This is a genomic window from Streptomyces sp. NPDC003456, assembly GCF_042878735.1.
In the GTDB taxonomy this organism is placed as follows: Bacteria; Actinomycetota; Actinomycetes; order Streptomycetales; family Streptomycetaceae; genus Streptomyces.
This window is the reverse complement of record NZ_JBIAOK010000004.1, coordinates 505,658-618,743: the sequence shown is the minus strand read 5'-3', so window position 1 is coordinate 618,743 and position 113,086 is coordinate 505,658. Positions and strand designations below refer to the sequence as shown.

General features: G+C 72.2%; 99 protein-coding genes, 2 tRNA genes and 1 riboswitch. Of the genes, 38 read left to right on the top strand and 63 right to left on the bottom strand.

What is annotated here, in order from left to right; genetic code table 11:
* Nucleotides 1-184 precede the first annotated feature (184 nt).
* On the top strand, nt 185-598 hold the full coding sequence (locus ACFYWG_RS18965) for an anti-sigma factor (protein ID WP_006136266.1): 414 nt from the start codon (nt 185-187) through the stop codon (nt 596-598).
* 17 nt (nt 599-615) lie between these two features.
* Complete coding sequence (locus tag ACFYWG_RS18960) at nt 616-1,752, top strand: SigB/SigF/SigG family RNA polymerase sigma factor (RefSeq protein WP_376328686.1); 1,137 nt, start codon at nt 616-618, stop codon at nt 1,750-1,752.
* Between the two features lie 3 nt (nt 1,753-1,755).
* On the opposite strand, the gene ACFYWG_RS18955 is transcribed toward ACFYWG_RS18960, so the two are convergent.
* A complete protein-coding gene (locus ACFYWG_RS18955; RefSeq protein ID WP_383500975.1) occupies nt 1,756-2,199 on the bottom strand; it encodes a hypothetical protein in 444 nt (147 codons plus the stop codon).
* A 116-nt stretch (nt 2,200-2,315) separates the two neighbouring features.
* On the opposite strand from ACFYWG_RS18955, the gene ACFYWG_RS18950 reads away from it, so the two are divergent.
* Nucleotides 2,316-3,284, top strand: a complete 969-nt coding sequence (locus ACFYWG_RS18950) for a diacylglycerol/lipid kinase family protein (RefSeq protein ID WP_376328690.1) — start codon at nt 2,316-2,318, stop codon at nt 3,282-3,284.
* A 319-nt stretch (nt 3,285-3,603) separates the two neighbouring features.
* On the top strand, nt 3,604-3,861 hold the full coding sequence (locus tag ACFYWG_RS18945) for a WhiB family transcriptional regulator (RefSeq protein ID WP_003992873.1): 258 nt from the start codon (nt 3,604-3,606) through the stop codon (nt 3,859-3,861).
* Nucleotides 3,862-4,192: 331 nt separating this feature from the next.
* On the opposite strand, the gene ACFYWG_RS18940 is transcribed toward ACFYWG_RS18945, so the two are convergent.
* Both ACFYWG_RS18940 and ACFYWG_RS18935 read right to left on the bottom strand, forming a co-directional pair.
* Complete coding sequence (locus ACFYWG_RS18940; protein ID WP_383501105.1) at nt 4,193-5,659, bottom strand: sensor histidine kinase; 1,467 nt, start codon at nt 5,657-5,659, stop codon at nt 4,193-4,195.
* A 354-nt stretch (nt 5,660-6,013) separates the two neighbouring features.
* Nucleotides 6,014-6,742, bottom strand: a complete 729-nt coding sequence (locus ACFYWG_RS18935) for a TetR/AcrR family transcriptional regulator (RefSeq protein ID WP_389202341.1) — start codon at nt 6,740-6,742, stop codon at nt 6,014-6,016.
* A gap of 97 nt (nt 6,743-6,839) precedes the next feature.
* Between ACFYWG_RS18935 and ACFYWG_RS18930 the strand changes: the two genes are divergently transcribed.
* Together ACFYWG_RS18930 and nagB are read left to right on the top strand one after the other, a co-directional pair.
* Nucleotides 6,840-7,589: an SDR family NAD(P)-dependent oxidoreductase gene (locus ACFYWG_RS18930; protein ID WP_389202339.1), complete on the top strand. Its 750-nt coding sequence runs from the start codon at nt 6,840-6,842 to the stop codon at nt 7,587-7,589.
* Between the two features lie 198 nt (nt 7,590-7,787).
* Nucleotides 7,788-8,573 (top strand): glucosamine-6-phosphate deaminase, encoded by a 786-nt coding sequence (gene nagB, locus ACFYWG_RS18925; protein ID WP_389202337.1) that lies wholly within the window; start codon nt 7,788-7,790, stop codon nt 8,571-8,573.
* A 90-nt stretch (nt 8,574-8,663) separates the two neighbouring features.
* Here nagB and ACFYWG_RS18920 read toward each other — a convergent pair whose 3' ends face one another.
* The 6 genes from ACFYWG_RS18920 to ACFYWG_RS18895 form a co-directional block, all read right to left on the bottom strand.
* Nucleotides 8,664-9,194 (bottom strand): hypothetical protein, encoded by a 531-nt coding sequence (locus ACFYWG_RS18920; protein WP_383500966.1) that lies wholly within the window; start codon nt 9,192-9,194, stop codon nt 8,664-8,666.
* Nucleotides 9,195-9,205: 11 nt separating this feature from the next.
* Nucleotides 9,206-9,454 (bottom strand): helix-turn-helix transcriptional regulator, encoded by a 249-nt coding sequence (locus tag ACFYWG_RS18915; protein WP_389202334.1) that lies wholly within the window; start codon nt 9,452-9,454, stop codon nt 9,206-9,208.
* Nucleotides 9,455-9,530: 76 nt separating this feature from the next.
* Entirely contained in the window at nt 9,531-11,069 is a 1,539-nt protein-coding gene (locus ACFYWG_RS18910; protein WP_389202332.1) for a glycoside hydrolase family 3 protein, read from the bottom strand.
* A gap of 9 nt (nt 11,070-11,078) precedes the next feature.
* Entirely contained in the window at nt 11,079-11,927 is an 849-nt protein-coding gene (locus tag ACFYWG_RS18905) for a carbohydrate ABC transporter permease (RefSeq protein ID WP_376328703.1), read from the bottom strand.
* Complete coding sequence (locus ACFYWG_RS18900) at nt 11,924-12,913, bottom strand: carbohydrate ABC transporter permease (protein ID WP_389202330.1); 990 nt, start codon at nt 12,911-12,913, stop codon at nt 11,924-11,926. Before ACFYWG_RS18900 ends, ACFYWG_RS18905 begins: the two co-directional genes overlap by 4 nt.
* A gap of 146 nt (nt 12,914-13,059) precedes the next feature.
* The gene (locus ACFYWG_RS18895; protein ID WP_376328709.1) at nt 13,060-14,340 is read right to left on the bottom strand and encodes an extracellular solute-binding protein; all 1,281 of its coding nucleotides are present in this window, start codon (nt 14,338-14,340) and stop codon (nt 13,060-13,062) included.
* 316 nt (nt 14,341-14,656) lie between these two features.
* Between ACFYWG_RS18895 and ACFYWG_RS18890 the strand changes: the two genes are divergently transcribed.
* From ACFYWG_RS18890 to ACFYWG_RS18870, 5 genes are all read left to right on the top strand, one after another.
* Entirely contained in the window at nt 14,657-15,421 is a 765-nt protein-coding gene (locus ACFYWG_RS18890) for a GntR family transcriptional regulator (RefSeq protein ID WP_333934054.1), read from the top strand.
* 129 nt (nt 15,422-15,550) lie between these two features.
* Nucleotides 15,551-15,817: a DUF3311 domain-containing protein gene (locus ACFYWG_RS18885; RefSeq protein WP_376328712.1), complete on the top strand. Its 267-nt coding sequence runs from the start codon at nt 15,551-15,553 to the stop codon at nt 15,815-15,817.
* A complete protein-coding gene (mctP, locus tag ACFYWG_RS18880; protein WP_389202326.1) occupies nt 15,814-17,442 on the top strand; it encodes a monocarboxylate uptake permease MctP in 1,629 nt (542 codons plus the stop codon). Before ACFYWG_RS18885 ends, mctP begins: the two co-directional genes overlap by 4 nt.
* 195 nt (nt 17,443-17,637) lie before the next feature.
* Nucleotides 17,638-17,772: riboswitch (cobalamin riboswitch) on the top strand.
* A 124-nt stretch (nt 17,773-17,896) separates the two neighbouring features.
* Complete coding sequence (locus tag ACFYWG_RS18875) at nt 17,897-20,248, top strand: ribonucleoside-diphosphate reductase subunit alpha (protein WP_385416556.1); 2,352 nt, start codon at nt 17,897-17,899, stop codon at nt 20,246-20,248.
* Nucleotides 20,248-21,258 (top strand): ribonucleotide-diphosphate reductase subunit beta, encoded by a 1,011-nt coding sequence (locus ACFYWG_RS18870; RefSeq protein ID WP_333934058.1) that lies wholly within the window; start codon nt 20,248-20,250, stop codon nt 21,256-21,258. Before ACFYWG_RS18875 ends, ACFYWG_RS18870 begins: the two co-directional genes overlap by 1 nt.
* Here the strand turns inward: ACFYWG_RS18870 and ACFYWG_RS18865 are convergent.
* Nucleotides 21,171-21,413 (bottom strand): hypothetical protein, encoded by a 243-nt coding sequence (locus ACFYWG_RS18865; RefSeq protein WP_389202324.1) that lies wholly within the window; start codon nt 21,411-21,413, stop codon nt 21,171-21,173. The genes ACFYWG_RS18870 and ACFYWG_RS18865 overlap by 88 nt on opposite strands.
* A 93-nt stretch (nt 21,414-21,506) precedes the next feature.
* On the opposite strand from ACFYWG_RS18865, the gene ACFYWG_RS18860 reads away from it, so the two are divergent.
* Complete coding sequence (locus ACFYWG_RS18860; RefSeq protein ID WP_383509328.1) at nt 21,507-22,469, top strand: helix-turn-helix domain-containing protein; 963 nt, start codon at nt 21,507-21,509, stop codon at nt 22,467-22,469.
* A gap of 15 nt (nt 22,470-22,484) precedes the next feature.
* On the opposite strand, the gene ACFYWG_RS18855 is transcribed toward ACFYWG_RS18860, so the two are convergent.
* The 10 genes from ACFYWG_RS18855 to ACFYWG_RS18810 all read right to left on the bottom strand — a co-directional run bounded on the left by ACFYWG_RS18855 (nt 22,485) and on the right by ACFYWG_RS18810 (nt 32,720).
* A complete protein-coding gene (locus ACFYWG_RS18855) occupies nt 22,485-23,864 on the bottom strand; it encodes a cytochrome P450 (RefSeq protein WP_376328725.1) in 1,380 nt (459 codons plus the stop codon).
* Nucleotides 23,861-24,946: an epi-isozizaene synthase gene (gene cyc1 / locus ACFYWG_RS18850; protein ID WP_389202321.1), complete on the bottom strand. Its 1,086-nt coding sequence runs from the start codon at nt 24,944-24,946 to the stop codon at nt 23,861-23,863. Before cyc1 ends, ACFYWG_RS18855 begins: the two co-directional genes overlap by 4 nt.
* A 297-nt stretch (nt 24,947-25,243) precedes the next feature.
* Nucleotides 25,244-25,894 (bottom strand): peptide deformylase, encoded by a 651-nt coding sequence (def, locus tag ACFYWG_RS18845; protein WP_383509334.1) that lies wholly within the window; start codon nt 25,892-25,894, stop codon nt 25,244-25,246.
* 126 nt (nt 25,895-26,020) lie between these two features.
* Complete coding sequence (locus ACFYWG_RS18840) at nt 26,021-27,001, bottom strand: tetratricopeptide repeat protein (RefSeq protein WP_376328732.1); 981 nt, start codon at nt 26,999-27,001, stop codon at nt 26,021-26,023.
* A 117-nt stretch (nt 27,002-27,118) separates the two neighbouring features.
* Nucleotides 27,119-28,366: an HD-GYP domain-containing protein gene (locus ACFYWG_RS18835; RefSeq protein WP_389202318.1), complete on the bottom strand. Its 1,248-nt coding sequence runs from the start codon at nt 28,364-28,366 to the stop codon at nt 27,119-27,121.
* A complete protein-coding gene (locus tag ACFYWG_RS18830) occupies nt 28,363-29,820 on the bottom strand; it encodes an HD-GYP domain-containing protein (RefSeq protein WP_389202316.1) in 1,458 nt (485 codons plus the stop codon). Before ACFYWG_RS18830 ends, ACFYWG_RS18835 begins: the two co-directional genes overlap by 4 nt.
* A gap of 175 nt (nt 29,821-29,995) precedes the next feature.
* The gene (gene rsrA, locus ACFYWG_RS18825) at nt 29,996-30,307 is read right to left on the bottom strand and encodes a mycothiol system anti-sigma-R factor (protein WP_383509343.1); all 312 of its coding nucleotides are present in this window, start codon (nt 30,305-30,307) and stop codon (nt 29,996-29,998) included.
* Nucleotides 30,304-30,990, bottom strand: a complete 687-nt coding sequence (gene sigR / locus ACFYWG_RS18820) for an RNA polymerase sigma factor SigR (protein ID WP_333934068.1) — start codon at nt 30,988-30,990, stop codon at nt 30,304-30,306. Before sigR ends, rsrA begins: the two co-directional genes overlap by 4 nt.
* A gap of 256 nt (nt 30,991-31,246) precedes the next feature.
* Nucleotides 31,247-31,903, bottom strand: coding sequence for an alpha/beta family hydrolase (locus tag ACFYWG_RS18815; protein ID WP_389202313.1), 657 nt, complete (start codon nt 31,901-31,903; stop codon nt 31,247-31,249).
* A 1-nt stretch (nt 31,904) separates the two neighbouring features.
* Entirely contained in the window at nt 31,905-32,720 is an 816-nt protein-coding gene (locus ACFYWG_RS18810) for an SOS response-associated peptidase (RefSeq protein ID WP_385416535.1), read from the bottom strand.
* 180 nt (nt 32,721-32,900) lie between these two features.
* On the opposite strand from ACFYWG_RS18810, the gene ACFYWG_RS18805 reads away from it, so the two are divergent.
* The 4 genes from ACFYWG_RS18805 (at nt 32,901) to ACFYWG_RS18790 (ending at nt 36,621) form a co-directional block, all read left to right on the top strand.
* On the top strand, nt 32,901-33,623 hold the full coding sequence (locus ACFYWG_RS18805; RefSeq protein ID WP_376328746.1) for a M50 family metallopeptidase: 723 nt from the start codon (nt 32,901-32,903) through the stop codon (nt 33,621-33,623).
* A gap of 200 nt (nt 33,624-33,823) precedes the next feature.
* Nucleotides 33,824-35,140: a 3-phosphoshikimate 1-carboxyvinyltransferase gene (aroA, locus tag ACFYWG_RS18800; RefSeq protein ID WP_383509355.1), complete on the top strand. Its 1,317-nt coding sequence runs from the start codon at nt 33,824-33,826 to the stop codon at nt 35,138-35,140.
* A gap of 17 nt (nt 35,141-35,157) precedes the next feature.
* Entirely contained in the window at nt 35,158-36,168 is a 1,011-nt protein-coding gene (rsgA, locus tag ACFYWG_RS18795; protein WP_389202309.1) for a ribosome small subunit-dependent GTPase A, read from the top strand.
* Between the two features lie 129 nt (nt 36,169-36,297).
* Nucleotides 36,298-36,621, top strand: a complete 324-nt coding sequence (locus ACFYWG_RS18790) for a multidrug efflux SMR transporter (RefSeq protein ID WP_369193789.1) — start codon at nt 36,298-36,300, stop codon at nt 36,619-36,621.
* Between the two features lie 65 nt (nt 36,622-36,686).
* Here ACFYWG_RS18790 and ACFYWG_RS18785 read toward each other — a convergent pair whose 3' ends face one another.
* The gene (locus ACFYWG_RS18785) at nt 36,687-37,295 is read right to left on the bottom strand and encodes a TetR/AcrR family transcriptional regulator (protein ID WP_389202307.1); all 609 of its coding nucleotides are present in this window, start codon (nt 37,293-37,295) and stop codon (nt 36,687-36,689) included.
* A 269-nt stretch (nt 37,296-37,564) separates the two neighbouring features.
* Here ACFYWG_RS18785 and hisN point away from each other — a divergent pair, with 269 nt between their 5' ends.
* Together hisN and ACFYWG_RS18775 are read left to right on the top strand one after the other, a co-directional pair.
* On the top strand, nt 37,565-38,365 hold the full coding sequence (gene hisN, locus ACFYWG_RS18780) for a histidinol-phosphatase (RefSeq protein ID WP_376328756.1): 801 nt from the start codon (nt 37,565-37,567) through the stop codon (nt 38,363-38,365).
* A gap of 128 nt (nt 38,366-38,493) precedes the next feature.
* Entirely contained in the window at nt 38,494-38,886 is a 393-nt protein-coding gene (locus ACFYWG_RS18775; RefSeq protein WP_383509364.1) for a cyclic nucleotide-binding/CBS domain-containing protein, read from the top strand.
* A gap of 72 nt (nt 38,887-38,958) precedes the next feature.
* Here ACFYWG_RS18775 and ACFYWG_RS18770 read toward each other — a convergent pair whose 3' ends face one another.
* Nucleotides 38,959-40,410: a catalase gene (locus tag ACFYWG_RS18770; RefSeq protein WP_389202304.1), complete on the bottom strand. Its 1,452-nt coding sequence runs from the start codon at nt 40,408-40,410 to the stop codon at nt 38,959-38,961.
* Between the two features lie 145 nt (nt 40,411-40,555).
* Between ACFYWG_RS18770 and ACFYWG_RS18765 the strand changes: the two genes are divergently transcribed.
* Nucleotides 40,556-40,972: a Fur family transcriptional regulator gene (locus ACFYWG_RS18765; RefSeq protein WP_376328764.1), complete on the top strand. Its 417-nt coding sequence runs from the start codon at nt 40,556-40,558 to the stop codon at nt 40,970-40,972.
* A 129-nt stretch (nt 40,973-41,101) separates the two neighbouring features.
* Here the strand turns inward: ACFYWG_RS18765 and ACFYWG_RS18760 are convergent.
* The 4 genes from ACFYWG_RS18760 to ACFYWG_RS18745 form a co-directional block, all read right to left on the bottom strand.
* Nucleotides 41,102-41,175 (bottom strand) — tRNA-Met (locus ACFYWG_RS18760).
* Nucleotides 41,176-41,582: 407 nt separating this feature from the next.
* On the bottom strand, nt 41,583-43,406 hold the full coding sequence (locus ACFYWG_RS18755; RefSeq protein WP_385416521.1) for a tetratricopeptide repeat protein: 1,824 nt from the start codon (nt 43,404-43,406) through the stop codon (nt 41,583-41,585).
* A gap of 234 nt (nt 43,407-43,640) precedes the next feature.
* Nucleotides 43,641-43,714 (bottom strand) — tRNA-Met (locus ACFYWG_RS18750).
* A 58-nt stretch (nt 43,715-43,772) separates the two neighbouring features.
* Complete coding sequence (locus ACFYWG_RS18745; protein WP_385416746.1) at nt 43,773-46,700, bottom strand: UPF0182 family protein; 2,928 nt, start codon at nt 46,698-46,700, stop codon at nt 43,773-43,775.
* Between the two features lie 162 nt (nt 46,701-46,862).
* Here ACFYWG_RS18745 and ACFYWG_RS18740 point away from each other — a divergent pair, with 162 nt between their 5' ends.
* Nucleotides 46,863-47,405, top strand: coding sequence for a PPA1309 family protein (locus tag ACFYWG_RS18740; protein ID WP_376328768.1), 543 nt, complete (start codon nt 46,863-46,865; stop codon nt 47,403-47,405).
* 88 nt (nt 47,406-47,493) lie between these two features.
* Here ACFYWG_RS18740 and ACFYWG_RS18735 read toward each other — a convergent pair whose 3' ends face one another.
* The 4 genes from ACFYWG_RS18735 to ACFYWG_RS18720 all read right to left on the bottom strand — a co-directional run bounded on the left by ACFYWG_RS18735 (nt 47,494) and on the right by ACFYWG_RS18720 (nt 50,676).
* Entirely contained in the window at nt 47,494-48,585 is a 1,092-nt protein-coding gene (locus tag ACFYWG_RS18735) for a PDZ domain-containing protein (RefSeq protein ID WP_389202301.1), read from the bottom strand.
* A gap of 105 nt (nt 48,586-48,690) precedes the next feature.
* Nucleotides 48,691-48,852: a hypothetical protein gene (locus tag ACFYWG_RS18730; RefSeq protein WP_376328773.1), complete on the bottom strand. Its 162-nt coding sequence runs from the start codon at nt 48,850-48,852 to the stop codon at nt 48,691-48,693.
* Between the two features lie 116 nt (nt 48,853-48,968).
* The gene (locus tag ACFYWG_RS18725) at nt 48,969-49,430 is read right to left on the bottom strand and encodes a molybdenum cofactor biosynthesis protein MoaE (protein ID WP_376328776.1); all 462 of its coding nucleotides are present in this window, start codon (nt 49,428-49,430) and stop codon (nt 48,969-48,971) included.
* A gap of 124 nt (nt 49,431-49,554) precedes the next feature.
* Nucleotides 49,555-50,676: an SDR family oxidoreductase gene (locus ACFYWG_RS18720; protein ID WP_376328777.1), complete on the bottom strand. Its 1,122-nt coding sequence runs from the start codon at nt 50,674-50,676 to the stop codon at nt 49,555-49,557.
* Between the two features lie 192 nt (nt 50,677-50,868).
* Here ACFYWG_RS18720 and ACFYWG_RS18715 point away from each other — a divergent pair, with 192 nt between their 5' ends.
* Together ACFYWG_RS18715 and ACFYWG_RS18710 are read left to right on the top strand one after the other, a co-directional pair.
* Nucleotides 50,869-52,338 (top strand): zinc-dependent metalloprotease, encoded by a 1,470-nt coding sequence (locus tag ACFYWG_RS18715; protein ID WP_376328780.1) that lies wholly within the window; start codon nt 50,869-50,871, stop codon nt 52,336-52,338.
* Nucleotides 52,335-52,862, top strand: coding sequence for an NUDIX hydrolase (locus ACFYWG_RS18710; RefSeq protein WP_389202297.1), 528 nt, complete (start codon nt 52,335-52,337; stop codon nt 52,860-52,862). The genes ACFYWG_RS18715 and ACFYWG_RS18710 overlap by 4 nt, the downstream gene beginning before the upstream one ends.
* Before the next feature lie 172 nt (nt 52,863-53,034).
* Here ACFYWG_RS18710 and ACFYWG_RS18705 read toward each other — a convergent pair whose 3' ends face one another.
* From ACFYWG_RS18705 to ACFYWG_RS18690, 4 genes are all read right to left on the bottom strand, one after another.
* A complete protein-coding gene (locus tag ACFYWG_RS18705) occupies nt 53,035-53,790 on the bottom strand; it encodes an AIM24 family protein (RefSeq protein WP_389202295.1) in 756 nt (251 codons plus the stop codon).
* A gap of 16 nt (nt 53,791-53,806) precedes the next feature.
* Nucleotides 53,807-54,487, bottom strand: a complete 681-nt coding sequence (locus ACFYWG_RS18700) for an AIM24 family protein (RefSeq protein ID WP_376328789.1) — start codon at nt 54,485-54,487, stop codon at nt 53,807-53,809.
* Nucleotides 54,488-54,500: 13 nt separating this feature from the next.
* On the bottom strand, nt 54,501-56,234 hold the full coding sequence (locus tag ACFYWG_RS18695) for a TerD family protein (RefSeq protein ID WP_389202293.1): 1,734 nt from the start codon (nt 56,232-56,234) through the stop codon (nt 54,501-54,503).
* 139 nt (nt 56,235-56,373) lie between these two features.
* Nucleotides 56,374-56,985, bottom strand: a complete 612-nt coding sequence (locus ACFYWG_RS18690; protein WP_376332547.1) for a M48 family metallopeptidase — start codon at nt 56,983-56,985, stop codon at nt 56,374-56,376.
* Between the two features lie 278 nt (nt 56,986-57,263).
* Between ACFYWG_RS18690 and ACFYWG_RS18685 the strand changes: the two genes are divergently transcribed.
* Both ACFYWG_RS18685 and ACFYWG_RS18680 read left to right on the top strand, forming a co-directional pair.
* Nucleotides 57,264-58,478, top strand: coding sequence for a TOMM precursor leader peptide-binding protein (locus ACFYWG_RS18685; RefSeq protein ID WP_389202290.1), 1,215 nt, complete (start codon nt 57,264-57,266; stop codon nt 58,476-58,478).
* A complete protein-coding gene (locus ACFYWG_RS18680; protein ID WP_383503639.1) occupies nt 58,471-59,841 on the top strand; it encodes an ABC1 kinase family protein in 1,371 nt (456 codons plus the stop codon). Before ACFYWG_RS18685 ends, ACFYWG_RS18680 begins: the two co-directional genes overlap by 8 nt.
* A gap of 27 nt (nt 59,842-59,868) precedes the next feature.
* Here ACFYWG_RS18680 and ACFYWG_RS18675 read toward each other — a convergent pair whose 3' ends face one another.
* From ACFYWG_RS18675 to ACFYWG_RS18655, 5 genes are all read right to left on the bottom strand, one after another.
* Nucleotides 59,869-60,096, bottom strand: a complete 228-nt coding sequence (locus tag ACFYWG_RS18675) for a hypothetical protein (RefSeq protein ID WP_389202288.1) — start codon at nt 60,094-60,096, stop codon at nt 59,869-59,871.
* A 162-nt stretch (nt 60,097-60,258) separates the two neighbouring features.
* The gene (locus ACFYWG_RS18670; protein ID WP_376332539.1) at nt 60,259-60,582 is read right to left on the bottom strand and encodes a hypothetical protein; all 324 of its coding nucleotides are present in this window, start codon (nt 60,580-60,582) and stop codon (nt 60,259-60,261) included.
* Complete coding sequence (locus ACFYWG_RS18665; RefSeq protein WP_037766327.1) at nt 60,579-60,947, bottom strand: WhiB family transcriptional regulator; 369 nt, start codon at nt 60,945-60,947, stop codon at nt 60,579-60,581. Before ACFYWG_RS18665 ends, ACFYWG_RS18670 begins: the two co-directional genes overlap by 4 nt.
* Nucleotides 60,948-61,120: 173 nt before the next feature.
* The gene (locus ACFYWG_RS18660; protein WP_376332537.1) at nt 61,121-61,447 is read right to left on the bottom strand and encodes a hypothetical protein; all 327 of its coding nucleotides are present in this window, start codon (nt 61,445-61,447) and stop codon (nt 61,121-61,123) included.
* Between the two features lie 164 nt (nt 61,448-61,611).
* A complete protein-coding gene (locus tag ACFYWG_RS18655) occupies nt 61,612-63,915 on the bottom strand; it encodes an ATP-dependent DNA helicase UvrD2 (RefSeq protein ID WP_383503657.1) in 2,304 nt (767 codons plus the stop codon).
* A gap of 176 nt (nt 63,916-64,091) precedes the next feature.
* Here ACFYWG_RS18655 and ACFYWG_RS18650 point away from each other — a divergent pair, with 176 nt between their 5' ends.
* Nucleotides 64,092-64,334, top strand: a complete 243-nt coding sequence (locus tag ACFYWG_RS18650; protein WP_333936850.1) for a mycoredoxin — start codon at nt 64,092-64,094, stop codon at nt 64,332-64,334.
* Between the two features lie 74 nt (nt 64,335-64,408).
* Here ACFYWG_RS18650 and nudC read toward each other — a convergent pair whose 3' ends face one another.
* From nudC to ACFYWG_RS18625, 5 genes are all read right to left on the bottom strand, one after another.
* The gene (gene nudC / locus ACFYWG_RS18645) at nt 64,409-65,353 is read right to left on the bottom strand and encodes an NAD(+) diphosphatase (protein WP_389202284.1); all 945 of its coding nucleotides are present in this window, start codon (nt 65,351-65,353) and stop codon (nt 64,409-64,411) included.
* 146 nt (nt 65,354-65,499) lie between these two features.
* Nucleotides 65,500-66,903, bottom strand: a complete 1,404-nt coding sequence (locus tag ACFYWG_RS18640) for a dipeptidase (RefSeq protein WP_389202282.1) — start codon at nt 66,901-66,903, stop codon at nt 65,500-65,502.
* 10 nt (nt 66,904-66,913) lie between these two features.
* Nucleotides 66,914-70,516: an ATP-dependent DNA helicase gene (locus ACFYWG_RS18635; RefSeq protein WP_385416486.1), complete on the bottom strand. Its 3,603-nt coding sequence runs from the start codon at nt 70,514-70,516 to the stop codon at nt 66,914-66,916.
* A gap of 91 nt (nt 70,517-70,607) precedes the next feature.
* Nucleotides 70,608-74,243 carry an ATP-dependent helicase gene (locus tag ACFYWG_RS18630; RefSeq protein ID WP_389202280.1) on the bottom strand — a complete coding sequence of 1,212 codons (3,636 nt, stop codon included), beginning with the start codon at nt 74,241-74,243 and terminating at the stop codon, nt 70,608-70,610.
* 266 nt (nt 74,244-74,509) lie between these two features.
* Nucleotides 74,510-74,899, bottom strand: coding sequence for an MGMT family protein (locus ACFYWG_RS18625; protein ID WP_389202278.1), 390 nt, complete (start codon nt 74,897-74,899; stop codon nt 74,510-74,512).
* 186 nt (nt 74,900-75,085) lie between these two features.
* Here ACFYWG_RS18625 and ACFYWG_RS18620 point away from each other — a divergent pair, with 186 nt between their 5' ends.
* The 3 genes from ACFYWG_RS18620 (at nt 75,086) to ACFYWG_RS18610 (ending at nt 81,075) form a co-directional block, all read left to right on the top strand.
* A complete protein-coding gene (locus tag ACFYWG_RS18620; RefSeq protein ID WP_389202276.1) occupies nt 75,086-77,809 on the top strand; it encodes a lysylphosphatidylglycerol synthase domain-containing protein in 2,724 nt (907 codons plus the stop codon).
* A gap of 110 nt (nt 77,810-77,919) precedes the next feature.
* Nucleotides 77,920-79,467 carry an alpha/beta hydrolase gene (locus ACFYWG_RS18615; RefSeq protein WP_389202274.1) on the top strand — a complete coding sequence of 516 codons (1,548 nt, stop codon included), beginning with the start codon at nt 77,920-77,922 and terminating at the stop codon, nt 79,465-79,467.
* A gap of 135 nt (nt 79,468-79,602) precedes the next feature.
* Nucleotides 79,603-81,075: an alpha/beta hydrolase gene (locus tag ACFYWG_RS18610; RefSeq protein ID WP_389202272.1), complete on the top strand. Its 1,473-nt coding sequence runs from the start codon at nt 79,603-79,605 to the stop codon at nt 81,073-81,075.
* Nucleotides 81,076-81,173: 98 nt separating this feature from the next.
* Here ACFYWG_RS18610 and moeZ read toward each other — a convergent pair whose 3' ends face one another.
* The 12 genes from moeZ to ACFYWG_RS18550 all read right to left on the bottom strand — a co-directional run bounded on the left by moeZ (nt 81,174) and on the right by ACFYWG_RS18550 (nt 96,639).
* Complete coding sequence (gene moeZ, locus ACFYWG_RS18605; RefSeq protein WP_344536406.1) at nt 81,174-82,352, bottom strand: adenylyltransferase/sulfurtransferase MoeZ; 1,179 nt, start codon at nt 82,350-82,352, stop codon at nt 81,174-81,176.
* A gap of 63 nt (nt 82,353-82,415) precedes the next feature.
* Nucleotides 82,416-83,165: a spherulation-specific family 4 protein gene (locus tag ACFYWG_RS18600; RefSeq protein ID WP_385416470.1), complete on the bottom strand. Its 750-nt coding sequence runs from the start codon at nt 83,163-83,165 to the stop codon at nt 82,416-82,418.
* Complete coding sequence (locus ACFYWG_RS18595; RefSeq protein ID WP_333936863.1) at nt 83,153-84,112, bottom strand: NAD-dependent epimerase/dehydratase family protein; 960 nt, start codon at nt 84,110-84,112, stop codon at nt 83,153-83,155. Before ACFYWG_RS18595 ends, ACFYWG_RS18600 begins: the two co-directional genes overlap by 13 nt.
* A gap of 199 nt (nt 84,113-84,311) precedes the next feature.
* Nucleotides 84,312-85,580 (bottom strand): hypothetical protein, encoded by a 1,269-nt coding sequence (locus ACFYWG_RS18590; protein WP_389202771.1) that lies wholly within the window; start codon nt 85,578-85,580, stop codon nt 84,312-84,314.
* A 491-nt stretch (nt 85,581-86,071) separates the two neighbouring features.
* Nucleotides 86,072-87,838 carry a DUF3492 domain-containing protein gene (locus ACFYWG_RS18585; protein ID WP_389202268.1) on the bottom strand — a complete coding sequence of 589 codons (1,767 nt, stop codon included), beginning with the start codon at nt 87,836-87,838 and terminating at the stop codon, nt 86,072-86,074.
* Between the two features lie 293 nt (nt 87,839-88,131).
* The gene (locus tag ACFYWG_RS18580) at nt 88,132-89,835 is read right to left on the bottom strand and encodes a dipeptide ABC transporter ATP-binding protein (RefSeq protein ID WP_389202266.1); all 1,704 of its coding nucleotides are present in this window, start codon (nt 89,833-89,835) and stop codon (nt 88,132-88,134) included.
* Nucleotides 89,832-90,830: an ABC transporter permease gene (locus ACFYWG_RS18575; protein ID WP_389202264.1), complete on the bottom strand. Its 999-nt coding sequence runs from the start codon at nt 90,828-90,830 to the stop codon at nt 89,832-89,834. The genes ACFYWG_RS18580 and ACFYWG_RS18575 overlap by 4 nt, the downstream gene beginning before the upstream one ends.
* Nucleotides 90,827-91,822 (bottom strand): ABC transporter permease, encoded by a 996-nt coding sequence (locus ACFYWG_RS18570; protein ID WP_389202262.1) that lies wholly within the window; start codon nt 91,820-91,822, stop codon nt 90,827-90,829. The genes ACFYWG_RS18575 and ACFYWG_RS18570 overlap by 4 nt, the downstream gene beginning before the upstream one ends.
* A 4-nt stretch (nt 91,823-91,826) precedes the next feature.
* Complete coding sequence (locus tag ACFYWG_RS18565; protein ID WP_385416455.1) at nt 91,827-93,545, bottom strand: ABC transporter substrate-binding protein; 1,719 nt, start codon at nt 93,543-93,545, stop codon at nt 91,827-91,829.
* Between the two features lie 187 nt (nt 93,546-93,732).
* Nucleotides 93,733-93,825 (bottom strand): Ms4533A family Cys-rich leader peptide, encoded by a 93-nt coding sequence (locus ACFYWG_RS18560; RefSeq protein ID WP_361301637.1) that lies wholly within the window; start codon nt 93,823-93,825, stop codon nt 93,733-93,735.
* 67 nt (nt 93,826-93,892) lie between these two features.
* Nucleotides 93,893-95,152 carry a DUF3152 domain-containing protein gene (locus tag ACFYWG_RS18555; RefSeq protein ID WP_389202768.1) on the bottom strand — a complete coding sequence of 420 codons (1,260 nt, stop codon included), beginning with the start codon at nt 95,150-95,152 and terminating at the stop codon, nt 93,893-93,895.
* Between the two features lie 446 nt (nt 95,153-95,598).
* Nucleotides 95,599-96,639 (bottom strand): alpha/beta fold hydrolase, encoded by a 1,041-nt coding sequence (locus ACFYWG_RS18550; RefSeq protein WP_383503654.1) that lies wholly within the window; start codon nt 96,637-96,639, stop codon nt 95,599-95,601.
* Between the two features lie 245 nt (nt 96,640-96,884).
* Here ACFYWG_RS18550 and ACFYWG_RS18545 point away from each other — a divergent pair, with 245 nt between their 5' ends.
* From ACFYWG_RS18545 to ACFYWG_RS18530, 4 genes are all read left to right on the top strand, one after another.
* The gene (locus ACFYWG_RS18545; protein ID WP_376332508.1) at nt 96,885-97,109 is read left to right on the top strand and encodes a hypothetical protein; all 225 of its coding nucleotides are present in this window, start codon (nt 96,885-96,887) and stop codon (nt 97,107-97,109) included.
* Nucleotides 97,110-97,316: 207 nt separating this feature from the next.
* On the top strand, nt 97,317-97,964 hold the full coding sequence (locus ACFYWG_RS18540; RefSeq protein WP_383503655.1) for a TetR/AcrR family transcriptional regulator: 648 nt from the start codon (nt 97,317-97,319) through the stop codon (nt 97,962-97,964).
* 134 nt (nt 97,965-98,098) lie between these two features.
* Nucleotides 98,099-98,326, top strand: a complete 228-nt coding sequence (locus ACFYWG_RS18535) for a DUF3107 domain-containing protein (protein ID WP_376332504.1) — start codon at nt 98,099-98,101, stop codon at nt 98,324-98,326.
* Between the two features lie 212 nt (nt 98,327-98,538).
* Complete coding sequence (locus tag ACFYWG_RS18530) at nt 98,539-98,808, top strand: hypothetical protein (protein ID WP_376332503.1); 270 nt, start codon at nt 98,539-98,541, stop codon at nt 98,806-98,808.
* A gap of 207 nt (nt 98,809-99,015) precedes the next feature.
* Here the strand turns inward: ACFYWG_RS18530 and ACFYWG_RS18525 are convergent, their stop codons facing one another.
* Nucleotides 99,016-99,765, bottom strand: a complete 750-nt coding sequence (locus ACFYWG_RS18525) for a ferritin-like domain-containing protein (protein WP_383505933.1) — start codon at nt 99,763-99,765, stop codon at nt 99,016-99,018.
* A gap of 475 nt (nt 99,766-100,240) precedes the next feature.
* Between ACFYWG_RS18525 and ACFYWG_RS18520 the strand changes: the two genes are divergently transcribed.
* Together ACFYWG_RS18520 and ACFYWG_RS18515 are read left to right on the top strand one after the other, a co-directional pair.
* Nucleotides 100,241-102,844: a DEAD/DEAH box helicase gene (locus tag ACFYWG_RS18520; RefSeq protein ID WP_389202257.1), complete on the top strand. Its 2,604-nt coding sequence runs from the start codon at nt 100,241-100,243 to the stop codon at nt 102,842-102,844.
* 377 nt (nt 102,845-103,221) lie between these two features.
* The gene (locus ACFYWG_RS18515) at nt 103,222-104,094 is read left to right on the top strand and encodes an alpha/beta fold hydrolase (protein WP_383505939.1); all 873 of its coding nucleotides are present in this window, start codon (nt 103,222-103,224) and stop codon (nt 104,092-104,094) included.
* A gap of 21 nt (nt 104,095-104,115) precedes the next feature.
* Here ACFYWG_RS18515 and ACFYWG_RS18510 read toward each other — a convergent pair whose 3' ends face one another.
* Nucleotides 104,116-105,009: an NYN domain-containing protein gene (locus tag ACFYWG_RS18510; protein ID WP_383505942.1), complete on the bottom strand. Its 894-nt coding sequence runs from the start codon at nt 105,007-105,009 to the stop codon at nt 104,116-104,118.
* 228 nt (nt 105,010-105,237) lie between these two features.
* Here ACFYWG_RS18510 and ACFYWG_RS18505 point away from each other — a divergent pair, with 228 nt between their 5' ends.
* Nucleotides 105,238-105,390 (top strand): hypothetical protein, encoded by a 153-nt coding sequence (locus ACFYWG_RS18505; protein WP_333936880.1) that lies wholly within the window; start codon nt 105,238-105,240, stop codon nt 105,388-105,390.
* A 197-nt stretch (nt 105,391-105,587) separates the two neighbouring features.
* On the opposite strand, the gene ACFYWG_RS18500 is transcribed toward ACFYWG_RS18505, so the two are convergent.
* From ACFYWG_RS18500 to ACFYWG_RS18490, 3 genes are all read right to left on the bottom strand, one after another.
* Nucleotides 105,588-106,193, bottom strand: coding sequence for a MarC family protein (locus ACFYWG_RS18500; RefSeq protein WP_376332493.1), 606 nt, complete (start codon nt 106,191-106,193; stop codon nt 105,588-105,590).
* 208 nt (nt 106,194-106,401) lie between these two features.
* Nucleotides 106,402-107,262 carry a PHP domain-containing protein gene (locus ACFYWG_RS18495; RefSeq protein ID WP_376332491.1) on the bottom strand — a complete coding sequence of 287 codons (861 nt, stop codon included), beginning with the start codon at nt 107,260-107,262 and terminating at the stop codon, nt 106,402-106,404.
* A gap of 143 nt (nt 107,263-107,405) precedes the next feature.
* Nucleotides 107,406-108,047, bottom strand: coding sequence for a DUF6758 family protein (locus tag ACFYWG_RS18490; RefSeq protein WP_389202253.1), 642 nt, complete (start codon nt 108,045-108,047; stop codon nt 107,406-107,408).
* A gap of 159 nt (nt 108,048-108,206) precedes the next feature.
* Between ACFYWG_RS18490 and ACFYWG_RS18485 the strand changes: the two genes are divergently transcribed.
* Nucleotides 108,207-109,430 (top strand): MFS transporter, encoded by a 1,224-nt coding sequence (locus ACFYWG_RS18485; protein ID WP_385416424.1) that lies wholly within the window; start codon nt 108,207-108,209, stop codon nt 109,428-109,430.
* A 39-nt stretch (nt 109,431-109,469) separates the two neighbouring features.
* On the opposite strand, the gene ACFYWG_RS18480 is transcribed toward ACFYWG_RS18485, so the two are convergent.
* Nucleotides 109,470-110,054 (bottom strand): suppressor of fused domain protein, encoded by a 585-nt coding sequence (locus ACFYWG_RS18480; protein WP_383505953.1) that lies wholly within the window; start codon nt 110,052-110,054, stop codon nt 109,470-109,472.
* A gap of 488 nt (nt 110,055-110,542) precedes the next feature.
* Here ACFYWG_RS18480 and ACFYWG_RS18475 point away from each other — a divergent pair, with 488 nt between their 5' ends.
* Together ACFYWG_RS18475 and ACFYWG_RS18470 are read left to right on the top strand one after the other, a co-directional pair.
* On the top strand, nt 110,543-111,658 hold the full coding sequence (locus tag ACFYWG_RS18475; protein ID WP_376332484.1) for a magnesium and cobalt transport protein CorA: 1,116 nt from the start codon (nt 110,543-110,545) through the stop codon (nt 111,656-111,658).
* A 23-nt stretch (nt 111,659-111,681) separates the two neighbouring features.
* On the top strand, nt 111,682-112,197 hold the full coding sequence (locus tag ACFYWG_RS18470; RefSeq protein WP_389202250.1) for a hypothetical protein: 516 nt from the start codon (nt 111,682-111,684) through the stop codon (nt 112,195-112,197).
* Between the two features lie 4 nt (nt 112,198-112,201).
* On the opposite strand, the gene ACFYWG_RS18465 is transcribed toward ACFYWG_RS18470, so the two are convergent.
* Complete coding sequence (locus tag ACFYWG_RS18465) at nt 112,202-112,957, bottom strand: hypothetical protein (RefSeq protein ID WP_383505962.1); 756 nt, start codon at nt 112,955-112,957, stop codon at nt 112,202-112,204.
* Nucleotides 112,958-113,086: the final 129 nt, after the last annotated feature.

Sequence of the window (113,086 nt, the reverse complement as noted above, 5' to 3'; positions counted from 1 at the left end):
TGAGCCCGCCCGACCCCTAGACACGGAGCGTGTCCGCAGGTTTACTGTGAGTGACGGCAAGGGGTTGGGGTCCCGGGGACAGGACCGTTGAGAGCGCGATAGCGTCACCGCTGAACCACGTAACGCGTTGATTCCGGGGGGCGACCCTCGGCCCTATAACGCTTGTACCACCATGGAGGTGAGGGTGTCCCAGATCGCAGGCGAGCCCGCGACCCAGGACTTCGTGGAAGTCCGGCTGCCGGCCGCGGGTGCCTACCTGTCGGTGCTGCGTACGGCCACGGCCGGTCTCGCGGCCCGTTTGGACTTCACCCTCGACGAGATCGAGGACCTGCGCATCGCGGTGGACGAGGCCTGCGCGATCCTGCTGCAGCAGGCCGTGCCCGGCTCGGTGCTCAGTTGCGTCTTCCGCCTCGTCGACGACTCACTCGAGGTCACCGTCTCGGCGCCGACCACGGACGGGCACGCCCCTTCACGGGACACCTTCGCCTGGACCGTTCTGTCCGCTCTCGCGGGCAAGGTCTCCTCCGCCGTGGACGAGGACAGAACCGTTTCGATCAGCCTCTACAAACAGCGCGGCGCGGGACCCGGGCCGGCGTGAGGAACGGGGACGGGCCGGTGCGGGACGAAGAGCGCAGCACACGAGAGCTGCCGGCCGAGGGCGCGGGCACGAGCGGTCCGAGCGGGGCCCGGCGCATGGCGGACGGTATCGACGGCATTCCCGAGCAGGCCCGCCCGCACCCGGAGGACGACGCCGCGGGGGCCGTCCTCCCGGGTGGGGCGAGGCCGGAACGGGACGGCGCCGTACGGAGCGCGCCTCCGGGCGGGGAGGCCACCGCAGCCCCGGCCCCAGGGGGCTCCGCAACCCGCGAGAGGTCGAGGGCGGCGGAGGAGGCGAGGGCTCGGGGAAGGGCGACGGGCGGGACGATGAGCGAGCACGAGCGACACTCCGAGGACGAGACGCCGAACGCGCACCGCGCCCAGGGCGCGCAGCACGCCTCCCCGGACCGCAGCGGGGCGCGCGAGATGTTCCTCAAGCTGCGCACCTTGAGCAGCGGCAGCCCCGAGTACGCGGAGCTGCGCAATCAGCTGGTCCGCATGCACCTGCCGCTGGTGGAGCATCTGGCCCGCCGCTTCCGCAACAGGGGGGAGCCGCTGGACGACCTCACCCAGGTCGCGACGATCGGCCTGATCAAGTCGGTCGACCGTTTCGACCCGGACCGCGGGGTGGAGTTCTCCACGTACGCGACCCCGACGGTCGTCGGCGAGATCAAGCGGCACTTCCGCGACAAGGGCTGGGCGGTGCGTGTTCCGCGCCGGCTGCAGGAGCTGCGCCTGTCGCTGACGACCGCCACGGCCGAGCTGTCGCAGCTGCACGGCCGCTCCCCCACCGTCCACGAGCTCGCCGAGAAGCTGGCGATCTCGGAGGAGGAGGTCCTGGAGGGCCTGGAGTCGGCCAACGCGTACTCCACGCTGTCCCTGGACGTCCCCGACACCGACGACGAGTCGCCGGCGGTGGCGGACACCCTCGGCGCGGAGGACGAGGCGCTGGAGGGCGTCGAGTACCGGGAGTCCCTCAAGCCGCTGCTGGAGGACCTCCCGCCGCGCGAGAAGCGGATCCTGCTGCTGCGCTTCTTCGGCAACATGACCCAGTCGCAGATCGCGCAGGAGGTCGGCATCTCCCAGATGCACGTGTCCCGGCTGCTGGCGCGCACCCTGGCCCAGCTGCGGGAGAAGCTCCTCGTCGAGGAGTGACGGCTACTTCTCGCCGGTGTTGCCGGGCCCGCGGATCCCGAGGGCCCGGGTCGTCTCGGGGTTCACCAGCAGCACGAGCGCCGCGACGGCGACGACGGCCAGGGCGATGCCGCCCGGGATGGCCATGCTGTCGGCCTGCAGCAGGTTGTAGGCCACCGGCAGCGCGAGGAGCTGCGTGATGACGGCCGGTCCGCGGCTCCAGCTGCGGCGGGCCAGCAGTCCGCGGGCCGCGAGCAGCGGCAGCAGCGCGAGCACGACCAGGGTGATCCCGCCGGTCACGGCCTGCTGCCTGTCGTCCGGGTGCCCGCTCAGCCCGAGGACGAGGATCCAGACGCCGCCGACGACCAGCGCGAGCCCTTCCAGCGCCGCGAGCAGCGCGGCGTACGTCAGACGCCTGGGACGGGGGCCGGCGGTTTCGTCGGTGGTGGGGGTCTGCTCACTGCTCACCCCTGAAGGGTAGCCCTCGCCGCACACGCCCCCCGTGGCCAGGTTCACCTCCGCTGTCCCACCTGATCCCCACCTCGGTCTGGGCCAGGTACCCCCCAGTAGGTACGCTGCCAGTCATGCGTGCACTTCTCGTGGTCAATCCGGCGGCAACCACCACAAGTGCGCGCACACGCGACGTACTGATCCACGCGCTCGCCAGCGAGATGAAGCTGGAAGCGGTCACCACCGAGTACCGCGGCCACGCCCGTGACCTGGGGCGGCATGCCGCGGAGAGCGACGACATCGACCTGGTGGTGGCCCTCGGCGGCGACGGCACGGTCAACGAGGTGGTCAACGGCCTCCTCCACGCCGGCCCGAACCCCGGGCACCTGCCCGGTCTCGCCGTGGTCCCGGGCGGTTCCACGAACGTCTTCGCCCGCGCCCTGGGGCTGCCGAACGACGCCGTGGAGGCCACGGGCGTCCTGCTGGACGCCCTGCGCGAGGGCAGGGAGCGGACGGTCGGCCTCGGCCTGACCTCGGGCACGGCCGGCACGGGGGACGAGTCGGTGCCGTCCCGCTGGTTCACCTTCAACGCCGGGCTCGGCTTCGACGCCGGCGTGGTGGGGCGGGTGGAGCAGCACCGCGAACGGGGCCGCAAGTCCACGCACGCGCTGTACGTGCGCCAGGTGGTGCGCCAGCTCCTCGGCGAGCCGAACCGCCGGCACGGGACGATCACGCTGGAGCGGGCCGGCGAGGAGCCGATCACCGATCTGGTGCTGTCCATAGCCTCGAACACCTCACCGTGGACGTTTCTGGGGAATCGCCCGATCTACGCGGCGCCTAAGGCCTCGTTCGATACCGGCCTCGACGTCTTCGCCCTCAGCCGCCTCTCGACCGCGGCGGTTGCCCGGTATGGCACCCAGTTGCTCACTTCGTCCCCCGAGCGTGGCCCCCATGGGAAGCACGCCACTTCGCTGCACGACTTGACACAGTTCACCTTGCATTCGAAGGTCCCGCTCCCCCTCCAGATGGACGGTGACCACCTGGGGCTGCGAACCAGCGTGACGTTCACAGGCGTACGCCGTGCACTGCGTGTGATTGTGTGAGCAGAACTGGCTAAAGTCCTTTCACTCGAACGTTTAGGCCAGGATCCACCCCATGGAAGTACGGCTGTGACCTAGTCGACACCGAAGAATCAAAAAAAACTTTCCGGAAGGGGTTGTATCCGCCGCTGAGGTTTGCGAGTCTCTACGTGGCGATCGGGACGGCCCGCAGGATCGGCCTCCACTGATCACCAGAACCCCTCATCAACTCACAGGACCCACGCCAGGGAACCTGGCGGTCGGCCCTTCACTTGTTGAGGGATTCGTGAAAGCGTTCACATTCACAAGCACCTGCACGTAATACCAAGGAGAGGTAGCAGCCATGGACTGGCGTCACAACGCCGTTTGCCGCGAGGAAGACCCCGAGCTCTTCTTCCCCATCGGCAACACCGGTCCTGCGCTGCTGCAGATCGAGGAAGCCAAGGCCGTCTGCCGTCGCTGCCCGGTGATCGAGCAGTGTCTGCAGTGGGCGCTCGAGTCCGGCCAGGACTCCGGCGTCTGGGGTGGTCTCAGCGAGGACGAGCGCCGCGCCATGAAGCGCCGCGCCGCTCGCAACCGGGCTCGTCAGGCCTCCGCCTGACAACCCACCCCTGCTGACAGCCTGAGCTTGGCGGCGCGTACACCGCGTACGCATCTCCCGCCCCCGAGCCGCAGCGCGCAGTTCCCCCGATGCGCTTAGTCAAGCGACAACGAGCTTTAGCCCCGGGCCGATTGACGGCCCGGGGCTCAATGCTTTTCCGAGCACTGCACGGGGTCGCGGCGCTCGTCTTCGTCGGACTCCGGCGACTGCGGCTCCCTGCGAGGGGGCCGGCTTCAAGGGCTCAGCATGCTGCGGATCGGTCTGTCGTGGCCGGAGCTGTCGTGGCCGGAGCCGGCGCGGCTCGGTCTGTCGCAGGGAGCCCCCGCGCGGGTCACTTGTCGGCGCGGACAGGGATGTCCAGGATCACCCGGGTTCCGTGCTCCGGGGCCGGGACCATGTCGAAGGTGCCGCCCAACTCGCCTTCCACCAGTGTGCGCACGATCTGCAGGCCCAGGTTGCCGGCCGTGTGGGGGTCGAACCCCTCCGGCAGTCCCACGCCGTCGTCCTGGACGGTGACCAGCAGCCGGGCCTCCTTCGTGGTGCCGCCGCGGACCGCCGACACCTCGACCGTGCCGGTGTCGCCCTCGCGGAAGCCGTGCTCCAGCGCGTTCTGCAGCACCTCGGTCAGCACCATCGACAGCGGCGTGGCGACCTCGGCGTCGAGGATGCCGAAGCGTCCGGTGCGCCGGCCGGTGACCTTGCCGGGGGAGATCTCCGCGACCATCGCGAGGACGCGGTCGGCGATGTCGTCGAACTCCACGCGCTCGTCCAGGTTCTGGGAGAGCGTCTCGTGCACGATCGCGATCGAACCGACGCGCCGCACCGCTTCCTCCAGGGCTTCCCGCCCCCGGTCGGACTCGATGCGCCGGGCCTGCAGGCGGAGCAGGGCCGCGACGGTCTGGAGGTTGTTCTTGACCCGGTGGTGGATCTCCCGGATCGTCGCGTCCTTGGTGATCAACTCGCGTTCGCGCCGGCGCAGTTCGGTGACGTCGCGCAGCAGGACGAGGGAGCCGATGCGGGTGCCCTTGGGCTTGAGCGGGATCGCGCGGAACTGGATGACCCCGTCGCTGGCCTCGATCTCGAACTCGCGCGGCGCCCAGCCGCTGGCGACCTTGGCCAGCGCCTCGTCCACCGGCCCCCGGGTCGGGGCGAGTTCGGCGGTCGTCCTGCCGAGGTGCTGGCCGACGAGGTCGGAGGCGAGGCCGAGCCGGTGGTAGGCGGACAGCGCGTTCGGGGAGGCGTACTGGACGAGGCCGTCGGCGTCGAGGCGGATCAGGCCGTCGCCCACCCGGGGCGAGGCGTCCATGTCGAGCTGCTGGTTCGCGAACGGGAAGGAGCCCGCCGCGATCATCTGCGCGAGGTCCGAGGCGCTCTGCAGGTAGGTGAGTTCCAGGCGGCTCGGGGTGCGCACGGTGAGCAGGTTGGTGTTGCGGGCGATGACGCCGAGGACCCGGCCCTCCCGGCGTACCGGGATCGACTCGACCCGGACGGGGACCTCCTCGCGCCACTCGGGGTCTCCCTCGCGCACGATGCGGCCCTCGTCGAGAGCGGCGTCCAGCATGGGGCGGCGTCCGCGCGGGACGAGATGGCCGACCATGTCGTCCTGGTAGGAGGTCGGCCCGGTGTTGGGCCGCATCTGGGCGACCGACACGTACCGGGTGCCGTCGCTGGTGGGGACCCACAGGACCAGGTCGGCGAAGGAGAGGTCGGAGAGCAGCTGCCACTCCGAGACCAGCAGATGGAGCCACTCGAGGTCGGTGTCGTCGAGTGCGGTGTGCTGGCGTACGAGTTCGTTCATGGAGGGCACGGGTGCGAGCGTACCCGGCGGTTTGTACGGCCCTGAAACACCCGCGGGCCGCGGCGCCTGAGAGGGACCCTCAACCCTCCCGGCACCGCAGCCCGGAGCAACATCGGCCGTGGGGTGTGCGGTCCCGGTCGGCCGAAGGATGAGGAGCCGGGGCAGTCAGGGCAGAGAGCCTCGGATCCTCGTCCGTCCTCCTGTGCGGGGAGGACGGAGGCTGGCTGCGCGCTGCGACACGCGCTCTCGTCACGCATTGTGGACTAGACCACTTACGGGTGTCCATGCGTGGGAGGCTGTTCGTTGTTGCCTTTTTCTCCGACGTGCCGGACGCACCGGCGCCCAGCAGGCAGCCTAACCCGTGTGGGTTCCTGTGCGGGGCCAGACGGTCATGGCAATGTCGGCGACGGCTTCCAGTTCCTCCCGACTTGCCCCGTCCCGCGCCTGTTGTGACATGCCCTGGATCATGGCGCCGGTATGGCGGGCCAGGGCGGCGGCGTCGGTGTGCGCGGGCAGTGTCCCGGCGGCGACATCGGCGCCGATCCGCCGCTCGAACGCGGCGATGTTGGCGTTCCGGCGGGCACGCAGCGACTGCTCGACCTCCGGCGTGGAGCAGTTGGCGGCGGCGTGGACGACGAGGCAGCCGTGCGGCCGGCCCGGCTCGGTGTAAGCGGCCGCCGCCTCGCGCAGCGTGCGTTCCACCGCGGCGCGAGCAGTCGGCTCCTCCGCGAGAGCCCGGTCGGCGAAGGAGCCGTACCGCGCGCCATAGACCTGCACGACCTCGTCGAAGAGGGACCGCTTGTCGCCGAAGGCGGCATAGAGGCTCGGGGCACCGATGTCCATCACGCGAGTCAGGTCGGAGACGGAAGTGGCCTCGTAACCGTGCTCCCAGAACGCCAGAAGGGCCTTCTCCAGCGCCGTCTCGCGATCGAAGGACCGGGGGCGGCCGCGAGGCTTGCCCCTCGTGCGGCCGGGCGCCGCGGCGTCCGGAGCCGTGCGGCCCTCCTGCCTCGTCCGGCCCCTCCGCCCCTGAGGCCTCGCCGACCCCTTCGGCTCCTGCGGCGATCCCTGGTCGTCCACCATGGGGTGCATTTTATAGCGGGCACTAGAGAAATGTCTGCGGGTCGTTGTACGGTCATTTCTGTAGCGACCACTAGGGAAATGCGAAGGGGGAGCAGTCATGGGCGTGCTCACGGGCAGGACGGCACTGGTCACGGGAGCGAGCCGGGGAATCGGACGCGGCATCGCCGAGCGGCTGGCCCGCGACGGGGCGCGGGTCGCGGTGCACTACGGCAGGAACGAGGCGGCGGCGAAGGAGGCGGTCGCGGCGATCGAGGAGGAGGGCGGCTCGGCGTTCACCCTGGGTGCCGAACTGGGCGTGCCGGGGGACGCCGAGGCGCTGTGGGAGGAGTTCGACCGGCACGCGGACGGCCTGGACATCCTGGTGAACAACGCGGGCATCGGGAGCACCCGCCCCATCGGGCAACTGGAGGAGCGGGAGTACGACGCGGTCTTCGCGGTGAACGTGAAGGCACCGTTCTTCATCCTCAAGCACGGCATGGCCCGCCTGCGGGACGGTGGCCGCGTCGTCAACATCTCGTCGGGCCTGGCACGGACGGCCGTGATGCCGGACAACATGGCGTACGCGATGACCAAGGGCGCGCTGGACGTCCTCTCCCGTGACCTGTCCAAGGTGCTGGGACCTCGGGGCATCACGGTCAACTCGGTGGCCCCGGGGATCATCGAGACCGACAACACCGCCCCACTGCTGCGCAGCCCCGACGGACGCCGCCGGGCCGAGGCGATATCGGCACTGGGAGGCGTCGGCGAGCCGGCCGAGGTGGCGGACGTGGTGGCCTTCCTGGTCTCGGACGCCGGGCGCTGGGTGACGGGAAGCTGGGTGGACGTGACAGGGGGATCCCTGACGTAGCCGTGCGGCGCGGACCCCGGGCCCGCATGGCCGTTTCCCTGCCGGCAGCCTGCCCCGCACCGGGCGGGCGCCTCACGTCGCAGGGGCGTCCGGCACCCTGGGAGGGAGGCCCCAGCTCTGTTAGATTGGTCTAAACCACATGACCCTCCCCCGGGTCCCCTCCCAGTCGAGCCCCCCTCTCAGATCGGCAGGCCCAGCGTGGAAGTTGTCATCGTCCCGGACGCCAAGGCGGGCGGCGAGCTGATCGCCGAGGCCATGGCGCAGCTGCTCCGGCGCAAGCCCGACGCCCTGCTGGGCGTGGCCACCGGTTCGACGCCGCTGCCCGTGTACGAGGCCCTGGCCGGCAAGGTGCGCTCCGGTGCCGTGGACGTGACACGGGCGCGCATCGCCCAGCTCGACGAGTACGTGGGGCTGCCCGCCGACCATCCGGAGTCCTACCGCTCGGTGCTGCGGCGTGAGGTGCTGGAGCCCCTCGGGATCGGCATGGACAAGTTCACCGGCCCGGACGGTACGGCGGACGACGTCCAGGGGGCGTGCGAGGCCTACGACAAGGCCCTCGCGGAGGCCGGCGGTGTGGACCTCCAGTTGCTCGGAATCGGGACCGACGGGCACATAGGGTTCAACGAGCCGTGCTCGTCGCTGGCCTCACGGACCCGCATCAAGACGCTGACCGAGCAGACCCGGATCGACAACGCGCGCTTCTTCGACGGGGACATCGACCAGGTCCCGCACCACGTGATCACGCAGGGCATCGGCACCATCCTGGAAGCCCGGCACCTGGTGCTGCTCGCGACGGGTGAGGGCAAGGCCGACGCGGTCGCGGCGACGGTGGAAGGGCCGGTCGCGGCGGTGTGCCCGGCCTCGGCGCTGCAGCTCCACTCGCACGCGACCGTGGTCGTCGACGAGGCCGCGGCGTCGAAGCTCAAGCTGGCGGACTACTTCCGCCACACGTACGCCAACAAGCCGGATTGGCAGGGAATCTGAGGCGAGGCCCTGGCAGCCCGCTTTCCTCTGCACCAACCCCTGCCGCTCGGCCTGCGCGACCGCTGACCCCCTCCACGGCCCGGACGGGTCTCAGGCCTCCGCCACCTCGTCGTCGCCCGGCTCGTCCTGGGCGCGCCAGCCGGCCATCCACAGGGGCATGAGCCAGTGCACGACCAGGACGGCGACGAGCAGGGGCGCGGCGTAGGCCTTGGGCGCGTCGCCGTTCAGTCCGCCGCCGATCAGCAGGGCGGCCGCACCGGCGATCAGGAGCAGGGTCGTCGCGCGGTGGGCCAGGGCCAGCACGCGGGTGCGCTCTGCGGACTGGCGCTCGTCCAGGGCGCGTTCGCGCAGTTCCAGCAGGCCACGGGTGGCGGTGTTGATCACGCCGGTGGTGACCATCCAGGGGAGGAGCAGAACCGCCGCCACGGCCACCGGCCACAGCGGCTCGCCCTCGGTGAGGAAGAAGACGGCCATCAGCCCGCCGATGACCGCGGTCAGGGTGATGTGCGTGGCGACGGCCAGGCGGCGGCGCACGGCGGTGGCGTACCAGGCCGCTCCTCGGCGGTCGTTCATCAGCCGCAGCATGGTCCGGTCGTAGCGGGTCAGGCGTGTCGTCGTCATGGCCGGTTCCGTCATGGCTGGTTCTTCCCGCAGACCTCGTCCGTGAGCGGCCGGAACGGTTCGAGGGAGAACAGGGCCTCGACCGGGAGCCCGAAGAACTTGGAGACCTTCAGCGCCAGGTCGAGGCTCGGGTTGTACTGCCCCCGCTCGATGTAGCCGATGGTCTGGTAGTGGGCTCCCACTGCCTCGGCCAGGCTCTGGCGCGACACCTTCCGTTCGGCGCGCACCACGGCCAACCTGTTGTGCACCTGCTCACTCATGTATAAGAACTACTACATCCGTGAGCAGCAGTGCAACCACTCGGATCGACGACGGCCCCCTGATCCGGGGACTTCTCTAGCGGCCGGTGGCTCCGGCGATCACCTCGGCCGCCGCCCGGCCGCAGACGCGGGCCGCACCGTGGGTCGCGATGTGCAGGGCGCCGCGCGGGGCGGCCTGGGGGACGCCCATCTCGACGACGACGGTGTCGGGGCGGGCCGACAGCAGGACGTCGAGGGCGCCGGCCATCCAGGGATGGCGGTGCTCGTCACGGACGACGGCGACGATGCGGCGCGTGCCGGCGGCCTGGAGAGCGGCCCGGCCCGCGTGGTGCCCGGCCTCTCCCCCGTCGGTGTCCTCGGCGGTGAAGCGGCCGGTGACGGTGCCGGGCAGGAGGTGGACGAGTTCGGCGGCGACGCCCCACGGTGTCTCGTCGCCGACGGCGATGTTGGCGACGGGGGTGAGGGCGGCGACGTAGGGGGGCTCGGTGAGGGGCTCGAAGGTCGCGGGGTCGCCGAGGCCGGGTGCGGCGGTCACCGTCAGGGCGCGGCGGGCGGCCTCCAGCCCGACCTCGGTGCCGTGGGTGCCGTCGGCCGAGCGGTCGGCGGTGCCGGTCCAGCGGGCCAGGGCGCGGACGCGTTCGGCCGCGTCGGCCAGGCGTTCCTCGGGGAGTTCGCCGGTGCGCACGGCGGAGACCAGGGCGTCGCGCAGCCGCAGGACGGTCGCGTCGTCGGCCAGTCCGCCGCCGACGCAGATCGCGTCGGCGCCCGCGGCGACGGCGAGGACGCTGCCGCGTTCGATGCCGTAGGTGCCGGCGATGGCGCGCATCTCCATGCCGTCGGTGACGATGAGGCCGTCGTAGCCGAGTTCGCCGCGGAGGAGGCCGGTGAGGATGCGGCGGGAGAGGGTGGCCGGGTGCTCGGGGTCGAGTGCCGGAACCAGGATGTGGGCGCTCATGACGGCCCGGCTGCCGGCGGCGATGGCGGCGCGGAAGGGGACCAGTTCGCGTTCGGCCAGGACCTCGGCGGAGACGTCGATGCGCGGCAGGGCGTGGTGGGAGTCGACGGCGGTGTCGCCGTGGCCCGGGAAGTGCTTGGTGCAGGCGGCGACGCCGGCGGACTGCAGGCCGGTGACGTAGGCGGCGGTGTGCCGGGCGGCCAGGGCCGTGTCGGCGCCGAAGGAGCGGACGCCGATGACCGGGTTGCGGGGGTCGGAGTTGACGTCGGCGGAGGGGGCCCAGTTGAGGTTGACGCCGCAGGCGGCGAGGCGGCGGCCCAGCTCGTGGGCGACCTGCCGGGTCAGCTCGACGTCGTCGACCGCGCCGAGGGCGTGGTTGCCGGGGAAGGAGGAGCCGCTGCGCACCTCCAGCCGGGTCACGTCGCCGCCTTCCTCGTCGATGGCGACGAGGACGTCGTCGCGCTCGGCCCGCAGCTGGGCGGTCAGGGCGGCGAGTTGGCCGGGGGAGGCGATGTTGCGGCCGAAGAGCCCGACGGAGGCGAGGCCTTCACCGAGCCGGCGCAGCAGCCAGTCGGGGGCGGTGGTGCCGGTGAAGCCGGGCTGCAGGACGGTCAGGGCGTCGCGGGTGAGCGTGTCGGTGCCGCTGGCGAGTGTCGTCATCGGGTGAGGTCATCCCTTCACGGCGCCCGCGGTCAGGCCCGCGGCCATCTTGCGCTGGACGAGGAGGAAGAGGGCGACGATCGGCACGGCCATCATCGTGGCTCCGGCCATCATCGGCGCGTATTCGGTGCCGTGCTTGGTGGTGAAGTTGCCGAGCCAGACGGTCGCGGTCTGGTTCTTCTGGCTGAGGAGCATCAGGGCGTAGAGGTACTCGTTCCAGGCCTGGATGAAACCGTAGACCGAGGTGGCGACCATGCCGGGGGCGAGGAGGGGGAAGACGACCCGCAGGAAGGCGCTGGTGCGGGAGCAGCCGTCGACCATGGCGGCCTCCTCCAGCTCCTTGGGGATGTTGACGATGAAGCCGCGCAGGGTCCAGACCGTGAAGGGCAGGACGAAGGTCAGGTAGGTGATGATGATGCCGGTGAGCCTGTCGTACTGGCCCAGGTCGTTCAGGAGCAGGAAGACCGGGATGATCATGGCGACCAGCGGGACCATCTGGACCGCGAGGATGCCGACGATCACGATCTTGCGGCCGCGGAAGGCGAAGCGGGAGATGGCGAGCGCGGCCAGCAGCCCGACGGCCATGCCGATGACGACGACCGCGAGGGACACCACGAGGCTGCGGCCCACCGGGCCCCAGAAGTCGGCGATGTCCAGTGCCCGGCCGAAGTTGTCGAAGGTCAGGCCGGTCGGCAGCAGGCTGGGGTCGGGGTCGATGGCGTCCTTGGCCGGCTTGAACGCCGTGTTGAGCATCCAGTAGAGGGGGAAGCCCGCGACGAGGAAGACCAGCAGGCCGAGGAGGTTCCAGCCGAGCCGCGGGTTCCTGCGGCGGCGGCGGGTTCCGGCGAGCGTGCTCATTCGACCTCTCCGATCTTCAGCATCTGCCGCATGTAGACGGCGACGACGCCGAGCAGCAGCAGGACGGTGATCAGCGCGATGGCCGAGCCCTGGGCGTAGTCGTTGACGACGAAGGCCCGGTCGTAGGAGTAGGTGTTGAGCACCTGGAACTCCGGCTCGGGGTGGCCGTTGCGCATGACGAACACCTGGGGGAAGACGCCCATGTCCCAGATGACCGACAGAGTCGTGAGCATCACGATGATCGGCTTCAGGACGGGCAGGGTGACGAAGCGGAAGACGCCCCAGGAACTGGCGCCGTCGAGCCGGGCGGCCTCCTCCAGTTCCTTCGGGACCTGGGTGAGGCCGGCGCTGAGGGTGATGACCACGAAGGGCACGGCGCCCCAGATGACCAGCAGCATGATCACGGCGAGACCCTCGGGCCCGCTGGCGAACCAGTTGTGGCCGATCATGTCGACGCCCGGCAGCTTGCTGAGCAGCGCGTTGAAGACGCCGTAATCGGAGTCGAAGAGCCACTTGAAGACGGTGGTCGCCACGATGACCGGCATGCCCCAGCTGGCCACCAGCACGATGTTGATGAGCACCTTCAGCCAGCCGGAGACCCGCTGCAGCAGCAGGGCGAGCGCCATGCCGATGACCATGGTGAAGACGACGGCGCCGGCCGCGAAGACGATCGTGCGCACGACGACGGCCCAGAACTCGCCGTCGCCCAGCACCTTGGCGAAGTTGTCGAAGCCGACCGACTCCGCGGGCTGGAAGCCCCACAGCTGGGACTGGCCGAACTTCTGGAAGGACAGGGTGACCAGGCGGGCCAGCGGATAGCCCATGACCAGGGCCAGGATGAGCAGGCAGGGCGCGAGCAGCAGCCAGGGAGCGGCGGCCCCGCCCGAGCTGCGCCGGCCGCGTGGGCGGCGCGCCTCGGGAGGCGGCGGTGGTACCTGCCGCGATGGCGGCACCTTGGCGGGAATGTGGGTGTCTGCGGCACTCATCGCGCGCTCCTCGGCGGTCCCTCAGGTCTGACGAACGGCGGGGCTCCGCTGACCGGGAGCCCCGCCCGTGGGTCTGTCGTCCGGGTCGCGCCGCAGACGCGGGGAGGCACCGTGGCGTGGTTCGACCCGGACGACGGACCCGCAGGTCACTTGGTGTTGATGACCTTGTCGATCTCGGCGTCCGCCTCCTTGGCGGCGGCCTCGACGGACTTCTTGCCGGTGCCGATGCTCTGCAGCATGGTCTGCAGGACCTGCGCCTTCTCGACCTGGCCCCAGCCGGGGGCCATGGGGACGAACCAGCTGGACTCGGCCGCGGTGGCGGGCACGGCGGTCTTCGGGTCGTTCTTCAGCGTCGCGAGGTCCGTCTTGTTGTTGGGCAGGTTGCCCTTGGCCATCAGGCCCTTCTGGCCGGAGGAGCCGGTGAACGCGTTGATCCACTCGGCGGCCAGGGCCTGGGCGTCGGACTTGACCGGGACGGCGAGGTCGGAGCCGCCCAGGAAGACGGGCATGTTCTTGCCGGACGGGCCGGGCATCACGAAGTTCTCGAGGTTGCCCTTGAGCTTGCCGGTCTTGTCGTTCTTCGGGTCCTCGGCGGTCGCGCCCTCCCAGGCCGCCGCGAAGATCATGGCGGACTTGCCCTGGCCGTAGACGATGTAGCGGTCGGACTCGTCCTTGGTCTTGTCGCCGTGCATGTACTTGTCGACGACGTTCTTGAACTCCTTGAGGCCCTTGATCGACTCGGGCGAGGAGAGGGAGGCCTTCCACTTGCCGCCCGACTCGGTGGCGATGGCGCCGCCGGCGTCGTAGACGAAGGACATGGCCGCGTACCAGTCGCGGGTGGGCTGGTACCAGGCGTTGAACTTGTCGCCCTGCTTCTTCTGGATCTTGTCCAGGGCGTCGGTCAGGTCCTGGTAGGTCTTCGGGGGCGTCTTCAGGCCGGCCGAGGCCGCCACGTCCTTGCGCCAGTTGGCCACGCGGCCGCCGGCGTAGTAGGGGACGCCGTAGGTCTTGCCCTCGTAGGTCACCGAGGCCTTGAGGCCGTCCAGCCAGGCGTCCGAGTTGTCGAACGCGCCCTGGTCGAGGGGGGCGAAGGCGCCCTTGACCATGTAGCCGAGCATCTCGGTGTTGCCCATCTCGACCACGTCGGGGGCCTTGTCCGTGGCGAGGACGGCGTCGAGCTTGGCGTTCTTGTCGGGCCAGCCGTAGTACTCGTGGTTGATCTTGACGCCGGGGTGCTTCTTCTTCACCGCGGCGTCGGCGGCCTTCACCAGTTCCGGCCAGTTGTTCTGGGCGTCGACGGTGAGCCAGACCGTGAGTTCCTTGGCGTCCGCTCCCTTGTCGGAGCCCCCGTCCCCCTCGCCCCCGCACGCCGCGATGGAGACCATCATGCCCGCGATACCGATCGCGGATATCAGCTTGCGCTTCACGCCACCCTCCTCAGGGATGCCACAAACCCCCCTGCTCCCCGCGGTGAGACGTGGGGCGCCAGGACCTGGACCAATGGTGTAGACCAGTACCGGGAGCTTGGACCAGACCAGCAGGCCTGTCAAGGGTCGCGAGAAGGCCCTGACCAGCCGTTATGCGACCTACATATGCAGGAACCTTTAAGTAAGAAGCCAGCGAAAACACGGGTGTACACGGCATACTGCGGGTAGACCACAGCAAGGGCTGGACTAGACCAAAAGAGGCGCCGACGGTATACAAGTGGGATCGTGTCGGCGGACCGAGCCGGGAAGGCGGAGCATGAGCACCGACGTCAGCAGTGCGGAGAACGAGACAGGGGCACCCGTCCGTACCGCACGCGTGCCCAAGTACTACCGCCTGAAGAAGCACCTGCTCGACATGACCGAGACCCAGGCGCCGGGCACGCCGGTCCCGCCCGAGCGCACCCTGGCGGCCGAGTTCGACACCTCGCGCACCACCGTGCGCCAGGCGCTGCAGGAGCTCGTGGTCGAGGGCCGGCTGGAACGCATCCAGGGCAAGGGCACGTTCGTCGCCAAGCCGAAGGTCTCGCAGGCGCTGCAGCTCACCTCGTACACCGAGGACATGCGCGCGCAGGGCCTGGAGCCCACCTCGCAGCTGCTCGACATCGGCTACATCACCGCCGACGACCGCCTCGCCGGGCTGCTCGACATCACGCCGGGCGGACGGGTGCTGCGCATCGAGCGGCTGCGCATGGCCAACGGCGAGCCGATGGCCATCGAGACCACCCACCTGAGCGCCAAGCGCTTCCCGGCGCTGCGCCGGTCGCTGGTGAAGTACACCTCCCTCTACACCGCGCTCGCCGAGGTCTACGACGTCCACCTCGCGGAGGCCGAGGAGACCATCGAGACGTCGCTGGCGACCCCGCGCGAGGCAGGACTGCTCGGCACGGACGTCGGTCTGCCGATGCTGATGCTGTCCCGGCACTCGCTGGACCGGGACGGCCAGCCGGTGGAGTGGGTGCGCTCGGTCTACCGGGGCGACCGCTACAAGTTCGTGGCCCGTCTCAAGCGGCCCCAGGACTGACGCGGCGGCGGCCGGATCCCCGGTCCCTGCGGGAACCGCATTGCGGACGAGGGGTTCCGCTTGCGCCGTGCCCTGACCTAGATTGCCTGCGCATTGCCCAGGTGATCACTGAGGGGACGGAGCCGCCTGATGTCGCAAGCCCCAGAAACCAGCAGAGGCCCGGTGGTGACGCCCGTGCGCGTCGTCATCGGGCTCTGCCTTGTCGCACCCTTCGTGGCCATGCTGTGGGTCGGCTCGTACGCGAAGACCGACCCGGCCTTCATCGGGATCCCGTTCTTCTACTGGTACCAGATGGCGTGGGTGCTGATCTCCACCGCCCTGACGATGGTCGCCTACAAGCTGTGGCAGCGTGACCAGCGCTCCCGCTCGGCCGCGAGGGGCGGTGCGTCGAAGTGAAGGACGGCGTGAACGGCGTGGCACTCGCCGTCTTCATCTTCTTCTTCCTGCTCGTGACGGTCCTGGGCTTCCTGGCCGCGCGCTGGCGCAAGGCCGAGAACGAGCACAGCCTGGACGAATGGGGCCTGGGCGGCCGCTCGTTCGGCACCTGGGTCACCTGGTTCCTGCTCGGCGGCGACCTGTACACCGCGTACACGTTCGTCGCGGTGCCCGCGGCGATCTACGCGGCCGGCGCGGCCGGCTTCTTCGCCGTCCCGTACACGATCCTGGTGTACCCGCTGATCTTCACCTTCCTGCCCCGCCTGTGGTCGGTGTCCCACAAGCACGGGTACGTGACGACCTCCGACTTCGTGCGCGGGCGCTTCGGCTCCAAGGGCCTGTCCCTGGCCGTGGCCCTCACCGGCATCCTGGCGACGATGCCGTACATCGCGCTCCAACTGGTCGGCATCCAGGCCGTGCTGGACGTGATGGGCGTCGGCGGCGGCGAGAACACCAACTGGTTCATCAAGGACCTGCCGCTGCTCATCGCGTTCGGCGTGCTGGCGGCGTACACCTACTCCTCGGGCCTGCGGGCGCCGGCGCTCATCGCGTTCGTGAAGGACACGCTGATCTACCTCGTGATCGCGGTGGCGATCATCTACATCCCGATCAAGCTGGGCGGATTCGACGACATCTTCGCCAAGGCCGGTGAGGCGTTCAGCCAGACCAACCCGGCCACGGGGGCGCCGCGCGGGGCGCTGACGCCGCCGGAGGCGGGCCAGTGGACGTACGCCACGCTGGCGCTGGGCTCCGCGCTGGCGCTGTTCATGTACCCGCACTCGATCACGGCGACGCTGTCCTCCAAGAGCCGTGAGGTGATCCGCCGCAACACCACGATCCTGCCGCTGTACTCGCTGATGCTGGGCCTGCTGGCGCTGCTCGGCTTCATGGCCGTCGCGGCCGGCATCAAGGTGCAGAACGGCCAGCTGGCGATCCCGCAGCTGTTCGAGACGATGTTCCCGGACTGGTTCGCCGGTGTGGCGTTCGCGGCCATCGGCATCGGCGCGCTCGTGCCCGCGGCCATCATGTCCATCGCGGCCGCGAACCTGTTCACCCGCAACATCTACAAGGACTTCATCAAGCCGGACGCCACCCCCGCGCAGGAGACCAAGGTCTCCAAGGTGGTCTCCCTGCTGGTGAAGGTGGGCGCGCTGGTCTTCGTCCTCACCATGGACAAGACGGTCGCCATCAACTTCCAGCTGCTGGGCGGCATCTGGATCCTGCAGACCTTCCCGGCCCTGGTCGGCGGCCTGTTCACGCGCTGGTTCCACCGCTGGGCCCTGCTCGCGGGCTGGGCGGTCGGCATGGTCTACGGCACGGCGGCCGCCTACGGTGTGGCCTCCCCGACGCAGAAGCACTTCGGCGGCTCGTCGAAGGAGATCCCCGGCATCGGCGAGATCGGCTACATCGGCCTCACGGCGTTCGTGCTCAACGTGGTCGTGACGGTCGTCCTGACCTTCGTCCTGCGGGCCGTGAAGGCCCCCGACGGCGTCGACGAGACCAAGCCGGAGGACTACACGGCCGACGCGGGCGACCCGGGCGTCCAGGTGGAGCTTCCGCCGGCGACCGCCGGTTCGTCGCACTGACCCGGGCGCGCCCGGCCGCGTCGAGGTGCGGCCGTGCCGCGTCGGGGTACGGCCCTGCCGCGTGGCGGCGACCGGCCGCGAACCACCCGCAGCGGGCCGCCGTGACCATCCGTCACGGCGGCCCGCTGTCACGTGGAGCTGACGCTCCGACACCACCGCGACACTACATCTGGGGGTGTCACCCGCGCCCGGCACAAGATGTATGCTCATGCTCGCTGTCGCCGCAGGGGAATCCGGTGCGAATCCGGAACTGTCCCGCAACGGTGTACCCATGCCCTTCTGTGCGCATGGGGGTCAGTCCGAGGACCTGCCGACAGTGCACCCGGCCGCCGGCCGGTGTGCCCTGACGTCCGGGCCTCGTGGAATGGGCCGGTGGACGCGCGACGCCGTGTGCGTCCGTGTGCTGCCCCCTGCCCTCGGCGAGGCCCCGTGCCGAGCGAGGGAGAGCCCCCACGTGACCATCGCGCCAGCGGATCCGGTCTCAGCCGCCGAGCAGGAGCAGGACGCTCCCGGGGCCGCACTGCTGCGGACCCTGACCGAACTGACCGCCGACCTGCCCGACGCCGACCCCGGCCGGGTGGCCGCCGCCGCGCTGCGCGGCCGGTCCGCGCGGGCGGACGAGCGGGAGCTGCGGGACCTGGCGACGGAGGCCGCGGCCGGCCTCATCTCGGAGGACCCCGCCTACTCCCGCCTGGCCGCCCGCCTGCTGACCATCGGCATCCGCGACGAGGCCGCCTCGCAGGGGGTCACGTCCTTCACCTCGTCCGTCGCGGTCGGGCACCGCGAGGGGCTCATCGCCGACCGCACCGCCGCATTCGTCGAGCTGCACGCGGCCCGGCTCGACGCGCTGGTCGACACCGCGGCCGACGACCGCTTCGGCTACTTCGGCCTGCGCACGCTGCACAGCCGCTACCTGCTGCGGCACCCGATCACCCGCAAGGTGGTCGAGACCCCCCAGCACTTCCTGCTGCGCGTGGCGAGCGGGCTCGCCGAGGACGACACCGCGCGGGCGGTGGACGAGGTCGCGGCGCTCTACGGGCTCATGAGCCGCCTCGACTACCTGCCCTCCTCCCCCACCCTCTTCAACTCCGGCACCCGGCACCCCCAGATGTCGTCCTGCTACCTGCTCGACTCCCCCAAGGACGAGCTGGACTCCCTCTACGACCGCTACCACCAGGTCGCCCGCCTGTCGAAGCACGCCGGCGGCATCGGCCTCGCCTACTCCCGCATCCGCGCCCGGGGTTCGCTGATCCGCGGCACGAACGGCCACTCCAACGGCATCGTCCCGTTCCTGAAGACCCTCGACGCCTCGGTCGCCGCCGTGAACCAGGGCGGCCGCCGCAAGGGCGCCGCGGCGGTCTACCTGGAGACCTGGCACGCGGACATCGAGGAGTTCCTGGAGCTGCGGGACAACACCGGCGAGGACGCCCGGCGCACGCACAACCTGAACCTGGCGCACTGGATCCCGGACGAGTTCATGCGCCGCGTGAACGCCGACGCGCAGTGGTCGCTCTTCTCGCCCTCGGACGTGCCGGAGCTGGTCGACCTGTGGGGCGAGGAGTTCGACGCCGCGTACCGCAGGGCCGAGGCGGCGGGGCTCGCCCGCAAGACCCTGCCCGCCCGCGAGCTGTACGGCCGCATGATGCGCACACTGGCGCAGACCGGCAACGGCTGGATGACCTTCAAGGACGCCGCCAACCGCACCGCCAACCAGACGGCCGAGCCGGGCCACGTCGTGCACTCCTCCAACCTCTGCACGGAGATCCTGGAGGTCACCGACGACGGGGAGACGGCGGTCTGCAACCTGGGCTCGGTCAACCTCGGGGCGTTCGTGACCGGTGGGGACATCGACTGGGAGCGCCTGGACGAGACCGTCCGCACGGCCGTCACCTTCCTCGACCGGGTCGTCGACATCAACTTCTACCCGACCGAGCAGGCGGGCCGCTCCAACGCCCGCTGGCGCCCGGTCGGCCTCGGCGCGATGGGCCTGCAGGACGTCTTCTTCCGGCTGCGCCTGCCCTTCGACTCGCCCGAGGCCAAGGCCCTGTCCACCCGCATCGCCGAGCGCATCATGCTGGCCGCGTACGAGGCCTCCGCCGACCTCGCCGAGCGCAACGGCCCGCTGCCCGCCTGGGAGAAGACCCGCACCGCCCGGGGCGTCCTGCACCCCGACCACTACGACGTGGAGCCGGCCTGGCCGGAGCGCTGGGCGGCCCTGCGCGAGCGGATCGCCACGACCGGTCTGCGCAACTCCCTGCTGCTCGCCATCGCCCCCACGGCCACCATCGCCTCGATCGCGGGCGTGTACGAGTGCATCGAGCCGCAGGTGTCGAACCTGTTCAAGCGCGAGACGCTGTCGGGCGAGTTCCTCCAGGTCAACTCCTACCTGGTGGAGGAGCTGAAGCGGCTCGGCGTGTGGGACGCCCGGACCCGCGAGGCGCTGCGCGAGGCGAACGGCTCGGTGCAGGGCTTCGCCTGGATCCCCGAGGACGTGCGCGCCCTCTACCGCACGGCCTGGGAGATCCCGCAGCGCGGCCTGATCGACATGGCGGCGGCCAGGACCCCGTTCCTGGACCAGTCGCAGTCCCTGAACCTGTTCCTGGAGACGCCGACCATCGGCAAGCTCTCCTCGATGTACGCCTATGCCTGGAAGTCCGGGCTGAAGACCACGTACTACCTGCGCTCGCGCCCGGCGACCCGCATCGCCCGGGCCGCCCGCGCCGCCGTCCCCGTGCAGGCCACCCCCGACCCCGAGGCGGTCGCCTGCTCCCTGGAGAACCCCGAGTCCTGCGAGGCCTGCCAGTAATGCCCAGCAACCAGAATCTCCTCGACCCCGGCTTCGAGCTGACCCTGCGCCCCATGCGCTACCCGGACTTCTACGAGCGCTACCGGGACGCCATCAAGAACACCTGGACCGTGGAGGAGGTCGACCTCCACTCCGACGTCGCCGACCTCGCCAAGCTCTCCCCCGCGGAGCAGCACCTCATCGGCCGGCTGGTGGCGTTCTTCGCGACGGGCGACTCGATCGTCGCGAACAACCTGGTGCTGACGCTGTACAAGCACATCAACTCCCCCGAGGCGCGGCTGTATCTGAGCCGTCAGCTGTTCGAGGAGGCCGTGCACGTCCAGTTCTACCTGACGCTGCTCGACACCTACCTGCCCGACCCGGAGGACCGCGCGGCGGCCTTCGCGGCGGTGGAGAACATCCCGTCCATCCGCGAGAAGGCGGAGTTCTGCTTCAGGTGGATGGACTCGGTCGAGAAGCTGGACCGGCTGGAGTCACAGGCCGACCGGCGCCGCTTCCTGCTCAACCTGATCTGCTTCGCGGCCTGCATCGAAGGCCTGTTCTTCTACGGCGCCTTCGCCTACGTCTACTGGTTCCGCAGCCGCGGCCTGCTGCACGGCCTGGCGACCGGCACCAACTGGGTGTTCCGCGACGAGACGATGCACATGTCGTTCGCCTTCGACGTGGTCGACACCGTCCGCAAGGAGGAGCCGGAGCTGTTCGACGACCGGCTGCGGCAGGAGGTGACGGACATGCTCCGGGAGGCCGTCGAGGCCGAGCTGCAGTTCGCGCGCGACCTGTGCGGTGACGGTCTCCCGGGCATGAACACCGAGTCGATGCGGCAGTACCTGGAGTGCGTCGCCGACCAGCGGCTGACCCGCCTGGGCTTCGCTCCGGTGTACGGCTCCGAGAACCCCTTCTCCTTCATGGAGCTCCAGGGGGTTCAGGAGCTGACCAACTTCTTCGAGCGGCGGCCCTCCGCGTACCAGGTGGCGGTGGAGGGCACCGTCGACCTGGACGAGGACTTCTGAGCCGGCGCGTTCCCTCGGGCTTCCTGGGCCTCCCGGATCTGCCGGTCGATGCGCCTGTCGTGCATCAGGCCGATCACGGACGGGAGGACCAGGAGGACCAGCGTCCCGAGTACGAAGATCATGGCGATGAGTGTCTGCGTCTGGTTCGTGTCCATGGACACCACTCTCGCTCCGATGACTCCTTACCGTCAGTGGCAGTACTGCCGTAGACCCTCGAATTACTGCCAGCGGCGAGGCACACTGGGGACATGCTGCAGAACGTGGCCGTCGCTCTCCTCGACGGCGTGAACCCCTTCGAACTCGGCGTGGTGTGCGAGATCTTCGGCACCGACCGCAGCGACGACGGCCTGCCGGTGTACGACTTCGCCGTCGCCTCGGCCGAGGGTCCGTCGCTGCGCATGAACTCGGGCTTCTCGCTCCAGGTCGACCACGGCCTGGAGCGCCTGGAGACGGCCGATCTGATCGCCGTGCCGGCCGGGCGCAGCTTCGCCACCCGGGACTACCCGCCGGAGTTGCTGGAGGCCCTGCGCCGCGGCGTCGACCGCGGCGCCCGGGTGCTCAGCGTCTGCTCCGGCGCCTACGTGCTGGCCGCGGCCGGGCTGCTGGACGGGCGGCGCTGCGCCGTGCACTGGAAGCACGCCGAGGACCTCGCCCGCCGGTACCCGCGGGTGACCGTCGAGCCGGACGTGCTCTACGTCGACGAGGACCCGCTGTTCACCTCCGCGGGCACCGCCGCCGGCATCGACGCCTGCCTGCACCTGGTCCGCAAGGAGCAGGGCAGCGAGGTCGCGAACAGGATCGCCCGGCGGATGGTGGTGCCGCCGCACCGGGACGGCGGCCAGGCCCAGTACATCGAGCGTCCGCTGCCGCACTCCGAGGCCGACTCGATCGGCGAGGTGCTGGCCTGGATGGAGCGCCACCTCGACGAGGAGGTCACCGTCGAGCAGCTCGCCGCCCGGGCCCTGATGTCCCCGCGCACGTTCGCCCGCCGCTTCCACCAGGAGACCGGGACGACGCCCTACCGCTGGGTCCTGCGGCAGCGCGTGCTGCAGGCCCAGCGGCTGCTGGAGGCGACGGACGAGACCATGGACGCCATCGCCGGCCGGACGGGGTTCGGCAACGCGGCCACGCTGCGCCACCACTTCGTCCGGGCCGTCGGGACCACGCCGAACGCCTACCGGCGGACGTTCAGGGGCCCCGAGGCGGCCTGACGGCCGGCCCGGCGGTCACCTCGCCACCGGCCGCACCTTCAGCTCGTGCGGCCGCAGGGTGATGCCGATCCGAGGGCTGTCGTTCGAACCGGCCACCTGCTCGAAGCGGTACTTCGCGGCCAGCGCCGCCGTGACCAGCGTCAGCTGGGCCATCGAGAAGTGGTCGCTGGGGCACTTGCGGTTGCCGACGCTGAACGGGCTCATGGCGTGCTTGGGCACGGTCTTCGCACGCTCCGGGAGCCAGCGGTCGGGGTCGAACTCCAGGTTCCGGTCGTAGGACTTCGCGTCGCGCTGGATCGCGTAGGGGCTGTAGATGATGTCCGCCCCGGCCGGAATGCGGTATTCGCCGAGTTTTGTGTCTCTTACCGCCCGGCGGGTCAGAATCCAGACGGCCGGACTCAAACGCATGGACTCGACCACGACATTGTTGGTGTGCCGCAGGGCGCGGACGTCGTCGAATGCCACGGGCCTGCCACCGGTGACCTCCTGCACTTCGTCGTGCACCCGGTCCGCGTGTTCCGGGTGTTCCGCGAGCACGTGCAGCAGCCACATGATCGTGGAGGCGATGGTTTCGCTGCCGGGGGTGAGGATCGCGACGACCTGATCGTGGATCTCCTGTTCCCCGATGGGCTCGCCATTCTCGTCCTTCGCCTCCAGCAATGCCGTCAGCAAATCGTCCGGCTTTTGACCGCTTGCGCGGCGCTCGGCGACGATCTCGTCGACCAGGAGATGCAAATCGGCCAAGGCGCGGTTGAATTCGCGGTTGGCCGGCAGCGGCAGCCGGTAGAGCGGCCCGAGGGGAATCACCATCCGCCGGTACATGCCGCGGAAGACGGTGGCCAGGGCGACGCACAGCCGCTCCGCCCGCTCGTCCATGTAGTCGCCGCGCAGCAGGCAGCGGGCCGCGATACGCACGGCCACCCGGAACGACTCCGAGGTGCAGTCGACGGTCTCCCCGGACTTCCAGCGCTCGGTGAGGGCGTGCGCCTCCTCCTCCATGATCGGCCCGTAGGCGGGTATCGCGTCGAGCCGGAACGCGGGCTGGATGGTGCGCCGCTGGCGGCGGTGGAGCGGGCCGTTCGCCGTGGCCACGCCCTCCTTGCCCAGCAGCCCCTCCAGGGACTCCCACAGCGGCCCGGAGATGATGAAGTCGTTGCTCAGCGCGAGGGCGCCCGTCAGGTCCGGGGCGGTGACGGCGTAGATGGTCTTCGGGCCGAGCCGGAGGCGGACCACGTCGCCGTGCTCGCGCAGCCGGCACATGAACCCCAGCGGGTCGCGTGCCAGTCGCCAGCCGTGGCCGAGGACGGGGACCCCGCCGCCCGCCCGGGGCGGTTCGTGCGGCTCCGCGGTGGGAGCGGTCGCCGGCTCGACGGACTCGAGGGAATCGAGGGTCATTTCTCACCTGCCGCTTCGTTGGGGACGTACGGGGGCGTGGACCGGTCGTCCCAGCTGTCGACCATGTACCGGCCGGACTCGTGGTGGAACCAGTACACGGAACTGAACCAGTTCCGCATATTGCTCAGGCAGACCCGCACGGCGGCGCTCCATTCCTTTCCGCGCACGGTGCCGTCGTCAAGGCTCTCGGCGAACCGCAGGACATCCTTCTCCACGGCCGTGAATTCGGTGATGCATTCCTCGACGCGCCGCCGGACTTCCCCCACGGCCTGTTCCAGGGTCAGTCCTTCATGAGTGATGAGGCTGATTCCGAGATTGTGCACCTCGTCGCCCGCTATTTCCTTCGGCAGCGAGCAGAGGTCGTTGTACCAGGCGGCGAATTCCTGGCTCAGCAGCGCCGCCCGCCGATAGGCCGGGTAGGCGCGCACGGCCTCGGGGAATTCACATCCCGCAGCCGGCTCCAGCAGGTCGGTCCATATCCAGTGGGCGAAGGTGAGCCGGCGCAGCCGCAGGTACTCCTCGACCGTGGGCACGATGCCGTGCGTACGGTTGTGGAACTCGCGGTCGTACGCGTCGATCACCGCGTGGAAGTGCCGGGCGAACCGGAGGTTCCACGTGCCGGACAGGAACCCGTACAGCCGGTGCACGCTGTCCGCGAACCCGGCGACCAGTGGGTCCTCGTGGTGCAGGTACTCCTCGGGGCGGTCGAGCGCCGCGTGCAGGAGGTCCCGCAACCGCCGCCAGGCGTGCGGGCGGCCGTGCACGATGTCGCGGTCGTGCCGGTCGTCCCAGACGAAGAACCAGGCGCTGTAGTCCGCGATCGCCTGCATGACCTCGTCGGGGGCGCCGAGGTAGTACCCCGCCATCAGGTCCGTGTAGCACAAGCCGTCGGCATATTCCTCGACCTTGTCCGCCGGCATGAGCCGCTTTTCGAGCAGCCAGGCCCTCGTCTTCTCCTGGCACTTGGGCCAATACGGGTGGAGTTGCCGTGGAAACGACTCCTCGATCACCGGGAGCGAGAGCGACGGTGGAACTGCGATCCTGGCCGGTGTCGTTGTGGTGCCGTGTGACAAAGCGTGCACGAACTAACCCCTCTCAGCCGCCGGTTGGCGCGGGCGCCCCTCCCTTCGTGCCGGGCGTGCGCCGTTGCATACCCCGCTCATCCCATTCAGCACTACAACTGACCGTTCTGGGAACGCATTTGCTCCATTCACTACCCCACAGTGCCGGGATCCTCCCGGTAAGTGACGGCTACCGGATCGGTGAACGAGCAGAAGCGATCGAACGTGCGACGGACAGGCGAACGACACAGAGGAACGGCGCCTGTCCGGGGTGGTGAACCCGGACAGACGCCGTGCGCCTGGTGCGGCAGGGGCCGCTCAGTCGTTGGCCACCACGGGGTAGCGGGGCTCGTTCTCGGCCATCTGCCGCAGCGCGTCCTTGCGCTCGCGCTTGGAGAGCCGGTCGATGTACAGGTAGCCGTAGAGGTGATCGGTCTCGTGCTGCAAACACCGTGCGAAGTACCCGGTGCCGCGCACCCTGATCGGGTTGCCCTTCTCGTCCTGCCCGGTCACCTCGGCGTAGTCGGGCCGGGCCAGCGGCGCGTACGCGGTGGGCACCGACAGGCAGCCCTCGTTGCTGTCGTCCAGCCGGCGCCTGTCGGCGGGCAGCTCGACGAGCTTGGGGTTGCAGACGACGCCCACGTGCCGGGCACCCTCGTCGTCCGGGCAGTCGTAGACGAAGACCTTCGCGTCGACGCCGATCTGGTTGGCGGCCAGGCCCACGCCCTCGGCGGTGCGCTGGCTGGCGAACATGTCGGCGACGAGCTGCTGCAGCTCGTCGCCGAACTCGGTGACGTCCTTGCACTCCTTGTGCAGCACCGGGTTGCCGACGACCGTGATCGGCCGCGAGGTACCCCGCTCGCGCCAGGCGGCCTCGCGCTCCTCGCAGTCCTCCGTGTCGATCACGTACCCCTCGTCGTCGACGGGGAGCACGCCCTCGTGCTGCTGATCGGTGTCCTGCTGAGCCATGACGTACGTACGCCTTCCTGAACAAATCCGAGCCGGGATGCTGATACAGGGTACGGGGAAGGCGCCCCCTCAGGGGCGCGGGGAAGGGCGCGGGAGGCCCTCACACCGCCGCGGCGGCGGACGGCCTCAGCAGACCTCTTCCAGATCCCGCCAGTCCCGGGAATCCGGGCTGTCGGCCACCCACCCGTCCAGCAGCCCCCGGACCAGCGAAGCCGGCGCGGCCAGCCCGCACTCCCGCTCGGGGACCCACAGCTGCCCGTCGGTCCGGTGCCCCAGCGGCCCGGGATGCCCCGGCTCGCTGTGGTCGTGCGGGTCGAGGTGCTCGCCGTCTCCCTCGTCGGACGGCATCCGGGACTCCGAGCACATCCGGCACAGCAGCCGCACCGAGGAGGACCAGTCCTCCGCGGCGAACCCCGCGTCCCCGGCGAGCTGCTCCAACGCGTCCCGGTCCGACTCGGTCGCCGCCTCCAGCAGCACCACCCAGGTCGGCACGGGCGACGGCGCCCACAGCTCGATCTCGTCGAACACCGGGTAGGTGTGGCCGGCGGCCGTGGTCCGCTCGCCGTGCGGGACGCCGTCGTGCAGGACGACCTCGCCCCAGCGCCGCCCGGACGACGGCAGGGGGATCGACAGCACCTCGAGGCGGGCCGGGTCCAGCCGCCGCCCCCACACGACCTCGGCCTCCCCCTCCGGGGACAGCCGCACGGCGGCGCTGCCGAGATCCATGCCGACGGGCTCGCCCGCGTCGTTGGCCGGGCCCGGTGTGCGCAGCCCGTACGCCTGCCAGGCGCGCCGGGCCAGCGGCCAGTCCTGCAGGGCCGTCGCGGCGATGCCGACGTTCCACCAGTCCGGCGCGCCCGCGTCCCGGTCCAGCAGGGCCACCGCCCTCAGGCCCGCCGCCCGCGCCTGCTCCCAGTCGTGCCGGAACTTGTGCAGCAGCGCGAGGTTGAACCAGGACTCCGAAAGCCAGGGCTCCAGATCGGCGGCACGTGTCAGCAGTGCGCCCGCGTCCTCGTACCGGCCGTCGCCGATGAGTGTGAACGCCCGGTCCGTGGCCTGCCGCCAGGAGGCGGAGGGCCGGTGCCGTCCCTTGCCGAAGATCCTCACGATTCCCGCCTGCCAGTTCCGTGCGGTGGGCTGGCCGTAGCTGTGTTGCGAGCCCCCGGACACCTTCTCCTTCGCATCCAACCACGTACGGCCTCGGGGGCGCTCATTACCCATGGGTTACCCAGCCACGGGCAGCGTCAGACTGCTCCTTGCCAGTACACGGGCCAGTGATTCCACCACCTCCGGCGCATACGTCCCGGCGGTGGCGAGCCGGAGTTCCTCCAGCGCCGTCAGCGGCCCGCCGGGCCCTCCTTCCCGGGACTTCTCCTCGTACGCGTTCACGGCCCCGACGATTCGCGCGGCGAGCGGCTGCCCGGGGTAGGGGTCGGCCTGCCGCTCCACGATGACGGCGACCTCCTCGTCGACCCCGGTCTGCCGGACGACGGCGGCGCCGAGCAGCGCGATGCGCCGCTGCTCGGCGGCGGGCAGTGCGGCGGTGGCTCCGGCGGGCACGGGGTCGACGAGGCTCAGCTGGCCGATGTCGTGCATGAGTGCGGCGTACTCCAGCACCGCCAGCTCCGGCTCGGTCAGGCCCAGGTCGCGGCCGACGGCCCGGCTGACCGCGGCGACGCGGCGGGCGTGCCCGGCGGGGGTGCAGCCGGCGACCTCGGTGGCCCGGGCGAGGGAGGCGATGGTCTGCCGGTAGGTCGCCCGGACGGCCGCGTAGCGCCGGAAGGACATCTGGGCGAGCAGCAGCGGCACCGAGAACACGGGCAGCGCCCACAGGCCCACGACGGCCACGGCCAGGGCCATCACCGCCCCGGTGGCGATGACGGCGGTCCCGATGCCGAGCGCGGCCCGCAACTCGTCGCGCAGCACCGGCCCGAAGGGCCAGCCGGTGCGCAGGTGGGCCAGGGCGGCGGCGAGCACCGCGTCGCACAGGGCGGTCAGGGACAGCAGCGCGAGCAGCAGCAGGGCGTAGGCGGGACCGCTCCAGTCGTCGAACATGCCGCGGCCGTAGGGGAGCTGGAAGCACACGGCGACGAATCCGACGGTCAGCACGCGCCGGGAGAGGTGGTCGAGGGTGGGGCCCTGCCCGCGGGCGACGTGCGGCACGCTGCCGAGCAGCGAGGCGGCCAGCACGACGGCGAGGACCTGGGCGAGGCCGTGGTGGGTGGGGTGCCCGCCCGCCTCGCCGAGCAGCGCGTAGGACAGGGCCCCGGCGGCGCCCAGCGGGGCGGGTTCGCGCACCTGTGTGTCGTTGCGCCGGGCGAGTTCCCCGACGGCGACGAGGACGCCGAAGGCCAGGGCGACGCGGCGTTCCTCCAGTCCGCCGTAGAGGGTGGCGGCGAGGGAGCCGGCGGCGAGGAGGCCGGCGCAGGTGTGCACGAGGGCGAGGAGCAGCGGCTGCGGCCGGGGGCTCACCGGTGGGCTCCGGGACGGCCGGCCACGGGGGCGCCGGGCGGGGGCACGCAGGGCGGGCCGGGCGGGGGCACGCAGGGCGGGCCGGGCGGGGGCACGCAGGGCGGGCCGGGCGGGGGCAGGCGGGGCGGGCCGGTGCGGTCGCGGGCCTCGTCCTCGTCCCCGGCGGTGACCGCGGGGTGCCACCCGGACCGTCCCACGGCCTCGACCAGGGCCGTGACCATCGCCGGGTCGAACTGGCTTCCGGCACACCGCTCCAGCTCCGCCAGGGCCACCGGGACGGGCCGGGCCCTGCTGTAGCTGCGGGTGGAGGTCATGGCGTCGAAGGCGTCGGCGACCGCCACGACCCGGGCCGACTCGGGGATCTGACGCCCGGCCAGTCCGTAGGGGTAGCCGCTGCCGTCCAGCCGCTCGTGGTGGTGCAGCACGGCCGCGCGGGCCTCGCCGAGGAAGCCGATGCCGCGCACCATCTCGTGGCCGTACTCGGGATGCAGCTCGATGACCCGCCGCTCCTCGGGGGTCAGCGGCCCGTCCTTCCGCAGCAGCCGGGTGGGCACGCCCAGCTTGCCGACGTCGTGCAGGATCCCGGCGAAGCGCAGCACCTCGACGCGCTCGTCGTCCATGCCCAGCTGGCGGGCGATCATCATGGAGGCCTGCCCGACGCGCTCGCTGTGCCCGCGGGTGTAGCCGTCCTTGATGTCGACGGCCTGCACCAGCGCCCGGATGGTCGCCTGGTGGGCGCTGCGTTCGCGGTGGTACTGCGCGAAGGCCCACCACGAGACGCACATCGGCAGCAGGACGAGCAGCGCGGCGACGGGTCCGTAGGGGCTGCGCCACAGGACGGCCATCATCAGTCCGGCCAGGCCGTGCACGGCGACCGGGGCGAGCGAGCGGGCCAGCAGACCGAGCCAGGCCCACCGCACCGGGCCCCTCCCCCGCTGCCCGAAGGGCGTGGGCGGTGCCCCCGGGCCGACGGCCAGGATGCCGCCGTCGAGGACGGCGAGCACCAGGCAGAAGGCCAGCACCGCCGCCCCGGCGGGACCGAGCGCGCCGGGGACGTCGCCGGCGGCGACCGCGTCCCGGCCGCCGAGCAGGCGGTGCACCTCAGCGGCGGCCCGGACGGCGAGGACCAGCCGGGCGGCCCGCCACAGCCGTCTCAGCGCCACGGGCCGGTGCGCGACGTGGGACAGCAGCGCGCCCGGCACGGCCACCAGGGCCGCGGCGGGCGCGGGGAGCAGGAAGGCACCGGCGAGGAGCACGGGGTAGAAGGTCCCGGCCGGCTGGGAGATCCCCGCGAACCGGGACCGCGCGGCGCGCTCGCAGGCCGCGTACAGCAGGGCCAGCAGCAGGGCCGCCCACCCGTGGGCCCGGCCCCCCGGCGGGGGCAGCAGGCAGAGGAGGGCGGCGCCGGCGACACAGACGACGTACGCACGTACCCGTGCCGGTACCGCTGTCATGTGCCCCTCCCCGGCCATGTCCGTCAGGCCCGGAGCCTAGGACGGCGGGAGGGGGCTCGGCGGGCGGACGGCCCGCACATCGCACGTTCGAGTGACGTGTTCGACGGTGATCCCGTCGGGAGCGGGGCGGTGCCCCGGCGCGGGAGGACCGGAACTCCCGCGGTGTCCGGAGGGTTCAGGACTCCTGCGGTGTCACGGGCGAGGCCGTGACGTCCTGCTCGGGGACCGTCTGGCCGGAGCGGATCAGCTCGATCCGCCCCATGACCTTGTCCCGGAGGTCGCCGGGCACGTCGTCGTGCCCGCAGCACCGCTTGACCAGCTTCTTGACGGCCTGCTCGAGCCCGTACTTCTCGAGGCAGGGCGAGCACTCCTCGAAGTGGTGCTCGAACTTCACGCAGTCCGAGTCCGGCATCTCACGGTCGAGGAACTCGTAGAGATGATCGAGGATTTCGCTGCAATCCGTCTCGTGCGGCTCTCCGCAGCTCATGACCCCGAGCCTTTCGCTTCGTTCGACTCTCCGGCGCCGGCCGGGACCATCCCGCGGTCACGGGCGTAGTCCTCCAGCATGCCGCGCAGCTGACGGCGGCCCCGGTGCAGCCGGGACATCACCGTACCGATGGGTGTCCCCATGATGTCGGCGATCTCCTTGTAGGCAAACCCCTCGACATCCGCCAGGTAGACGGCGATGCGGAACTCCTCGGGGATCGCCTGGAGTGCTTCCTTCACGTCCGAGTCGGGCAGGTGGTCGAGCGCCTGCGACTCGGCGGAGCGCAGACCCGTCGACATGTGCGACTCGGCGCGGGCGAGCTGCCAGTCCTCGATCTCCTCGGCCGCGGAGCGCTGCGGTTCCCGCTGCTTCTTGCGGTAGGAGTTGATGAAGGTGTTGGTGAGGATCCGGTACAGCCACGCCTTGAGGTTGGTGCCCTCGCGGAACTGGTGGAAGGACGCGTACGCCTTGGCGTACGTCTCCTGCACCAGGTCCTCCGCGTCGGCCGGGTTGCGCGTCATGCGCAGCGCGGCCGAGTACATCTGGTCGAGGAACTCGAGCGCGTCCCGCTCGAAGCGCGCGCTGCGCTCGGTCGCGGTCTCCGTGCTCGTGCCGCCCTGGCCCTCGGGCTGCTCCGCCTGGCCGTTGTCGGTCCCTGCGTCGGTCCCAGTGACCGGACCCACCTCCTCGAATGCTCTCGTGAGACCGAGGCCGGTCCCACCCGAATCGGAGGATAGACGACGATCCGGTCCGCCCGCCGCCCGAACAGGGGCGGTCTTGGCCGCGTGCAGCACCGTCCACTCCAGGTCGGCGCGGCTGCTGCGGGGCGGGCAGGTGGTCGAACCCATGCGGCGGACTCCCTCTCCTACGGCGTCGCTGCTGGTCTCCAGCACGTACGCCCCGCACAACAGCGACCACCGCCCCGGCATTCCCGAAGCTTTACCCGAGTGACCCGGTCCACCGCGCGACCGCGTCGGTGAGGACCGCCACGGCCTCGTCCTGCGAGATCTCCGCACGCTTCGGCACGGCGAAGCCGTGATCCCCGTACGGAACCTCCACGAGCCGGTACGGCCCTTCGGGAAACTCCGCGGGTCTGCCGAAGGGGTCGTTGCCGCCCTGCACGACCAGGGTGGGCACGCCCGCGCCCAGCAGTTCCGCGGCGCGGGACCGGTCCGGCTTGCCGGGCGGGTGGAGCGGGAAGCTCAGCGCGAGCACGGCGTGGGCGCCCAGCTCGCCGGCGGTGCGGCAGGCCACCCGGGCGCCGGCGCTGCGGCCGCCCGCGACGACCGGCAGCCCGGGGGCGGCCAGGGCGTGCCACAGGCCCCGCCAGCCGGTGTCCAGCGTCTTCGGTGCGGGCGCCAGCTTCTTGCCGGCCACCCGCCAGGGCTGCTCGACCAGGGCGACGGTCACGCCGCGGGCGGGCAGGACGTCGGCCAGGGCCACCAGGTCGCGGGCCTCGATGCCGCCGCCGGCGCCGTGGCCGACGGCCAGCACGAGCCGCGGCTGCGGGGCCCGATGCCAGGTGATCCGGGCGGTCCCGGCGTCGGTCTCGACGGTCTCGGTGTCCGGGCCGGCCGCCTTCGTTCGTTGCGTCACGTCAGAAGAGTGTGCCCTCCTCGGGCCCGTCCAGCTCCTTCAGCAGCTCCGGCCCGTTGTTGCGGACGTTGCTGACGGCCGTGGCGACGGGGTAGGCGCGCATCAGGCCGGCGGGCGGCGGCGCGAGCAGGTCGCGCAACCCGTCGGGGTCGGTACGGGCGGGGTCCAGCCAGGCGTCCCAGCGGTCGGGGGTCAGCATCAGCGGCATCCGCGGGTGGATGTCGGCCAGTGCCCGCGGCCCCTCGGCCGGGGCCACCGCCAGCGGGCTCGTCTCGGCCTCCGTGGTGATCACCGAGCACGTCACCCACCAGGCGAGCGGGTGGTCGTCGGGCAGGGTCCTGTCCCGCCAGAACTCGTAGAGGCCCGCCATGGCGAAGACCGACCCGTCGGCCGGGGTCACGAAGTAGGGCTGCTTACGGGGCCGCTTGCGGCGTCCCTCGACCTCCAGCTCGCGCTCCTGGGTGCCGGTGACCCACTCGTAGTAGCCGTCGGCGGGCAGGATGCAGCGCCGGGAGGTGAAGGCGCGGCGGTAGGAGGGCTTCTCGTGCACGGTCTCCGCGCGGGCGTTGATCATCCGGGCTGCGCCCTCGGGGGTCTTCGCCCAGGACGGGACCAGGCCCCACTTCAGCCGGCGCAGCTGCCGGACGGGCCGCGGGTCGCCGGTGTCCTTCAGGGGGCGGTCCAGGACGGCGTGGACCTCTTTCGTGGGCGCCACGTTGTGGTCGGGCTCCAGGGTCTCCTCGGGCTCCCACGTCTCGATCCCGAAGATCTCCGCGAGCTCCTCCGGACTGCGACTGGCCGCATACCGTCCGCACATGTGTGTCCTACCCCTCCGACCTGCGCACACGCCAGAACACCTCCGGGCCGGCGCGGCCCGGACGGGTTCAAGGGTGGCAGAGCCGGGAACGATCGCCGGCCCCGAGGCGTCTTTCGGTACCGTCCGCGCAGACGTGCCACACTGCCAGACCCGCGCGACCCGGAGGAGCCCCCCGCCGACATGGACCACATAGCATCCGCCTCGCTCGCCTCCCTCTGGGACGAGGTCGCCGGGACCCAGCCCGAGCCCGACCTGTGGGTGGTGATCGCGACCCTGGCCGCCGCGCTCGCCGTGGTGATCCCGCACGGTCTGTGGCGCGTCTCCCGCAACGCCATCACCATCGCCCACGAGGGCGGGCACGGGCTCGTGGCCCTGCTCACCGGCCGGACGCTGACCGGCATCCGGCTGCACTCGGACACCAGCGGCCTGACGGTCAGCCGGGGCAAGCCGCACGGCATCGGCATGATCCTCACGGCCGCCGCCGGCTACACCGCCCCGCCCCTGCTCGGCCTGGGCGGCGCCGCCCTGCTGGGGACCGGCCGCATCACGCTCCTGCTGTGGCTGGCGACGGCCCTGCTGCTGGCGATGCTCGTGATGATCCGCAACGCCTACGGCGCCCTGACCATGCTCGTCACCGGGGGGCTGTTCGTCGTGGTGTCGTGGCTGGCCGGACCGCAGGTGCAGGCGGCCTTCGCGTACGCGGTGGTGTGGTTCCTGCTGGTCGGCGGGGTGCGGCCGGCCTTCGAGCTGCAGGCGAAGCGGTCCCGGGGCGGTGCGGGTGACTCGGACGCGGACCAGTTGTCCCGCCTGACGCACGTACCGGCGGGCCTGTGGTTCTTCCTGTTCCACGCGGTGTCGCTGTGCTCCCTGCTCGGCGGCGGCCGCTGGCTGCTGGGCCTGTGACGCCCCGCGGCCGCGCGCGCACCCGGACGGGGTGTGCCGCGGCGCGGCTCCCTCACCGGGGGACCCTCCACGGCGGGTGGGGCGGCCCGCAGGTCGCGGCCCGCCCCGACCGCCGTCCGCGGCCGTCCGGCTCCGCCGTGCGGGCGCTGCCGGCCCGACGGCGCACCATCCGCGGCACGGCCTGCCGATAAAGTGAGGGCATGGCCCCGAACACCGCAGAAACCGCCCTCTGGCCCGCCCCGCACGCGAGCGGAGCCGTCGACGCGACGGTCCACGTGCCGGGGTCCAAGTCCGTCACCAACCGTGCCCTGGTGCTCGCCGCCCTCGCCTCCGAGCCCGGCTGGCTGCGGCGCCCGCTGCGCTCCCGCGACACGCTGCTGATGGCCGGCGCGCTGCGCGCGATGGGCGTGGAGATCGAGGAGGGCGTGGGCCCCGACGGCACCGGAGAGGCCTGGCGCGTGCTGCCGACGGGTCTGCGCGGCCCGGCCACGGTCGACGTCGGCAACGCCGGCACGGTGATGCGGTTCCTGCCGCCGGTGGCCGCGCTGGCCGACGGCCCCGTCCGCTTCGACGGTGACCCCCGCTCCTACGAGCGCCCCCTGACCGGCGTGATCGACGCCCTGCGCCTGCTCGGCGCCCGGATCGACGACGACGGACGCGGCGCGCTGCCGATGACGGTGCACGGCGGCGGCGCCCTGGACGGCGGCCCCGTGGCGGTCGACGCGTCCTCCTCGTCGCAGTTCGTCAGCGCCCTGCTGCTGTCCGGCCCGCGCTTCAACCAGGGCGTGGAGGTCCGCCACACCGGCGCCACCCTGCCCTCCCTGCCGCACATCCGCATGACCGTCGACATGCTGCGCGCGGTCGGCGCGCAGGTGGACACGCCCGAGTCGGGCGGTGAGCCGAACGTCTGGCGCGTGACGCCGGGCGCGCTGCTGGGCCGGGACCTGGTGATCGAGCCGGACCTGTCCAACGCCCAGCCGTTCCTGGCGGCGGCGCTGGTGACCGGCGGCCGGGTCGTCGTCCCGGACTGGCCGGCCCGCACCACCCAGCCCGGTGACAAGCTGCGCGAGATCTTCACCGAGATGGGTGGATCCTGCGAACTGACCGAGTCCGGCCTGGTGTTCACCGGGTCCGGCTCGATCCACGGCATCGACGTCGACCTGAGCGAGGTCGGCGAGCTGACCCCGGGCATCGCTGCCGTCGCCGCCCTCGCCGACTCCCCGTCCACCCTGCGCGGCGTGGCCCACCTGCGCCTGCACGAGACGGACCGGCTGGCCGCGCTGACCAAGGAGATCAACGAACTCGGCGGCGACGTCACCGAGACCGCCGACGGCCTGCACATCCGCCCGCGCCGGCTGCACGGCGGCATCTTCCACACCTACGACGACCACCGCATGGCCACGGCCGGCGCGATCATCGGCCTCGCGGTCGAGGGCGTGCAGATCGAGAACGTGGCGACGACGGCCAAGACGCTGCCGGACTTCCCCGACCTGTGGACCGGGATGCTCGGGGCGTAGGACGCGGGGACCAGGTCATGCGCCGCTACGGCAAGCACACCGACGAGGACGACATCCGCACCCGTCCGGGCCGCCGCAACACCCGGCCCCGGACGAACATCCGGCCCAAGCACGAGGACGCCGCCGAGGGCCTCGTGCTGACCGTCGACCGGGGCCGCCTAAAGTGCCTGGTCGGGGACCGCGTGGTCATGGCGATGAAGGCCCGCGAACTGGGCCGCAAGGCCGCGGTCGTGGGCGACCGGGTGGCCCTGGTGGGCGACCTGTCCGGGAAGAAGGACACGCTGGCGCGGATCGTGCGCATCGAGGAGCGCACCTCGGTCCTGCGCCGCACGGCCGACGACGACGACCCGTTCGAGCGGGTCGTCGTGGCCAACGCCGACCAGCTGGCGGTCGTCACCGCCCTGGCCGATCCGGAGCCCCGCCCGCGGCTGATCGACCGCTGCCTGGTCGCGGCCTACGACGGTGGTCTCGAACCGCTGCTGGTCCTCACCAAGTCCGACCTCGCCCCGCCCGAGAAGCTGCTGGAGCTGTACGGCGACCTGGACATCCCCTACGTGGTCACCAGCCGCGCGGAACTGGACAGCGGTGTGGCCGTGGCCCGGGTGCGCGAGCAGCTCGACGGCAGGATCACCGCGTTCGTCGGCCACTCCGGGGTGGGCAAGACGACCCTCGTGAACGCGCTGGTGCCGCAGGAGCGGCGCCGTTCGACCGGGCACGTCAACGCGGTGACGGGGCGCGGCCGGCACACCACCACCTCGGCGCTGGCCCTGCCGCTGTCCGGGGGCGACGGCTGGGTGATCGACACCCCCGGCGTGCGGTCCTTCGGGCTCAACCACGTCGACCCGTCCCGGGTCATCCACGCCTTCCCGGACCTGGAGCCGGGCACCGAGGGCTGCCCCCGCGCGTGCAGCCACGACGAGCCGGACTGCGCGCTGGACGCCTGGGTGGCCGAGGGCCACGCCGATCCGGCCCGGCTGTACTCGCTGCGGCGGCTGCTGGCCACGCGGGAGCGCACCGAAGGGGACTGAGCTCCGCGTTGTTTGTCCTGGCCCGCGGACGGTAAGTGCATAATCGCACCGAGCCGGATGCAAGCCTGACCAAAGCTCCACGGACCCGGACGTAGCGGTCACCGGACGTGGGAAACGGGAGGACACCTCATGGCGTGGCTGCTGGTCATCGTGGCAGGGCTGCTGGAGACCGGCTTCGCCGTGTGCCTGAAGCTGTCGCACGGCTTCACCCGGCTCTGGCCGACCATCGCGTTCTGCGCGTTCGCGCTCGGCAGTTTCGGCCTGCTGACCCTGGCGCTGAAGAGACTCGACGTGGGCCCCGCGTACGCCGTGTGGACCGGCATCGGCGCGGCGGGCACCGCGATCTACGGCATGGTCTTCCTGGGCGACCTGGTGTCGACACTGAAGATCGTGTCGATCAGTTTCGTCATCATCGGCGTGATCGGACTGCAGTTGTCGGGGTCGGCGCACTGACGGCACGTCAACCGGCGGAATCCGTGAGCCGGTCGGCAGGCCGGCGCTCCGCTGCCGACGGAACGTCAGCCGGCCTGTCGGTGCAGGGCGCCGCGGACCAGGTCGGCGACGCCGCCCTCGGCGGGTGGCGCGGCCACGCAGGACAGGGCGAGCCGGACGGCGAGTTCACAGGAGCGGGCCAGGTCGGCGGTCTCGGACGAGGGCGCGCCCGGGCCGGCCAGGGCCGTGACGGCCCGGTCGCGGACCAGGGCGACGAAGTCCCCGGGCGAGGGCAGCGGACCGTCGGCACGTCGCTGGGCCGGCACGGCGGACCCGGACGGTACGGCCGTCAGGACCGGAGAGGGCAGGCGTGCGCTCCAGCAGCCGGTGAGCATGGCGCGGACCAGGGCGTTGTCGCGGGCGGCCGAGGCAGTCCAGTCGGCGGCGGCGGTGATCCGCTCCCGGGGATCGGCGTGCGCGGCGAGCGCCCGGTCGACCCCGGCCAGGTATCCGTCGGCCTCACGGCGCACCAGGGCCCGGGCGAGGCCGTCCTTGCTGCCGAACTCGTTGTACAGCGTCTGCCGGGACACCCCCGCCGCCGCGGCCACGTCCACCATCCGCACGGTGGACCAGGGCCGGCGCGTCAGCGCCGTGTACGCGGCGTCCAGTAGCGATTCCCGCGCTGCAGGCATCATCGCCTCCCCTTGGGGCGAGCGGCTCTGCGCCCCAAGTTTGACGCGCACGCGACCACTGTCAAGGGTTCACGAACGCGCGCGGGGGCGCGTTCCGGCCGCACCACGCGGGGCGTCCACTCCGGCGGTCCACGCCGCGCGGGATGTTCGCTCCAGGCCGTGCCACACCGCACCCCGCCGCCCACCGCCGTGCCGCCGTGCCGCACGCCTGCTCCCCCGCCCCCGCCAAGCCCCGGTGGCCCCACCCCCACCTCGGCCGATAGGTTCGTCGCATGCCCGACTACCTCGACGACCTGCGTCTCGCACACGTCCTGGCCGACGCCGCCGACGCCGCGACGACGGACCGCTTCAAGGCTCTCGACCTCAAGGTCGAGACCAAACCGGACATGACCCCGGTCAGCGAGGCGGACAAGGCCGCGGAGGAGCTCATCCGCGGCCAGCTCCAGCGCGCCCGGCCGAGGGACGCGATCCTCGGCGAGGAGTACGGCGTCGAGGGCACCGGCCCGCGCCGCTGGGTGATCGACCCGATCGACGGCACGAAGAACTACGTCCGCGGCGTCCCCGTCTGGGCCACGCTCATCTCACTGATGGAAGCCGGCGAGGGCGGTTTCCAGCCCGTGGTGGGCGTCGTCTCCGCCCCGGCCCTGGGCCGCCGCTGGTGGGCGGCGAAGGGCCACGGCGCGTTCACCGGCCGCAGCCTCACCAAGGCGTCGCGGCTGCAGGTCTCGCGCGTCTCGAAGCTCGCCGACGCCTCCTTCGCGTACTCCTCGCTCAGCGGCTGGGAGGAGCAGGGCCGCCTCGACGGCTTCCTCGACCTGACCCGCGCGGTGTGGCGCACGCGCGCGTACGGCGACTTCTGGCCGTACATGATGGTCGCGGAGGGCGCGGTCGACATGTGCGCCGAACCGGAGCTGTCCCTGTGGGACATGGCCGCCACGGCGATCATCGTCACGGAGGCCGGCGGCACCTTCACCGGGCTGGACTCCCGCCCGGGCCCGCACAGCGGCAACGCGGCCGCGTCCAACGGCCTGCTCCACGACGAACTGCTGGGATATCTCAACCAGCGCTACTGAGCGCCCTGTTGTTACGAGCGCCCTCTTGTTTGACCGTCCCTTTGCCTGCCACTCTGAGAGTCCCCCCGCTTGTGAACTTGTGAAATCATGAACAAGCTGCGGGACACTCCCAGGAGGTGGCTCCTTTCATGCTCGTCCGTGACGCCATGAGCACCGTCGTCCTCACCATCGGACCGACCCACACCCTGCGCCAGGCCGCCGCACTGATGTCGGCACGCCGGGTCGGCGCGGCCGTCGTGCACGACCCCGACGCCGGCGGCATCGGCATCCTCACCGAACGCGACATCCTCAACTCCGTGGGCCTGGGCCAGGACCCGGACACGGAACACGCCCACGCCCACACCACCACCGACGTCGTGTTCGCCGCTCCGGCCTGGACCCTGGAGGAGGCGGCGAGCGCCATGACACACGGCGGATTCCGGCACCTGATCGTGCTGGACGGCGGCGAACCCGCCGGCATCGTCTCCGTCCGCGACATCATCCGCTGCTGGGTGCCCGCGCGTCAGCGCGTTCCCGCCTAGACGCACGGACGGGCCGGGCCCCCGCAGGGGGACCCGGCCCGTCCACTACCGCAAGCGGTCCAGTGCTGGAGTTCAGCCGCGCAGGGCCTGGACCGCGGCCTCCAGCCGCTTGCCGTAGTCTCCGTCGGCACGACGGAAGTTGTCGATCGCCCGCTCGGCGATGTCGTCGCGGGAGACCTTGGCGATGAAGCCCGCCAGGTTGGCGACCAGGCGCTCCTTCTCGTCCTCCGACATGAGCCGGTAGAGGTTGCCCGCCTGCACGAAGTCGTCGTCCTCGGCGTGGACGGGCGCCTCGTGGTTGCCGGTGGTACCGCCGACCGCGACGGCCGACCACAGCGGACGGTCCGTCTGGAACGGCCCGCCGAAGCTGTTCGGCTCGTAGTTCTTCGCGCCCCCGTGGCGGCCGTCGTAGAGCCGGCCGTCCCGCGAGTGGGTGCGCGCCACGGTGGCGTGCGGGCGGTTCACCGGCAGGTGGTCGGCGTTGATGCCGACGCGGTAGCGGTGGGCGTCGCCGTACGCGAAGAGGCGGCCCTGGAGCATCTTGTCCGGGGAGGGACCGATGCCCGGCACGAAGTGGGCGGGGCTGAAGATCGACTGCTCGACCTCGGCGAAGATGTTCTCCGGGTTGCGGTTGAGCTCCAGCTTGCCTATCTCGACGACCGGGTAGTCCGCGTGCGGCCAGACCTTGGTCAGGTCGAACGGGTTGAACCGGTACGTCGCCGCGTCGGCCACCGGCATGATCTGCACGCCGACGGTCCAGCTCGGGTACTCGCCCCGCTCGATGGCCTCGCGCAGGTCGCGCTGGTGGGAGTCGGGGTCCTCACCGGCGAGCCGGGCGGCCTCCGCGCTGGTCAGGTTCTTGATGCCCTGGTCGGTCTTGAAGTGGTACTTGACCCAGAAGGCCTCGCCGGCCTCGTTGTTCCACTGGAAGGTGTGCGAGCCGAAGCCGTCCATGTGGCGGTAGGAGGCGGGGATGCCCCGGTCACCGAACAGCCAGGTCACCTGGTGCGTGGACTCGGGCGACAGGCTCCAGAAGTCCCAGACGTTGTCCGCCTCGGTCGAGCCGGTGTACGGGTCGCGCTTCTGGGTGTGGATGAAGTCCGGGAACTTGATGGCGTCCTTGATGAAGAACACCGGGGTGTTGTTGCCGACGAGGTCGTAGTTGCCCTCCTCGGTGTAGAACTTGAGGGCGAAACCGCGCGGGTCGCGCACGGCGTCCGCCGCGCCGAGGTTGCCGGCCACGGTCGAGAAGCGCAGGAAGACCTCGGTCTGCTTGCCGATCTCGCCGAGGAACGCGGCGCGCGTGTAGGGCGTGACGTCGGCCGTCACCGTGAACGTGCCGTACGCGCCGGCGCCGCGGGCGTGCACCACCCGCTCCGGGATCCGCTCCCGGTTGAAGTGGGCCAGCTTCTCCAGCAGCAGCTGGTCCTGGACGAGTACGGGGCCGCCGACGCCCGCGGTCTCGCTGTTCTGATTGTCGGCGACCGGAGCCCCGGCCTCCGTCGTAAGCGGTCCCTGCGTCACGTGCGCCTCCTGCACCGATCCTGGTCAATCTTGTTACTTGGCCAAAGCCGTTCTCGATCCTACAATAGACATTGTCTAAAGCAAGTGAGACTCCAATCTCACACCTGTTCGGGACCTGGTCCCCTTAGCTGTTAGGCTGGTGGCCATGAGTGACCTTCTGGAACGCCTGCGCGGACGCGGATGGCGGATGACCGCGCAGCGGCGCGTCGTGGCCGAGGTCCTCGACGGCGAACACGTCCATCTGACGGCCGACGAGGTCCACGCACGGGCCGTCGCCAAGCTGCCGGAGATCTCCCGGGCGACCGTCTACAACACGCTCGGTGAGCTCGTGACGCTCGGTGAGGTGCTGGAGGTCTCCACCGACCAGCGCGCCAAGCGGTACGACCCGAACGCCCACCGGCCGCATCACCACCTGGTCTGCGCCCAGTGCGGCGCGATCCGCGACGTCCACCCGGTCGGCAACCCGCTGGCGGATCTGCCCGACACGGAGCGTTTCGGCTTCACCGTCTCGGACGTCGAGGTCACGTACCGCGGCGTCTGCCCGAACTGCGCGGCGGCCTAGAGTCTCCACGCGTAAGCCCCGGCACCGATGGGTGCCGGGGCTTTCTGCTGCACGGAGAGCCGGGCGGCTGCACAGCACGCCAACGACCGAGGGCCGGAACCCTTTCGGATTCCGGCCCTCGGCTATCAGTAGCGGGGACAGGATTTGAACCTGCGACCTCTGGGTTATGAGCCCAGCGAGCTACCGAGCTGCTCCACCCCGCGGCGATGAATGCAACGTTACGTCAATGCCGAGACCAGATGCAAATCGCTTTCCGCTGGACAGTGTGTCGAGGGCAGGGGGGCCGCCCCACAGGACAGGCACCGGGCCCGCGCCTGTCCCGCACCGGACCGGGCGGAACGAGCGTGACTGCGGCGTCCCCCGGCCCGAAGCCGAATCTGAACCCGGTGCGGTCGGCAACCCGGTCGCGGCACAGCGGCCCTCTCTGTCGGGGCCGCTCACCGCCCAGGGCCGGCCGGTGACCGCGCGGCACGGCACGCAGGTCCGACGAACGCGCGACACGTAGGGCAAAGGGACGCGCAGCAGACCGAAGGACGCGCAGCGCGCGGACCCGACGGCCGACGCCGCGCCCGCGGCCGTCACCGCCCGGCCGTCGCTGCCCGCCCGCCCCCTACGCCGACAGTTCCTGCCGCAGCGCGTCGCGCAGGCGGGCCGCTCGTTCCGCCACGGACTCGGGGCCGAGCGTCGCCGCGCGGTCGGCCCAGCGCTGGCCCTCCGCCAGCTCTCCACGACGCGCGTAGACCAGGGCGAGCCGCAGCGCCGCCCGTCCGTGACCGGCGTCGGCCGCACGCTGCCACCAGACCGCCGCCTCCGGCTCACTGCCTTCCCGCGCCAGCAGCAGCCCGAGGTTGAACGCCCCGTTGCGGGACCCGGCCTCGGCCGCCTCCCGGTACCACCGGGCCGCCTCGACGACGTCGCCCCGTGCCGCGGCAAGCATGCCGACCCGGACCTGCGCCCGCCGGTGGCCCTGGGAAGCAGCCCGCTCGTACCACTCCTCGCACTCGCTGCGGCGGTGCACCGGCTCCCCGAGCTCGTGCGCCGGCTCCGGCGGCCGCCGCGCGTCCAGCACTGTCGCCAGCCGATACGCGGCCTCCGCGCTGCCGCCCCCGGCCGCGCAGCGCAGATGCCGCTCGGCCTCCTGCTCGTCGCCGGCGCGCAGCCGCGCCATCCCCACCTGGAGCGCCGCCTCGGTGTGTCCCGCGGCGGCGGCCCGCTCGTACCAGCCCAGCGCGGCCTCGTCCTCGCCCCGCCCGGCGTGCAGGATGCCGAGGTTGAACGCGGCGTCCACGCTCCCGGCCTCCGCGGCCTTGGAGAACCACGGCTCGGCGCCCGTCTCGTCGCCTCCCTGCAGCAGCAGGATCGCCAGCGCGTTCGCGGCCTCCCGGTGCCCGGCGTAGGCGGCCCGGCGGTACCACTGCTCCGCCTGCGGGGTCCGGCCCTGCTCGGCGCAGAGCAGCCCGAGGTTGTAGGCGCCGTTCACGTCACCGGCGTCCATCGCCGCCCGGTACCACCGCTCGGCCGTCTGCGTCTCGCCCCGCTCGGCGTGCAGCGCGCCCAGCGCGTTGGCCGCGTTGCCGTCGCCGTCCTGGGCGGCCCGCAGCCACCACACGGCGGCGTTCTCGGTGTCGCCCGCGTCACGCAGCAGGAAGCCGAGCGCGCAGGCGGCCCGCGCCTCGCCGTCCTTCGCGGACGTCAGGTACCAGCGCCCGGCCTCCTTCAGCTCACCGCGCCGCTCCAGGATCGTCCCGAGGTGCAGCGCCGCCCGGCGGTGGCCGCGCGCGGCGGCCTGCCGGTACCACTGCTCCGCCTCGGCGGCCCCGTGGACACCGTTGTCAGCGTCGTTCTCCCCCGCCGCCCTGCGGTCCAGTGCCCGCGCCAGCCGGTACGCCGCCTCCCGGTGGCCGCGCTCGGCCGCGACCCGCATCCACCGCTCGGCCCCGGCGTCGGCGCGGTGCTCCAGCAGATCGGCGAGCGCGTACGCGCCCAGGGTGTGGCCCTGTTCGGCGGACTGGCGCAGCCAGTACTCGGCGGCGGGCTCGTCCCCGCGCTCGCGGTGGTGCCGGCCGAGGGCGTGCGCGGCCGCCGCGGATCCGGCCACGGCGGCGATCCGCCACCAGCCGGCGGCCTCGTCGGCGTATCCGCGCTGGTGGAGGAGGACTCCCAGGTTGTTGGCCGCGGCCCGGTCGCCCGCGGCGGTGGCGGCACGCAGATGGGGTTCGGCACCGTCGAGATCACCACGGCGCAGCAGCATGGCCCCGAGGACACTCATCGCCTCGACGTCGCCGGCCTCCGCGGCGAGCCGCTGACGCAGCTCTTCGGCCGCCTCGTCGGCGATCTCCCCGGTCTCGTCCGGGGTCTCGGTGTCCTCCCGGCTGGAAGGCTGCACAAAACGCCCTGTCTCGAACAGAGTTGCCTTGTCCCCCATAACGTCCATCGTCGCACCACCTGCAACCTGGGTACACCTGGTATACCGCAGCCAGTGAGGTCACTACAGCGTTTTGTCGACATGCCCACAGAGAGACAAGTCAAACACAGATTGCCCAACTCCCCCCGGCGGCACGGCCACAACTCCCGCCAGTACATGCGTTCACACATCACGAAGGCCCGGATTCCTGTGTGGAATCCGGGCCTTCGTCGCCGCTTCGTCACTCGGACATCGCGACTTCAGTAGCGGGGACAGGATTTGAACCTGCGACCTCTGGGTTATGAGCCCAGCGAGCTACCGAGCTGCTCCACCCCGCGCCGTTGTGTTCACCACCGTATCACGGCGCGGAGTGGGTCGTTTACGCAGGCCGGAGCGCTAACTGCTCGGCTTCGGGCTCGGGCTGCCGCTGGGCTTGCTCGCGCCGCCCCCGGCTCCCCGATCCGCCTCGGCCTGCGCGTCCTCGGCCCTCTTCAGGGCGTCCTCGAGGTCCTCCTGCGCCCGGCCGTACGCCTCCCAGTCGTTGTCCTTCAGGGCTTCCTGGCCCGCGTCGAACGCCTTCTGGGCGTCCTCCAGGGCCTCTTGGACCGTCGGGTTCTTCGACGACGGCGGTGGCGGCGTCGGGTCGTTGTCGCCCTCGTCCGGCGGTTCGGGCGTCGCACCCTCCGTCCCGAACACCTTGTTGAGCGCCTCGTCGAGCGTGTTCTCGAAGGCGGTCTGGCCTCCGTAGGTCACCAGGACCTTGCGCAGCAGCGGGTACTTCAGTCCACCACCGCGTACGTAGACCGGCTCCACGTAGAGCAGTCCTCCGTCGAGCGGGACCGTCAGCAGGTTGCCGTACTCGACTTCGGAGTCGCCGCCTCTCAGGAGCCTGATGGACTCGGCGATGTCCTCTTGGGAGTTGAACTGGCTCTGGACCTGCTTGGGTCCGTTCACCGTGGTGTTGGTCGGCAGTTTCAGGATTCTGATCTTGCCGTAGCCGGCGGTGCCGGCCTCCGCGTCGACCGCCATGAACGCACTGAGGTTGTCCCGGCCGTTGGGCGTGAAGGTCGTCGTCAGCGAGAACGCCTGCGCCTTCTGGTCGGGCATCTTCATGCTGAGGTAGTACGGCGGAACCGCGCTGCCCGACCGGTTCGTCGGGTCGTCCGGCACCTGCCACACCTCGCTGCCGCTGAGGAAGGTCGTGGCGTCCTTCACGTGGTAGCGGGTGAGCAGCTCACGCTGGACCTTGAACAGGTCCTGCGGGTAGCGCAGGTGGTCCATCAGCTGCGGGGAGATGTCGCTCTTGGGCTCGACCGTGTCCGGGAAGGCCTTCATCCAGGTCTTCAGGACGGGGTCCTCGGTGTCCCACTGGTAGAGCTTGACCTCGCCGGTGTAGGCGTCGACGGTCGCCTTCACCGAGTTGCGGATGTAGTTGACCTGGTTCTGCTGGGCCACCACCGCGCGGTTGTCGTTGGTGGCGGTCAGCGAGTCGGCCGTGGTGTCGCCGAGCGTCGTGCGCGAGGAGTACGGGTAGCCGTTCGTCGTCGTGTACGCGTCGACGATCCACTGGATGCGCTTGTTGACCACCGCGGGGTAGGCGTCGCCGTCGATGGTCAGCCACGGGGCGACCGCCTCGACGCGCTCCTTGGGCGTGCGGTTGTACAGGACCCGCGAACCCTCGCCGATGGCACCGGAGTACAGGATCTGCGGCTCGCCGAACGCCACCGCGTACGCGGCCCGGTTGACCGGGTTGGCGAGGTTGACGCCGCTGTCGCCCTTGTAGCTGGTGGTCTTCTCGCCGTTGTCGTCGGAGTAGTCGATCTCCTTCTGGGGACCGCCGACGATCGAGTACGTGGTCGTCTTCTCGCCGTAGTAGACCCGCTGCTCGTACGTGCCGAGGTCGCCCTTGGACGGCAGGTCGGACTCGGTGAAGTTCGGCCGGCCCTGGGCGTCGGCGCTGGTGCCCTCGGCGGCGACCACGCCGAAGCCGTGGGTGTAGCGGAAGTGGTTGTTGATCCAGTTCTTCTTCGGGATGCCCGCGAGGTTGATCTCACGCAGGCCGAGGACCGTGTCCTGGTCCTTGCCGTTCTTGGGGTAGCGGTCGACGTCCAGGTTGGTCGGGAACGCGTAGTAGTTCCTGATCTGCTGGAGCTGCTGGAAGGTCGGCGAGACGATGTTCGGGTCCATGATGCGGATGCTCGCCGTGGAGCCGACGTCGTCGCGGAGCGTGGACTTGTCCTCGGTCGGGCTGGTACCCGAGTAGTCGGTGACCTTCGTGCCGTCGATGCCGTAGGCCTTGCGCGTCGCCTCGAGGTTCTTCTCGACGTACGGCGCTTCCTTGGCCTGCTCGTTCGGCTGGACCTGGAACTTCTGGACGATCGCCGGGTAGAGGCCGCCGATGAGGATGGCGGACAGGACCATCAGGCCGAAGCCGATGACCGGCAGCTGCCAGGTGCGCCGCCACAGGGTGGCGAAGAACAGCAGCGCGCAGATCACGGCGATGCAGAACAGGATCGTCTTGGCCGGCAGATAGGCGTTGGCGTCGACGTACCGCAGGCCGGTCCAGTTGTCGGTGGCCCGGAAGTCACTGGACTTCACGGCGAGCCCGTAGCGGTCGAGCCAGTAGGCGACCGCCTTCAGGGCCACGAAGATGCCGAGCAGCACCGACAGGTGGCCGGTGGCGGCGGCCGTGGCGCGGGCGCCGGGGCTGGTGACGCGCAGCCCGCCGTACAGGTAGTGGGTGAGCGCGGCGGCGATCAGGGACAGGATCGCGGCGGCGAAGCCGAAGCCGAGCAGGAACCGGTACCAGGGCAGGTCGAAGGCGTAGAAGGAGACGTCCAGCTTGAACTGGGGGTCCTTCTGGCCGAAGGGCACGCCGTTGACCCACATGAGCCAGGTGCGCCACTGCCCCGAGGCCGAGGCGCCGGCGATCAGGCCCACAAGGGCGGTGATCCCCAGCAGCAGCCACTTCTTGTAGGGCGCGATACCCATGCGGTAGCGGTCGAGGTTCTGCTGCTCCATCGACATCGCGCTCAGCGGCGGGCGCAGCCGGTGGGCCAGCCAGATGTTGAAGCCGACGGCGAGAGCCATCAGCAGCCCGAAGACGAAGAAGAGCCCGATCTTGGTCCACAGGGTGGTGGTGAAGACCGACGAGTAGTTCACCGACCGGTACCACAGCCAGTCCGTCCAGAACCCCGCGAACATGGTGAACGCCATGCCGAGGACGGCCAGGACGCCCAGCGTCATGAGCAGGGTCCGGACACGCCGGGACGGGCGGCCCACTCTCATCCGCGGCCCTGTCGGGCCTCCGCCGCGGTCCGGCATCTGGAAAGCCAAGGTGCGCACCTCGAAGTCGCTGTCGATTCGTCGGGCCCGCGTCTTCACGGACCGTCAGCGGCCCCCGTGATCGTGGGCCCCCACCTATGCAACTTACTCACCGTTTACTCGGTTCCCGATTTCGGCGAGGAACGAGAGAGGATTGTGACCATGTCCAACACTCCCATGGCTGCGAACCCGCTCACCCGGGCCGTTCTCGAGATCGACGAGTACGTCTCCGGCCTCGGCTGGGACCAGCCTGCCCGCCTTTTCGCCCTCGTCGACACCGCACGGCTCAAGGCCGAACAGCCCTCGCTGGCGGACCGGCTCGGTCTCGGTGACGAGCCGGACAGCGCCGGCCTCACCCCGATCGAGCAGGACGAGGTCCCGACGGGCAAGCCCCTCGACGAGTTCCTCGCCACCATCGCCTGGCCGGACGCGGTGGCCGGCTGCGCCCTCACCGTCGAGCGCCTGATGCTGCCGCCGTCCGCGGAGGCGCAGGTCCCGAAGGACCTGGACGAGGCCGCGCTGACGAAGTGGGTGGCGGACCACCCGGACCGCCAGGAGGTCCGGATGACGGTCGCGGTCCTGCGCGACGGCACCCGTGACTCGGCCCTGCGCCTGAAGGAGAAGGACTCTCCCACGGAGGTCCTGACCGGCTCGGACCTGGTCCCGGGCCTGGCTCAGGCCCTGACGGCGACCTTCGAGGAGTAGCGGCCGCCTCTCCGCCCGGCCGGGGCGCGGGCGTCTCGTCGCACGTCCCGGCCGACCCTGCGCCCTGGCCGCCTGCCGGGGCCCCGGTCTACTTACCGCACGTCGGCAGGTCCGCGGTGTCTCCGCTGCGCAGGTCCTTCAGCGCGCCGAGGGCGTCCTCGATGGTGTCCACCTTGATCAGGGTGAGGCCCTCGGGGGTGTCCTTGGCGGCGGCCGCGCAGTTGTCGGCAGGCGTCAGGAAGTACTGGGCGCCCTTGCTCCGTGCGCCGACGGTCTTCATCTCGATGCCGCCGATCGGCCCGACCTTGCCCTGGTCGTCGATCGTGCCGGTGCCCGCCACGAACTTGCCGCCGGTCAGGCTGCCGGGCGTGAGCTTGTCGTAGATGCCGAGCGCGAACATCAGCCCGGCGCTGGGACCGCCGACGTCGGCCAGCTTGATGTCGATGGTGAACGGGAACGTGTGGTCCGTGCCCGCGGAGATGCCGACGATGGCGCGCCTCTCGCCCGTGTCGTCGGACGTCGCCGTGGTGATGGTGACGTCCTCCGTCCGGGTGGGCGTCCGCTTCTCCTTCTCCGCGGCGGCCTGCTCCTTGGCCGGCACGATCGTGAAGCGCACGTCCTGGCCGGCCTTGTGCTTGGTGACCAGCTTCGCGACGTCGGCCGGCTCCTTGACCGCCGTGCCGTCGACGGTCTTGATCACGTCACCGGCGTGCAGCTTGCCCTCGGCCGGTGAGCCCTTGACGACCGTGGAGACGATCACCCAGGACTTCACCGGCACGTCGAGTTCCTTCAGCGCCGCGACCTTGGCGCTCTCCTGGGACTGGCTGAACTCCTCGGCGTTCTCCTGGGTGGACTGCTCCTCGGTCTTGCCGTCCGGATAGAGCGTGTCGTGCGGCACGACCTTGTTGTCGTGCGCGAGCCAGCCGTAGACCGCCTCGACCAGGTTCATGCGGTAGTCGGCGCTGGTGACCCGGACCGTGGTCATGTTCAGGTGGCCGCTGGTCGCGTAGGTCTTGCGCCCCGAGATGTGCAGCACCGGCTCGCCGTCGTGGTCGCCCAGCGTGTTCACCGTCGGCCCCGGGGACATCTCCGCGTACGGCACGGGGATGAAGACTCCCGCGCACAGCAGCGCGATCAGCATCAGGGTGGAGGCGAGCATCGTCGCGGTGCGGCGTGGCATGACTCGACAGTACGGGACGGCTCTGTCAGCGCACCGTCAGGGCCGCCCGTCCGGGGCGGCCCTGCGGCGTCAAACGCTTGTGACCTGCTGGTTTCCCGCCCTGAGCTAGCGGACCGGGGGCTTTTCCATGGCCTCGCGGAAGCGGGCGTACCCGACGAGTTCCGGGCCGTCGTTGCGGACCTTGCGGGTCCGGTTGGCCCAACTTCCCCACAGACCGGCGCCGATCGCAGCCACAAGCGGAATCAGCAACCAGGCGAGCGCCGCCATGCCGACCTCCAACCCCATCGAGCTCCGCGAACTGACTGATCAGCAGATTAACCATCCGCAGTGACAACGCTCACGCCAGGGGTGCGGTTACGCAACCGGAAAACCGGCTCCCGGGATCAGCAGGCGCCGACCCACTCCTCGGTGCCGTCGGAGAACCTCTGGTGCTTCCAGATGGGCACCTCGTGCTTGAGATCGTCGATCAGCTTGCGGCACGCCTCGAAGGCCTCCCCGCGGTGCGGGCAGGACACGGCGACGACCACGGCGAGGTCGCCGACCGCCAGGTCGCCGACCCGGTGCACGGCGGCCAGCGCCCGTACCGGGTACTCGGCGGCGACCTTCTCGGCGATCCGCCGCATCTCCGCCTCGGCGCTGGGGTGGCACGAGTAGCCGAGCTCCTCGACGTCGGCGCCGCCGTCGTGGTTGCGCACGGTCCCCACGAAGAGGGCGGTGCCCCCGGCCGCGTCGTCCCCGACGGCCCGGAACACCTCGTCCACGGAGAGGGGCGTCTCACGGATGCCGATCAGCCGGATCGGATCCTGCGCGGCCTGCTCACCGGGGTGCTCGCTCGTGGGTGCCATGCCCCCATCGTGCCGTACGGCACCGACAGCGAGGAATAGAGCTATCGACCGGCACGCGCGCGTACGCGTTTGGAGCCTCCTACAGGCGCGCCGCCGCACCAGGCACCTCGCCTTGAGGCGAAGGTCAGATGCGCCGCCGGGCCTTGCGGGCGCGCCGCACCACCGCGGCCGCGCCCAGCAGCGCCACCGTCGCGCCGGCGGCACCCGCGGCCGTCGCGTCCTTGCGGCCCAGCCGGCGTCCCGCGACCGTGTGCCGGCCCGAGACCTCCTCCAGGAGCTGCGCCAGCACCTCCTCGTTGGTGTGGCGCGGCCGCCAGCCCGCGTCGTGCAGCCGGCTGCCGCTCACCACCCAGGGGTACATCGTGTAGGCCAGGTCGCCCGCGGGGGACGGGGTGAGCCCGATGCGGTGCAGCCGCGCCGCCGCCCCCAGCGCGACCGCCGACGGCAGCTCCATGCGCCGGATACCGCTGAGCTCCTCCACCTCCTCCTGCTCCAGCCATCCGTCGCAGCCGACGGCCAGCTCCCCGTCGACCTTCTCCAGCACGGCGTACTCCAGCGCGCTGCACAGGTCCTCGACGTGGCAGAACTGCCAGGCGGGGCGCGAACCGGCGACGACGAGCAGCCGGGGCGACTCGAAGTACCGGGTCAGTGCCGTGTCGGTGCCGCCGACCAGGACGGCGGGCCGCACCACGGTGACGTTCAGCCCGGGGTGCGCGCGAGGCGCCCGGCGCGCCAGCCGCTCGACCTCCAGCAGGTCGCCGACGCCCGTCGCCTCCGCCGTGGCCCGCAGCTCCGCGTCCTCCGACAGCGGCAGCTCGTTGTCCGGCAGGGCCCCGTAGACCATCGTCGAGGTGCACAGCACGACCCGGTGCACGCCGGCCGCCGCGGCAGCCGTCAGAACGGTCTGGGTCCCCCGGACGTTGTAGGCCGTCCGGGCGGCCGCGTCGGTCTCCAGGTCGAGGTCCAGCGCCAGGTGGACGACCACGTCGGCGCCGCGCAGCTTGTCGGCGATGGCCGGGTCCCGGACGTCGAGGATGTGCCACTGCGCGGCGGCGCACTCGCCGCGCCGCTCGTCGATGGCCACGACCTGCTTGACCTCGTCGGACGCCGCGAGCCGCTCCGTGAGCAGGGCTCCTACGCCGTACGCGGCGCCGGTGACCGCGACGACGGGTCCGCGCGCGCCGGGGCTCGCGGAACTGGTTGACTGGTTTCGCGCTGCGCGAACCTGCGGATCTGGGGAACTCACCGGGCGTCTCCAGCGGTTGTCTTCAGTACGAGCGCGTGCCACGCGTGCGTACCAGGTGGCATCCATCCTGCCGCAGGCCGTCAGTCGGCGAAGCACCGAGGCCCGATCCGCCCCGGGTGTCTACGCTGGGTGGTGTTGTCGGGCAGCCGTGCCGCCGGAAAGAACCGGCGGCCCTACCAGCCGAGGAATCCCGTGAGTGACACCCCATTCGGATTCGGCCTTCCGCCGGAGGAGCCGGACGACGGCGACGAGGGCAAGAAGAAGGACCAGCAGAGCGGTGGTGGTCAGGGACCGGCCAACCCGTTCGGTTTCGGCGGCCTGCCCGGAGCCGGAGGCTTCGGCGGTGGCCCCGGCGGCCCCGGCGGCCCCGGTGCGGACAATCCGTTCGCAGCCATGTTCGGGTCGCTGAACCCCACCGACCTGGGCGCCGCATTCCAGCAGCTGGGCCAGATGCTCTCCTACGAGGGCGGCCCGGTGAACTGGGACATGGCCAAGCAGATCGCCCGCCAGACGGTGTCCCAGGGCTCCCCCGACGGCACCAAGGACGCGAGCGTCGGCCCCGCCGAGCGCCGCGCCGTCGAGGAGGCCGTCCGCCTGGCCGACCTGTGGCTCGACGACGCCACCTCCCTGCCCTCCGGCGCCGCCTCGGCGGTGGCCTGGAGCCGCGCGGAGTGGGTCGAGGCCACCCTGCCCGCCTGGAAGGAGCTCGTCGACCCGGTCGCCGAGCGCGTCGGCACCGCCATGGGCGACGTCCTGCCGGAGGAGATGCAGGCCATGGCCGGCCCGCTGATCGGCATGATGCGCTCGATGGGCGGCGCGATGTTCGGCACGCAGATCGGGCAGGCCGTCGGCGTGCTCGCCGGCGAGGTCGTCGGCTCGTCCGACATCGGCCTGCCGCTGGGCCCGGCCCGCAAGGCCGCGCTGCTGCCGGTCAACATCGAGACGTTCGGCAAGGACCTGAGCGTCCCCCAGGAGGAGGTGCGGCTCTACCTCGCCCTGCGCGAGGCCGCCCACCAGCGCCTCTTCGCGCACGTGCCGTGGCTGCGCTCGCACCTGTTCGGCGCGGTCGACGGCTACGCCCGCGGCATCAAGGTCGACACGGCCAAGCTGGAGGACGTGGTCGGCCAGTTCGACCCGCAGAACCCCGAGCAGCTGCAGGAGGCCCTCCAGCAGGGCATGTTCCAGCCCGAGGACACGCCCGAGCAGAAGGCCGCCCTGGCCCGCCTGGAGACCGCGCTGGCACTCGTGGAGGGCTGGGTGGACGCGGTGGTCCACGCCGCGGCGAAGCCGCGTCTGTCGTCCGCCGACGCCCTGCGCGAGACGCTGCGGCGCCGCCGCGCCTCGGGCGGCCCGGCCGAGCAGACGTTCGCCACGCTGATCGGCCTGGAGCTGCGTCCGCGCCGCCTGCGGGACGCCTCCCGCCTGTGGGCCTCGCTCACGGACGCGCGCGGGGTCGACGGCCGCGACGCCCTGTGGCACCACCCGGACATGCTGCCGACGGCGACCGACCTGGACGACCCGGACGGCTTCGTGCACCGCGAGCAGATCGACTTCTCCGAGCTGGACAAGATGCTCGGCGAGGCCGCCGACAAGCCGGACCTCAAGAAGCCCGGGACCGAGGACGGCGGCGAGGACGAGCGCAAGGGTGACGACGCCGGGTGAGCCTGTACGACGACGCGGTCCTCGTGCTGAAGGGGTACGAGGACCAGACGGAGCTGCGCGAGGCCTATCTCACCCATCTGGCGGAACACCCGGACGGTCTGTGGAAGGCCTGCCACGCCGGTCACCTCACGGCGAGCGGTCTGGTCGTCGACCCGGAGCGCGGCCGGGTGCTGCTGACCCTGCACCGGAAGCTGCGGATGTGGCTGCAGATGGGCGGCCACTGCGAGCCCGGTGACACCTCGCTCGCGGCCGCGGCCCTGCGCGAGGCGACGGAGGAGTCCGGCGTCACGGGGCTGTCCCTGCTGCCCGGCGGTCCGGTGCGTCTGGATCGGCACCCGATCCCGGCCCCGTGCCACTGGCACTTCGACGTGCAGTACGGCGTCCTGGCGCCCCCGGACGCCGCGCACGCCGTCAGCGACGAGTCCCTCGACGTGCGCTGGTTCGGCTACGACGAGGTCGCGGACGTGGCCGACGAGTCGGTCGTCCGGCTCTTGCAGGCCACGCGCGCGAGGCTCTCCGTCTGACCACGGCGCGTGAGGGGCGACCGCTTCGGCGGCCGCCCCTCACGGCTCCTGCCAGTCGGACGGATGCGCCTCTCCCGGGCGCGGGGAACTGCGCGACCAGCCGCCCACGGCCCGCACCCGAGGGCAGGGATGCGCGGCTCCCCGGCCCCCGATCGGCGCTCCTGCGGAGCACTCAGCTCCAGACGTTGCCCTGGTTCTGGCCCCGTGCCCCCTGCTGGCCCATCCCGTACTGCGCGGCGAGGCCCGAGCCGATCTGCGCGTTCTGCGGCGGCAGGAGTTCACTCGGCTGCACCAGCGCGAAGCCGGAACCCATGAAGCTGAGCTCCCAGCCCTCGCCGGTGCTGCCGCGCCGCCGCCACACGCCGGACGAATGCGTCTGTGCCTGCATCTGGACCCGCAGACTCGTCGACCAGGCGACGATCGCGTCGGCGTCGCAGTTGACGTACTTGTCGGGCGTCACCTGCATCAGCAGCGGCATGCCCGAGGTCATCAGGGCGACCTTGCCCCGGCCGCTGATGTTGAGCTGGTACTTCCCGGAGCCGGCGATGCCGTAGAGGCTGTCCACGGCGATGACCTCGTGGTGCAGGGAGGAGCCCATCGCCAGCACGTAGCTGCTGTCGACGGTCAGGCCCTCCTGGTCCACCTCCATGATGTGCACGTGCTGCTTGAGGTTGGCCAGGTAGACCGTGCCCTGCCCGTGGCAGCGCATCAGGTCCAGCCCTTCCCCGGTCTGCGCACGCGCGCGTGACTGCTGGTTCGTCTGGAACTCGGCGTCGAACTCGACGAGCCCCTGGTAGGCGACCATGGTCCCCTTGCGGGCCAGGATGTCGTCGTGGCCCTCCAGGGTGACGCGCAGCATCTGCTTGTTCTGCAGGCTCCAGCGTTCCTGGGTCTGCTGGTCGTTGTAGGCGAAAATCGGGCTCTGCATGGTGTGTTGCTCCCCCTCAGCCCCGGAACCGGAGGCGGTCGGTGCTGTCCTCGCTGGGCTGGACGACGACGATGCCCTGACCGGAGAAGGCCATCTGGTAGGCCTCGCCGCTGCCGCGGCCGATCAGCGACTGGGCCCGGAAGCTGCGCTTGCCCTTCACCTTGAGGTTCGGGGACCAGGCGACGAGCGCGTCGGGGTCGACGTAGGTCTCGTCCTCGCCGCCCCCGCAGTCGACGACGATGGGCTTGCCCCGGGAGGTCAGCGCGACCCAGCCCTGTCCGGAGATCCGGGTGTTCCACAGGCCCTGGCCGGCGAACTTCGCCAGGCCCTTGACCCGCTCCACGCCCCAGTTCAGGTGGGCGTCGAAGGCCAGCAGATTGGTGGCGTTGACGGAGATGCCGTCGCCGTTGAGGTTGATGACGACGACGTTCGCCCCGTAGTCGGCCAGGTAGAGCAGGCCGTCACCGGAGCACTTCATCAGGGGGGCGCCCTCGCCGGTGAGCCAGTCCTTGGCGACCTGGCGCACGGCCGGCGGGTTGGGCTCGTACTGGACGAACCCTTCGTAGGCGACCATCGACCCCACGCGCGCGAGGAGATCGTTGCCTGTCTGCATGGCGACCTTCAGCATGTGGTTGCCGTGGTTCTCCATGCGGGCGGTGACGGGTGCGGGAGCGTAGCCCGCGAGCGGCTGGTTCATGACGGGCTCTCCCTCAGATCTCGTACGGCTGGACGACGATGAAGTTGCCGGGGGCGCCCCGGAACTGGAGGTTCACGCTCTCTCCGGTGTCGCCGGGGTAGGCGTTGCGGCGCATGCGCACCTGGCTGGAGACGACCACCTGGGAGGCGGCCGACCAGGCGACCACGGCGTTGCAGTCGGCGAACGTGGTGGGCGTGACCGGAAGCACCACGGGTGTGCCGTGCGTCTTGACGACGATCGTGCCGGTGCCGGTGAACTGCATCGTGAACAGCGCGCCGCCGGGGATGCCGTGCCCCTCGATGCGGCGGACCTCGTACTGCAGGCTCTCGTCGAACGCCAGGACGTTCTCGGCGGAGACGCAGATGCCGTCGCCCTGCAGCTCGATGGGGTGCAGCATCGTCGAGTTCTCGGCGAGGAAGACCTGCCCCTGGCCGGTGCAGCGCATCAGCTGCATCTCCTGGCCGGTGGCGTTGCCGACGATCCGGCCGGAGAAGCCGGCTCCCTTGTAGCTGAAGTCGACCTTGCCCTGGTAGAGCACCATGCTGCCCTGGCGCGCCAGGACGGGCTGCCCGCCGACGCCGAGGTCGACGCGCACCAGCTTCTTGTTCTGCTGGGTCCAGCGCTGGCCGGTGGGCGTCTCCTTGAACTGCTGCAGCGCGGCGGCCACGCCGGGCCCCTGTGCGGCACCGGGCTGAGGCACGCCCTGCTGGGGGACGCCGTAGGGCGCCTGGCCGTACGGCTGCTGCTGCCCGTGACCCGGAGGCGGGGTGGGCTGGCCGTAGCCGGGGGGCGGGGCCGGGGCGTGGGGTGCCTGCGGGGCCGGGGGCTGGCCGTAGCCGGGCGGCGGCGGGGGCGTCTGGCCCGGGGGCTGGCCGTAGGGGGCCGGCTGGCCGGGCTGGCCGTAGGGCGGGGGTGCCGCGGTCGGCGGGGGCACCGGCGAACCGCCGGGCGGGGTGTGCAGGGGCGCGACGATGGTGGGTGCGGCGTGCACCTGGGGCGCGGGCGCCGGGGGCGGCGTGGCGCCCGGCGGGGGCGCGAAGCCCTGCGCGGCGGGCTGCGGCGCGGGAGCGGGAGGCGCGGCCGGGGCGGGAGCCGGAGGCGCGGCCGGCGTGGGAGCCGGCGGGGCTGCCGGTCCGGCCGGAGCGGCGAACGCGGGCGGGGCGAAGCCGGGGGCGGCACCGGACTGCGGCTGCTGCGGGGCGGGAGCCGGTGTCTCCTCCTCGGCCACCTCGCCGCCGAAGTTCTTCAGCAGTGCCTCGAGGCCGCCGTCGAAGCCCTGTCCGACAGCGGCGAACCGCCACACGTCCTTGAGGTAGAAGTCACCCAGCATCACGGCCCGCTCGGTGGAGAACTCGGAGCCGTTGAAGGAGTAGCGGGCCACCTCTTCGCCGCCCGCGACGATCCGGATGTACCCGGCGGCGATCTGCGACATCTGTCCGGCGCCGTCGATGGTCGCCGTGAAGGACAGCTTCTGGATCTGCGGCGGGATCCGGTCGAGCGTGACGCGGAAGGACTCGGTGTCGCCCGCCTGGGCACCCAGGAGCTGGATGGATTCCTCGGGGGACTTCGGCTGGTTGAAGAAGACGAAGTACCGGTCGTCGGAGAGCCGTTCGTCGGCGTCGAGACCGAAGCAGCTGATGTCGAAGCTCAGGCCGGGGCCGGAGATCTGCACGCCTACGTACAGATCCGTGCCCGCGGTGAGGTCACTGATCCTGGCCTTGTGGCCGCGTTGGAATTCCCTGGCCATGCGTAACGACCGTCCCCCATCCAGAACTGTGAGTGCGTCGCGCCAGGCTAACGGCAAATCCGGACACCGGTAGGGGTCGGTACAGACCCGGTACAGAACCCGCGCCCGGCCGTATCCGCTGCTCGCTCCCGGTGAGCGGTCACTCACCCGTGTCGGGTTCGCCCCTGGCGCCGGGCACGTGGGGCAGCCGCCCGGCGGCGACCACGCCTTCGAGGTAGCCCCGCGCGCGTTCGGTCCGCGGATACGCCTCCAGCAGCGCCCAGAAGCGGGGGCCGTGCCCGGGGACGAGGAGATGGGCCAGTTCGTGCAGCAGGACGTAGTCGACGACGTACTCGGGCATCCCCTGCAGCCGGTGCGACAGGCGGATGCTGCCCTCGGACGGGGTGCAGGACCCCCAGCGGGTGTTCTGGTTGGTCACCCAGCGCACCGTCGCGGGCCGGGCCCGCCCTGCGAAGTACTGCTCCGACAGGCGCCGGGCCCGCTCGGCCAGCTCGGCGTCGCCGAGGGACCGCTTGCTCTCCTGGGCCGCCAGTTTGGCGAGCATGACGTCGACCCAGCGCTGTTCCTCGGCCTCGGACATCCGGGCGGGGATGAGCACCACGGTGCGATCGCCCTCGCGGTACGCGGAGACCGTTCTGCGGCGGCGGGTGCTCCGGCGGACCTCGATCGCGCTCGCCCCGGAGCCGCTCGGCGGCTGGCTCGTCGTGCTGCGCTGTGGGGTCGCGGCGCGGTGCAGTGGGTCGGCGGGCACGCCCCGACGGTACCCGCTGGGCCGGGGGAAGTCCCGGCTGCGGGACGCTTCCGTGCCGACACCGCCACCGGCCGCCGGATTTGTACGACGAATCCCCTGGCCTGTGGACAACTTTCGGCAGCGGATCTTGGGGTGCGGGCATCCTGAATCGCGTCGGCGAGCGCTGGGGCGGCCCTCATGACGGTCTCGAGCCAGCGGCCCGAGTCCCGGCGGAACACGTCCCGGACGCGGGAGAAACGCTAACGAAACATAACGAACTATGACATACGGGGGTTGTCATGCATCCGGTGGTGAAGCCCGCGCTCAGGCGCGGTTGGCGTGATCTCAAGACCGTGCAGTTCGGCATGGCGCCGGCGCACGCGATGACGCTCGGTCCATTGGACCAGGCGTCCGGGTATTTCCTCGACCTGCTGAACGGCACGCGGGGCATGGAGCTGCTGCGGGAGGAGGGCCGTCGGATGGACCTGCCCGACGGCCACGTCGACCGGCTGGTGCGCGGCCTCGCCGAAGCCGGGCTGCTCGACGACGCCCGGGGCGGCGGGGCGGACGCCGACACCCTGCGGCAGAACAAGGAGGTTCTCGACCGTCTGCGCCCGGACCTGGCGACCCTTTCCCTGACGACCTCCCGGCCCGGCGAGGCGATGGGCCGGCTGGCCGCCCGGCGCGCGCAGCGGGTGCAGGTGCGGGGTGCGGGGCGGGTGGGTGCCGTGCTCGCCTCACTGCTGTCCGGAGCCGGCGTGGGCGGGGTCGAGGTGCTCGACGGCGGCTGCGTGGAGCCATGGGACGTCGCCCCGGGCGGGCTGGCCGCGGAGTCGGTCGGGGACCGCAGGGACGCGGCGGCCGGCCGTGCCGCGCGACGGGCCGCCCCGGACCGGCCACCGCGCCGACCGGCTTCCGGGTCGCCTCCCGCGGAGGGGGACCCGGGCTTCTCACTGGTGGTCCTCGCGCCTCGCGACGACGTCGCCGTGCATGCGCCGGACCCTGCCGCCGCGGAGCCCCTCATGTCCTCCGGGACACCTCATCTGTACGCCGGTGTCGTGGAGGGAACGGGTGTCGTCGGACCGTTCGTCCTGCCCGGAGAGACCGGCTGTGCCGAGTGCCTGCACCACAGCCGCACCGACCGGGACCCGACCTGGCCCCGCCTCGTCGCCCAGTGGCGTTCGGGCCGGCAGCCTCAGGTGCGGCCGTGCGACCTGGCCCTGGCCACCACCGTGGCCGGGCTCGCGGCCGCCCACGCGCTCGCCTTCCTTGACGGCCGGCTCCCGTCGAGCGCCGGGGCACGCTGGGAGGTCTCGGTTCCCGAGCTGCACTGGCACGCACGGCCCGTCTACCCGCATGCTGCATGTCCGTGCGGGGCGACGGCGAGACGAAACGAGGAGCACCTTTCCGAGGACGGGGAGCCGCACGAGACAATGGCTGTGCAACGGCCGCCGACGCAGTGCCGTGAGGCAGCGGCGGAGCGGTCGGCTGGGACTTGGAGGGCGCATGTCTGATCTTCCCCGGAAGGCGGTCACCCGGACCGCCAAGCTCGCCGCGCTCCCGCTCGGCATCGCCGGGCGGGCGACCTGGGGGTTCGGCAAGCGGATCGTCGGCGAGTCCGCCGATCTCGTCGGCCGTGAGCTCCAGCAGCGCACCGCCGAGCAGCTGTTCAAGGTGCTCGGCGAGCTCAAGGGCGGCGCGATGAAGTTCGGGCAGGCCCTGTCCGTCTTCGAGTCCGCCCTGCCGGAGGAGGTGGCAGGGCCTTATCGGGCCGCTCTGACCAAGCTCCAGGAAGCCGCGCCGCCGATGCCCACCCGCACCGTGCACACGGTGCTGCGCGAGCGGCTCGGGCAGGACTGGCAGGAGCTGTTCCTGGAGTTCGAGGACAAGCCGGCCGCGGCCGCCTCGATCGGCCAGGTGCACCGCGCGGTGTGGCACGACGGCCGCGAGGTGGCGGTCAAGGTGCAGTACCCGGGTGCGGGCGAAGCCCTGCTGTCCGACCTGAACCAGCTGAGCCGCTTCTCCCGCCTCCTCGGCCCGCTGATCCCCGGCATGGACATCAAGCCGCTGATCACCGAGCTGAAGGACCGCGTCTCGGAGGAACTGGACTACGGGCTGGAGGCGCAGGCCCAGCAGGCCCACGCCGACGAGTTCGTCGACGACCCGGACGTCCTGGTGCCCCAGGTGGTGCATCAGTCCGAACAGGTCCTGATCACGGAGTGGATCGACGGCATCCCGCTGTCGGAGATCATCTCGGACGGCACTCAGGAGCAACGTGACCGGGCCGGTCAGCTCCTGGCCCGTTTCCTGTTCTCCGGCCCCGCCCGCACCGGCCTGCTGCACGCCGATCCGCACCCGGGAAACTTCCGCCTCCTGCCCGGCGGTCCCGACGGTGAGGACGACTGGCGCCTGGGCGTGCTCGACTTCGGCACGGTCGACCGCCTGCCCGGCGGACTGCCCGTCACCATCGGCGAGTGCCTGCGGCTGACCCTCGACGGGGAGGCCGAGACGGTCTACGAGCTGCTGTGCGCGGAAGGGTTCGTCAAGGAGACGATCGAGCTGGAGGCCGACGCCGTCCTCGACTACCTGCTGCCGATCATCGAACCGGCCCAGGTCGAGGAGTTCACCTTCACCCGCGGCTGGATGCGCAGCCAGGCGGCCCGGGTCGCCGATCCCCGCTCCCCCGCCTACCAGCTCGGCAAGCGCCTCAACCTGCCCCCGTCCTACCTGCTGATCCACCGGGTGACGCTGAGCACCATCGGCGTGCTGTGCCAGCTGGGGTCGACGGTGCGGCTACGCGAGGAACTCGAGGAGTGGCTGCCGGGGTTCCTCCCGGAGGATCCGGCGGACGGTGAGGAGTCGGTCGCCCAGGCGTGAGCGACGCGCCGCGGTCCGGCCCGGACTTCACCACCAGTCGGAGTCCAGCCGTCCTTCGATGGACCTGAGGTTCTCCCGGGAGCAGGTGTCGCAGTAGTGGCGGCCGACGCCGTGCTCCACCGAGAACGTCCAGGTCGGCGGCGGGCCCTGCGCCCCGGCGTCCGCCGCCGCGCCGCAGCGGGCGCACACCGGCGGCGACGGCACGGCAGGCGCACCGTCGTCACCGGCCCCACCAGGACCATGCGAACTGACCACGCGGCGACGATACGCCGCGACACCGGCTGCGGACACCGGGGTGACGTCGTGCGCCCCACTGCCGCTACGCCACGGGGGCCGGTCCGTCGGTGCGGACCGGCCCCCGCGAGGAAAGCCCGGCCTCCGGCTCGGGAGGCCTTGTGCTTCGTCAGATGCGGCCGGTCACTGCATGACCGCCATGGCGAGCGCCCGGCGGGCACGCCGCGAGGCGCGCTCCGCCCTGCGCTGCATCCGGCGGGCGGTCACCAGGCGCACGGCCCGGCGTTCCTGCTCCGCCTCGTGCAAGCGCTCGTGCATATGCGCACGGGCCAGGGCTTCTGGGATGAGTTGCATCTCTCGGGTCCTGTTCTGACGCGAGTCCTTCGCGCCGGTGGTGGTGAAATCGCGGGTCGCGGAGCCTGCGGGCTCGTCGGTGGACGGCTTCATCGGGGCCTGCTTCTGGGGGTCGTGCGTGAGGGGGCGGTCGATCGTTCCTGCGGTGTTCATGCCGTGACCGGGTTCTTGCGCGGGCGGCCACGCGGCCGCTTCCGGGCGACGACGACACCCTGGACGAACAGCTCGCCACCCCAGACGCCCCAGGGCTCACGCCGCTCCTTGGCACCGGCGAGGCAGGCCTCGACCAGCGGGCAGGTACGGCAGAGGGACTTGGCGTACTCGACGTCCGCGGGCGACTCGGCGAAGAAGACCTCCGGGTCGTAGGAGCGGCACGGGACGGGTACGCCGAGGTTCTCGATGGCGTCGTCGAGCGCGGTGAGCGCGGTGAGCGGGGTCAAGGCGGAGTCCTCCGTGGAGCCGGGCTTGGGGATCGTGTCGGAAGGCGGTACGGACGGTGCGTGCGCTTCGAGTTGCACGGTTCGTCTTCCTCGTCTGGTCGTTCCGGCCTGTTGGCCGGGGGCGGCTGGTACCGGGTTCTTTTCTTGTCCCGAGGCTCCTTCGGTCTGTCGTCCCTGGTCGGGGACAAACAGAAGGGCCGCGGATCCCGGATGGGGTTCCGCGGCCCTGAAGGCGCCGGCCTGATCGTCGATCAGGCTGGATCACTCCAGGGTTCTGGCCCACGGAAGGCCCACATCTGGTGGTGCTGCGTCGTCTGCTTCCGGAATCCGGCACCGGCCGCCGCAAAGGCATAGGCCTGCGCCTGTGCCACTACTGCTGCTTCCAGTGCCTTGGTCGGTCGCTCATTGCGCTCGCGGACAGGAAGGGCCGCGGGAGCAAGGGAGAAGGCAGCCGGAACGGCGGCAGGAATGCCGGACAGACCGGTGCCCAGGTTGGAGACGCCGAGCATGCACGTGGAGACGGCCGAGCGATCGGTCATTTTCACGGTGCTGAAGGAGCTGGTGTTGATGCTGATCACTGGACTCGCCTCCTCTCGGCGTCTCGGGGGACTGGACGGACCAGTCCTGCGGATATGCAAGTACAACACGGAGTCAGGGCCTTCGAGAAGGCCGCTGCTCTCGTGCCTAAGAACCTATGGGGATCGCTGGGGCATGCGCAAACTATTTTTTCGACGAGTTCGTGTCAGTCCTCATCGGTGTCCGGCGCCCCGTACTGGCCTGCGCAGATGGCCAGCACCTCGGCCCCGTAGCGGTTGAGCTTGCGCTGGCCCACGCCCGGGATGCGGGCCAGCTCGTGAGCGTCGTCCGGGGCGGTCTCCGCGATCGCCATCAGGGTGCGGTCGGTGAAGACGCAGAAGGCGGGCTGACCACTGGTGCGTGCCTGGTCCGCGCGCCATTCGCGCAGCCGCTCGTAGAGGCCCTCGTTCATGTCGGAGGGGCAGCCGTCGCAGCGCATCAGCTTCATCTCGCCGGCGTCGGTCAGGGTGCGGCCGCAGACCCGGCAGCGCGCGGGGACGCGGCGCGTGCGTCTCGGGGCGGAGCCCCTGGTTCCGGGGATGCCGCGCTCGATTCCGCCCGCTCCGCCCGCGGCGGAGCGCCCCGTGGTGGCCGTGGAGCCGGGGCGCAGTCCGTCGAGGAAGCGGCTCGGGCGGCGGTTCGGCCGGCCGCCGGGTGAGCGGGAGAGCGACCAGGAGACGTGGAGGCGCTCCCGGGCGCGGGTGACGCCGACGTAGAGCAGACGGCGCTCTTCCTCGATCTGCTCGTCGGTCTTCGCGTAGGTGATCGGCATCATGCCCTCGGCGACACCGACGAGGAACACCACGTCCCATTCCAGGCCCTTGGCGGAGTGCAGGGAGGCCAGGGTGACGCCCTGCACCGTGGGGGCGTGCTGGGCGTTGGCGCGTTCGTCGAGCTCGGCGACGAGGTCCGCGAGGGTGGCGCCGGGCCGGGCGGCGGCGAAGTCGTGGGCGAGGTTCACCAGGGCGGCCAGCGACTCCCAGCGTTCGCGCACGGCGCCGGAGCCGGCCGGCGGCTGCGGGGTCCAGCCCTCGCCCGACAGCACCGCGCGGACCTGGGAGGGCAGGTCGACGACGTCGTCCAGCAGGGAGTCGTTGCCGCCGAAGCGGGCCGCGCCGCGCAGGGCGACGCCCGCCTTGCGCACCTCCGGGCGGTCGAAGAACCGCTCGGCGCCGCGCAGCTGATAGGGCACCCCGGCATCGGCGAGCGCCTGCTCGTAGGTCTCGGACTGCGCGTTCGTGCGGAACAGGACGGCGATCTCGGCGGCCGGGACACCCGATGCGATGAGCTCGCGGATGCGGCGGGCGGCGCCTTCGGCTTCGGCCGGCTCGTCGGTGTACTCGGTGTAGACGGGCTCGGGGCCGGAGCCGCGCTGCGAGACCAGTTCCAGGCGGTGGTCGGCGGCCCGGCCCCGGGCCTGGGCGAGAAGGCCGTTGGCGAGGTGGACGACCTGGGGCGTGGAGCGGTAGTCGCGGACCAGCTTGACGACCGTCGCCCCGGGGTGGCGGGTGCGGAAGTCCAGCAGGTGATCGGGGGTCGCGCCGGTGAAGGAGTAGATGGTCTGGCTGGCGTCGCCGACCACGCAGAGGTCGTCCCGGTCGCCCAGCCACAGTTCGAGCAGGCGCTGCTGCAGGGGGCTGACGTCCTGGTACTCGTCGACCACGAAGTGCTGGTACTGGGCGCGGACCTGTTCGGCGATGTCGTGCCGGTCCTGCAGGACGGCCACGGTCAGCAGCAGGACGTCCTCGAAGTCGATGACGGCGCGCTCGCGCTTGACGTCCTCGTAGGCGGCGTAGAGCTGGGCGATCTCGGCCGGGTCGCGGGGGGTCTCACGACCGGCCTTGGCCGCGGCGGGCGCGTAGTCGGCGGGGACGGTCTGGGTGACCTTCGACCACTCGATCTCGGCGGTGACGTCCCGCAGCTCGCCCCGGTCCAGCCGGATGCGGCAGGCGGCGGCCGCGTCGGCGACGAGCTGGATCTTGCGGTCGACGAGCCGCGGCATGGAGCCACCGACGGCTTTCGGCCAGAAGTACTGGAGCTGACGCAGCGCCGCCGAGTGGAAGGTGCGGGCCTGGACGCCCTCGGCGCCCAGCTGGCGCAGCCGGCCGCGCATCTCCCCCGCGGCACGGTTGGTGAAGGTGACGGCGAGCACGCTGGAGGGGTGCAGGATGCCGGCGCGCACGCCGTAGGCGATGCGATGGGTGATCGCCCGGGTCTTGCCCGTACCGGCGCCCGCCAGGACGCACACCGGACCGTGCAGGGCGGTGGCCACCTCGCGCTGCTCCGGGTCGAGCCCTTCGAGCACCGCGTCGGCCGAGTCCGGTACCCGCGGGAAGAGGGGGGAGTGCGTTGCTGCTGTCACACGGCCATGCTGCCAGGTCGCGGGAGGCGGCTGCGCAGGTTGTCCACAGGCACGCACCGATAGTCGTACTGATGCGACAGGCATCACGTCGACGGGTGCAACGGGCATCACGACCGACCGGTGCGACGGGCATCAGGCCGACCCGTGCGACAGGCGTCACAGACGCGGGCAGCCGGGGAGCCGGTGGGAAGCGGGGCCGGCGGGGCAGCGGGAATGGTGGACGTTTCACATACGTTCCCCCCACTGCGAACCCGTCCCCGAGTCACCGAAGGAGCACGAGCGACATGCCGGGCACTGTGACGATGTACAGCACCACGTGGTGCGGCTACTGCCGCCGGCTGAAGAGCCAGATGGACCGCGAGGGCATCGCGTACGACGAGATCAACATCGAGCAGGACCCGGAGTCCGCCGCGTTCGTGGAGAAGGCGAACGGCGGAAACCAGACGGTTCCCACCGTGCTGTTCCCTGACGGCTCCACCCTGACCAACCCTTCGCTGGCCCAGGTCAAGCAGAAGATCGGCGCGTAACCGCACGCGCATACGAGGAAGGCGGCTCCTGAGTGCTCAGGAGCCGCCTTCTCGTGTTTCGTGCCGGAGCCCCGTCAGGCGGCCGTCCTCGTCGTCAGCGGCTTGCCGTACCAGAGCTCGATCAGGCGGGCGGCGATCGAGATGCCGTAGGGCGGCAGGACCTCGCCCGACTCGAAGGCGGCGCGCAGTTCGTCGCGGGAGAACCAGCGGGCCTCGTGGATCTCGTCGCCGTCGACGTCGATCTCCGTCGAGGTGGCGCGCGCCAGGAAGCCCAGCATGAGGCTGGACGGGAAGGGCCAGGGCTGGCTGGCGACGTACTCGACGTGGCCGACGGTGATGCCGACCTCCTCCTGGACCTCGCGGCGCACCGACTGCTCGATCGACTCTCCGGGCTCGACGAAACCGGCGAGCGTCGAGAAGCGGCCTTCGGGCCAGTGCACCTGGCGGCCGAGCAGGATGCGGTCGTCCTCGTCGGTCACGGCCATGATCACGGCCGGGTCGGTGCGCGGGTAGTGCTCGGCGCCGCAGGCCGGGCAGCGGCGGATGTGGCCGGCCGCGGCGATGACGGTGCGCTCGCCGCAGCGGGAGCAGAAGCGGTGGGTGCGCTGCCAGTTCTCCAGGCCCACGGCGTGCACCATCAGGCCGATGTCCCGGGCCGACAGCAGCAGGCCCGCCTCGCGCAGGCCCGCCGGGCGCGCCGACTGGTCCATGCGCCCGGGCAGGGCGTCCTTCTGCAGCGCGAAGTAGCTGACGCCGTCCTCGTCGATGCCGAGGAAATAGCGGTGCGCCTCGGTGAGGGGGGCCTCGAAGGAGGGGGTCATGACGAGTTCGGTACGCCCGTCCGCCGTCTCGTCGATGAGGACCTGGCCGCCGGAGACCACGAAACAGCGCGTGGAGGGGTGGCTCCACGCCGCCGCGAGCCAGGCCTCGTCGAGCCGGTGGTGGGCGGCCCGGTCGATGCCGCTCGGGGCGGTGAGCGAGATGGGACGGTCGGCGTTGTGGTCGGTCCAGGTGGTCACGGGTGCTTCCAACTCCCCCGGTGGAACGGTTGTTTCGGCGGACTGATCGGCGGGCTGTACGGCGGGAGACGAAGTGGTCCGGGCGGTGCGCGCCGGCCCTTCCAGTGTGCCCCGCGCGCGTGCCCGGTCCGGACGGCGCGGGAGGCTCAGGGGGCGTGGCGCCAGTGCTCGGCGAGGTCGCCCCAGAGGTACGCGGCGGTTTCGACGCCCTTGAGGAGCAGGTCCAGGTCGACCTTCTCGTTCGGCGCGTGCCAGCCGTCGGACGGCACGGAGATGCCCAGGAACAGCACCGGGGCGCCGAGGACGTCCTGCAGGTCGGCGGCGGGGCCGGAGCCGCCCTCGCGGGTGAAGCGGACCGGCTTGCCGAAGGCCCGGCCCATGGCCCGCACGACCGACTGCAGGGCCGGGTGGTCCAGCGGCGTCAGGCACGGGCGCGTGGCCCCGCTGAAGGTGATCTCGCAGCGGATCCCGTCGGGCACCTGCTGCCCGGCCCAGGCGCGGACGGCCTTCTCGACGTGGCCGGGGTCCTGACCCGCCACCAGGCGGAAGGACAACTTCACGAAGGCGGAGGACGGGATGATCGTCTTGCTGCCGGGGCCCTGGTAGCCGCCGCCGATGCCGTTCACCTCTGCGGTGGGGCGGGCCCAGACGCGCTCCAGGGTGCTGTAGCCGGCCTCGCCGTGCGCCGCGTGGGACTTGGCTCCGCGCAGCCACCGTCCCTCGTCGAAGGGGAGTTCGGCGAAGAGCTCGCGCTCACGGTCGGTCAGTTCGACCACGCCGTCGTAGAAACCGGGGATCGCCACGCGCCCGTGCTCGTCGTGCAGGGCGGCGACCAGGCGGGCGGCGGCCGTCGCCGGGTTGGGCACGGCGCCGCCGAAGGAGCCGGAGTGGATGTCCTGGTCGGGACCGTGCAGCCGTATCTCGCACTCGGCGAGGCCGCGCATGCCCGTGCACACCGTGGGGGTGTCCTCGGACCACATGCCGGTGTCGGAGACGATGACCGCGTCGGCGGCGAGCCGCTCCGCGTGCTGCTCGACCAGATCCCGGAAGTGCGGCGAGCCGGACTCCTCCTCGCCCTCGATCAGCAGCTTCAGATGCACGGCCGGGGCGGTGCGGCCGGTGGCGGCCAGGTGGGCCCGCACCCCGAGGGTGTGAAAGAACACCTGTCCCTTGTCGTCGGCGGCCCCGCGCGCGTAGAGGCGGTTGCCGCGCACGACCGGCTCGAACGGCTCGCTGTCCCAGCCGTCCTCGCGGGCGGCCGGCTGCACGTCGTGGTGGCCGTAGACCAGCACCGTGGGCGCCTGCGGGTCGTCGCAGGGCCACTCGGCGTAGACCGCGGGCGCGCCCTGGGTCGGCCAGACCTCGGCCGTCGGGAAACCGGTCTCCTCGAGCTTGCCGGCGAGCCAGTCGGCGCTGCGTCGTACGTCGGGCGCGTGGTCGGGCTGGGCCGACACCGACGGGATGCGCAGCCACTCGGCGAGGTCGTCGAGGAAGGCGGCGCGGTGCTGCTCGATGTACGTACGGACGACGCTGTCCGGGGTCTGGCTCATGGTCACGAGCCTATCGGCCCGCACCGACGTCGTCGGAGTGCGGTTCCTCACCGAGCGGCCCTCCCCGGGGTTCGTCCAGGAGCAGCCGCTCCAGGTCGGCCCGGCCGGGCAGGTGCCTGGGGCGCACGACCTCTCCGCCCCGCACGTAGAGGAAGGCTGCCGTCACCCTCTCCGGGGGGACGCCCTGCTGCTCGGCCCAGGCGACGCGGTAGACCGCCAGCTGGAGCGGGTCGGCGGAGCGGGTACGGCTGGTCTTCCAGTCGACGATCTCGTACGTCGCCTCCGGTCCGTCGCCCTCCTTGTAGACGGCGTCGATGCGGCCCCGGACGACCCGGCCCGCGATCGCGAGCTGGAAGGGCGCTTCCACCCGGTAGGGCGTGCGGTGTGCGTACTCGGTGCGCTCGAAGGCGTCCTTGAGCGCTTCCAGGTCGCGTTCGTCGGCGATCTCGGCGTCGGTGCCGGGCAGCTCTTCCGGCTCCAGCATCGGGAGGGTGAGTTCCTCGAAGCGGGCCTCGACCCAGGCGTGGAAGCGGGTGCCGCGGCGGGCCGCGGGCTGGGGCGGGCGCGGCATGGGGCGGGCCAGTTCCTGGGCGAAGCCGTCCGGGTCCTCGGCCAGGTGCATCAGCTGGGAGGCCGTGAGCGAGGCCGGCAGGGGGACCTCGGTGACGCTGTCGCGGGCGCGCAGCAGTTCTCCCGCGAGGGCGTCGAGGTCGCGGTCCCAGGAGGCGACGGTGCGGGCCTCCTCGGGGGTCAGGCGCGGGTCGCCCCGGAAGTGGGTGGTCTCGGGCGGGGCGGCCTGGTGGGGGACGGTGGGGCGGCGGTGTCCGGGTCCGGCGTCCCCGGTGCCCGGTCCGGCCGGGCGGTCGCGGTCGTCGGACGCGCCCGGCTCGGCGAAGGGGTCCGGCTCGTCGTACAAGGGCTCGTCGTGCACGCCCTCGTCGAGTACGTCCTCGTCGTAGGGAGGCTCGTCGTGAGGGGCTTCCTCGAAGGGAGGCTCGTCGTATGAGGGCTCGTCGTAGGGGGGCTCGTCGTCCTCGGGCGGCGGGGGCCACTCCGGGTCGTCGAGGGCGCCGGGGTCGTGCACCGCGGCGGAGTGGGTGTCCGTGTGGGTGGCGAGGTCCTCCAGGTGGGCCAGGACGGTCTCGGCGGCCGCACGGCGGCGGGCCAGGGCCGCGTCGTCCAGGGGCAGGGGCCACACCTGGTCGGCGGAGGCCTGGTGCAGGGCCGGGTTCTCCTCGTCCTCGGCGGGCTCCTCCGCCCAGGCCTCGATCTCGCCGTGGCCCGCTTCGCAGTGCTCGTAGAGGGCCTGGAGGAACGCCGAGGGGCCGCGGCGCTTCTTCTGGGTCGGGCCCCACCAGTGGCCGGAGCCCAGCAGCAGGGAGCGGGGGCGGGTGAAGGTGACGTAGCCGAGGCGCAGTTCCTCGGTGTGCTGGTGGTCCTTCATGGCCTCGTGGAAGGCCTTCAGGCCCCGGGCGTCCCAGGAGGTGACGTCGGGCAGGGTGTCGGCGTCGCCGCGCAGCCCGTGCGGCAGCACCTTGCCCTGGGAGGTCCACTTCTCGCGGCCCTGGCTGCTCGGGAAGGTGCCGGTGACCAGGCCCGGGACGACCACGACGTCCCACTCCAGGCCCTTGGACTTGTGCGCGGTGAGCACCTTGACGGTGTTCTCCCCGCCGGGCAGCGCGTTGTCGAGGCCCTTCTCGTACTGGGCGGCGGTGCGCAGGAAGCCGAGGAAGGCGAGCAGGGTCGCCTCGTTGTCGCCGGCGGCGAAGGAGGCGGCGACGTCGAGGAAGTTCGACAGGGTCTCGCGGCGGCGGGCCGCCAGGGCGTGCGGGGACGCCGACAGCTCGACCTCGAGGCCGGTGACGGCGAGGACGCGGTGCAGGACGTCCATCAGCGGATCGGACAGGGAGCGGCGCAGCTCGCGCAGTTCGGTGGCCAGCCGGGCGAAACGCACGCGCGCGTCGGGCGAGAACGGCAGCCCGTCGTCGTCCCCGCGGCCGTCGAGCGGTGTCTCCAGGAAGGTGTCGAGGGCATCCGCGAGGGAGACCACCTCGGACGGGTCGGTGCCCTCGACCGCCTCGGCGAGCCGGCGGTCCGGGTCGTCGTCGCCCTCCACGCGCGCGTGGGCCACCAGCAGCCGGGCGCGCCGTCCCAGGAGGGCGAGGTCGCGGGGGCCGATGCGCCAGCGGGGGCCGGTCAGCAGGCGGACCAGGGAGGCGTTGGCGCCGGGGTCCTGCAGGACCTCGCAGACGGCCACGAGGTCGGCGATCTCCGGCAGGTGCAGCAGCCCGGACAGGCCCACGACCTCGACGGGGACGTCCCGCGCGACCAGGGCGCCCTGGATCTCCGCGAAGTCGGTGGCCGTGCGGCACAGCACGGCGATCTCGCCGGGCGGAGTGCCCGTCCGCACGAGGTGGGCGACGGAGTCGGCGGCCCAGTCGAGCTCCTCGGCGTGGGTGCGCAGCAGGGCGCACCGCACCATGCCGTCGCGTTCGGCTCCCGGGGCCGGGCGGAGGGCCTCCACGCCCGCGTGCAGCTCGCGCAGGGGCTCCGCGAGGCCGTTGGCGAGGTCGAGGAGGCGGCCACCGCTGCGGCGGTTCTGGCTGAGGGCCTGCCGGGTCGCGGGGCGGCCGTCGGCGTGGGCGAAGTGCTCGGGGAAGTCGTCGAGGTTGGCGACGGAGGCGCCGCGCCAGCCGTAGATGGCCTGGCAGGGGTCGCCGACGGCGGTGACGGGATGGCCGGTGCCCTCGCCGAACAGGCCCGCCAGCAGGACGCGCTGGGCGACGGAGGTGTCCTGGTACTCGTCGAGCAGGACCACCCGGAATTCGCCGCGCAGCAGGCGTCCCACCTCGGCGTTCTCGGCGAGTCGGGCCGACAGGGCGATCTGGTCGCCGAAGTCGAGCAGGTCCCGCTCGCGTTTGGCGGCCCGGTAGCGGGTGACGAGCTCGGCGAGTTCCCGGCGGGCGGCGGTCGCCTCGGGCACCTTGCGCAGGTCGGCGTTGCTGAGCTTGGCGCCGCGCAGGGTGAGCAGCAGCTCGGCGTCGTGGGCGCGCAGTGCCTGCGGGCGGACGAGGTGCTCGGAGAGCTCGGCGTCCAGGGCGAGGAGGTCGCCCACCAGGTCCGGGAAGGACCGGGTCAGGGCCGGGTAGGGCCCGGGCGACTCGCGCAGCACGCGCGCGGCGAGCTGGAAGCGGGTGGCGTCGGCGAGGAGGCGGGACGTGGGCTCCAGGCCGATGCGCAGGCCGTGGTCGGTCAGCAGCCGGCCCGCGAAGGCGTGGTAGGTGGAGATCACCGGCTCGCCGGGCGGGTTGTCCGGGTCGATGGCGTCGGGGTCGGTGACGCCGGCCTTGACCAGGGCCTTGCGCACGCGCTCGGCGAGTTCGGCGGCGGCCTTGTTGGTGAAGGTGAGGCCGAGCACCTGCTCGGGGGCGACCTGGCCGGTGCCGACCAGCCACACCACGCGCGCCGCCATCACCGTCGTCTTGCCCGAGCCGGCCCCGGCCACGATCACCTGCGGGGCGGGCGGCGCGGTGATGCAGGCCGTCTGCTCCGGGGTGAACGGGATGCCGAGGAGCTCGTTGAGCTGTTCGGGGTCGGTGATACGGGCGGGCACGTCGAAGAGGCTAGCGGCGGTCACTGACAGCGGTGACCGGATCGGCCTGCGGGGCGGAGGAAGCGCAGGTCGGCACGGGTGGTGCGATGGGTCACTCCACCACGTGGCGCCCTTCCTGGCGGGCACTGCACGAGGCCCGGAACGCGCAGTGCGTGCAGTGCTGCCCGGCGGTCGGGGTGAACCGCTCGTCGAGGACCTTGCCGGCGGCCGTGGCCAGCAGGTCGCCGACCCACTCGCCCTGCAGCGGCTCCTGCGCCTGCACCTTGGGCAGGCTCTCGCCGCCGTCGCGCTTGGCCGCCCCCTGCCGGAGATGGACCAGTTCTGCCCCGCCCGGCTCGGGGCGCAGCCCGTCGAAGACCTCGTCGACGGCGCCCTCGCGGACGGCCAGCTGGTAGACGGCCAGCTGCGGGTGGCGCTCGACCTCCTTGGAGGTGGGCGCCTGCTTGCCGGTCTTGAAGTCGACCACGTAGGCGCGGCCGTCGCCGTCCGCCTCGACCCGGTCCATCTGGCCGCGGATGCGCACTTGGTACTCGCCCGCCTCGAGGGTGACGTCGAAGTCGTGCTCGCTGGCCACGGGTGTGCGTCCGGTGCGGTCCATGACGTGCCACTGGAGGAAGCGTTCGAGCGCCACGCGCGCGTTGGCCTTCTCCTGCTCCGATTTCCAGGGCGCGTCGAAGGCCAGGGCGTTCCACACGGAGTCGAGTCGTTCCATGAGGACGGACAGGTCGGCCGGGGTGCGGCCGGAGGCCACCTCGTCGGCGAGGACGTGCACCACGTTGCCGAACCCCTGCGCGGCGGTCGCGGGCGCGTCGGCCTTCACCTCCCGTCCCAGGAACCACTGGAGGGCGCAGGTGTTGGCCAGCTGGTCGAGGGCGCTGCCGGACAGGACGACGGGCTGGTCGCGATCGCGCAGCGGCACCTTCGACGCGGTCGGCTCGAACATGCCCCACCAGCGGTAGGGGTGGGCCGACGGCACCAGGGGCCGGCCGTCCTCGTCGGAGAGGGCGGCGAGCCGGGCCAGGCGGCGGGCGGCGGCCTCCCTGAGGGCGTCGGAGACGCGCGGGTCGACCGTGGTGGCGCGCAGCTCGGCGACGAGCGCGGCGACGGACAGCGGGCGGCGGGGACGCCCGGTGACGTCCTTGGGTTCGACGCCGAGCTCGGTGAGGAACCGGGACGGCTGGTCGCCGTCGTCCGCCGGGGCCTTGACGGCGGTGACGACGAGCCGTTCACGCGCGCGGGTGGCCGCCACGTAGAACAGGCGTCGCTCCTCGGCGAGCAGCGCGCCCGGGGTGAGGGGTTCGGCGAGTCCGTCGCGGCCGATGCGGTCGGCCTCCAGCAGGGAGCCGCGGCGGCGCAGGTCCGGCCACAGGCCCTCCTGGACGCCCGCGACGACCACGAGGCGCCACTCCAGGCCCTTGGCACGGTGAGCGGTCATCAGGCGCACGGCGTCCGGGCGCACGGCCCGCCGGGTGAGCGTGTCGGCGGCGATGTCCTCGGCGTCGATCTCCTCCAGGAAGTTCAGCGCGCCCCGGCCGCCGATGCGCTCCTCGGCCCGGGCCGCGGTGGCGAACAGCGCGCAGACGGCGTCCAGGTCGCGGTCCGCGTTGCGTCCCGCCGCGCCGCCCCTGCGGGCGGTCCGCTCCAGCCGGGCGGGCCACGGCGTGCCGTCCCAGAGGTCCCAGAGCGCCTCCTCGGCGGTGCCGCCGCCGGCCAGCCGTTCCCGGGCCTTGCGCAGCAGGGCGCCGAGACGCTGGGCACCGCGCGCGTACGCGGGGTCGTGGACGGCGAGCCGCTCGGGCTCGGCGAGCGCCTGCGCGAGCAGCACGTCCGAGGGCGGGGGCAGGGGGTTGCCCGCGGCCCGTTCCTCGTCGCGCAGGGCGCGGCCGAGCCGGCGCAGGTCGGCGGCGTCCATGCCGGCGAGGGGGGAGGTGAGCAGAGTGAGGGCGGTCTCGGTGTCGAGCCAGCAGGGGTCGGCCTGGCCGACGGGACCGTCGCCGACATCGGAGTCCGGGGCGGGGCTGCCATCGGAGGCGCGGGCGAGGTCGTCGCCGGAGGTGGAGGCGGATTCCTCAGCTGAGCCGGACGCGGGAACCGTGCCGTCAGCGGAGCCGGAAGCGGATGCGGTCGCCTCCCAGGAGGCGGAAGCGGACGCGGACCCCTCACCGGACGCGGACCCCTCTCCGGAGCCAGAGGCGGAGCCGGTGCCGCCACCGGAGCCAGAGGCGGAGTCAGTGCCTTCACCGCCAGAGGCGGAGCCGGTGCCGTCTCCGGGGCCGGAGGCCGCCGCGCCGTCCGCACCCCGGGTCGCCTCGTCCGCCGTCCGGGGCGCCCCGGCCTCCGCGCCGGCCACCGCCCGCAGCGCGGTCAGCAGCGGCGCCACCGCGGGTTCGTGCCGCAGCGGCACGTCGTCGCCGTCGACGTCCACGGGGACGCCCGCCGCCGTGAGGGCGCGGCGGATCGTCGGGATGGTGCGGGAGCCGGCGCGCACCAGGACGGCCATGTCGCTCCACCGGACACCGTCCTCCAGGTGGGCCCGGCGCAGGATGTCGGCGATGTTGTCCAGTTCCGTGCCGGACGTCGGGTAGGTGTACGCCTCGACGCGGCCGCCGTCCCGCACGGGGGCGAGCTCCCGGTGGGCGCGGACCTTCTCGGCGGGCAGCCGGGTCAGCGGCATGCGCTGGGTGAGCAGCCGGGTCGCGGCCAGCAGGGCGGCCCCGGAGCGGCGGGAGGTGCGCAGCACCGCCACGGGTGCGGGGCGGCCGTCCGCGCGCGGGAAGGCGTGCGGGAACTCCAGGATGCCGTTGACGTCCGCCCCGCGGAACGCGTAGATCGACTGGTCGGGGTCGCCGAACGCGACGAGGGTGCGGCCTCCGCCGGCCAGCGCGTGCAGGAGCCGCACCTGGGCGGGGTCGGTGTCCTGGTACTCGTCGACGTAGACGGCGTCGTACCGGGCGGCCAGCCAGGCGGCGACCTGGGGGCGGCGGGCGAGGAGCACCGCGCGGTGCACCAGTTCGGCGTAGTCGATCACGCCCTGCAGGTCGAGCACGTCCAGGTACTCGGCGAGGAAGGCCGCCGCGGCGCGCCAGTCGGGGCGGCCCGTGCGGCGTGCGAAGGCGTCCAGGGCGTCGGGGCCGAGGCCCAGTTCGCGGCTGCGGGCGAGGACCGCGCGGACCTCGTCGGCGAACCCCCGGGTGGTGAGGCAGGCGCGCAGTTCGTCCGGCCAGCGCACGTGCGCCAGCCCGAGCCGCTCCAGGTCCACCTGGCCCGCGAGCAGCTCCCGGACGGAGACGTCCTGCTCGGGGCCGGACAGCAGGCGCATCGGCTCGACGAACAGGTCGTCGTCCTGGTGGGCCCGGACCAGCGCGTAGCAGAAGGAGTGGAACGTGGCCGCCCGGGGGGCGCGGGCCGCGCCGGCCCGCAGGGCCATGCGGTCGCGCAGCTCGACGGCGGCGCGGCGGCTGAACGTCAGCACCAGGATGCGCTCGGGGTCCGCCCCACGGGCGATCCGCTCGGTCACGGACTCCACGAGCGTGGTGGTCTTGCCGGTACCCGGACCTGCGAGGACGAGCAGCGGACCGGCCCGGTGGTCAACCACGGAGCGCTGCGTCGCGTCCATCACAGGGGGATCCACCCGGGCGGGAGGGGTACGTACCAGTCGGTAAGCGCCACGGCTCCCCCGCCGCACCCGGGGGTGCGTCAGGCCGCTGGTGGAGGAAGAGGAGCTCACGTGGTTCGCCGGTCCTGGTGGAAGTGCTGGTTGGCGGGCCACCGCGCGTGGCGGGCGGTGACCGCGGGATGACGGGGACAGGTGCGGCCGACGCTACGCCGCCGAGTGAGGCGGAGGCAGGGCTTCCCCTTCTTCCCTCCGGTCACCCGGGACACGCTCGGCACTCGAGTCCCTCGCCTCACGAACGTACGTCATGCCACCGACGTGCCTCGTGTCCCCCGTCCGGATCATGTGTCACACGAGCGTGCCCGCGATGGCGGAAGCTGTCAGGTGTGACCCTCCGCGCGATCGCCGCCGTCCCACCGCGCGCGTCTCATGTCGATGCGCGGCAGGTGACCCTCGGCGGCCCGGCTCGCCTGCTTCAGGGGCGTGCCCTCCTCCCGGTAGTGCCCGAGCGCGCTCTGCTCGTGCCCCGGGAGCAGGACGCCGTCCGCGCGGACGACACGCCACCACGGCACGGCTCCCCCGTAGAGCGCCATCACCCGGCCCACCTGGCGCGGACCGCCCTCCTCCAGCCATTCGGCGACGTCGCCGTAGGTGAGGACGCGACCCGGCGGGATCAGTTCCGCGACGTCGAGGACCCGCTCGGCGTACGCGGGCAGCGCCTGCGCGCCCTCGTCGTCGAACCCGTCGCCCTCAGGGCTCTGCTCGCTCATCCGCCCCATCCTGCCTCACCCCACCGACAACGGGCCGCGGATGCGCACAGGCTTGCGAATCGCCCGGCACAGGCGCGTCGGGCAGACTGTCCGCCCCCGCATGTGCACCCTGATGCCCGCGCGCATCGGTGCGGCATGCCACCATCGTGCGGGCGGTGACCGGTGATACGAGACCAAGAAGAGACGATGAAGCAGCAGGGTGCACAGGACACGGAGGGCACCTCTGACGCTTCGTCGCGCCCGGGACCCGCGGACGACGGCCGCAAGGCGGCCCCCAGGCGGAGCCGGCCGGCCCCCGAAGAGCCGGACGTCGCCCACATCGATCAGGTCGAGGGCGACGAACCGCTGCTCCCCGCGCGCGTGCACCGGCCGTCCGACCTCATGCGGCTGCTGGTGGGCGTGCTCGCCGTCGCGCTGCTCATCGGGATCGCCGCGTTCGCGCACGGCACCACCTCGGGCCTCGAACAGGACATCAACAAGGGCACCGGGCAGGCGCCCGACCTGCTCATCAAGATCGCGGGACTGGCCTCCAGCATCGCGATCCTGCTGGTGCCGGTCGCCTTCGCCATCGAGCGGCTGATCAAACGGGACGGTCTGAGGATCGCCGACGGTGTCCTCGCGGCCGTCCTCGCCCACGGTGTGACGCTGGCCACCGACCTGTGGGTCGCCCGGGCGGCCCCGGACTCCATCCAGGAGGCGCTCACCCAGCCCTCCCCGGGCGACGTCCACGCGCTGACCGACCCCGTGCACGGCTATCTGGCGCCGGTCATCGCGTACATGACCGCAGTCGGCATGTCGCGCCGGCCGAGATGGCGTGCGGTGCTGTGGGTCGTCCTGCTGCTCGACGCCTTCTCGATGCTCGTCACCGGGTACACGACCCCGTTCTCGATCATCCTCACGGTGCTGATCGGCTGGACGGTGGCCTACGGCACGCTCTACGCGGTCGGCTCACCCAACGTCCGGCCCACCGGGCGGACCCTGATGGCGGGCCTGCGCACGGTCGGCTTCCGGCCGGTCAGCGCCTCCCGCGAGGACACCTCGGACAACCCCGACACCGGCGACCGGGGCCGCCGCTACTTCGTCACCCTGGAGGACGGCCCTCCCCTGGACGTCACCGTGGTCGACCGTGAGCAGCAGGCCCAGGGCTTCTTCTACCGAGCCTGGCGCAACCTGACCCTGCGCGGTTTCGCCACCCGCAGCAGCCTGCAGTCGCTGCGGCAGGCGCTGGAGCAGGAGGCACTGCTCGCGTACGCGGCCATCGCGGCCGGCGCCAACGCGCCCAAACTGATCGCCACCTCCGAGCTGGGCCCCGACGCGGTGATGCTCGTCTACGAGCACAGCGGCGGCCGCAGCCTCGACTCGCTGTCCGACGAGGAGATCACCGACGATCTGCTGCGCGACACCTGGGACCAGGTCAAGGCCCTGCAGTCGCGGCGGATCGCGCACCGCAGGCTGGTCGGCGACGCCATCCTGGTGGATCGTTCCGGCACGGTGATCCTCACCGACCTGCGGGTCGGCGAGATCGCGGCCGGGGATCTGCTGCTGCGCATGGACATCTCCCAGCTGCTGGTGACCCTGGGCCTGCGCGTCGGGGGTGAGCGCGCGGTCGCCTCGGCGGTGGGCGTGCTCGGCCCCGACGCGGTGGCGGACTGCCTGCCGATGCTCCAGCCGATCGCGCTCAGCCGCTCCACGCGCGCGACGCTGCGCCGGCTCGCCCGGGAACGGGCGGAGCGCGAGCGCGAGGCGGTCCTGGAGGCGTCCCGGCAGGCCAAGCAGGCCCGGCTGGACGAGGCCGCCGGCCAGGCGCCGGCAGCTCCGGAGAAGCCCGCCAAGAAGGCCGTGCGCGCCGAGCAGCGGGCCGAGAAGCGAGCGATCGACGAGGCGCTGGAGGAGGCGCGCGAGGAGGACCTGCTCACCCAGATCCGCCACGAGGTGCTGCGCATCAGGCCGCAGGCCCCGGTCGAGCCGGCCCGGCTGGAGCGGGTGCGGCCGCGCACCCTGATCAGTCTCATCGCCGGTGCGATCGGCGCGTACTTCCTGCTCACGCAGCTCACGCACATCGAGTTCGGGCCGCTCATCGCGAACGCCGAGTGGGGCTGGGTGGCCGCCGCCGTGCTGTTCTCGATGGCCAGCTATGTCGCGGCGGCGATGGCCCTGCTGGGCTTCGTGCCCGAGCGGGTGCCGTTCCTGCGGACCGTGGCGGCCCAGGTCGCGGGCTCGTTCGTCAAGATCGTCGCCCCGGCGGCGGTGGGCGGTGTCGCCCTGAACACGCGCTTCCTGCAGCGCGCGGGAGTGCGCCCGGGGCTCGCGGTGGCGAGTGTGGGCGCCTCGCAGCTGTTCGGTCTCGGCTGCCACATCCTGATGCTGCTGTCCTTCGGCTACCTCACCGGCACGGAGAAGACGCCGTCCCTGTCGCCCTCCCGCACGGTCATCGCGGGTCTGCTGACGGTGGCGGTGCTGGTTCTCGTGGTGACCTCGGTGCCGTTCCTGCGCAAGTTCGTCGTCACGCGCGTGCGGTCGCTGTTCGCCGGTGTAGTGCCGCGCATGCTGGACGTGCTGCAGCGGCCGCAGAAGCTGGTCACCGGCATCGGCGGCATGCTGCTGCTGACCGCCTGCTTCGTGATGTGCCTGGACGCCTCCATCCGCGCGTTCGGCGACGAGACCACCTCGATCAGCATCGCCAGCGTCGCCGTCGTCTTCCTCGCGGGCAACGCCCTCGGCTCGGCGGCGCCGACACCGGGCGGTGTGGGGGCGGTCGAGGCGACGCTCACGGTGGGTCTCATCGCCGTGGGGCTGCCCAAGGAGGTCGCGGCTCCGGCGGTCCTGCTGTTCCGCCTGCTGACGCTGTGGCTGCCCGTCCTGCCGGGCTGGCTGGCCTTCAACCACCTGACCCGCAAGCAGGCGCTCTAGACCCGTCGCCCGGCCGCCGCTCCCTGGCCTCCAAAGGTCCCATGGGCCCCTCCTACCTCGTACGGCACGCGTCCCGCGCGGAGCGGTGCGGGCCGCCGCAGGATGGAACCATGCCGACCCGCCTCCGCCTGCGCGCCACCGCCCTGACCGCTTCCGCCGCACTGCTGTCCGCCGTCCTGGCGGGCTGCGGGGGCGACGACGCCAAGGACGAGGACCTCACGCGGCAGACCCTGGACTGGAAGGCCTGCCCCGCCCCGGACGAGGCCCAGGGCGGCGGTTCCGCACCCTCCCCGCTGCCCGACGACGGCGAGTGGGAGTGCACCACCATGAAGGCGCCACTGGACTGGGACGACCCCGACGGGGACACGATCGGCCTGGAACTGATCCGGGTCCGCACCACCGGCACCGGCAGCGCGCGCATCGGCTCCCTCATCTTCAACTTCGGCGGCCCCGGCGGCTCGGGCGTCACCTCGCTGCCCGCCTTCGCGGAGGGCTACGAGAAGCTGCGCACCCGCTACGACCTGGTCAGCTTCGACCCCCGCGGAGTCGGCCGCAGCGCGCCCGTGATCTGCGAGAACGACCAGCAGCTCGACGCCTACTTCCAGCAGGACGCCACACCCGACGACGCCGCGGAGCGCACCACGCTGCTGGACAACACCAAGGAGTTCAACGCCGCCTGCGAGGACAACTCGCAGAAGATGCTGCCGAACGTCCGCACGACCGACGCGGCCCGCGACCTCGACCTGATGCGCCAGGTCCTCGGCGACGACAAGCTGTACTACTTCGGCATCTCCTACGGCACCGAGCTCGGGGGCGTGTACGCCCACCTGTTCCCCAAGCGCGTCGGCCGGGCCCTGTTCGACGCCGTCGTCGACCCTTCGGAGACCGCCGAGCAGGGCTCGCTCGGGCAGGCCGAGGGATTCCAGCTGGCCCTCGACAACTTCGCCGAGGACTGTGTGTCCAAGACGGAGGAGTGTCCCGTCGGCGACAGCGCGCAGGACGTGAAGGACCGGATCGCCAAGCTGCTGGCCGACCTCGACCGCAGGCCGATCCCGGGCATCTTCCCCCGCGACCTGACCCAGACGGCCGCGACCAGCGGCATCGCGCAGGCGCTGTACTCGAAGGACTTCTGGGAGTACCTCACCGAGGGCCTGGAGCAGGCCTACGACGGCAACGGCCAGATCCTCATGCTGCTGTCCGACTCGATGAACGGACGCAGCGAGAACGGCGAGTACAGCAACATCGCCGCCGCCAACGCGGCCATCAACTGCGCCGACGACAAGGCGCGGTACGACACCGCCTACGTGGAGCGGAAGCTGCCCGAGTTCCGCGCCGCGTCGGAGCTGTTCGGCGACTACCTGGCCTGGGGCATGATCAGTTGCACCGACTGGGCGGTGCCGGGCGCCGCCGACCACCCGGACGTGAGCGCTCCGGGCTCGGCCCCCATCCTGGTCGTCGGCAACACCGGTGACCCGGCCACCCCGTACGAGGGAGCACGGGCCATGGTGGAGGCGCTGGGCAAGGGGGTCGGCGTCGAACTGACGTACCGGGGGCAGGGGCACGGGGCCTACGACAGCGGGAGCACGTGCGTGCAGGACGCCGTCAACGGCTATCTGCTGGACGGCAAGGTGCCGCCGGCCGGCACCGTGTGCACCTGACCCCGCGACGACTTGCAGAAAAGGCGCAGGTCAGAGCGTTATCCACAGGCCGAAACGGTGGCTGCGGGTTCTGCCTACCATGGCCTGACCGCCATCCGCGGCACGAAGCGGACGGCCTGTGAGGGGGGATGGGCGATGACGCGCTTCGTACGGTGGGCCGCTCTGGCGGCTGCCACGGGCCTGCTGGCCGCGGGCTGCAGCGGCGGTGACACGCCGGACGACGGCAAGGGCGGGCTGTCCTGGGGCCGCTGCAAGGCCACCGCGGACGGGCCCGCGCCGAGCAGCGAGTGGCAGTGCGCCACGCTCGAGGTGCCGCTGGACTGGTCGAAGCCGGACGGCGAGACGATCGGCCTGGGGCTGATCCGCGCCAAGGCCCGAGGCGGCGACCGTGTGGGCTCGCTGCTGTTCAACTTCGGCGGCCCCGGCGCCTCCGGCGTGTCCATGATGCCTTCCTACGCCCCGACGGTCTCACGCCTGGGGGAGCGTTACGACCTGGTGAGCTGGGATCCGCGCGGCGTGGGCGCCAGCGAAGGGGTGCGCTGCCGCGGCGACAAGGAGATCCAGACGGCCGAGGCGGTGGACGTCACACCGGACACGCCGGCCGAGGAGAAGGCGTACCTCGCCGACGCCGCGGACTTCGCCGAGGGCTGCCAGGAGGACGCCGGCAAGCTGCTGGCGCACGTCTCCACCGCCGACTCGGCGCGCGACATGGACCGCATCCGCGAAGTGCTCGGCGACGCGAAGATGCACTACTTCGGCATCTCCTACGGCACCGAACTGGGCGGCACGTACGCCCACCTCTTCCCGGAGAACGTGGGGCGCATGACCCTGGACGCGGTCGTCGACCCCGGCGCCGACACCGTGGGGCACGCCGAGAACCAGGCCCGGGGCTTCCAGCGCGCGCTGGACAACTACCTCACGTCCACCGGCCAGGACCCGGAAGAGGGCTCGCGGGACATCGCGGCCCTGCTGCGCCGGATCGACGAACGGCCCCTCCCGACGGGCTCACCCGGGCGGAAACTGACCCAGACGCTCGCCGTCACGGGCATCGTCCTGCCCCTGTACAGCAAGGACAGCTGGCCGACCCTGACCAGTGCCCTCGACGCGGCGCGGAAGGGCGACGGCTCGGAACTGCTTGCCCTGGCCGACGGCTACAACGAACGGGACCCCTCGGGGCGCTACGGCACGACGACCCACTCCCAGCGGGTCATATCGTGCCGGGACGACAGGCAGCGGCCGACCGCTGCCGAGACGAAGAAGCTGCTGCCCCGGTTCGAGAAGGTCTCCCCGGTCTTCGGCGCGTTCCTCGCCTGGGACACGGCCGGCTGGTGCCACGACTGGCCGGTTTCCGGGCAGCACGACACCCCGGAGGTCAGCGCCCCCGGAGCGGCTCCGGTCCTGGTGGTGGGCAACACGGGCGACCCGGCGACGCCCTACGAAGGTGCCCGGAGGATGGCCGACGAACTGGGCGAGGGGGTCGGCGTGATGCTCACCTGGCGGGGCGAGGGCCACGGGGCGTACGGCAGCGGGAGCGACTGCGTGGACGCCACGGTGGACGCGTACCTGCTGGACGGCTCGGTGCCGAAGGACGGCAAGGTCTGCTCATGACGACGGCGGGGGCCCCGCACACGCGTGGTGCGCGGGACCCCCGCCGCCGGAACCGGGCGTCACGGTCCGGCGCGGTACGCCGGACCGTGGGGCCGGTGTCAGTAGACCGGCTTGCTCGGCTCGATCTGGTTGACCCAGCCGATGACGCCGCCGCCGACGTGGACGGCGTCGGAGAAGCCCGCGGACTTCAGGACCGCGAGGACTTCCGCACTGCGGACACCCGTCTTGCAGTGCAGGACGATCTTCTTGTCCTGCGGCAGGCTCTCCAGGGCGGTGCCCATGAGGAACTCGTTCTTCGGGATCAGCCGGGCGCCCGGGATGGAGACGATCTCGTACTCGTTCGGCTCGCGGACATCGATGATGTCGATGCTCTCGCCGTCGTCGATCCACTCCTTGAGCTGCTTCGGAGTGATCGTGGAGTCGGCGGCGGCCGCCTGGGCCTCCTCGGACACGACGCCGCAGAAGGCCTCGTAGTCGATGAGCTCGGTGACGGTCGGGTTCTCGCCGCAGACCGCGCAGTTGGGGTCCTTGCGGACCTTGACCTGGCGGTACTGCATCTCCAGGGCGTCGTAGATCATCAGGCGGCCGACGAGCGGTTCGCCGATGCCGGCGAGGAGCTTGATGGCCTCGTTGACCTGGATGGAGCCGATGGACGCGCACAGCACGCCCAGGACGCCGCCCTCGGCGCAGGAGGGGACCATGCCGGGGGGCGGGGGCTCCGGGTAGAGGCACCGGTAGCAGGGGCCGTGCTCGGACCAGAAGACGGAGGCCTGACCGTCGAAGCGGTAGATCGAACCCCACACATACGGCTTGTTCAGCAGCACGCAGGCGTCGTTGACCAGGTAGCGGGTCGCGAAGTTGTCCGTGCCGTCGACGATCAGGTCGTACTGGCTGAAGATGTCCATCACGTTGTCGGCCTCGAGCCGCTCCTCGTGAAGGACCACGTTCACGTACGGGTTGATGCCCTTGACGCTGTCGCGGGCGGACTCGGCCTTCGAACGGCCGATGTCGGCCTGGCTGTGGATGATCTGACGCTGCAGGTTCGACTCGTCGACCTCGTCGAACTCCACGATGCCCAGGGTGCCGACGCCCGCTGCGGCCAGGTACATCAGCGCCGGCGAGCCCAGGCCGCCGGCGCCGACACACAGCACCTTGGCGTTCTTCAGCCGCTTCTGCCCGTCCATGCCCACGTCGGGGATGATCAGGTGGCGGGAGTACCTGCGGACCTCGTCTACGGTGAGCTCGGCAGCCGGCTCGACCAGGGGTGGCAACGACACGGGGACTCCGTTGGTCGGTCAATCACTACGGTTGTTCTCCCCGTAACACTGCCATGCCCTTTTTCATTCCGAGACACCCGTTCCGACCAGCGAGACGATGTCGTCCCAGTAGCCGGGCATGGCCTCGTAGGGGTCGGCCCGGCCACCCCGGTCGGTGTGGTCGGTGAACCAGACCGTCGCGGCTCCCTGCCGGCGGGCGATGCGCAGCGCCTCCTCCAGGTGGGGCCGGGGCACGCCGTGCACGAAGTGGCAGAAGCGCTCGGGTCCGTACTCGGCGGTCCACTCGGCCACCTGCGACCAGCGGTAGTCGCTCCACGGGCCGGAGAAGGTGACGAGTTGGTCGGCGAGGTCGGCGTATCCGGGGTGCGGGTGGATGCCGTGGCCGAGGACGATGTGGGCCTTGTCACGGATCACGCGGAGCGTGGCGACGGTGCGGCGCACCTCGGGCAGCCCCACGTGGTCGGCCGGGCAGCGGTCGAGGAGGAAGCCGTCGACCCGGTACCAGTCGACGAACCGGTGGGCGTCCGAGATCACCTCGCCGAAGTTCCGGGTGCCGTAGCGGGTGTCGAGGTGCCCGAGGACGCGGACGCCCGCGTTGCGCAGGCGGCCGGCGGCCTCCAGGCAGTGCGGGTCGGGGCGGGTGCCGGGCCCGTCGGCCACGTTGAGGACCACCCAGTGCAGCGGGGTGCCGGGTCTGGTCAGCTCGCCCCATTCGGTCCGGGCGAGGAGGGGATGGGCGTAGCCGGGGACGCCGACACCCTGGCGGAGTTCCGTGCCGGAGGTGCGGGGCCGGGTCCGGGTCAGATACGGCATGCCGCCTCCATCCAGATGTCGGCCAGGGACTCCTCCAGACCGATCCGGGGGCGCCAGCCGAGCCGGTCGCGGGCGGTGCGCACATCGGCCTGCTGCCAGCTGCCGCAGCCGTCCGGGTACGGGTACGCGACCGGGGCCGCGTGGTCGGAGTCGGGCCGGGGATGGCCGATGGCGGGGCGCAGGGCGCCGGGCGGGCCGTCGAGTTCGTGGAGGGCACCGCCGTAGCCGGCCACGCGGGCGAGGACCGCGGCGGCGTCGCGCAGCCGCACGGCGCGCCCGGAGCCGATGTTGATGACGCCCTGCGCGGCGGAGAGGGAGGCGGCGTGCACGGCGCGGGCCACGTCGCGGACGTCGACGAAGTCGCGCTGGGCGCCGAGGCCGCCGAGTTTCAGCTCGCCGTCGCCGGACTGCATGGCGCGGCGCATGGCCTCGGCGAGCCGGCCGAGAGGGGAGCCGGCGGGGGTGCCGGGGCCGGCAGGTGAGAAGACGCGCAGGACGACGGCGTCCAGTCCGGAACCGAGGACGAGTTCCGTGGCGGCGAGCTTGCTGACGCCGTACGGGCCGCCCGGCCGGGGCACGGCGTCCTCCGCGGTGGAGGAGCCGGGCTGGCTGGGCCCGTACTCGGCGCTGCAGCCGATCTGCACCAGACGGGCGCCGCAGCCGCTGCGGCGCAGGGCTTCGCAGACGGTGGCGACGGCGACGGTGTTGTGGCGGGTGAGTTCGCGTGCGCCGCCGCGGGTGGCGCCCGCGCAGTTGACGACGACTCCGGGGTGGACCGCGTCGAGGAAGCGGGTCAGGGCGCCGGGGCTGCCCGAGGCGAGGTCGAAGCGGACGTCGGCGTCGTCGCCGCGGCCGAGGGCGGTGAGCTGGACGGCCGGGTCGGCGAGGAGACGGTCGGCGACGAAGCGGCCGATGTAGCCGTTGGCTCCGATCAGCAGGACTCTCATCGCGCGGCTCCCGAGGCGGCGGGGGCTCCTGGGCGGGTGATCATGCGGGTTCTCCTTGAAGGCGGGCGGAAGAGGTGTGGGGGGTGGTGTCCGAGGAGTGGGGGGTGGAGCTTTTCGAGGCAGTGGGGGTGCCTCTTCGAGGCGTTGGGAGAGGTGGCTGCGGCGGCGGGGGTCCGGCCGGCCGATCACCCGGGTGTAGTCATCGTGGCTGTCCCGGCGGTGCGTGAGCCGAGGCCCGGGTCAGCTTGCGCGTGGTGTGGAGCAGGAGGGCCGAGGCCGCCGCGCCGCAGGCAAGGGCCGGGATGCTGCCGGCCCCCCAAGTGGTGACGAGGGCCTCGACGGGGGTGGCGACGAAACCGCATCCGGGCAGGCGGGAGACGAACACCGCGGCGAGAGCGGCCGCCTCCGCCAGGGCGGTGGCCGTGAGGACGAGGGCGGGCGCGTAGGTGAAGCCGTGGACGGTGAGGAGGCGGGCCAGGTAGAGCAGCGCCCCGAGAGTGAGCACCTGCGCGTGGGCCGAGGGCTCGTCCAGGAAGACGGTGCTGAGGAGGGCCAGAGCGGTCAGGGCGGCCAGGAACAGGGCGAATGTGCCGAGCACCAGTGGCCGGACGGAGTCGGCGAAGTCCTCCAGGCCTCGGCTGGCGGCGAGTTTGCGCCGGGCGCGCGCGGTGAGGAGGTGGGCGCTCCATGCCGCCGGCGCGCACGCCAGGGCGAGCGCCAGGGCCGGGGCGGTGGCGACGGGCCAGGGCCCGTCCGCTGCGCCGGTGGGCGGAAGGTCCGGGCCGCCGGCGAGGGCGCTGCGGAGCAGGCCGTCGCCGAGCAGGGCGTAGCCGAGGAGCCACAGCGTCCAGAGGGCGGTCCTGCCCTGGGCGGAGGCGGGCCGGGGCCCCGGCCCGCCTCCCTCGGTGGTGCTCAGGGGGCCGCGGCGCAGGGCTGCGCGGAGGGCCAGGGCCACGGCGAGGGCCCCGGCGACCGCCACGCCCAGGCGTGCCCGGCCTTGAGTGAAGTCCAGGGCGGTCACGGCTGCGGCGCACAGCGCGCCGGGCAGCAGCGTCAGCACGACCCAGCCGGCGCGCACGCGGGGAGCGGCGGTCGGGATGGGCGGGGGCGCGTCGTTCTCCCGGGAGACACGTGCGTACATCTCCTCGGCGAGGGAGAAGACGTCCCGGTGGCGGAACCGGGCGGCGGTGCGGTCGGTGATGCCGTGTGCTTCCAGACCAGCGGCGATCTCGAGCGGGTCCACCGCCCGTTCGCAGAGCTCGCGGTGGCGGTGCATGAGGGCCTTGACGGGGTCGGCCGCGCCCCGACGCGCAGCGGGTGCCGCGCCGGCGGCCTCGCCGGACGCCCTGACGGCAGCGGCCGCGGACGCCAGAGCGGCAGCCTCCCCGGCAGCCACCGCGGCGGCCTGACCGGGTGCCATGGCAGCGGCCTCCCCCGCCGCCACCGCAGCGGCGGCACCGGGGGTCATGACAGCGGCCTCATCGGACGTCACGGCAGCAGGAGCGCCGGACACCGTCACCCGCGAGATGCCCTCTTGCCCGGTCACCGCGAGGGCCATCGCCTCCGCGCCTTCCGTCACCGCGGCCACCGCCTCAGCCCCTCCCGTCACCGCGGACGCGGACTCCGCGCGCTTCGGCACCGACGCGAGCACCGACGCCCCCTGTTCCCCAAGCTCGGACACCGGTGCCTCCCCCTCCGCACGGCGTGTCCGTGACACCGCTCCCTCCGACACGGCCTTCTCCGACACAGCCCTCTCCAGTCCCGCACGCCCCGGCCCCGGAGCCCTAGCGGCCCCCGAACTCGCCCTCTCCGAACCGCTGTCCGTCTGTCCAGGCCGCCCCGAAGCCGGCGCCCGCCCCGAAGCAGGCGTCCGCCCCGAAGCCGGTGTCCGCTCCGAGTCGGCGTCCCGTGCCCCGGGTCCCGCCGGGGTGCCCGGCCGGTGCAGTGCGCCCAGATCCTTCATCGCGCTCCCTCCGGGGCGGGCACGGGCGTGGTCGCCCGGACGGGACTGCCCGCGGCCCAGCCGGGTGCGCTGCGCGCGGCGAGGTGGGGTGACGGGGAGGACCACCGCACCGGCACCCGCGCCTCGGCGGGCACGGCGAAGAGCAGCGGTTCGCCCGTGCCGTCGAGGACCCGGCGGACCGGCGCGCGGGAGACGATCTCCAGGTAGAGGCCGTGGAAGGCCTCGACGTTCTGCTCGACCGTGAACAGTTCGAGCGCCCGGGCGCGAGCGGCGGCACCGAGGCGCTGACGGCGCTCGGGGTCGCGCAGCAGCGCCACGCACGCGTCGGCGAGCGCCCGGGGGTTGCGCGGCGGGACGACCAGCCCGGTGCCGCCGATGATCTCCACGACCGCACCGACATCGGTGGAGACCGTGGCGCGCCCGCACAGCATGGATTCGACGAGACCGGCCGGGAAGCCCTCGACGACGCTGGACAGGACGGTCACGGCTCCGGAGGCATAGGCCTCGGCGGAGGACGGCAGTTCCGGGCCGCCGATCTCCTCGAAGGAGACCGGGTTGTCGCCGGCGGCGTGCGGCCCCGCGGCCTCGTCCGGGAACAGCTGGGCGGCCAGGGTCCGGCAGTGGCCGAGGTAGGCGGCGCCCTCGTCACCGACGGCCGCGCAGACGACGCGCAGACGCGTGCGCGGTTCCTGCCTGCGGATCTCCGCGAAGGCGTGCAGCAGGGAGACCAGGTCCTTCGCCGGCTCGATGCGGCCGACCCAGACGAGCGTGTGGGGGTCCGCGTACTCGGGGGTCTCCCCCAGCTCTGCGAACGGCCGGGCGTCCATGCCCGGGTAGACCGTGCGGAGCTTGGCGCGGTCGGCGCCGCAGCGCTCCTGCCAGCGCCGGGCGTGGGTGTTGCCGGCGGTGACGGCCTCGGCGCGCCGGTAGGCCTCCGCCGTGAGCAGGCCGTGGAAGGCGGCGAGGAGGGACCGCACGGCGGGCGGGGCGTCCGGGGCGGAGAGGTAGTGCGTGCGCAGGCGTACGCCGTACTCGGACACCATCAGCGGCACGCCGGTGAAGTGGTGGGCCAGCAGGCCCGGCAGGGCGGCCGTGCCGCCGGACGCGGCGTGGCACACGTCGACCGCGCCGAGGCCGTCGTCCTCGTACCAGTCGAGGGAGAGGGGGCGCAGGGCGCCTTCCAGCTGGGCGGTGACCGCCAGGAGGTCGGGCACGCGGGCCTCGCGGGCCGCCCGTTGTGCGCCGGGCGCGCGGCAGGCGCGCTCCAGCGTGCGCACGGCGGCCTCCGAGCGGAGCGCTCCGACCAGAGAGCCCTCCTCGCGGGCCAGTTCGGCGAGCGCGTACAGAGCGTTGGCGAAACGGTCCGCCTCTGGGGTGAACCCCTCCTCGGGAGCCCCGGAGGCGGTGGCCGCCCCGCCACCGGACACACCAGCACCCGCACCCGCACCCGCACCTGCGCCCGCACCCGGGCCCACACTGCACAGGACCGCCGCCAGTTCGGCGAAGCACTCGGTGAAGCGCCGCCGGGCCCGGCGGCCCAGCACGGGCTCGTCGTCCTCGGCGGACCAGGGGGAAGCGGTGCGCACCCTGCGGACGTTGGGCGGCAGCGGGACCCAGCCCTCGTCCTCCTGGTGCCGGCTGCGGCTGAGCGCGTAGACGTCGAACTCGTGCTGGGCGAGCCCGTGTACGAGCCGGTCGCACCAGAGCCTGGCGTCACCGCTCACGTACGGATAGCCACCCTCCGTCAGCAGTCCGATGCGCACGAGTGCACCCCCGATCTCCCGTATGGGGAGCCGCCGTTGCCCGGCGGCTCGCAGCGGGACGAACGTATGCGGACAAGGCGGGGGTGCGATGGACGGTTGTCCGTCGCACCACCAAAAGGGGTGAACGGTCGTAACTTTCCCGTGCAGGTCGCGTTCCGTCGCGCTAGGAGATCAACCGGACACGGATCGTCACGCCCCGGCCAACTCCTGTCGTCCGGGCAGCGCCGGACCCGCCCGCCCCTCCACTCGTGCCACCGAGGTCACTCCTGGCGCGCATGCCGCACAGGCGGCGCTCACGCGACCGCCGGCTCCCGCCGTTCCGCCCGGCGCCGGGCCGCGGCCTCGGGGTCGAGGGCCGGTACGGCGGCCAGCAGCTGCCGGGTGTACGGGTCGCGCGGCGAGACGTAGACCTCGTCGGCCGGTCCTTCCTCGACGATCCTGCCCCGCCGCATCACCGCGACCCGGTCGCTGACCTGGCGCACCACGGCCAGGTCGTGGGCCACGAAGACCAGCGCGAGGCCGAGCTCCCGCTGCAACTCCGCCAGCAGGGACACCACATGGGCCTGCGTGGTGACGTCGAGCGCGGAGACCGGCTCGTCGCAGACGATGACGCGCGGGTCCGCCGCCAGGGCCCGGGCGATGCCGACGCGCTGGCGCTGGCCCCCGCTGAACTCGTGCGGGTAACGGTCCTGGTGCGCCGCGTCGAGCCCGACGCGTTGCAGCAGTTCTCCCACCCGCTGACGCACGCGGTTGCCGTCGCGCTCGCCGCGCGCCCGCAGCGGGTCGGCGACGGACTCGCCCACGCTGCGCCGCGGGTTGAGCGAGGACACGGGGTCCTGGAACACCATCTGCACGGCCGGGTTCACCCCGGTGTGCGGACGGCCGTCGAAGGTGAGGGACCCGGCCGTCGGTTCCAGCAGTCCGACGAGCATGCGGCCCAGGGTCGTCTTCCCGCTGCCGCTCTCGCCCACGACGCCGAGGGTCTCGCCCCGGCGCAGGGTCAGCGACACGTCGTCCACGGCCGTGACCGCCCGCTTGCCCCGCCCGAAGTCGCGCCGCAGCCCGCTCGCCTCCAGCACGATCTCCCCGGTGAGGTCCCCCGGCAGGCTCCCGGGGACGTCGCCCGCCAGGCTCCCGGGAACGTCCCCCGGCAGGCCCCCACGGAAGCTCCCCGGCAGGCCCTCGGGGGTAGCCGTCCGCGCCCGCGGCACGTCCACCCGCGGCACGTCCAGCCGCGGCACGGCGGCCAGCAGTTCGCGGGTGTAAGGCCGCTCGGGAGCGCCGAGGACGGTGGTGACCGGGCCGTGCTCGACCGCGCGCCCGTGCCGCATCACCAGCACCTCGTCCACGCTCTCGGCGGCGACGCCCACGTCGTGCGTGACGAGCAGCAGCCCCATGCCGGTCTCGGTGCGCAGGTCGTGCAGCAGGTCGAGGACCTGGGCCTGCACGGTGACGTCGAGGGCGGTGGTCGGCTCGTCGGCGATCAGCAGGGCGGGCTCGCAGGCGAGCGCCATGGCGATGAGGGCGCGCTGGCGCATGCCGCCGCTGAACTCGTGGGGGCGGGAGCGCGCGCGGCGTGCCGCGTCGGGGATGCCCACCCGGTCCAGGACCTCCACCGCACGCGCGCGTGCCGCCCGGCGGGACACGCGCGCGTGCACCCGGTGGACCTCGGCGATCTGGTCGCCGATCGCGTAGTACGGGTCGAGGGAGGACAGCGGGTCCTGGAACACCATGGCGGCCTTGCCGCCGCGCAGGCGCCGCAGCTCCTCGTCGGTGGCGGCCTGCACGTCGGTGCCGGCCACCTCGACCCGGCCGCGCACCCGGGCCCCCGTGCCGCGGTGCAGGCCGAGCAGGGCGGACGCCACCGTCGACTTGCCGGACCCGGACTCGCCGACCAGGGCCAGGGCGGCGCCCTGCTCCAGCCGGAAGGAGAGCCCGTCGACGGCCCGCAGCCCGCCGAAGTCCACCTGGAGACCGGTCACCTCGACCAGGCTCATGTCAGTACCACCCGTCGGTCGGCCACCGCGTACAGCACGTCCGCGACGGCGTTGGCGAGGACCACGAAGAAGCCGGTGACCAGCACCATGCCGACGACCACCGGAAGGTCGACGACCTTGACCGCCTCGACCATCTCCCGGCCCACGCCGGGCAGGCCGAACAGCGACTCGGTGAGCACCGCACCGCCGAACAGCACGCCGATGTTGTTGGCGTTCACGGCGATGAGCGGTGCCACGGCGCCGCGCAGCGCGTGCCGCCCGATCACGGCCCGCTCGCCGACGCCGTAGGCGCGGAAGGTGCGCACGTGGTCCTCCGCGAGGGTCTCCAGCATGGAGGCCCGGGTCAGCCGGGCGTACGTCGCGGACTCGATGAGCGCGAGCGACAGCCAGGGCAGCAGCAGGTTCCAGGCCCACTGCTCGGGGTCGTCGGTGAAGGCGACGTACTGCGGGAAGGGCAGCAGTTCGAGCTGGCCGCAGACGACGATCATCAGCACCAGGCCGATGACGAACACCGGCGTGGACATGCCCGCGAGGGTCAGCGTGGTCAGCAGCCGTTCGGTGAGCCGCCCGCGCCGCCACACCGACAGCACGCCGGTGCCGACGCCGATGATCAGCCACAGCACCATCGCGCCGAGCGCGAGGGAGGCCGTGACCGGCAGCTTGGCCAGGATCAGCGCGGTGACCTGCTGGTCGCTCTGGTAGGACAGCCCGAGGCAGGGGGCGGAGCAGTGCTGTACCGCGGTGCCGGTGGAGTAGTCCTGGCCGGCGACGAGGCCCTGCAGGAAGTGCCAGTAGCGCTCGTACAGCGGGTCGCCGAGGCGGAGTTGCTCCGCGACCTGCTGCACCTGGGCGGGTGAGCAGCGGGGGCCGCAGGTGATCTGGGCGACGTCGCCGGGGGTGACGTAGAAGACGACGTAGATGATCACCGAGAGGGCGAACAGGGTGACGAGGGCGCCAGCGGCGCGGCGCAGCACGAATCCTCCGAGGCCGCTCACGAGGCGGCCTCCTTCCTGCGGCCCGTTCCGACGCGCAGACGCGAGGAGGCGCGCGGGTCCAGGGCCGTGCGCACGCCGTCGCCGAGCACGGTGAGGGCGAGGACGGTGGCGAACAGCGCGCCCGCGGGCAGCAGCAGGTACTGCGGCGCGGCCTGGTACCAGACGTCGGCGGAGGTGAGCATCTGGCCCCACGAGGGGGTCGGCGGCTTCACGCCCACGCCGAGGAAGGACAGGGCCGCCTCGACGGTGATGTTCGTCGGGACGAGGATGGCCGCGAAGGTGATCACGGGTGCGGCGAGCCCGGGCAGCAGTTCGCGCCGGGCGATGCGGACGGTGCCCCAGCCGCTGAGCCGGGCGGCGGCGACGTAGTCGAGTTCCTTCAGGGTGAGGGTCTGCGCGCGCACCATCTTGGCGAGCGTGCCCCAGCCGGAGACCAGCCCGACGACCAGCGCCACCAGCACGGGGCGCGGAAAGGCGGTGGGCACGACGGCGAGCAGGGCGAGGGCGACGACCATCAGCGGCATGGCCACGAAGATGTCGGCGACCCGGGTCAGGACGAGGTCCACCCAGCGGTTGCCCAGCCCGGCCGCGACACCGACGACGACACCGAGCACGAGCTGCACGACGGTGGCGGCGAGCGCGACGCCGAGCGACACCCGCGCCCCGTAGACCAGCCGGGCGAACAGGTCCCGGCCGGTCTGGGGTTCGACGCCGAGCCAGTGGTCGGCGCCCGCTCCGCCGAACGGGCCGACGGGCACGCCGCCGCGCGCGGAGTCGACCAGTGCGGGGTGGTAGGTGGTCGGGTCCTGGCCCTCGAGGGCGGTGAGCAGGGGTGCGGCGAGCGCGACCAGGACGAGAGCCGCGACGACGACCGCCGCGACGAGGGCGGCGCGCTGCGAGCGCAGCCGCCGCCAGAACTGACGGGCCCCCGAGGCGGCCGGGACGGTGGTGTCCGTCCGGGCCGCCTCGACGGTGACGAGTGCCTCGCTCACGGCGTCACTTCACCGCGACCTGCGAGATGTCCAGCACGCCGGTCCAGTCGCTGATCACGACGTTCTTGATGTTCTCGCCGTAGAGGCGCTTGTAGACGGGGTGGAACAGCGGGACGGTCAGCGCCTTCGCACCGATCTTCTTGTCCAGCGCGCCCCACCGCTTCGCGGCCTCGCCGAGGTCGGTCAGCTTGTTGATCGCGTCGATCTCGGCGTTGACCGACTTGTCGTTCAGCAGGCCGGTGTTGAAGTTGGCGCCGTCCTCGACGATCTGCCGGCCGTCGAAGATCGGGGCGAGGAAGGGACCGCCGGAGGGCCAGTCGGCACCCCAGTGGGCGAGGAAGAGGCCCGGCTCGGTCTTCACGTCGTGGATCTTGTCGGAGTAGTCGTTCTCCTCCAGGCCCTGGAGCTTGACGGTGATGCCGGCCTTCTTGAGGGCGTCCTGGACGGCGGTGGCGATCTCCGGGCTGGTCTCGAAGTCCTTGGCGTTGGAGTGCGTCAGGGTGATGGTCAGGCCGTTCGGGTGCCCGGCCTCCTTCAGCAGCTGCTTCGCCTTGGCCGGGTCGCCGGCCTTGCCGGCCGGGAAGAGGTCGTAGGGCGTGTGGCCGAAGGACTTCTGGTTCGGCAGGAAGGTCGTGGCGGGCTCGGCCAGGGCGGACCCGCCGGCCGCGTTGACCACGGAGGACCGGTCGATGGCGTACGAGATCGCCTGGCGCACCTTGACGTCGTCGAACGGCTTGATCCGCGGGTTGAACGCCAGGTAGTTGGTGTAGCCGAAGTGCCCGGTGCCGACCCGCGCGGCGAGGTCCTTGTCGCCGGTGACCTTGGCGAGTTCGGCCGGGCCGAGGTTGGTGTCCGTGGTGACGGCGGCGGCGTCCGCTCCCCGGGACGCGGACAGCCGCTGGTTGATCACGGACGAGTCGAGCCCGGACCGGACGTCGACCTTGTCCGGGTACGCCTTGCGCTCGGCGTCGGTCGCGGCGGACCAGTGCGGGTTGCGCTCCAGGACCAGCCGCTCGCCGTCGTTCTCGTTCCGCACGACCTTGTACGGCCCGGACGAGACCGGGTGCTCCTCGTACGCGGTGCCCGTGTCCTTGGCCTTCGGGACGGGCGTGAACTGCGTCTGGGTGGCGAGGTAGGGGAACTCGCCCTCGGGCTTGTTCAGGTGGAAGACGATGGTCCGCTCGTCCGGCGTCTCGATCGCGTCCAGGCCCTTCTTGTCCTTGTAGGGGCCCTGGTAGTCGGCGGCGCCGGTCAGCCAGTCGCGCAGGTAGGGGGCGCCGCCGGACAGCTCGGGGGCGAAGGAGCGCTCGATGCCGTACTTGATGTCGGCGGAGGTGATCGGCGTGCCGTCCTCGTACTTCAGGCCCTCCTTCAGGGTGTACGTCCACACCGTCGCGTCCTTGTTGGGGCGCCCGGTGTCGGTGGCCAGGTCGGGGACGACCTTCGCGCCGGCGGCGCCGTCCTCGCGGTTGCGGGTGGTGAGGGTGCGGAAGACCAGGGACGGGACGTTGCCGCCGCCGGAGGTGTAGAGGCGGGCGGGGTCGAAGTCCTGCTGCGGGTTGGAGTTCAGCACCGTGAGGGTGCCGCCCTTGTGGGGCGTCGCGTCGCCGCCGGCGGCCTTGGCATCGTTGTCCTCCGGCCCGCAGGCGGCGGCACCCGCTGCCAGGACCAGGCTGACGGATGCCGCGGCCACGCGGCGCGCTGTGACGGACGGTTGGCGCATCGGAATGACGACCTCTCGGAAGGGCGTCCCGCGCGTTCCGGATCGGTCGATCCCGGATGGCGAGACGGAGTGACGAAGGGTGAGACGGATGAAGACAGACGTCTGCCCGGCGCCGGGTCGTCGAAGAGGGCGTGACGGGGTCACGCGGAAGAGGGTGCTGATTCGCGACGCGCGCCTCGGGCGGGCGTCAGCAACAGTGGATGTCGGCCACGCAGAGCGGGGTCACGCCGATGAGCGCCAGCTCGATGGCGGCGCGAACGGAGACGTGACGGGCGGACATGCCCAGAAATATGTACGAACTCTCTGCGCATGTCAACGCGAGCCGCGCCACACCCCTGCCCTGCGGGTCAACTGCCCGGATACGGCCAGGCGTTGGCGCGGCAGCTGATGCCGTCGTGCTCCAGGAACTTGGTCTGCTGCTGCATGACCGGGGCGAGGTCGCCGTCCTTGTCGCAGGTGACGTGGCCGTATCCGAGACGGTGACCGATCTCGTGGTTGATCAGCATCTGCCGGTAGGCGTGGATCTTGCCGTCGCCGTAGGTCTCCGAGCCCTGGGCCCACCGGTAGGCGTTGATCATCACGCGCTCGGTGGCGGCCGAGTCGCAGGAGACGTTGTCCACGGTGGTGTCCAGACCCGACTTGGCGCACCACTCGGCGGTGGTGCCGGGGCTGGCGAGCGTGATGACGAAGTCGGGCTCGCCGGAGTGGATGCGCTCGAAGGTCCGGGCGCCGCCGTGGGCCCAGCTGCGCCGGTCGTTGAGCGTCTTCTGCACGGCCTCGGCGAACAGCTCCCCGTCCAGGCCGAGTCCCTGCTCCACGTCCACGCGGTAGGTGTACTTCTGCCCGGTGCCGGGCGCCTTGGCGATGCCGGGCACGGCGTCGAACTTCCCCGACCCGGTGTACGTGGCGCCGAGCGTGTAGATCCGGCCCATCTTCTCGTCGTACGTCAGCGGGGGCGCGGCGGGCAGCGGGGCGGGCGCCCTGCCGTCCGCGCGCGAGGCGGCGTCACGCAGGTCGCGGGCCTGATCGGCGGCGGACTGCGACTGCACGTCGGTGCGGTCCTGGTCGTCGGCGACCTGACCGGCGACCACGACGGCCAGCACGGTGGTCACGGCGGCGGCCGCGATGCCGGTGAAGGTGCGGCCCTTGCCGCCCTTGCCGGACGCGGGCGTGCCGACGGGCCGGCCGGCGTCGCCGGAACCGGCCGGGGTGCCGGCGTACCGGTCCGGAGCGGAGCCGCCGGCGTCCGCTGCGTGCGCGGAGGCGGGCGTACGGGGCGCGAAGACGTCGTCCTCCTCGTCGAAGGCGTCGAGATACTCCTGCCGCGGCGCGGGTACGGACGCCCGGCGCTGCCGCGGTATGGGAGTACCGACTCCGGCGGGTCCCCCACCGGTCCCCCTCGACTCACCCCAGCCGCCCCCTGCTTCCCGCTGCTCGGGGTGACCGCCCCGCACCTGCGGAAACCCGCGGGACGGCGTCCCGTCCCCCGGCCGAGGCACACCCTGAACCGGCGACCCGCCGGGCACACGCGGCACCCCACGAGCCGGAGTCCCACCGGACGTCCGCGCCACCCCACCGGCCGGAGGCCCGTCAGGCATGCGCGGCATCCCGCCGGCAGGAGTGCTGTCCGGCAGCCGCGGAAGACCGTGCGCCGGAGTCCCGTCGGGCAGACGCGGAAGGCCCTGCGCCGGAGTGCCGTCCGGCAGGCGCGGAAGACCGTGCGCGGGAGTGCCGTCCGGCAGACGCGGAAGGCCCTGCGCGGGAGTGCCGTCCGGCAGACGCGGGAAACCGTGCGCCGGGGTGCCGTCGGGGAAGCGGCCCGCGGTGTGGGGCGCCGCGCCGCGGGGCGGCGCCGCGGGCGCCGGGCGCGGTCCGGGGACCCTGCGAGGGGCGGGCGGCGGCCAGCCGCCCTGCGCGGCGCCGCGCGGCACGCCGCTGCCGCCCCGGCTCGCCTCGGGGCCCTGCGCCGGCCTCTGCGCCGAAGCGGCCCTGCTCTCCGCGGTGTCGCCCTTGGCGACCGGCCCGCGGCGGCTGTGGCGTCCCACGTCGCGCCTCAGCCCCCCATGCTCTCGTCGGTGCTCTCCGGCTGTGGCCCGTCCTGCGCGGCGCCCTCGGCCCGCCGCGCCCGCTCGGTGCCCAACTCTCCCGCATCGGCGAGGAGTTCGCGAACTGCCGTGGCCACCGTCTCCGGGTACTCCATCATCGCCACATGACCCGCGTCCGGCAACGTCACCAGCCGGGAGTCACGGAAGACCCGGGCGGCCCGCTGCGCCATGCGGAAGCCGACGAGCTGGTCGCGGCCGCCGTAGACGAGCAGGGTCGGCGCCAGGACCCGCTCGGCCTGGCGCCACAGTCCGTGCTGGCCGCCCAGGGTGTAGGCGTTGACGATCCCCCGCGCGGAACGCGCCATCGCGTCCCAGAAGTACGGCAGCTTCAGCCGCCGTTCCATCTCCTGCACGGCGTTGCGGAACCCTTCCGGCGTCACCCGTCCGGGGTCGCCGTAGCAGAGCGCCATGACGCCGCGGACCCGCTGCTCGGCCGTCCAGGCCCGGGTGAGCCGGGTGAAGAGCGGGGCCACGCCGGGCACCGCCAGGAGCCCCGTGGGGACGGCGGAGCGCTGGACGCGGATTTCCGGGAGAGCGGGCGACACAAGCGTGAGCGTACGGACCAGATCGGGACGAACGGCGGCGACACGGGTGGCGATGGCGCCACCGAGCGAGTTGCCGAACAGGTGCACGGCGCCGCGGCCGGAGGCGTCGAGGTAGCGGATGACCGCGCGCGCGTGCCCGGTGACCGAGTAGTCGCCGTCGTCCGGCGGAGGGGAGTCGCCGAAGCCCGGCAGGTCCAGGGCCTCGCTGTCGAGGGCGTCCTCCAGCAGCGGCATCAGCGCCGACCAGTTCTGCGACGAACCCCCGAGCCCGTGCACGTACAAGGCGGGGGGCAGGCCCTCGCGCGCCGGCGGCCTCGACCGCACGGTCAGGGTGACCCCGGGCAGCTCCACCGAGCGCAGCCGCTCGCCCTCGGCGACCCGGACGGTCCCCACCTTCGGCAGCACATTGGCAGGCGGCACGAACGGCAGCTCGGTCGAAGACATGCGGCAATGTTACGAGACGATCACGCGGCGACCCGTGTGTTCGCCGTCACAGGAATGGGCCGGATGGGGGGTCGCACAGGAGGCACTCGGGAGCACCATGGAAAGCAGTCGACGGGACGCACAACGGGTCACGCCCCGGACGCGGATCGCATAGCGTCCGGATCGGGTGTCTCCTAGGCTCGTGGAGAGGGCACCCGCTTGTGGCCCCTGCATTCCCAGGGACGTACGGAGGAAGGGAGCCCAGCATGGCCGTTGACCCCACCGACCCGGAGACGTTCGAGGCCGAGGAGGCGCCGCAGGCGCCGGAGTTCGACGTCGAGGCGCCCGAGGTCGACGCGGCCGAGCAGCACGCGGACATCGCGCCGGACCGCGACGACCCGCTGACCGTCGTCGACCCGGAACGCGCCAACGAGGCCGACATGGCGGAACAGGCGCGGGTCGTCTCCCTCGACGAGGACGACTACCGGTGACGCACGCCGCCGACGGGCGACGCAACGCACCACTGAGCAGGAAAGGGGCCGCATTTTGCCCGCTCTGACCCTGTTTGAAACCTTCTCAACCGCTTTCGTAACCGTCCGGTCCGTGAAATTCTGCGCTCTCACCGCGCACAGCACGGTTACCGAAAAGTACGATGGCGACGCGGCCAGATCCGCATGTGGACGACTATGGGAGGCGGCGTGACAGCCATCGAGCAGACAGAGGCGGTTCGCCCGCGGGGCACACGCCTGCCGCGCCGTGCCCGACGCAACCAGCTCCTGGGCGCCGCCCAGGAGGTTTTCGTGGCCCAGGGCTACCACGCCGCCGCGATGGACGACATCGCGGAGCGGGCCGGCGTCAGCAAGCCGGTGCTCTACCAGCACTTCCCGGGCAAGCTGGACCTCTATCTCGCCCTGCTGGACCAGCACTGCGAGTCGCTCATCCAGTCCGTGCGCAGCGCGCTCGCCTCGACGACCGACAACAAGCAGCGCGTCCGCGCCACGATGGACGCCTACTTCGCGTACGTCGAGGACGACGGCGGCGCCTTCCGCCTGGTCTTCGAGTCGGACCTGACCAACGAGCCCGCCGTGCGCGAGCGCGTCGACAAGGTCACCAACGAGTGCGCCGAGGCGATCTGCGACGTGATCGCCGAGGACACCGGCCTGTCGCGGGCGGAGTCGATGCTCCTCGCCTCGGGCATGGGCGGCCTCGCCCAGGTGGTGGCGCGCTCCTGGCTGCACAGCGACCGCAGCGTGCCCCGCGACCAGGCGGTGCAGCTGCTCACCTCGCTGGCGTGGCGGGGCATCGCGGGCTTCCCGCTGCACGGCACGGACCAGCAGCAGCACTGACGGTGCTCTGTTCCCGCCCGGTGTTCGCTCGTGGCGTTCTCGGGCGGAGCATGTACGTCCCCTCACCGGGCTAATGTGTGCTGCGTACGGCGCGGAAGGTCGCGCACATCACTGACCGTCGGAGGGACATAGCCGTGGAGGTCAAGATCGGCGTGCAGCACGCGCCCCGCGAGATCGTTCTGGAGAGCGGTCAGAGTGCCGAGGAGGTCGAGCGCGCCGTGTCCGAGGCGCTCGCCGGGAAGTCGGCGCTGCTGAGCCTCGTGGACGAGCACGGCCGCAAGATTCTGGTCCCGGCCGACCGTCTCGCCTACGTGGAGATCGGCGAGCCGGCTCCGCGCAAGGTGGGCTTCGGCGCGCTGTAGGCGCTTGCACGCGAACGGGGCGGGACGGCCGGTGGCCGTCCCGCCCCGTTCGCGTTCTTGTTCACACTCGCGGGTTCCCGCCTCCGGCTTCCCCCGCGTTTCTCCACGAATGGCGCACAGGCGGCTCACAGGGTGATTGGATTCCGCAGGTCAGGGGTAAGACGGGCTACGACCGATTCGGGTAGGCCGGCCATGTGGGAGGGACCCCCGACATGCTCCTGGAAACGCTGAGTTCCGCGATCCTCGGCCTCGCTCTGGGCTGGGCGGCCGCACACCGCCTGCCGCACCGCCTCCCGGCCCGCCACCTGGTCCTGTCGACCGGGGTCATGGGCGCCCTGTTCGGGGCGTTCGTCATGCACAGCGCACTGGACGCGGGGCACCTGCTGGTGGTGCTCCTCGGCGCGGTGATCGTCTCGGTCGCCTCGCTGTCGCTGCTGCTGCGCCCCGCGGGACGGCTGCGCCGCCGATCGGCGACCGCCTGAGGCGCGGCCCGAGCGACCGCTCGCTTCCTCGCACCCCTCACACCCGAGTGACCGCCTGATCCCTCGCACCCCAGTGGCCGCCTGAAGATCACCCGAGCGGACCGCCCCGCCTCAGGATCTCGTCCGAGCGGCCGCCGGCCCCCGGCTCTCGGGGCGACGGGACCAGGGCCCTGGAGCCGGTCCCGTCCGCGACCCGGTGTTCGTCGGCTAGGCGGCCAGCCCCAGAGCGGCCATCCGCTTGGTGTGCGCCTCGGTGATCCGGGAGAACATCTTGCCGACCTCCGCGAGGTCGAAGCCGTCCGCGACGCCGCCCACCAGCATGGTCGACAGCGCGTCGCGGTCCGCGACCACCCGCTGCGACTGCGACAGGGCCTCGCCCATCAGCCGCCGCGCCCACAGCGCCAGCCGGCCGCCCACCCGCGGGTCGGCGTCGATCGCGGCCCGCACCTTCTCCACGGCGAAGCCGCCGTGCCCCGTGTCGTCCAGCACGGCCAGGACCAGGTCGCGGGAGTCGGAGTCCAGCCGGGCGGCGACCTCACGGTAGAAGTCGCTGGCGATGGAGTCCCCGACGTAGGCCTTGACCAGGCCCTCCAGCCAGTCCGAGGGGGCCGTCTGCTTGTGGAAGCCGTCGTACGCGGCGACGAACGGTTCCATCGCCCGCGTCGGCTCCTCCCCGATCTCGGCGAGCCGGTCGCGCAGCCGCTCGAAGTGGTGGAACTCGGCCGACGCCATCTTGGCCAGCTCCGCCTTGTCCGCCAGCGTCGGCGCCAGCTTGGCGTCCTCCGCCAGCCGCTCGAACGCCGCCAGCTCCCCGTACGCCAGCGCGCCCAGCAGGTCCACGACCGCGGCGCGGTACTGCGGGTCGGCGGAGGCCGTCGCCCAGTCGCGGGCGGCGACCGGGGTGGCCGCGGAGGCGGCGGTGTCCGAGGCGTTCTCAGGCTTGTCAGAGCTCGTCATGCAGCGCACAATAGCCCGCCCGCCGGGGGGTGTAAGGCCCTGGTCAATCACTGTGACGACGACTACGTGACCAAATCGGCCATCGCATGTGCGCGAATCCGGGGTATGGTGGTAATGCGCCTGCTGGTACGTCGACGTACCTCGACAGGCCGCACGTATGAGGATGCCCGGTCGGTGGCCCGATCGGCTCCGACCCGACAGACCTCCAGCCCGTACGGCACTGTGCGTACGGAAGCCGGAGGACACCCTCAGCGGCACGAGCGCTAGAGCGTCGGCGCGGTCCCGTGCTCTACGGCCCGCCCGTAGGCAGCCGACGTCCCCGGCACGGTCTTGACACGACCCCGCGCTCGCCTCGCGCCGCCCACACAGAAGAGGCAGCACCCTGACTACGACGTTCCGAGAGCTCGGAATCCTTCCCGAGACCGCCGAGGCCCTGGAGGCCGTCGGCATCATCAACCCCTTCCCCATCCAGGAGATGACGCTCCCCGTCGCCCTCTCGGGCACGGACGTCATCGGCCAGGCCAAGACCGGCACCGGCAAGACGCTCGGCTTCGGCCTGCCGCTCCTGGAGCGCGTCACCGTCCCCGCCGACGTCGAGGCCGGACGCGCCGAGCCCGAGGCCCTCACCGAGGCCCCGCAGGCGCTCGTCGTCGTCCCCACGCGCGAGCTGTGCACGCAGGTGACCAACGACCTGCTGACCGCGGGCAAGGTCCGCAACGTGCGCGTCCTCGCCATCTACGGCGGCCGGGCCTACGAGCCCCAGGTCGAGGCCCTGAAGAAGGGCGTCGACGTGGTCGTCGGCACCCCGGGCCGGCTGCTCGACCTCGCCGGGCAGAAGAAGCTGAACCTGAAGCACGTCAAGAGCCTGGTCCTCGACGAGGCCGACGAGATGCTCGACCTGGGCTTCCTGCCCGACGTCGAGAAGATCATCAACATGCTGCCGGTGCGGCGCCAGACGATGCTGTTCTCGGCCACCATGCCCGGCGCGGTCATCGGTCTCGCCCGCCGCTACATGTCGCAGCCCACCCACATCCGCGCCACCGCGCCGGACGACGAGGGCGCGACCGTCGCGAACACCAAGCAGTACATCTACCGCGCGCACAACATGGACAAGCCCGAGATGGTCGCGCGCATCCTCCAGGCCGAGGGCCGCGGGCTGGCCATGGTCTTCTGCCGCACCAAGCGCACGGCGGCCGACCTCGCCGACCAGCTCAAGCAGCGCGGTTTCGCCTCCGGCGCGGTCCACGGCGACCTGGGCCAGGGCGCGCGCGAGCAGGCGCTGCGCGCGTTCCGCAACGGCAAGGTGGACGTGCTCGTCTGCACCGACGTCGCCGCACGCGGCATCGACGTCGAGGGCGTCACGCACGTCATCAACTACCAGTCGCCGGAAGAGGAGAAGACGTACCTGCACCGCATCGGCCGTACGGGCCGCGCGGGTGCGAAGGGCACGGCCATCACGCTCGTCGACTGGGACGACATCCCCCGCTGGCAGCTGATCAACAAGGCGCTGCAGCTGGGCTTCAACGACCCGCCGGAGACGTACTCCACGTCCCCGCACCTCTTCTCCGACCTCGGCATCCCCGAGGGCACCAAGGGCATCCTGCCGCGCTCGGAGCGTACGCGCGCCGGGCTGGACGCCGAGGTGCTGGAGGACCTGGGCGAGCCGGGCGGCCGCGGGCCGCGCGGTCGCAGTGGCCGGGACGGCCGGGACGGCCGTGGTGGCCGCGACGCGCGCGGCGGGCGGGACGAGTCCCGTTCCGGCGACCGCGAGCGCTCCGAGCGCACGCCGCGGCGCCGGCGCCGCACCCGTGGCGGTGCCCCGCTGGAGGGCGCTCCGGCGTCCGCGGGCACCGGCGCACCGGAGGCCACCGCCGCCGGTACGGCCGAGGCCGAGGCCGTCACGGCGCCGCGCACCCCGCGCCGCCGTCGCCGCACGCGCGGCGGTGCCGCGGCCGGAGCCGCTCCGGTCACGGCTGCCGAGGCACCGGTGACCGAGCAGGCGGAAGCGGCCGTGGCGACGGCCGAGAGCACGGCCCCGGAGCCCGCGGCGGTCGCCGAGACGGAGACCACGCCGCGCCGGCGCCGTACGCGCCGCTCGGAGACGGCCGCGGAGGTGACGCCGGAGGCGGCGGAGACCACCGTGCAGGAGCCGCCGGCCGCTGAGGCCGCGCCGGTCGCCACCCCGGTGGCCGAGCCGGTGGCCGCCGAGCCGGAGGCCCCCGCCCGGGCGCCGCGTCGCCGCACGCGCAAGACGGCCGCCGCGGCACAGGAAGCGGTCGACACGGCCGAGGGCACCACGGAGGCCGCTCCGGCGGAGCCGAAGCCGCGCCGCACCCGCAAGGCGGCCGCAGCACCGGCCGAGGCCGACGCAGTGGCCGACGCGGAGGAAACCGTCGAGGCCAAGCCGCGCCGCACCCGCAAGACCGCGGCCGCCAAGGCCGAGGCAGCGGTCGACACGGCGGAGGCCGTCGAGGCCAAGCCCCGCCGCACCCGCAAGACGGCCGCCGCGGCCCAGGAAGTCGTCGACACGGCCGGGGCCACCGAGGCCAAGCCGCGCCGCCGCACCCGCAAGGCCGCCGACACCGCCACCGCCGGGATCCCGGCCCAGACGGTCCAGGAGCCGGACGCCGCCGAGGCCAAGCCCCGCCGCACCCGCAAGACCGCGGCCGCCAAGGCCGAGGCAGCGGTCGACACGGCGGAGGCCGTCGAGGCCAAGCCGCGCCGGACCCGCAAGACGGCCGCTGTGGTGGCGGACGCGGACACGGACACGGCCGTCGAGGCCAAGCCCCGCCGCACCCGCAAGACGGCCGCCGCGGCCCAGGAAGTCGTCGACACGGCCGAGGCCACCGAGGCCAAGCCGCGCCGCCGCACCCGCAAGGCCGCCGACACCGCCGAGACCGCCACCGCCGGGATCCCGGCCCAGACGGTCCAGGAGCCGGACGCCGCCGAGGCCAAGCCCCGCCGCACCCGCAAGGCCACGGCCGCCAAGGCCGCCGCGCCGGAGGAGACGGCCGAGGCGAAGCCGAAGGCACGCCGCACCCGCAAGGCCGCGGCCACCGCGGAGACCACGGAGGGCTGACCCCCTCACCGAACGGCCCGGCCCCCACGCACCACCGGGGGCCGGGCCGTCGGCGTCTTCCCCGCCGGGCTGAAGCACGCCGAGCCGGCGATGCCGCAGACGTCCGATGAAGCCGCTCCGAGAAGGCCCCAGCCGTCGCGCGGCCCGGCTGACCCCCTACGCTCGCGCAGGGAGTCGCGACACCGCGGACCACGCGCCCACCGCCGACCGCCCGCCCCAGCCCCGATGCCGACCCGACCAGCGCGGAACAACGGCTGCCCACCGTCCTCGGAGCCTCACGAGAGGGGCCGTGGACCGGCTTCCGGAACCCCGGGGACGCGTTCTCGGCGTGGACCCGCCGACTCGGGGACCGGGCCCCCACCCGCTACCCTCACCCCGTGACCAGCCACCCCGCCTTCCCCCCGCCCCCCGGCGCCCGTGCCTACCGACTGCGCACCGACCGCGGTGAGTTCGCCGCCGTCGACTCGTCGCCGGGGGAGGGCAGGGACGTCGCGGGGGTCGTGCTGATGCTGCCCGGGTTCACCGGGAGCAAGGAGGACTTCCGGCTGCTGCACGAGCCGCTCGCGGAGCGCGGGTACCGGCTCGTCGCCGTGGACGGCCGCGGCCAGCACGAGTCGGACGGGCCCGAGCACGACGAAACCGCCTACGCACAGCGGGAACTGGCCCGGGACGTGCAGGCCCAGGCCGCGGCGCTCGGGGTGCCCGTGCACCTCGTCGGGCACTCGCTCGGCGGGCAGATCGCCCGTGCGGCCGTGCTGCTCGACCACTCCCCCTTCCTGTCGTTCACCCTGATGTCGTCCGGCCCGGCGGAGATCTCCGTCTCCCAGCAGCAGCGCGTGAAGCTGCTGCGCGACGCGCTGGCCGTGATGTCGATGGACGAGGTGTGGGAGGCCATCCGGGCGATGGGCCCGCCGGAGGAAGTGGGCGGGCCGGCCCGCGGGTTCGGCGACGAGGAGCAGATGCGGCGCCGCTGGCTGGGCAACAAGCCGGCCCAACTGCTGGCGACAGGAAGGCAGTTGTGCAGCGAGCCGGACCGCGTGGCCGAACTCGCCGCCGTACCGCTGCCGATGCACGTCCTGTCCGGCGCGTACGACGACACCTGGCCGGTGCCGGTCCTGGACGACATGGCCGTACGCCTGGGCGCGCACCGCACGGTGGTCGAGGGCGCCGAGCACTCCCCCAACGCCGAGCGCCCCCTGCCGACGGCCCACGCCCTGGCCGACTTCTGGGACGGCACGCGGCGCGGGTGAGGACCCGGCGTCCGCCGGACCCTAGAACTGCGTCTGCAGGTGCTCCCAGAAGCCGTCGCGCAGGGCGCGGCGCAGGTCCGCCTGGCCGCGGAGGGAGTACTGCAGAAGGCCCTCCGCCTCCACGAGCAGGTCCTGGTCCACCGAGCCGGGCAGGTAGGGGTGGCCGGGCAGCAGTTCCACCAGGGCGTTCCGGCCGCGGGCCGCCAGCCATTTCGCCGCGATCTGCGCGCCCACGAACCGCACGTCGTCCCGGGTGGGACGGCCCGCGGCCGGCTCGTGGGCGGCGGCCGTGCGGCGGGAGACGTACGGCTTGAAGAAGTCGAGGTCGAGGGTGCGCTGGCTGTCGACCTCCCACAGCAGCGGCTCCGCCTGGTTGCGGCCCTCCGGGGCCTCGATGCCCCACAGGTGGACCCGGGCGCCGTAGCCCTGGGCGGCCTCGACGGCGGAGACCAGGTCCTCGTCACCGCCGAGGAGGGCCGCGTCGCTGATGGCGCGGTGCCGGGCGAGGGACTCCAGATCGGTGCGGATGAGGGAGTCGACGCCCTTCTGCTGGTTGTTGGCGTTCAGATTGCCCAGCCGCACCTTGACGTCGGGCAGCTCGGCGATGATCTGCTGCTCGGCGGTGTGGATGCGGCGGCGGGCACCGTCGTACCAGTAGACGCGCAGCAGCCTGCTGTCCGCGAAGATCGTGCGGGCCTTGTCGATGAGCGCGTCGATCAGCCCCTCGGCGTCCAGGTCGAAGGCGCGCCGGTCCTCCGTCCCGGCCACCAGGCGCCCCGCGGCCGCGTAGAGGTACCCGGCATCGACGAAGATCGCGTGCGTGGAGGGCGTCTTCGCCACCTCGGCGAGCATGCGCTGCAGCAGCTCGTTGGTGCGGTCGATGCGGGCGCTGAGGGCCGCCAGGTCGTCGTTCATCTCTGCCATTGTCCGGGCGGTCACACAGCGGACACAACCGGTCCCGGTCGGTCCCGTAACGACACTCTTACGGCTCGGTAATTAGCCGTTCGAAAATTTTCCTTAGCGTAGGGAATGTTTGACGCACCCTCCCCTGTTGACTCATACGGAACACCGAGCGCCGCAGCCTGGTGGGCCGCCACTCAAGTAGTTCTCCTCAGGAGGATGACCAGACGAAGGGAGAAGCCCTTGCGCTTCGAAATCATGCGACTCGACGACGTCGACGGCACACCCGTGGACTCGACCGTTGTGGACGCCGCCTCCGTCAACCACATCGTGCAGCAGGCCGCCGCCATCGGGCAGCGCCTGTGGATACGCCCGGCCGAGACCACGGCCTCATAACGCGCTCAGCGCTCTTCATGCTTCGCAGCCCCCGCCCGGCACCGGCCGAGCGGGGGCTGCGCTGTTCAGGGGGTTCCCCCGCGCGGGCGCGGGCGCGTCGGCAGGTGCGCGGTGCGCACCAGCCGAGCCACCCCGAGGCCGTCTCGCGGCGGCGCACCGGACGCCTCAAGGCGGTTCGCGGCGGCGCACCGGACGCCTCAGCTGCCCTGGATCACCTGCGTGACGCCGTTGATGATCTGCTGCACGGCGATCGCGGAGAGCATCATGCCCGCCAGCCGCGTCACCAGGACCACACCGCCGTCCTTGATGATGCGGATGATGACCAGCGAGTAGCGCATCACCAGCCACAGCACGACGTGGATGGCGAGGATCGCCGTCCACACCGACACCTGCGTGGCGACGCTGTCGGCCTTCTGCACGGCGAGGATGACCGACACGATCGCGCCCGGCCCGGCCAGCAGCGGCATGCCGAGCGGCACCAGGGCGACGTTGACGTCCTTGGTCTGCTGCGGCTCGTCGGTCTTGCCGGTGAGCAGGTCCAGCGCGATGAGCAGAAGCAGCAGCCCGCCCGCGATCATCAGGGCGGGCACCGAGACGTGCAGGTAGTTCAGGATCTGGTGCCCGAGCAGCCCGAACACCGTGATCACCCCGCCGGCGACGCAGACGGCCTGGAAGGCCATCCGCTTCTGCACCTTCCCGGGCCGCCCCGCGGTGAGCGCGAGGAAGATCGGGGTGATGCCCGGCGGGTCCATGATGACGAACAGGGTGAGGAAGAGGGAGCCGAAGACGGCGACGTCGAACATGTGCGTAGTGGCCTTGCGAGTGAGCGGAGGGCGGGGCGGGACGGCGGGCCGCGAGCGACGCGGCCGCCGGTGCCACCGCTGTGGGCAGGCGTCCCCGCGGCAGGGCGGAGGAAGGCACCGGACCGGCCGCACGGACGTGGAATGAGGGAGCGACGAGGGCACGGCGGATCACGCCGGGTGCCCGTCGGGGATCAGGGTGAGGAGGAGGTCAGACGGTTCCGCCGGCGCCGGGCACGGGGAACGCCCCGAACGCCCGCCGGGTGATCTCCCCGTAGACCTCGGGGTCCGTCGTGTACTCGCCGAGCACGCAGGTCTTCCGGCTGCCGTGGTAGTCCGAGGAGCCGGTCACCAGCAGCCCCAGCTCCTTGGCGAGGCCGCGCAGCCTCGCCCGGGTGTCGGCGTCGTGGTCCATGTGGTCGACCTCGATGCCGTCCAGCCCGGCTTCGGCCATCTTCGCGATGGCGGTGTCCGGCACGGTGCGTCCGCGCTTGCTCGCGCCGGGGTGGGCGAACACCGCGACCCCGCCCGCGCCCTTGACCAGCCGGATCGCCTCGAAGGGGTCCGTCTCGTGCTTCTCCACGAAGACCCGGCCGCCGTCGGCGAGCCAGTCCCGGGTGAAGGCCTCGTCGACAGTGGCCACGACACCCAGCTCGACGAGCGCGCTGGCCACGTGCGGCCTCCCGACCGACCCGCCGCCCGCGATCCGCTCCACCTGCTCCCAGGTCACGGGCACGCCCAGCTCCTGGAGCTTGGCGATCATGCCCTGGGCGCGCGGCACCCGGTCGTCGCGCACGAGCTCGCGCTCGGCGAGCAGCGCGGGCTCCTCGGGGTCGAAGAGGTAGGCCAGCATGTGCATGCTGATGCCGTCGATGCGGCAGGACAGCTCGGCCCCGGTGACCAGCGTCAGCCCGCCGGGTACGGCGGCGACCGCCTCGGCATGGCCGCGCGTGGTGTCGTGGTCCGTGAGCGCGACGACGTCCAGGCCGGCGGCGGCGGCCTTGCGGACCAGCTCGGCCGGCGTGTCCGTCCCGTCGGAGGCCGTGGAGTGGGTGTGCAGATCGATACGCACGACGCTGACTCCCAACGGGGGACGACGGACACGGACGCTTCAGGATAACTGTCTTTTCACGCCGCCCTGTCACACCCGCTCGGCCCATGTGCCCCCTACAGACCGACCCCGCCGCCCGGTGCGGCCCAGGGACCGAGCGGCCGCTACGGCTGGAGCAGCCGCGGCGACAGCGCCCCGCACGGCACCAGTTCGACCTCGGCACCCGCCTCCCGCAGGTCCGCCAGCACCAGCTCGTCGTACATCAGCAGGCCCGACTGCTCCGGCCAGACCACGGCCCACAGCCACATCCCGAGGGCCTCGCCGGCGAACACGGCCCGGTCCTCGGGCGCCCCGGTCACGTGCCACAGCGGGGTGGGGCGCCCGGCCGCGAGCACCTTCGCCTGCGCCGGTTTGCCGACGTCGATGAGAGGACCGGGGTCGGGGCCGTCCACGCCGGCGTAGCGCGCGCCGAGTCCGACGCCGAGCTCCTCGGCGACCAGGATCAGCTCGCCCATCCCGCCGAGCGGCCCGGGTCCGGTGCACGCCACCGCGGTCGCACGGCCGCCCGTACGGTCGTCGCCCGCGCAGGCCACCCCGGTGAACAGCCACCCGACGGGCAGCGGCCACGGCATCCACACCGGCACCTGCGTGCGGTGCACCACGACTTCGAGGGCGTCCACGCTCGGCGGTATCACGGGCTGCACCGGATGGACGGTGCCGTGCGCATCGCACTGCCACGAATCGGAGAAGAGGCCGGGAGCCCTGACCCGGCCACCGCACTTCGGGCAACTGGGTTCGCCCCTCATAGGGCCCCACGGTCCTACCCACACCCCGCCGCGTCAAGGACGATCACCCAACCGGACGGAACCCTTCACCCCAAAACAAGATGTACCTTGCATTAATTAGCGCGGCTAACTTAGTATGTGTATATACCAACTACCTGTGTCTCGGGAAAGGGAGCGAGCATGGACCCCTTCGACGCCGGAGCGGGCGGCCTCCTCAGGCAGCCCAAGTCCGTATGGGCGACCGCCGGGGCGTCCGTCGTCGCCTTCATGGGCATCGGACTCGTCGACCCGATCCTGCCGTCCATCGCCCGTGGCCTGGACGCCACGGCGAGCCAGGTCTCCCTGCTCTTCACCTCGTACTTCCTGATCACCGCCGTCGCCATGCTGGTGACCGGCTTCGTCTCCAGCCGGATCGGCGGGCGCAGGACCCTGCTGCTCGGCCTGGCGCTCGTGGTGGTGTTCGCCGGACTCTCCGGGACCTCCGGCTCGGTGGGCGAGCTGGTCGGCTTCCGGGCGGGCTGGGGCCTCGGCAACGCGCTGTTCGTCTCCACGGCCCTGGCGGTCATCGTCGGCGCGGCGGCCGGCGGCAGCGCCGCGGCGATCCTGCTGTACGAGTCGGCCCTCGGGCTCGGCATGGCCTGCGGTCCGCTGCTGGGCGCCCTGCTCGGCGACGCCAGCTGGCGCTACCCGTTCTTCGGCACGGCGTTCCTGATGGCCGTCGGCTTCCTGTGCATCACGGTGTTCCTGAAGGAGCAGCCCAAGCCGGCCCGCAGGACCTCGCTGCTCGACCCCCTCAAGGCCCTCGGCCACGGCGGCCTGGCCTCGGCGGCGATCTCGGCGTTCTTCTACAACTACACGTTCTTCACCGTGCTGGCCTTCACGCCGTTCGTGCTGAACATGAGCCCCTACCGGTCGGGCGCGGTGTTCTTCGCCTGGGGTGTGCTGCTCGCCGTCTTCTCGGTCGTCGTGGCGCCCCGGCTGCAGAAGCGGTTCGGCTCCCTGAAGGTGCTGGGCGGCTCGCTGGTGCTGCTCGCGGCCGACGTCCTCGTGCTCGGCTACGGCTCGCACACCACCGCCGTCGTGTGCACCGTGCTGTCCGGTGCCTTCATCGGCGTGAACAACACCGTCTACACCGAACTGGCCCTCGGCGTCTCGGACGCGCCCCGGCCGGTGGCGAGCGCGGGCTACAACTTCGTCCGCTGGTTCGCGGCGGCTGCCGCGCCCTGGTTCGCGCCGAAGATCGAGGAGTGGACCGACCCGCACGTGCCGTTCGTGGTGGCGGCCGTCACCGCGGTCCTCGGTGCCGCCGTGGTCGCCGTACGGCGCGAGGCCCTCACCCACGAGGCCGAGGAGCTCCGGCCCCGGCACGCGACCGAGGACGGGGTCGGCGTGTTCGCCGGTTAGGCCAACTGGAGCCCCCGGCATCGAAGTTGGTGAGCTTGCTCACCCCAGCGGCACGGACGTGCGGGACGGGTCCCGCAGGTCCGTGCCGTGGTTCAGCCAGCGCTCCTGGAGCGCCTGCGCGCCGTGCACCCGCTTCCAGGCGGCCTCGTTCGGCGTCATCGGCAGCAGCGGCAGGAAGCGGACCGGGTCCAGGGGCTCGTCCAGTTCCAGGTCCTCGACCAGGCCGCCCGGTTCGGCGACCAGGACCGAGGTGAACGGCGCCCCGGGCCACAGCGGGTCGCCGACGTCCAGGGACGCGCCGGGAGCCACCACCAGGCCCTCCACCTGCGGCGAGGCGGCCAGCACCGCGAGCGGGCGCAGCACCTTGTCGGTGTCGGCGCGCCCGGAGCGCACCGACAGGACCAGCTCGGCCCGCGGGCCCCGGACCGGGTCGGCGACGACCGCGGTGGGGTCCGTCATGGGGTGGGCGGACATGCCGAGCGAGGCGTAGCGGACGATGTCGCCCTCCTGGAAGCGGAGCACCTCGATGCGGTCCGTGCCGAGGAAGGTGACCGCCGCCCGCGCGTCCGGTTCGCCCAGCGCGGTGCGCAACCGGGCCTCGACCAGAGGAAGAACATCTGCCATGCCGCGAGCATAGAACTCGTCAGTAGCGGGCAAAGCAGCGCCTTGACAGGTGTGTCGGCTGCTACTCTTGCCCGGTGGTTCGGGGCAGCGCGCAGACGTGGGTCCCCCCAGGTTCTTGAAGCACTGGGGGAGTCGCGGTCAAGCCCCGACGCCGAAGGAACTCCCTCACGAGGGACCGGCCGGAGGAGGTGGGGCTGCAATGGATCGAAGTCGACCGTGCAGTAGCACCACGCTCTCCCGCCGCTGATGTAGCTGCTCCGTCTTCTGGCCGGCTGCCACCTCTCGCACTCGCCCCACGCGGAAGAGCGCTTCGTTTCGCTTTGCCTGATCTGCCTCAGTAGCTGAATCAGTGACGAACAAGCCACCGCGACGGTGCGGTGCTCCCCGCTTTGTGGACGTGCCAAACCTCCGCAGTCACCACGTCTTCATTCCGGGTGGTTCCAGCCGTCGCCGGCGCCGTTCGTCGCCCGCCCGCGAAGGAGCCCGCCATGTCGATGATCCGCGACCTGCGCGCCGTTGTCCGTCCCTCCCGCGTGTCGCTGCGCAAGGACGGCGGGACGTACGACACCACCCGCAGCCCCGCGGCGGCCACCGCCGTCGTCGACTGCGCCGTCTACCGCGACGGTCGCCGCATCGAGACGGAGACCCCGCTCACCCCGCACGAGGCGGTCCGCCTGGTGCGCCGCGACGGCGGCTTCGTGTGGATCGGGCTGCACGAGCCGACGGAGGACGAATTCTCCGGCATCGCCCGGGAGTTCGGGCTGCACCCGCTGGCCGTGGAGGACGCCGTGCAGGCCCACCAGCGGCCCAAGCTGGAGCGCTATGACGACTCGCTGTTCACGGTGTTCAAGACCATCCACTACGTGGAGCACGACCAACTCGACGCCAACAGCGAGGTCGTGGAGTCCGGCGAGGTCATGTGCTTCACCGGCCGGGACTTCTTCATCACCGTCCGGCACGGCGGCCAGGGCTCGCTGCGGGCGCTGCGCCACCGCCTCCAGGACGACCCCGAGCTGCTCGCCAAGGGCCCCTCGGCCGTGCTGCACGCCATCGCCGACCACGTCGTCGACGGGTACATCGCCGTCGCCGACGCCGTGCAGGACGACATCGACGAGGTCGAGACCGACGTGTTCTCCCCGGGGCGCAAGGGCGCTCCGCGCGGGTCGGACGCCGGCCGGATCTACCAACTCAAGCGCGAGGTGCTGGAGTTCAAGCGGGCCGTGTCGCCGCTGCTGCGGCCCATGCAGTTGCTCAGCGAGCGGCCGATGCGGCTGATCGACCCGGACATCCAGAAGTACTTCCGGGACGTCGCCGACCACCTGGCCCGCGTCCAGGAGCAGGTCCTCGGCTTCGACGAACTGCTCAACTCCATCCTCCAGGCCAACCTGGCGCAGGCGTCCGTCGCGCAGAACGAGGACATGCGCAAGATCACCTCCTGGGCCGCGATCATCGCCGTGCCGACGATGGTGTGCGGGGTGTACGGCATGAACTTCGACCACATGCCGGAGCTGCACTGGCGCTACGGCTATCCGGTGATCCTGGGGTTCACGGTGGTCGTCTGCCTCGGCATCCACCGCACCCTGAAGCGCAACGGCTGGCTGTGAGCGGCCTGGATAGGCTGGTGCCCATGACAAGCGAGCTGCTCGGCCAGGCCCTCGTCGAGGAGGCCACCAAGAAGTCCGGCCTCGTCTGGGTCCAGGGCCCCGACGGCCCGGCGCGTGCCCTGTGGCACGTGTGGCACGAGGGCGCCGCCTGCCTGGTCGGCGACGGGCCGGGCGAGCAGCCCCTGCCCGGCCTGGCCGACGGCGGCGAGGCGCGGGTGACGGTCCGCAGCAAGGACAAGGGGGGCCGGCTGGTCTCCTGGACCGCCCGGATCACCCAGCTCCGACCGGGCACCGAGGCGTGGGAGGCGGCCGTCGCGGAGCTGAAGGGCAAGCGGCTGAACGCGCCCGACGGCGAGGCCATGACCGAGCGCTGGGCCCGCGAGTGCCGGGTACTGCGGCTGGAGCCGACCGGGGCGAGGGAGCCGCTGCCCGACGGCTCCCTGGCCGAGGCGCCCGTGCCCACCCCGGCGACCACCCGCCGGCCGGTCCCGGCGGGCCTGCCCCGGCTGCTGCTGAAGAAGAAGCGCAAACGGGGCTGACGGCCTACGACGCCGGCAGCTGCCGGCCGTAGTCCACCGTCTCGCCCTTGTCCGGCTCCTTCAGCTCGAAGTCCTGCCCCCAGGCGGAGAACGTGAGGGTGCCGGCCCCGCCGGCCCGCTCCAGGCGCAGCGGGTACGGCCTGCCCTCCAGGGAGACCTCCAGGGTGCCGCCGGAGCCCTTGTCGCCGGTGACCCGGATGGTGCGGACGCCCGCCTGCTCGTCGTGGCCGTCCGTGGCGAGCGTGCCGTGCAGGGTCAGCAGACCGTCGAGGAGGACCCCCTTGTCCGTGAACCCGGTGAACTTCTTGTACGAGGGGTCGCCCTGCGGCACCTTCACGAACTTCCCGCTCAGCTTGGAGGCCGCCGCCGCGTCCGACGCACCCCCCTCGCCCTGGCCGCTGCCGTGACTCCAGAACTCCGCGTCCGCCATGACGAAGAGCTGCTCGCCGACGCGCAGCAGCCTGAAGGTCGCCCCCTTGGTGGTGACCGACCCGGTGCCGCCGTCGTCCTTCAGCCGCATGTCCAGGGCGTACGTCCGGCCGCCGCTGACGACGTTGCCGTGCACCCGCACCGCCCCGGCGGACTGGGCCACCGCACGGGTCTTGGCCTGGATCTTCGCCGCCGGGAGCCGGCCGACGCCGTTGGTGCCCTCGTTCGGATCCTCCGCGCAGCCCGTGAGCACCGTCCCCGTCACGAGCAGCGCGCACGTCGCGCTCGCGAGTGCGGCAGTGCGGTTGCGGCCGTGGCGAATCGGAGTCACAGGTGGGGCTGCCTCTCTGACGGGAGACCTGAACGGCGTACCGCAGGGTACCGGGGTCGTGCGGGCAGGTCGGAGCCGGTCCGTCCGGACCGTCCGCCGACGCAACCCCGATCGGGACGGGCTAGCCTG

What these genes read in the sequence shown, in the direction of transcription:
- aroA (WP_383509355.1), top strand. Translation starts at nt 33,824, where the DNA reads ATGGCCCCGAACACCGCAGAAACCGCCCTCTGGCCCGCCCCGCACGCG.
- ACFYWG_RS18920 (WP_383500966.1), bottom strand. Translation starts at nt 9,194, where the DNA reads ATGACGACGACACGCCTGACCCGCTACGACCGGACCATGCTGCGGCTG.
- ACFYWG_RS18685 (WP_389202290.1), top strand. Translation starts at nt 57,264, where the DNA reads ATGCATCCGGTGGTGAAGCCCGCGCTCAGGCGCGGTTGGCGTGATCTC.
- ACFYWG_RS18910 (WP_389202332.1), bottom strand. Translation starts at nt 11,069, where the DNA reads ATGACGACACTCGCCAGCGGCACCGACACGCTCACCCGCGACGCCCTG.
- ACFYWG_RS18560 (WP_361301637.1), bottom strand. Translation starts at nt 93,825, where the DNA reads ATGTCCGCCCGTCACGTCTCCGTTCGCGCCGCCATCGAGCTGGCGCTC.
- ACFYWG_RS18520 (WP_389202257.1), top strand. Translation starts at nt 100,241, where the DNA reads ATGACGCTCCCCGTCGCCCTCTCGGGCACGGACGTCATCGGCCAGGCC.
- ACFYWG_RS18620 (WP_389202276.1), top strand. Translation starts at nt 75,086, where the DNA reads ATGAAGCAGCAGGGTGCACAGGACACGGAGGGCACCTCTGACGCTTCG.
- ACFYWG_RS18700 (WP_376328789.1), bottom strand. Translation starts at nt 54,487, where the DNA reads ATGAACCAGCCGCTCGCGGGCTACGCTCCCGCACCCGTCACCGCCCGC.
- ACFYWG_RS18865 (WP_389202324.1), bottom strand. Translation starts at nt 21,413, where the DNA reads ATGGACACGAACCAGACGCAGACACTCATCGCCATGATCTTCGTACTC.
- ACFYWG_RS18805 (WP_376328746.1), top strand. Translation starts at nt 32,901, where the DNA reads ATGGACCACATAGCATCCGCCTCGCTCGCCTCCCTCTGGGACGAGGTC.
- ACFYWG_RS18475 (WP_376332484.1), top strand. Translation starts at nt 110,543, where the DNA reads ATGTCGATGATCCGCGACCTGCGCGCCGTTGTCCGTCCCTCCCGCGTG.
- ACFYWG_RS18650 (WP_333936850.1), top strand. Translation starts at nt 64,092, where the DNA reads ATGCCGGGCACTGTGACGATGTACAGCACCACGTGGTGCGGCTACTGC.
- ACFYWG_RS18565 (WP_385416455.1), bottom strand. Translation starts at nt 93,545, where the DNA reads ATGCGCCAACCGTCCGTCACAGCGCGCCGCGTGGCCGCGGCATCCGTC.
- ACFYWG_RS18695 (WP_389202293.1), bottom strand. Translation starts at nt 56,234, where the DNA reads ATGGCCAGGGAATTCCAACGCGGCCACAAGGCCAGGATCAGTGACCTC.
- ACFYWG_RS18510 (WP_383505942.1), bottom strand. Translation starts at nt 105,009, where the DNA reads ATGAACGACGACCTGGCGGCCCTCAGCGCCCGCATCGACCGCACCAAC.
- ACFYWG_RS18615 (WP_389202274.1), top strand. Translation starts at nt 77,920, where the DNA reads ATGCCGACCCGCCTCCGCCTGCGCGCCACCGCCCTGACCGCTTCCGCC.
- ACFYWG_RS18945 (WP_003992873.1), top strand. Translation starts at nt 3,604, where the DNA reads ATGGACTGGCGTCACAACGCCGTTTGCCGCGAGGAAGACCCCGAGCTC.
- ACFYWG_RS18900 (WP_389202330.1), bottom strand. Translation starts at nt 12,913, where the DNA reads ATGAGTGCCGCAGACACCCACATTCCCGCCAAGGTGCCGCCATCGCGG.
- ACFYWG_RS18745 (WP_385416746.1), bottom strand. Translation starts at nt 46,700, where the DNA reads ATGCCGGACCGCGGCGGAGGCCCGACAGGGCCGCGGATGAGAGTGGGC.
- ACFYWG_RS18905 (WP_376328703.1), bottom strand. Translation starts at nt 11,927, where the DNA reads ATGAGCACGCTCGCCGGAACCCGCCGCCGCCGCAGGAACCCGCGGCTC.
- ACFYWG_RS18595 (WP_333936863.1), bottom strand. Translation starts at nt 84,112, where the DNA reads ATGAGAGTCCTGCTGATCGGAGCCAACGGCTACATCGGCCGCTTCGTC.
- ACFYWG_RS18555 (WP_389202768.1), bottom strand. Translation starts at nt 95,152, where the DNA reads ATGCCGCGCATGCCTGACGGGCCTCCGGCCGGTGGGGTGGCGCGGACG.
- ACFYWG_RS18730 (WP_376328773.1), bottom strand. Translation starts at nt 48,852, where the DNA reads ATGGCGGCGCTCGCCTGGTTGCTGATTCCGCTTGTGGCTGCGATCGGC.
- ACFYWG_RS18950 (WP_376328690.1), top strand. Translation starts at nt 2,316, where the DNA reads ATGCGTGCACTTCTCGTGGTCAATCCGGCGGCAACCACCACAAGTGCG.
- ACFYWG_RS18490 (WP_389202253.1), bottom strand. Translation starts at nt 108,047, where the DNA reads ATGAGGGGCGAACCCAGTTGCCCGAAGTGCGGTGGCCGGGTCAGGGCT.
- ACFYWG_RS18580 (WP_389202266.1), bottom strand. Translation starts at nt 89,835, where the DNA reads ATGAGCCTGGTCGAGGTGACCGGTCTCCAGGTGGACTTCGGCGGGCTG.
- ACFYWG_RS18935 (WP_389202341.1), bottom strand. Translation starts at nt 6,742, where the DNA reads ATGGTGGACGACCAGGGATCGCCGCAGGAGCCGAAGGGGTCGGCGAGG.
- ACFYWG_RS18855 (WP_376328725.1), bottom strand. Translation starts at nt 23,864, where the DNA reads ATGACCCTCGATTCCCTCGAGTCCGTCGAGCCGGCGACCGCTCCCACC.
- ACFYWG_RS18930 (WP_389202339.1), top strand. Translation starts at nt 6,840, where the DNA reads ATGGGCGTGCTCACGGGCAGGACGGCACTGGTCACGGGAGCGAGCCGG.
- hisN (WP_376328756.1), top strand. Translation starts at nt 37,565, where the DNA reads ATGCCCGACTACCTCGACGACCTGCGTCTCGCACACGTCCTGGCCGAC.
- ACFYWG_RS18550 (WP_383503654.1), bottom strand. Translation starts at nt 96,639, where the DNA reads ATGTCTTCGACCGAGCTGCCGTTCGTGCCGCCTGCCAATGTGCTGCCG.
- ACFYWG_RS18525 (WP_383505933.1), bottom strand. Translation starts at nt 99,765, where the DNA reads ATGACGAGCTCTGACAAGCCTGAGAACGCCTCGGACACCGCCGCCTCC.
- ACFYWG_RS18740 (WP_376328768.1), top strand. Translation starts at nt 46,863, where the DNA reads ATGTCCAACACTCCCATGGCTGCGAACCCGCTCACCCGGGCCGTTCTC.
- ACFYWG_RS18765 (WP_376328764.1), top strand. Translation starts at nt 40,556, where the DNA reads ATGAGTGACCTTCTGGAACGCCTGCGCGGACGCGGATGGCGGATGACC.
- ACFYWG_RS18655 (WP_383503657.1), bottom strand. Translation starts at nt 63,915, where the DNA reads ATGCCCGTTGCACCCGTCGACGTGATGCCTGTCGCATCAGTACGACTA.
- rsrA (WP_383509343.1), bottom strand. Translation starts at nt 30,307, where the DNA reads ATGAGCTGCGGAGAGCCGCACGAGACGGATTGCAGCGAAATCCTCGAT.
- ACFYWG_RS18830 (WP_389202316.1), bottom strand. Translation starts at nt 29,820, where the DNA reads ATGACAGCGGTACCGGCACGGGTACGTGCGTACGTCGTCTGTGTCGCC.
- ACFYWG_RS18590 (WP_389202771.1), bottom strand. Translation starts at nt 85,580, where the DNA reads ATGACCCCCGGTGCCGCCGCTGCGGTGGCGGCGGGGGAGGCCGCTGCC.
- ACFYWG_RS18810 (WP_385416535.1), bottom strand. Translation starts at nt 32,720, where the DNA reads ATGTGCGGACGGTATGCGGCCAGTCGCAGTCCGGAGGAGCTCGCGGAG.
- ACFYWG_RS18775 (WP_383509364.1), top strand. Translation starts at nt 38,494, where the DNA reads ATGCTCGTCCGTGACGCCATGAGCACCGTCGTCCTCACCATCGGACCG.
- ACFYWG_RS18755 (WP_385416521.1), bottom strand. Translation starts at nt 43,406, where the DNA reads ATGGACGTTATGGGGGACAAGGCAACTCTGTTCGAGACAGGGCGTTTT.
- def (WP_383509334.1), bottom strand. Translation starts at nt 25,894, where the DNA reads ATGGCTCAGCAGGACACCGATCAGCAGCACGAGGGCGTGCTCCCCGTC.
- ACFYWG_RS18870 (WP_333934058.1), top strand. Translation starts at nt 20,248, where the DNA reads ATGCCCAGCAACCAGAATCTCCTCGACCCCGGCTTCGAGCTGACCCTG.
- ACFYWG_RS18610 (WP_389202272.1), top strand. Translation starts at nt 79,603, where the DNA reads ATGACGCGCTTCGTACGGTGGGCCGCTCTGGCGGCTGCCACGGGCCTG.
- ACFYWG_RS18940 (WP_383501105.1), bottom strand. Translation starts at nt 5,659, where the DNA reads ATGAACGAACTCGTACGCCAGCACACCGCACTCGACGACACCGACCTC.
- ACFYWG_RS18500 (WP_376332493.1), bottom strand. Translation starts at nt 106,193, where the DNA reads ATGTTCGACGTCGCCGTCTTCGGCTCCCTCTTCCTCACCCTGTTCGTC.
- ACFYWG_RS18705 (WP_389202295.1), bottom strand. Translation starts at nt 53,790, where the DNA reads ATGCAGAGCCCGATTTTCGCCTACAACGACCAGCAGACCCAGGAACGC.
- rsgA (WP_389202309.1), top strand. Translation starts at nt 35,158, where the DNA reads ATGCGCCGCTACGGCAAGCACACCGACGAGGACGACATCCGCACCCGT.
- ACFYWG_RS18470 (WP_389202250.1), top strand. Translation starts at nt 111,682, where the DNA reads ATGACAAGCGAGCTGCTCGGCCAGGCCCTCGTCGAGGAGGCCACCAAG.
- ACFYWG_RS18625 (WP_389202278.1), bottom strand. Translation starts at nt 74,899, where the DNA reads ATGAGCGAGCAGAGCCCTGAGGGCGACGGGTTCGACGACGAGGGCGCG.
- ACFYWG_RS18860 (WP_383509328.1), top strand. Translation starts at nt 21,507, where the DNA reads ATGCTGCAGAACGTGGCCGTCGCTCTCCTCGACGGCGTGAACCCCTTC.
- ACFYWG_RS18530 (WP_376332503.1), top strand. Translation starts at nt 98,539, where the DNA reads ATGCTCCTGGAAACGCTGAGTTCCGCGATCCTCGGCCTCGCTCTGGGC.
- ACFYWG_RS18545 (WP_376332508.1), top strand. Translation starts at nt 96,885, where the DNA reads ATGGCCGTTGACCCCACCGACCCGGAGACGTTCGAGGCCGAGGAGGCG.
- ACFYWG_RS18915 (WP_389202334.1), bottom strand. Translation starts at nt 9,454, where the DNA reads ATGAGTGAGCAGGTGCACAACAGGTTGGCCGTGGTGCGCGCCGAACGG.
- ACFYWG_RS18670 (WP_376332539.1), bottom strand. Translation starts at nt 60,582, where the DNA reads ATGAACACCGCAGGAACGATCGACCGCCCCCTCACGCACGACCCCCAG.
- ACFYWG_RS18485 (WP_385416424.1), top strand. Translation starts at nt 108,207, where the DNA reads ATGGACCCCTTCGACGCCGGAGCGGGCGGCCTCCTCAGGCAGCCCAAG.
- ACFYWG_RS18890 (WP_333934054.1), top strand. Translation starts at nt 14,657, where the DNA reads ATGAGCACCGACGTCAGCAGTGCGGAGAACGAGACAGGGGCACCCGTC.
- ACFYWG_RS18680 (WP_383503639.1), top strand. Translation starts at nt 58,471, where the DNA reads ATGTCTGATCTTCCCCGGAAGGCGGTCACCCGGACCGCCAAGCTCGCC.
- ACFYWG_RS18790 (WP_369193789.1), top strand. Translation starts at nt 36,298, where the DNA reads ATGGCGTGGCTGCTGGTCATCGTGGCAGGGCTGCTGGAGACCGGCTTC.
- ACFYWG_RS18725 (WP_376328776.1), bottom strand. Translation starts at nt 49,430, where the DNA reads ATGGCACCCACGAGCGAGCACCCCGGTGAGCAGGCCGCGCAGGATCCG.
- ACFYWG_RS18735 (WP_389202301.1), bottom strand. Translation starts at nt 48,585, where the DNA reads ATGCCACGCCGCACCGCGACGATGCTCGCCTCCACCCTGATGCTGATC.
- ACFYWG_RS18600 (WP_385416470.1), bottom strand. Translation starts at nt 83,165, where the DNA reads ATGCCGTATCTGACCCGGACCCGGCCCCGCACCTCCGGCACGGAACTC.
- ACFYWG_RS18885 (WP_376328712.1), top strand. Translation starts at nt 15,551, where the DNA reads ATGTCGCAAGCCCCAGAAACCAGCAGAGGCCCGGTGGTGACGCCCGTG.
- ACFYWG_RS18480 (WP_383505953.1), bottom strand. Translation starts at nt 110,054, where the DNA reads ATGGCAGATGTTCTTCCTCTGGTCGAGGCCCGGTTGCGCACCGCGCTG.
- ACFYWG_RS18785 (WP_389202307.1), bottom strand. Translation starts at nt 37,295, where the DNA reads ATGATGCCTGCAGCGCGGGAATCGCTACTGGACGCCGCGTACACGGCG.
- ACFYWG_RS18640 (WP_389202282.1), bottom strand. Translation starts at nt 66,903, where the DNA reads ATGAGCCAGACCCCGGACAGCGTCGTCCGTACGTACATCGAGCAGCAC.